Below are 103400 nucleotides of genomic sequence, written 5' to 3' on the forward strand. Positions count from 1 at the left end.
TGTGTATAAGAGACAGCTCGAAAGCGATCTGAAGCAGTACGTCCGCAAGCGCCAGCGCCGCGGTCACGCGCGCGGCTGGGGCCCCTATCTCGTGCTTCTCTACGGCACCGCCATGACGATCGGTGCGTTCGCCTATCTCGACGGGGGCTGGGCGATCCTCGCGATGCTCGTCGTCTGGCTCTCGACGCTCGGCCTCTACGTCCTGATGGTGCTCGTCGGGCTCGCCGGCGCGGCGCTCGGCGCACCGGGACGGCTCACCGACCGAATCCGGGAGTTCCGCTCGTAGATGCGCGGCCTCGGGGTTACCGAGGCGCTCGACGCGCTCCCCGACGCGTTCGGACTCGTGTTCGCCGTTCTCACACAGCTCGCCGACGTCTGGTTCGTTCTCGGGTTGCTCACGCTCGTCTACTGGTTCGGCGAGCGGTCGCCGCTCTCACTCCCGCGCGAACGCGGGGCGTTGCTGATCGCGCTCGCGTTCGGCGGGCTCTCGCTCGTCGTCGTGGCGAAACAGGTCTTCGCGCTGGCACGGCCGCCGCTGGCCGGCGAGGCCACGGCGATCGAGCACGTGCCCGGATTCCTCCACGCGATCTACACCAACGCGGCGACCGCGACGGGCTACGGCTTCCCGAGCGGCCACGCGCTCACCGCGACGGTCGTCTGGGGCGGGCTCGCCGCCGTCCTCGACGTCGGCACGCGCACCCGCCGCGCGCTCGTCGCCGGAACGATCGTCGCCGTCGTCTGTTTCGCGCGGCTCGTGCTCGGCGTCCACTATCTCGTCGACGTGCTCGCCGGCGTCGCGCTCGGACTGGCGTATCTCGGGGTCGTCCTGGCGCTCGCCCGCGGGCGGGCGCGACGAGCGTTCTGGATCGCCGCGACCGTCGCCGTGGTGGCGCTGCTCGGGACGGTGAGCGCCGACGGCGCGCTGGCGCTCGGAGCGACCGCGGGCGCGCTCGCAGCCTGGGAAGTCCTTGGTGATCGACTGGCGAGCAGCGGTCCGATGGCACTCGGCGTCGGCATTCTCGGAATGGCAGTGCTCGGCGGTGGGTTCGTGGCAGTCTACCTGCTCGACGTCGGCGTGGTGATCACGGCGCTCGCCGGCGCGGTCGTCGGTGCGGGCGTCGTCGCGATGCCGGTGCTCGACGAACAAATCGGTGGGCGTGAAAAGGATGAGCCGACTCAGAACGTTTCGAGGTAGCGCTCCTTCTCCCACTCGCTGACCGACACGCGGTAGTCCATCACCTCGGAGCGCTTGGCTTCGAGGAACTTCTCGGTGACGTGCTCGCCGAGCGCGTCGGTGACGACCGGATCGGCTTCGAGCGCGTCGAGCGACTGTGCGAGCGTCGTCGGCAGCGTCTCGATCCCGTGTTCGGCGCGGCGCTCGGCGTCGAACTCGTAGATGTTCTCGCGCACCGGATCCGGGACCGCGAGACCGCGCTCGATGCCTTCGAGACCGGCGTGGATCATCGCCGCGAGCGCGAGATACGGGTTACAGGAGGGGTCCGGCGAGCGGAGCTCGACCCGCGAGGCGGCGGGCGTGCGCGCGGCGGGCTTGCGGATGAGCGAGGAGCGGTTGCGGTCCGACCACGCGATGTAGACCGGGGCCTCGTAGCCCGGCACGAGCCGCTTGTAGCTGTTGACCGTGGGGTTGCAGACCGCTGTGATCGCCGGCGCGTGTTCCAGAACGCCGGCGAGGAACTGCTTGGCCGTCCCGCTCAGATCGAACTCGTCGTCGGGATCGTGGAAGGCGTTCTCGCCGCCAGAAAAGAGCGAGAGATGCGTGTGCATGCCCGAGCCGTTGACGTGCGCGATCGGTTTGGGCATGAACGTTGCGTGCAGGTCGTGTTCGGCGGCGATGGCACGCACCACCGCCCGAAAGGTGGCGACGTTGTCGGCGGTCGTGAGCGCGTCGTCGTAGGTGAAGTTGATCTCGTGTTGGCCCGCGGCGTCCTCGTGGTGGGAGGCTTCGATGTCGAAGCCCATCTCCTCCAGCCCGTAGATGATGTCACGGCGCACGTCGCTCGCGAGGTCCTTCGGCGCGAGATCGAAGTAACCGCCGGCATCGTTCGTCACGGTGGTGGCGCCGCCGTCCTCGGCCTGCTCGAACAGGAAGAACTCGGGTTCCGGCGCGGCGTTGATGTCGTACCCCATCTCGGCGGCGCGGTCGATCGCGCCCTTGAGCACGCCGCGCGGGTCGCCGACGAACGGGTCGCCGGTCGAGGTGTTCATCACGTCACAGATGAGCCGTGCGCTCGCGGTGCCGTCGTCGTGGTCGCGCCACGGGAGGACGGCGAACGTCGACGGGTCGGGCGTGAGCCGCATGTCCGATTCCTGGATCCTGACGTAGCCCTCGATGCTCGATCCGTCGAAGTAGATCCCCTCCGTGAAGGCTTTCTCGGCCTGTGTAGCGGGGATCGAGACGTTCTTGACGGTGCCGAGAATGTCCGTGAACTGGAGTCTGAGGAAGTCGACGTTCTGCTCGTCGATCTCTTCGAGAACGCGCATAGCGGCCGCGGAGAGACCGTCGGAGTTCGGTGTTCCGTTTGTCATCGTTTGTGCCTATTCAGTAGGATACCACTGGAGACAAAAGCCCTACTGTTCGTCGCAAATATTGATTACGCGGGGAAAACTGGATGTTCGTAAAGTTTTACTCCCCAGCCGCGAAACGCGCTGCAATGACCTACGAGAACCTCGACACGGAGCTGGTGAACGCGCTGCTCGACGACGGGCGGGCGAGCCTGCGGAGTCTGGCCGACGAGCTCGACGTCTCGGTGACGACGGTGTCGAACCACCTCTCGAATCTCGAAGACGACGGCGTGATCCGGGGTTACGTACCGGTCGTCGACTACGCCGCGTTGGGCTACGACGTGACCGCGATCCTCCAGCTCAAAGTCGAGGGGAGTTCGCTGCCCGACATCACCGAACGGCTGCGCGAGCACGACCAGATGCTCTCGGTCTACGAAGTGACCGGCGATCACGACGTCGTCGCCATCGGCAAGTTCCGGGATACCGACGAGATGAACGATCGCATCAAAACCCTGCTCACCGACCCCGACATCAACGAGTCGAACACGAACATCGTGCTCAACACCGTGAGTGAACACGAACAGTTCAAGCTCGATACGGATTAGACGACCGCGAACGCGACCAGCAGGTTCAGTCCCGTCACGCCGATCCCGCCACCGATGAGAACGGCGAACCAGACACGCCAGCCAGGGACGGTTCTGATGAATCGCTCGCCGACGAACGCCACCGTGCCCGCCGCGATCGCGCCGCCGAGCTGCACGGCAAAGGCGAGCGCCGGCATCGACAGCAGCGATCGAATGAACGGGTTCGCCTCCAGATGCGCGCCCGCGAACTCCGCGGCCAACAGCGTCGAGAGCCCGTCACAGACGCCCCAGACGACGACCACCGCGACCACCAGCTCGGCGTACGCCGGCCGCTCGAAACGAAAACGGTGGCTCATGACTGTGCCAATGCAGTACAACAGTAAATCGTCGCTGGCTAGTTACTGAAAAATCGACCTCGGCGTCGGTCGCCGAGCGGTTGCGGTGCGGCCGCGATGCGGTCGCAGCCGCGGTGCGGTCGCAGTTGTGACACGACCGGAGACCGGTGAACACCGCATCCCTGGCGGATGAAGGGCGAGGCGCGCGGAGCGCGCCGAGGGCTTCTGCGGTGCAGATGCGGTCGTGGTGCGGGTGCGGCCACGGTGCAGTTTGCGGTCGCGGTGCGGTTTGCGGTTTTTCCCCAAGTTTTTGCGAACGAGCGGGCCGAAGGCCCGCGAGTGATGCAAAAAGTGGGTTTACATCATGCCGCCCATGCCACCCATACCGCCCATGCCACCCATACCGCCCATGCCGCCCATACCGCCGGGTGCGCCGCCGGGGCCGCCAGCGGGCGGGCCACCGTCGTCGCCGTCGTCGGTCTGGCCGCCCTTGAGGTCGCCGGCCGCGATGACGTCGTCGATGCGGAGGATCATCACGGCGGCCTCGGTGGCCGACTCGATGGCCTGCGTCTTGACGCGGAGCGGCTCGACGACGCCGTCCTCTTCCATGTCGACGACGTCGCCGGTGTAGGCGTCGAGACCTGTCGTGGTGTTACCGCCGTCGTGCTGACTGCGGAGCTCGACGAGCGAGTCGATCGGGTCGAGACCGGCGTTCTCGGCGAGCGTGCGCGGGATGACGTCGATCGCGTCGGCGAACGATTCGACGGCGAGCTGCTCGCGGCCGCCGACGGAGTCGGCGTAGTCACGCAGGCCGAGCGAGAGCTCGGTCTCGGGGGCGCCGCCGCCGGGCAGCACCTTGCCGTCCTCGAGCGTGACGCGGACGACGCCGAGCGAGTCCTCGATTGCGCGCTCGATCTCGTCGACGACGTGCTCGGTGCCGCCGCGGAGGATCAGCGTCACGGCTTTTGCGTCCTCGACGTCCTCGACGAAGATGCGCTGGTCGCCCGCGATGTCGCGCTCGGCGACCGAGCCGGCGTAGCCGAGATCGAACTCCTCGATGTCGTCGAGGTTCGAGACGACGTGTGCGCCGGTCGAGCGGGCGAGACGGTTCATGTCGCTCGATTTCGCGCGGCGGACGGCGAGGATGCCTTCCTGAGCGAGGAAGTGCTGGGCCATGTCGTCGATGCCGTCCTGACAGAAGACGACGTCGGCGCCGACGGAGACGAGCTGGTCGACCATCTCTTCGAGCTGCTCCTCCTCCTGATCCATGAACTCCTGGAGCTGGTCGGGGTCGGTGACGTTGACCTCGGCGTCGATCTCGGTCTCCTTGACCTCGAGGGCGGAGTCGAGCAGCGCGACGTTCGCGTCCTCTTTGAAGTAGGGCATGTTGTCGTGGACGCGCTCCTTGTCCACGATGACGCCCTCGACGAGCTCGGACTCGTCGACGCTACCGCCGACGGCCTTCTCGACCTGGATGTTGTCGGTGTCGATGCCTTCGTCGTCGCTGATGGCGGTCACGGCGCTGACGACGAGTTCGGCGAGCAGGTCACGGGAGTTCTCGGCACCCTTGCCCGTCATCGCCGTCGCGGCGATCTGTTCGAGCGTGTCGGTGTCGGACTCGTCGACGTCGATGGCGGTCTCTTCGAGGATGTCCTTGGCTTCCTCTGCGGCCTCGCGGTAGCCCTGTGCGAGCGTGGTCGCGTGGATGTCCTGATCGAGGAGATCCTCGGCCTTTTCGAGGAGTTCGCCGGCCTCGACGACGGCGGTCGTGGTGCCGTCACCGACCTCGTCCTCCTGTGTCTCGGCGACCTCGACGATCATGTTCGCCGCCGGATGCTCGATGTCCATCTCCTTCAGGATGGTGACGCCGTCGTTCGTGACGACGACGTCGCCCGCGTCGGAGACGAGCATCTTGTCCATCCCTTTCGGGCCGAGCGTCGTCCGAACCGCTTCGGCGACGGCCTGACCCGCGGTGATGTTCATCGACTGTGCGTCCTTACCGGACGTTCGCTGTGAATCGTCCGAGAGTACGATGAGGGGCTGGTTGCCCATCTGCTGAGCCATAGTCACCTACCGATTGATTGGAGTTCTACATAAAAGCATCGGTTTTCGCCGGCGTGCTCACTCACGTCCGCCGGTTCGACGGTGTGCTATCGCATCGCAGACGGCCCTTATATACTAAAACCGATCGAGTCCCGCCTGCCGGCGCTGGCATCCATCGGGATCGGCCACCCACGATGAGCGCCGGTCGCGTTCCACGTCGATGTCGACGTCGGGCGGGGCCGCCGGTTCGTGGCCCGCACAGTCGACGCCACATTCGGCTGCCGGATGGACGAACCGGCCCTTCCACTCACAATATGGCATCCCACGCGCGCCCGCGTACTCGCCGTCCGCCACCTTTGCACAGTGCGGAAAGTCGTCGATGCGCCACCCCTTCCCGTAGGCGCGCTCGGCGATGCGGCGGCGTGCCTGCGCCTTTGCAGCAGGCTCCACCGTCTCTATCGCCGTTTCCGTCGGTCGACGGTCGCCGATGTCGATGCCACATTCCGTCGGCGAGAGGGTTGTCGGCTCGCGCAGCACCTCCCGGGTACCTCGATCGGGATCGAACCGCCAGACGCCCACCTCGTCGGGGATCCGGTGGAGATGTGCACCGGTTACGTGCGAGGCGGTCGCGAGGATCACTTCGTCGAGCAGTCCGAGGCTCACGTCTCGGCGGAGCTGGGCTTCGAGAGCACCCGGACGACCGAGATCGGGTTTGTTCTCGATACCCACCAACTTCTCGAACCAGTCGTCGGGATAGCGCGCCGTCTGACGAACGTATTCGCGCCCGCCGCGGCGCTCGCGCTCGAAGAAATCGATCTCGATCGCCCGGTCGGTCGCGGTCCGTGCCCGCTCGGGATGGCAGTCAAAGGTGTCCTTCCAGTAGCGCGCCGTGCCGACGCCGACGGCGCTCTCGATCGCGGCGTCGGGGATCTCGTGTGGGGTGAGTTGCGCTCGCGCGTCGAAATCGGGCCCGGGTTCGACGTGGACGATATCCATCACCCTGTTGCCGTTGAGGCTCGTCCCGAGCTGGCGGCTCACGATCCCTTCGACGTCGGCTTCGAGACGGGCACACAGCGCTAGCTCGAACGCGAACTCGCGCACGGAGTGATTAACGGCGGACGGGGCAAAAACGTCGCGCTCGCGGCGGTTCAGACCCCGAGCTCCGCGGCGAGATCGTGAATGCTCTCGATCGTGAGGGCGGGGTCGCCATCGAACGGCTCCCACAGTTGATCGTCGCGATCGATCCAGACACCCTGCATGCCGGCGTGTTCGGCTCCCTGGACGTCGAACCAGCCCGCCGAGACGTGCGCGACCTCGTCGATCGGTGTGTCGGTGCGCTCGGCCGCGTGGCGGTAGAGCGAGGCGTCGGGCTTGAACGTGCGAATCTCGTCGGCACTCACCGTGTCCGCAACGAGATCGCCGATGGCGGCGCTCTCGACCATCGAATCGAGCATCGCCGGATTCCCGTTCGAGACCACGTAGCAGTCGTAACCGCCGTCACGGAGGCGCTCGATGCCGTCGCGCACGTCGTCGAAGACATCGAGATCGTGATACTCTTCGAGGATTTCCTCCCGTTCGTCTTCCGTGAGATCGACGTCGTGGGCGGCGAGCGCGGCCGACAGCGCGTCGCGCAGGATCTCATAGAAGGGCTGGTAGGCGTCGAGATCGCCGGCGACGAACGTGTAGGCTAGCGAGCGCTCGCGCCAGAGCGTCGACACCGGTTCCGGGTTCGCGACGTGTTCGGCGAGCGCGTGTTCGACGCTCTCGACGTCGACGAGCGTGCTGTACGAATCGAAGGTCACCGTCTCGATTCGATCGGGATCGAAGACCATACCCATCCCAGGTGGGCGCGATGCTTCAACGCTCGCCGGCGACGGTCACGGGTTACGAGCGCTCGACGACCCGGAGCGTGCGGTTCGTCCCGTGACGGACGACGAACTCGTAGTCGGTCACGCCGTAGGGCAGTTGCACCTTCGCGGTGTAGCGCGCCAGCCCGCGACAGCTCCGATTGGCGGCGTCGGTCGCCCGGTGATCGATCGAGAGGACGAACGTCCCGGGCGAACGCCTGCTGATGGTCGGTTCGGTGAGCCGATCGCCGGCGTCCGGCAGGCTCACGTTGCCGGTGATCTCGAGATGGCGCGCGCCGAGCAGGCGGTAGCCCTCGATGGAGGCGTTGTCGCTCGCGTTGGGCGTACAGCCGGCGGCAGTGGTCGTCGATTCGAAGACGCTCGCCTCGTCGGCGACGACGCTGCCCGGCGAGCCGGCCGCGGCCTGAAACAGGAGCGGGTCGAAGACGAACACGGCGACGGCGATCGCGGCGACGGCGAACACCGCGAGCACGAGCAGCGGCGCGAGGACGCTCGACAGCGTTCCGAGAGCAGCCATCGCCCGTTCGCGGCCCGACGGGTCCGGCATGAAATTACGGTTACGGAGCGCGAAACATAACCGTTTCCCCGGTGATGGATGGTCCATCCGGCATCGAACGGCGGCCGTGATATATGGAACAGCAGGTTTATGAACGACTCGGGGCATAGTTGCCCTATTACTTTCGAGATGACACGGAACCACCAACAACCGGAGGTGAACATCGGGCTGGTCGGCCACGTCGACCACGGCAAGACGACGCTCGTGCAGGCGTTGAGCGGCTCGTGGACCGACCAGCACTCCGAGGAGATGAAGCGCGGCATCTCCATCCGGCTCGGCTACGCCGACGCCACATTTAGAGAGTGTCCCGAGATGGACGCGCCCGAACGATACACCGTTGCCGAAGAGTGCCCGGACGGCACGGAGAGCGAGCACCTCAGAACGGTGTCGTTCGTCGACGCACCGGGTCACGAGACACTGATGGCGACGATGCTCTCGGGCGCGTCGATCATGGACGGCGCGGTGCTCGTCGTGAGCGCGACCGAGACCGTCCCACAGGCCCAGACGCAGGAACATCTGATGGCGCTCGACAGCATCGGCATCGACAACATCGTCATCGCCCAGAACAAGGTCGATCTCGTCGGCGACGATCGCGCGCGTACGAACTACGAGGAGATCCAGGAGTTCGTTTCGGGGACTGTCGCCGAGGACGCACCCGTCGTCCCCGTGAGCGCCGGCCAGGAGGTCAACCTCGACCTGCTGATCCAGGCCATCGAGGAGGAGATCCCGACGCCCGAGCGCGATCCGGACGCCGACGCACGGCTGCACGTCGCCCGGAGCTTCGACATCAATCGACCGGGAACGCGCGCCGACGAACTGCTCGGCGGCGTGCTCGGCGGCAGTCTCGTCGCCGGCGAGCTCACCCCGGACGAGGCAATCGAGCTTCGACCGGGTCGCGAGGTCGAACACGGTGGCCAGACCGAGTGGCAGCCGATCACGACCGACGTGCGCTCGCTCCAAGCCGGTGGCGAATCCGCCGAGAGCGTGACGCCCGGCGGACTGTTGGGCGTCGGCACCGGGCTCGATCCGAGTCTGACGAAGGGCGACGGGCTCGCCGGGCAGGTCGCGGGCCCGCCGGGCTCGCTCCCGCCGACGCGCGAGGCGTTCACGATGGAGGTCTCGTTGCTCGATCGCATCGTCGCCGGCAACGACGACGAGGAGAGCACGGACGTCGAACCCGTCTCGACCGGCGAGCCGCTGATGCTCACGGTGGGGACCGCCACGACGGTCGGCTCGGTCACGAGCGCGCGCGACGACGAGTGTGAGGTGGCGCTCAAGCGGCCGGTGTGTGCGGCCGCCGGCGCGAACATCGCCATCAACCGCCGGGTCGGAGCGCGCTGGCGACTCATCGGCGTCGGCACGCTGACCGAATGAACGAGAGGGTGCTCATGGACACGAACGCGCTGATGATGCCCGTCGAATGCGACGTGCGGGTCTTCGAGGAGCTCGATCGGCTGCTCACCACGCCCGAACCACTCGTGCCGCGGGCAGTGCTCGACGAGCTCGACGCGCTTTCGGGGAGCCACGGCGAGGAGGCCGTCGCGGCGAGCGTCGGGCACGACCTGAGCGAGCGCTGTCGACCGATCGAGCACGAGGCGACCGAGGCCGACGACGCCTGCGTCGAACTCGCCGGCGAGCGCTGCGAACTGGTCTGTACGAACGACCGCCCGCTGCGCGAGCGCGTTCTCGAACGGGGTGTGCCGGTCATCGGACTGCGCGGTGAAAACACGCTAGCGATCACGGAGCCATAATGTACAAACGAGTTAGACTTACGGATACGGTAGAGGTACCGCCACAGCTGCTCGCGGACGTCTCCGCGGGGATGGTGAAACGACTGTTGCAGGACAAGCTCGAAGGGCGACTGGACGAGGAGGTCGGCAGCATCGTCAGCGTCACCGAGGTCCACGACATCGGCGACGGGCGCGTGCCGCCCGGCCGGCGCGACCACGAGGGGTCGGTCTACTACGAGGCGGAGTTCGACGCCGTCACCTTCGACCCGCAGATGCAGGAGGTCATCGACGGCGAGGTCGTCGAAATCGTCAACTTCGGCGCGTTCGTCGGGATCGGCCCGATCGACGGCCTACTCCACGTCTCACAGATCAGCGACGAGTATCTCGCCTACGACGAGGACGGCCAGATGCTCGCCTCGCGTGAATCGAACCAGACACTGGGCGTCGGCGACGCCGTGCGGGCACGTATCGTCACCAAGAGCATCGACGAGCGCAACCCCCGGGACTCGAAGATCGGTCTCACGGCGAAACAGGTGGGCTTGGGCAAACACGGCTGGCTCCGCGAGGAGCGCGAACCCGCGGCGGCGGGTGAGTGAGCATGGCGACCAGACGCGTCTGTCGTGAATGCCATCGCGTGCTCGATTCGCCCGACCAGCAGACCTGTCCGGCCTGCGGATCGTCGAGCCTGACCGAGGACTGGGCGGGCTACGTGGTCATCTCCCACCCCGAAACCAGCGAGATCGCCAGCGAGATGCAGGTCACCGAGCCCGGTCGCTACGCGCTGAAGGTGCGCTAGCGTGGCCGGCGGCGAGGGCGAATCGGACGATCTCGACGTGTTGCTCACGCTGCCCGACGAGCTCCGCGGTGCGTTCAAGGACCCCCTCGGCCCGATCCACACCGACGCGAACCAACTCCACCCCGATCTCGGCGACCCAGTAATAACGGTCGGCGACGTCGTCACCCGCCACCTCACCCGGGCCGGCGTGCGCCCGGATCTCGCAATCGTGGACTGGGTGACCGAGCGCGAAACCTTGCCCGAGAGCGAAAAGCCCGATATCACGGGCTACGGCGAGCGCATCGACGTCGAGAACCCGGCGGCAGGCCTTTCTGCGTCTCTCCTGCGCGCGCTCGGCTCCGGTATCGAGCGAGGCGAGAAGACGGTCATCGTCGTCGATGGCGAGGAGGACCTGGCGACCGTCCCCGTGCTCGCGGTCGCCCCCGACGGCGCGAGCGTCGTCTACGGCCAGCCCGGCGAGGGGATGGTCCACGTCCCGGTCGATGACGAGGCACGGACGCGGACGCGCGAACTGCTATCGAAGATGGACGGCGACGGCGAGCGAGTGCGGGACGCGCTCGGCATCGAAGCCGACTGAGATCGGCGGTCGGCAAGCCGACCGATCGATCGCGACACGGGATTCACATTTCCGACGATTGATTCTCAGCGGTGGGTTTCTTGTACGAGTCGTTGGTAGCGACGGGACGACGGCCGTTCACCATGGACGAACTCACCGATCCCGAGAGTCTGCGCGAGCGCGAGAACGTCGAGTTCAGCGAGATGGCTCCCGAGACACACCAGAGCCATTTCGAGCTGTACGAATCCATTGCGGGACTGGCAATCGTGGGCGTCACCGACGCGGACGACCGGCTGCTCCTCCTGGAACACGAGGACGCACCGTATCCGACGCTGCCCTACGGGAGGGTGGCTCCGTCGGACGGATGGGTAGCGACCACGCGGGCGACGGTCACGGATTCGACCGGTGTTGCAGTCACCGTCGACGATGTGCGCCGAGTGCGCCACCACACCTACCGATCCGAGGCTGGCGAAGAGACGACGGGCTACGACGTCGTCGTCACCGCGTCGCCCGAGGGAGATGGCGATATCCCGGCAGAGTCGGGCCAGGAGTGGGTTCCGAGGTGGCGCGACACCGCGACGCTCGACCTGCCGGACGAGCCGGACAACGACGTGCTGAACGACGTTCGACTGTTCGTGGACTGAAGCGCGAGGCGACGCGACGAACCCCGTTTCTCGGCTCCGTGACTCGAAATCCTTTTGGCTGCGACAGGAGGACTGTTGACCAACATGGACATCGAGATCACCCGAGAGGAGGAGAACCCCATGCTCCATCGGACCGACGTGCGCTTCGAGCTCACCCACGACGAGGCGACGCCGTCGCGGCTCTCCGTTCGCGACAGTCTCGCCGCGCGGCTCAACAAGGACGCCGGCGAGGTCGTCATCCACGAACTCGACACGGCGTTCGGGATGCGCACGACGCTCGGCTACGCGAAAGTCTACGAATCGGCCGACGACGCCCGCGAGGTCGAGCAGACGTACATGCTCGAACGCAACAAGATCGGCGTCGACGAGGAAGACGACGAGGCGAGCGCCGAGGCGGAGGAAGCCTGATGGCCCGCCACGAGCTCTACGACGAGGACGGCTCGACCGACCGCGAGCAGTGCCCCCGCTGTGGCGACGCCTTCCTCGCCGCCCACGACGACCGCGTGCACTGCGGGCGCTGTGGCTACACCGAGTGGAACTGAGGTGATGGCCCGGCCCGAGGCGAACCGCATTGTGAAAGCGCGACCGGCGACGAAGCCGTGAGCGACCGACCGACCGTCCTCGGCATCGAGGGCACCGCGTGGGCGGCGAGCGCGGCGCTCTACGACACCGAGACCGACGACGTATCGATCAGTTCCGACGCTTACCAGCCCGACAGCGGCGGCCTCCACCCGCGCGAGGCAGCCGAACACATGCGCGAGGCGATCCCGGCGGTCGTCGAGGAGATTCTCGACGAGGCCGACTCGATCGATGCCGTCGCCTTCTCGCGCGGACCCGGTCTCGGCCCGTGTCTGCGCATCGCGGGGACGGCCGCCCGCGCGCTCGCGCTCTCGCTCGACGTGCCGCTCGTCGGCGTGAACCACATGCTCGCCCACGCCGAGATCGGCCGGCATCGCTCGGGCTTCGATACACCGGTCTGTCTGAACGCCAGCGGTGCGAACGCTCACGTCCTGGCTTTCCGGAACGGCCGCTATCGCGTGCTCGGCGAGACGATGGATACTGGAATAGGGAACGCACTCGACAAGTTCACCCGCCACGTCGACTGGTCGCATCCCGGCGGCCCGAAGATCGAGCGCGCTGCCCGTGACGGCGAGTACGCCGAACTCCCCTACGTCGTCACCGGGATGGACTTCTCGTTTTCGGGCATCATGAGCGCCGCCAAGGAGGCCGTCGATGGCGGGACGCGGATCGAGGACGTCTGCTACTCGCTTCAGGAAACGACGTTCGCGATGCTCGCCGAGGTGGCCGAGCGCGCGCTCTCGCTGACGTCGAGCACCGAACTCGTCCTCGGGGGCGGGGTCGGGCAGAACCAGCGATTGCGGGCGATGCTCGGCGAGATGTGCGAGGCCCGTGGTGTCGATTTCTTCGCGCCGGAGGCGCGCTTTCTGCGCGACAACGCGGGCATGATCGCCGTGCTCGGCGCGAAGATGCTCGCGGCGGGCGATACGATCGCGATCGCGGACTCGCGGGTCGATTCCGGATTTCGTCCCGATCAGGTGCCCGTGACGTGGCGCGAGGAAACGGGGGTACAGTGGGGCGAACGCTCGACCGAGGGTGCGTTGCAGGGAGCCGAAGCGCTGGTCGAGATCGACGGCGAGCGCGTGCGAAAGCGCCGCCTGCCGAAGTCGTATCGGCATCCGACGCTCGACGAGCGACTGCGCCGCGAGCGCGTCGTGCTCGAAGCGCGCCTCACGAGCGACGCACGCCGGCAGGGGGTGCCGACACCGATCGTCCTAGACGTCGACACGGCGGAAACGCAGTTGACCGTCGAGTACGTCGGCGAGAACGATCTCCGGACGGTGCTCGACTCGAAGGAAGGGATGGCTCGCGTGCGCGATGTCGCCGACCATCTCGCGACGCTGCACGGGGCGGGCATCGCCCACGGCGATCCGACGACGCGCAACGTCCGCGTGAGCGATTCCGGCGACGACCGGACCTATCTCATCGATTTCGGGCTCGGCCACTACACCGACGACGTCGAGGACCACGCGATGGACTGCCACGTCTTCGAGCAGTCGCTCGCGGGCACGGCGGCCGATCCCGGGGCGCTCCGTGAGGAATTCGAGACGGCGTACGCCGAGACGGGTGACGACGACGTGCGAGAGCGCCTTCGCGCGATCGAGGGACGCGGGCGCTACCAGTAAATCACTTAACGGGGGCGGTCGTAGGGCAGGACATGGCAGACGAACGACCACCGTCCGGCGAGATATTCGGCGTCCCGTACAACTTCGAGCGACCGAGCCTCGGGCGGATGCTGTCGGCGTACTGGCAGCCCGGCGAGGAAATGCTGGTGAAGAAGCCGTTCGGCGTCGGCTACACCCTCAACCTCGCCAACTGGCGGTCGTGGGTCGCGCTCGCGGTCGTGGCCGTCCTGCTCGTCCAGGAGAACCGTGGCGAGGACGAGAGCTACGGGGACGAAGAGGAAGAGCCGGTCGAAGTCATCGTCGACTGACCGACCATATCGACGGCTACTTTTCCGCGACTCGCCGAGAGCGACCATGCTCCAGTACGTGACGACCAACGAGGGGAAGGTCCGCGAGGCTCGCGACTACATGGCCTGCGAGCAGTTCGACTTCGACTACACCGAGATCCAGAGCGACGAGCTCGGCGCGATCGCCGCCCACGGCGCGCGCGAGGCCTATCGCGAGGCGGGCGAACCGATCCTCGTCGACGACGCCGGACTGTTCGTCGATGCGCTGGGTGGCTTTCCCGGCCCCTACTCCTCGTACGTCGAGGACACCCTCGGCATCGAGCGCGTCCAGAAACTCGTCGCCGACGAGAAAACCCAACGGGCGGCCTTCCGGTGTGTGCTCGCCTACTGCGACGGCGGGGAGTTCGCGGCGAGTCCCGACCCGGTCGATCGGGACGACCGCGCGCTCGCTGCTGCGGGCGACGAGGGCGACGAAAGCGACTCCGGACTGCCCGTGAAGCTCTTTTCGGGCACCGTTCGCGGGCGGATCGTCCCGCCGCGCGGCGAGGGCGGGTTCGGCTACGATCCGATCTTCGAGCACGAGGGGACGACGATGGCCGAGATGGGCGTCGACGAGAAGAACGCCATCTCCCATCGCGGGCGCGCGCTGGCGAAGTTCGGCGAGTGGTATCACGAACGGGATGAATGACGAATCCTGAAGGGCGGGGTCAGTATCCAAGAGTGATGGAAAGAAATGGCAGGAAAATCGTCGAGATCGACGACGACTCCTGACGAAAACGAGAACCGCAGGCCACACCCTCCCCAGCCGATTCCTTCGCTCACTCCGTTCGCTCAGTCATCCACCGTCAGAACTTCGGTCTGACGAGCCGGCACTCACTTCGTTCGTGCAGACCTCGCGCGTTCCCCGGCCTTCGGCCGGATTCATCGCGCGCCACCGCTCTCGTCCGTATCGGAACGATGGATCGAGAAGATCGTGCCGGTAGCCGTCGAGTGGATAAGGAATCACTCACGCGCGCGGGTCGCGATCCGGACCGGGGTAGTCCCCGCCGACGATGGTGGGGTAGAGCGCTTCGGGATCGAACAGTCCGCAGAACCCGGCGGGATGTTTGACGCTCGTGGCGACGTGCTCGCGGATGCGGACACCGGTCTCGGCTGTGCGGAGCGACTCGTCGAACGAAAGCAGGTGGGCGGCGTCACCCGCTGCCGCCGAGGCGAGCGCCGGGTGATCCCTGGGTGGGTGGTCGACACGCACACGGAGATCGTCGATGCGCTCGCGCCAGTCGTCGGCGAGAGAAGAGTCGGCGAGTTGCGCGATGACGGCGTGTGCGTCGGCGAGCAGCGGATCGCTCGCGACGAGTGATATCCAGGAATGCGCGCGCACGAGATCCAGAGCGTCGCGGGCATCGCCATCGCGGAGGAGGTCGGCCGCGAGCACGTCGGCGTCGGCAACGACGCGCGCCGGATCGGGTTCAGCCATCGCGGCGCTCCCCGTTCGTCCGCCGCTCCGCGAGCGCATTCTGGATGGCGTCGAGCGCCACGTCGTGTTCGCCGGCACGCTCGAACAGGTTCTCCCACGAATCGGCCATGGAGGAACTCTAACTGCCGTCGGCAAAACGGCTTGCACTCGATTGGGCGTTCGTCAGAACTCGCGGCCCGGAACGACTATTGCCACGACGGGCGAGCAGGAGGGCATGACCATCGTCGTCATCTCGACCGGCGGCACGATCGCCTCAACCGAGACGGCCGACGGCGCTGCCGCACCCGATCTGACCGGCGAGGAACTCGTCGCGGCGATCCCGGAGCTGGGATCGGTCGCCGACGTGCGGACCCACGAGTTCGCGAACGTGCCGAGCCCGCATCTGACGATCGACCGGATGCAGGCGCTGTCGGAGCTGTGTGCCGAGTACGACGCCGACACGTCGATCGACGGCATCGTCGTCACGCACGGCACCGACGTTCTCGAAGAGACGGGATACTTCCTCGATCTGACCTACGGCGGCGAGACGCCGGTCGTGCTGACGGGCGCGATGCGCAATCCATCGCTCGCGAGTCCCGACGGACCGGGGAACCTGCTGGCGAGCGTTCGCACGGCGGCAAGCGATGGTGCAGCTGGTCGCGGCGTGCTGGTCTGTCTCGACGACCGCGTCCACGCCGCGCGGGACGTGACGAAGATGAACACGATGGCGCTCGATAGCTTCCGCTCGCCCGAGTTCGGCCCGCTCGCGACCGTCGACGAGAGCCGCGTCGTCTGGCATCGCGCCGTCGCGGACGGTGGACCGGTGTTCGACGTCAGCGACGAGTCGCTGACGAACGACGTCCACGCCGTGACCGTCACGGCGGAGATGCCCGTAGCACAGCTCGATTGCGCCAGGGAGGCCGACGGGCTCTGTCTCGCGACGACCGGCGCGGGCCACATCCCGCCGACGATCGTTCCCGCGCTGGAGGAGCTCCGCGATGCTGGCGTCCCGCTGGTCGCCACGAGCCGCTGTCCCGAGGGGCGACTCGCGCGGGAGACCTACGGTTTCGAGGGGAGCGAGCGAACGCTCCAGGAGCTCGAGATCTACTACGCGGCGCGAAATCTCCAGAAGACGCGCATCGCGACCGTCGTCGGGCTGGCCACCGACGCGCTGGACGAGCTGTTCGAGCGACCGGAGCGGTGAGAGAAGTCGGCGAGGACAGAGCAGTGACTCGAACGTGTCGGTCGAAGGGGATACTGTTTTCGTCGAGCACTCCCCACCACCGGCGTGAGCACTGCTACCGACGACGATTCGAACGGCCACAAACGACCGCTCCGCTACGTGATGGGCCTCCTCTACATCGGTGCGGGCATACTCCATTTCGTCGCACCGAGGGTCTACGCGCGGGTCGTACCGCCACGATTTCCCAAACCGGTAGTGCTCGTCTATCTCTCCGGGCTCGCCGAGATCGTTCTCGGAGGCGGCGTGCTGCTGCAGCGGACGCGGCGTCGCTCCGCGTGGGGAATCATCGCGCTGTTGGTTGCGGTCTTTCCGGCGAACGTCCACATGGCGACGAGCGACGTGGCGACCGATGCGGTGCCAGACCGGATCGAGGGAATCGCGTAGGCGGCACTGTGGATTCGACTCCCGCTCCAAGGGGTCCTGATGCTCTGGGCATGGTGGTACACGCGTTCGACCGCTGAAACGACCGAGTGAGAGGAGAGTAGTTTTCACCCGTACACAATCATCCGAACGATCGACCACCGACATGGACCAATTCCATATTGCAGTATAGGATTTATCGCTGAGTCGCACGGCGCTTTTACCCGCGGCAGGCCAAGGGCGAGCGATGGTGCGCAACGTCGCAAGCGAGATGGCCGATCTCGACACGGAGGACTTCTATCTCCTCTCCGGCGTCGAGCAGGGGATGCGGTTCAGCGAGTGGGTCAACCGGGGGAAACTGCCCGACTTCGCCGATCTCACGCCCGAGAACGTCGACTACCACCTCGATCGCTGTGCGGACCGGGGGCTACTCGAACGCCGAACGATCCAGTACGAGGGGTACAAGCTCACCTTCGAGGGGTACGACGCGCTCGCGCTCCACACGTTCGCCGAGCGCGGCACCATCGAGGGGGTGGGTGCGCCGCTCGGCGTCGGCAAGGAAAGCGACGTCTACGAGGTCGCCTCCTACACGCCGTTCGCGCTCAAGTTCCACCGCGAAGGCTACACCAACTTCAGGGAGGTGATGAAAGAGCGGGAGTACACCGCCGACCGCGAGCACGTCTCCTGGATGTACACCGCCCGCAAAGCCGCCGAACGGGAGTACGACGCGCTCGAAACGCTCTACCCCGAGGTATCGGTCCCCCGACCGGTCGATCAGAACCGCCACGCGGTCGTCATGGAGAAACTCGCCGGCGTCGAGCTCTCGTCGGCGAAACTCGACGCCGAGCAGGCGGCCGGCGTCTGTGATCTCGTGTTGCAGGAGGTCGTGACGGCCTACGAGGCGGGCTACGTTCACGCCGACATGAGCGAATACAACGTCTTCGTCGCAGACGACGGCGTGACCGTCTTCGACTGGCCACAGGCCGTCCCGACCGAGCACGCGAACGCGACCGAGTTCCTCGAACGCGACGTCGAGAACCTGCTCGGCTACTTCACGCGGAAATATCCGAGCGCCATGCCGTCTGTCGACGCCGAACGGATCGCCGACGCCATCGTCGAAGGGACGTTCGAGCACCTAGAAGGCACACCATAAATCCCATACGACGATAGCAATCGTATCGGTTGCCGGCGGCGCACCGATCACTCGGCCACTCGTGGGTCAACGATGATGGAGACGACGTCCTGCACGAAATTACCGAGCACGCCGACGAGCACGATCACTAGCGACGTGCCGAAGATCACCGGTATATCCCGCGACTGGATGGCGACGAGACTCAACCCGCCGAGTCCCTGAATCCCGAAGACGTACTCGATGACGAAGGCGTTCAGGACGACGATGCCGAGCATATCCGCGAAAAACAGCGACAGCAACGGATACGATTGCTATCGTCGTATGGGATTTATANCCCCCCTTTGCCCGAACGAGTTCGATGAACTCTGCGTCGATATTTTCGGGCGATTGGGCACGCGCATACCGGAGCTGTCCGGCGAGGAAGCTCGTTCCCAACACCGCGGCCGGAATCCATCGCGAATCCGCGACGTGGATTTTCGGGCGATCGATGACGTCAGTCGTGATGGCCGTCGGCGTCGCTCCAGACATCGACGTCGGTGAGTCGGAGTTCGCCGTTGGCCTGCCACGTGCGCGGTCGGAAAGCGATCGCCGCCGCGCCGACGAAGAAGACGGCGACGATGGCGCTCACGGTGATTCCGGGGACGACGCCGATCGACGCGCTGGCGGGCCACGGTGTCCCGTGCATGAACGCGGTGATGCGGACCAGCCAAGCGACGAGCAGGACGGTCAGCAAGGGGAGGTAGATGCGCCGGAGCCGGTGGGCGAGCGCCTCCTCGAAGGAGATCTTGATGCGTGGCGTGCGGTAGTCCTCGCTGAGTTCGCGCCGCCAGTGGGGATCGTCGATCTCCTGTGAGGGATCGAGCGCGTTCGCGAAGACGTTCTCCTGTAACAGGCGCACGCGCGAGCGCCAGAGATCGTAGCCGCGATAGCGGCGGGCCTCGATGATCAGAAAGACCGTCAGCATCACCATGCCGACGAGGAGGACGTAGTGGGGGTTGTCGCTCGTGAACGTCCAGGTCAGGATCGCCGCCATGATCGTGACCGCCCAGTTGGTGGTCCGATCGAGGCGCTCGCGCCAGAACTTCATTCGATGGACTTCCCCACGGTAGAGGTGGGCCATCGACGAGCCGGGACCCATCCCCTCCTCGAACATCCCGCGGCCGATGTGGCGCTCGGTCTCGCCGGTCGGATCGAACGGCTCGTTCCCGCTCACGAACCGCACCCCGCCAACGATCGGTCGCGGTCGGTCAGTGCCCCGTCACACCGTCGGTTCACGTGTCGCTCGTGGTTCGTCGTCATCGGTCGGTCACGTGGTTGGTATCGAACGTTCGCCTTGCCGGTAGTTCGGTTCGGTCGGTACGTCTCCCTACCGAACTGTTCCGGATAAAACTTGCCATACAGTGGAGATTGTGTGGCGATATCGGAGCGATAATGAGGGTCTTCTTCGACAATTCGTGACTGAGTGAGACAAAGATGCATGATTGCACGTGGCGTACGGTTCCTCGATTGATCGTCGATGAACTGCAGGCGGCGGTGAGCGGTAGGCGCCGATCGATCGGCGGCTAGCCGAGGAGTGCATCATCCGGGAGATAGCCGAGCGAGCGCAGCGTGTACCAGGTGACGTACAGCCCGATGAGCACGAACGCGGCGCTGCCGACCGTTCGGACCGGGGCGGCGTAGCGCCCGAGCGAGAGCGAGCCCTCCGTGAGATTGGCGACGACGCTCAGCCCGACCATCAGCGTGCCCATCCCGGCGGCGAAGGCGGCGAAGACCAACAGTCCCGAGAGGAAACTCCCCGTGAAGAACGACGAGAGCACGACGCCGAGGAACACCGGGAGGTTGCAGGCGAGGCTCCCGACACCGTAGAGCAGGCCGAAGGTGAAGAACTCCGAGTCGGACACCTCGCCGCGCTCGGGGAGTTCGATAGCCTGGAGTGGCGAGATACCGTAGTAGTAGGCAGCTCCGAGCGCTACCAGCAACGGGCCGACGAGCAACTGGAGCGACGCGAGATACGGGCGCACCCACTGACCGACGACGAGCACGATCCCGCCGACGAGCAGGTAGAGCAGGACGATGCCGAGGGTGGCGATCCCGCCGATACGGAGCCCACGAACCGCGCCGCGACGGCCGGTCGCAGCGACCGACAGTCCCGTGCCGAGGAACACCGCCGCTACCGGCGGAAGATAGCTGCCGGTGCCGAGTTTCGCCAGCGGGACGACGATCTCGTAACCGGGCAACAGCAGGCGGATCCCCGCCGTCGCCATGTAGAACAGGGGGATCGCCCCGGCGAGAAAGAGCAGGACGCCGTTCGCGAGCAACAGCTGTCGCACGAAACTTCCCGAGTCGCCGTTCGTCGTGGTGCGGTCCGCGGAAGCGGTCGATCCGTCGTCGTGGGTGAAGTAGTAGGTCAGATACGCGGGCAGGAGACCGACGCTACATGGTGCGAAGAACATCAACACGCCCGCCGCGTACGCCGCCGTCAGCAGCGACGGCTGATCGATCGCAACCATCTCAACTCACCCGACAGCTTCGTGGGTCGCCCGAGCGCGCGAGGAAGAAGAGCAACAGGACGATCCCGGCCAGTCGGAGGAGGTTGCCGTCGAACGGCATCGCGGCGAGTGAGCCGGCAACCCCCAACAGGCCGAGCACGCCGGCCCCACAGCTCGCACAGCCCGAGGCGAGCAGGCCCGGCACGACGCCGAGCAGGTCGCGCACGCCCGAGACGTCCTGCAGCCGGAGCTGTGTCGCCACGTTCGTCAGCGCGACGCCCGTGAGCACCGCGTAGGCGACGACGAGACTCAGTCCGAACGGGCCGATCGAAGCGTACGTGTTCGCCGTCAGCGCGAGCACCGCGTCGTCGAGATAGCCGAGATCGGCCCCGAGCATCTGTGCAGAGTACGCGGGAAACGAACTCAACACGAGCCCGACGTACGTCACGACCGCGACCACGGCCGCACCGAGCGCCCGGCGGTTCGTCGTCAGCGGGAAGGACAGCGCCGCCACGAGGCCACCGTCGGCACCGGACGAGCGTTCGACGCTCATGCTCTCCCTCGTCGATCGATCACGAGTTCGTCACCTGTTCGATGGCGGATTCGAACTGATCGTACGGCTGTGCGCCGACGATCTTCCCACCCTTCTCGGACTGGCGATTGTAGACGATGAATCCCGGCGTGCCGCTGATCTCGAGAGTGCGTGCGCGCTGACTATCCGTCTCGATGTTCTTCTCGATCGACTTGCGATGCCGTGTCATACACCGTTCGACGTCATCGGCCGAGACGCCGTCGACATCGCGCGTGACGTCGAGCAGGTTCGCCTTCGAGGCCCAGCCGGAGTTCTCCTCGCCCTGTGCTGCGAAGACTGCCGAGTGCCATCGCCAGTAGGCGTCGGGGTTCGAGTCCTTGACCACGCGCCAGACACACTGGTTCATCACGGCGGCCGTCATCGAGTTCGCGCCGAGATAGGGGAACTCGATGAATATCACGCGGACGTCGCCGGTGGCGACGTGGTTCTCGATGAGTTTCGGCAGCGTGTCGCTCTCGAAGCGCGCACAGAACGGACACTGGTACTCGCTCCAGTAGTAGAGCGAAACCGGCGCATCGAGCGCTCCCATGACCGGCTGGCCGTCGAGTTCGATATCGTACGCGCCCGTCCCGGTCGTCGCGTGCATCTCGGCCGCAGCGGTGCCGCCGGAGCCACCCGCATTGAGCGTCGAGGCACCGTACACCACGCCACCGCCGACGGCGACCGTCGCGAGACCGCCGAGTATCGTCCGTCGCGTGAGTCGCGAGTCGTCCATTATCGGGCGAACTGCGGGGCGAGGGCCGCGTTGTCGATCACGAACCCGTCGCTCACCGGGCCGTGTCGTGCGGGGTCGTTCGCCGCTCCTTGCCGTGGGGACCGCTCCGCGCGTCGGTCGTCCGAACGACCGAACGCGACGGCGGGGGTAGCCACGCTCACGGTCGTCTAGTCGTGGCCGGTCACGTAAATACGCGGGCTCTTCTCCCCGAGCCGACGGATCGCTACCACGATGCGTGGTCCCACGGCCAGCTGGCAGAATCCGTCAACGTGCGAGCGAGGACGAAACACGAACCGGCCGGCACATCGAAACCGAGATACGCGGGACACGACGATGGAGGGACGTGACGCAGTGGGTCGAGAACCCGACCGGCGGGCGCGACAGGGGACCGATAGCGCTCGCGCGGGCGTGGCTCGAAGTGCTGGTACGCCCGCGCCGGTTTTTCGCCACCGGGGTCGCGCCGGGTGATCAGGCTCCCGGCCTCGCGTTCGTCATGGTCGTGGTCGCCATCGAGGAGGCGACCCGCTTCGCGCTCGTTCCCGGGTCCTATCCGGTGCTCGCCGACCAGCAGTTCGCCTCGGCGCTGCTCGTACTGCTCATCGCCGTCGGATTCGTCGCACCGCTCGCCCTCCATCTCGCGGCAGCCATCGAGACGCTCGCGCTCGTTCTGGTGGCCGACGACCGCGCCGGCGTCAGCGAAACCGTACAGGTCATCGCCTACGCGAGCGCCCCCTGCGTGCTCGCCGGCGTTCCGATTCCCGGGCTCAGGATCGCCTGCGCGCTGTATGGAGCAGCATTGCTCGTCGTCGGCACGAGCGAGGTCCACGAGATCGGTCTCGGGCGCGCAGCCCTCGCTACGGCCGTGCCCGCGGTCTTCGTCTTCGGCTACGCCTTTCGGGCGGTTGCGGCCGGAACAGCACTGCTGCCATAGTCGACCGACGCAGTACGATAGTTAATATATCCGACATAGAAGAGATTTTCGGACCGATAGGATGGCTGTTCGGCGCACCCGGGTGAGACAAGTTTTCGATTTCGTCACAAGCGAGCGAATCGACCCCAACCCCATTGATAAATGGTTCGATAGTAGTGACATATAGGCAACCACTAGAACCTCGATCGCTCCAATTCATCCGTCAATAGGCGTTTCGCACTGACGATCGTCACTAAAAGTGGTTGCCGCAGCCACGCTTTTATGCCAAAAACTGGGTTCTGTCCGCTATCAAGCTCTGCTTGATGGATGGTAGGCCGAACTTGATGGTGTATCAAGCGGCCCAATACTACGTGGGTAGCGCTGGAGGTGGTGGGTTGTACCCCGCGGCCGCTGGACGGCCGCGGGACAGGACACACCAATGCGTTTGCCACAAGGAAAACTGCTCGCGCTGATCGCGCTGGTGGTCGCCGCCTCGATGGTGATGGCGACCGGCGCGTTCAGCAGCGTCACGGCCGACAGGAGCACCGATGTCGAAGTCGTCGGCGATCAGGAGGCGTTCCTCGCGCTCGAACAGGGATCGGGGCCGAACGGCCAGAAATACGCGACGACGAACAATGGCCGGCTGGCGGTGAACCTCGACGGTGACGCGAAGGTCGACGGCCAGGGCGTCAATCCGAGTGCGAAGACCTCCTTCGACGACGTGTTTACGATCACCAACAAGGGTAGCCAGTCGGTCGATATCCGTATCCAGGACAGCTCCGACGCCGTGACCTTCTACAAAAACGGCGATCCGACCAGCTCCCTCGAATCGGCGGGCAGCTCCCTCGGCGTCGGCAGTTCGGTGAAGGTCGGCATCATGGTCGACACCACTTCCGGCGTCGCTCAAGGGAACCTCATCGAGGCCATCACCGTCCACGCCAAAGCCCCCAACTCCGGACAGGCCCCCGGCGCTGACGGCAAGCCACAGGATCCGAGCTAACCCCGACGATCGATCGCCGGCTCGATGTCGAGAACATTCCTTTCCACGACCGAACGCCCGCGGCCTGAGTCACTGCTCCGTACAGGAGGTCAGGGGTGAGACGGGCGCGCAAGCTCGGTACCGTAGTGCTGGCGGTGGCGGTAGTGCTCGCCGCTGTGTATGCAACGGGCGCGTTCACATCTACGTCAGCCGAGCGCTCGGCGGACGTGGCCGTCGCCGGTGACGCCTCCGCATTCTTGGCACTCGGAACGTCCGGGGGACCCAACGGGCAGTTCGCCTCCTATGGGACCGACGGTGCGCTACAGGTCCGGATGGGTGAAGGAACCAAAGGCGTCAACCCCGGGAGTCGAACGTCGTTCCAGAACGTCTTCACGATCTCGAACAAAGGGGCACAACCCGTGAGTGTCTGGTTCGCCGGGGGAAGCAAGGCCGTAACGTTCGTCGGACCCGATGGCAATCCCATCGAAAGCGAGGGCCAGGCGGTCACGCTACGACCCGGCGGGCAGTCACTGCACGTCGGACTGGTCATCGACTCCCGCGGTGTCCAGCCCGGCAAGAACCTGCTTCAATCGGTCGAAGTTCACACTGCTACCGGCGAGAAGTCGCAAGCCAACTCCATCGAGAACGTGAACAGCGATAACGGCACTGGTGGAGTCAGGAGCGACAACGACAGCAACGACCGGATTGAGAACGCCGGTAGCGGGTGGTCCGGTGACGAGGAGACAGTTACCAGTAACAACGATAGAAGTGATACTAGTGAGAACGGAAATAGCGGCGATGCGAGGACGGATTCCAACAACGATGGCTCGTCGGGAGAGCAACCCCACACGGTAGAGATCGCGGGCCACACGCTCGAAATTCCCGAGTTCTTGGCCGATCTTTCCCTAGAAGACGCAAAGACAGCGATAAAGGGAGCATTCTTCGGCCAAACGGGGATGCGGGACGGGATGCATCCGGTGGAGTCGGCGAACTCCGTGTTCTACATCCTCGGCCAGATTGCCGGATCGTTCGTTCCGACGCTGGGCAGCGTCGCGGATGCGCGTGACGCCGTCCAAGACGCCGCGAACGGCAAACTGGGTACTGCAGCGCTCAGCGCAGCCGGAGCTATTCCCGGTCTCGCAAAACTGACCGAGGGACAACTGGCGATACGACACCTCAAGGACTGGAAGAAGAGCTTTGGTGGAGAAATGGCCGGCGATCTCAAAACACTCGGACAGTTGATCGTCAACCACGTCGGGCCGTACATGCCGAACTCGATCGTGAAGAAGGCACTCGACGTCACCACCGATGGGGCGGTGAGCACGCTAAAAAAGGACGGCTTCACCGTGGAGCAAATCACGGAGTTCTCCAAAGACGGAAATCTCGAGATGATGGCTGAAGCCTCCGAGAGCGGGCTGAAACTCAGTCCCGAGAATACCAACTTCAAGCGAGTCAGTCGGCTCAGGAACATGGACGTACCTGCCGAGGATGTCGTATGGTACGTCGAGAACGGCCACAGCCTCAAGCGGGTCGAACAGCTTGTAAATGCTGGTTTCTCACCCGAAGCAATCAACGATGTGTACAAACAGGGATCACGAGGGATGGAAGGAGTCGATTGGTACAGTAAGGCGAACGACTACTGCAGCGTGCAGGCATCGCTCGAACCAGCAAACAGAAATCATACCTCGATGTGTGACCTACTTCCAACCCAATAGAGAATATGTACAACCAAATTACAATCATACCGCAAGACAATACATAACAAAATCATAACAATGAAGCTCAGAGGATACATCGAAGTAGCGATACTCGTCGTAGTGATGTGGTTCGTCTTTCAGGACATCGTTCAACCAATACTCATCGGTATCGACCCGATGTTCGCCGATCAGTCTGTTGACCGCGTTCGGCGCGGTCCGCAGACCCCCGCACAGGTGGCCGGAATCGTCACATATGCTGTGGGTGCATTCATCTACTATTCAGGGAAACTCATGTATTCTCATAGTATTTTAGTATATTTTTTGGGCTTTCAACGAGTAATTTTGATGATTATCCCTAACACAATTCTGCCAGAAAAATACCATCCGAGAAAAATGGAGACTGTTGAAGAACTCGCAGAACAATATAAGGACTAATATACAAACGATGCAACCGCAGTCTAACGAAGGTCAAGACCCGCCGAAACACGTTTTCGCCCGAAACCATCAACGCCGTGTGGAAATGGGGCTCACGGACAAGTACAGTCATCGATTGGTACAGCATGGCTGATAACTACTGGAAAGTCCAGCAGTCACGCAAACCAGCAAACGGAAACTATGCATCGATATGTGAGCGACTGCCGACCCAACCAGACAGTTGATCGTTCCATAGCTCAGGTTGCCGAGAACAATGGTTAACTGCTGGCTCCGCCACACACCAGTATGCTCAACCTCGATATCGCGTCGTTCATGGTCGAACTGAAAGACGGCGCGTTAAAGAACGTCGGTCCATCGAACAAGTCCGCCACCGCGAAACTGTTCGACGTGACGAGCGCCGAGGCCCGCGAGTTCGGCGACAAGCGCGTGAAGTTCGTCTTCGAGGACGACGAGGGCAACGAGGTCCAGGTGGCGCTCTTTCCCAAGGAGGCCAAACGGATCGCGGACGATATCGAAGCCCTCGAAGCAGACAGTCGGGTCTTCGAGGACTGACTGTCCGCGACCGCCCCGCACAGCCTACACACCTCCCGCGTTCCCCGACCGGGCCGATCTGTCGTTGCTGTCTCGCCGAAGCGTCGATCCCGACGGTGCGTGCGCGCCGCGTTTCGACAACCGTTTTAGTGCCCGGCCGTACGTTGAGCCAATGGGTAGCTGTATCATCTGCGGCACCTCCACGGATGGCTACATCTGCGAGAGTCACGAGGAGGACGTCGTTTTCGAATTCGAGGGATCGCACGCGAACCAACTCACGCCCGGTCGTTTCTACCGCGGTTCGGTCGACGGCTTCGCCGACTTCGGCGTGTTCATCGACATCGGCGACAGCGTCACCGGACTGCTCCATCGCAGCGAGCTCGACAGCCGACTGGAGAGTCTCGACTGGGACTCGGGCGACACGGTCTACGTCCAGGTCACGGACGTCCACGACAACGGTAACGTCGATCTCACGTGGTCGATCCGCCAGGCCGACCGCGAGTTCCGCGGCAGCCTCGTCGACACGCCAGAGGGTGACGAACTCCCCGACGACGCGGAGGCCCCAGACCCAAATGAGCGCGCGGTCGCCGGACGTCCGGCGGCCGACGCCGACGAGAGCGCGGTGACGACCGGCCGATCGGAGACGAGCGAGAGCTCGGCGACGGTCGACATCGACGGTGCGAGCACCGAGTCGGAACCCGAAACGAGTGTCGAATCGAAATCCGATACGGATGTCGAAGCGGAAACCGACACGAGCACCGCATCGACGGCCGACGACGGTGGAGCGACGCTCGCCGAACCCGACGAGGAGCGCGAGCGTGTCGCCATCGACGAACTGGAGTCACGCGTCGGCGACGAAGTACGCGTCGAGGGCGCGGTTGCCTCGGTGCGCCAGACCGGCGGCCCGACCGTCTTCACGCTTCACGACGAGAGCGGCACGGTCGACTGCGCAGCCTTCGAGGAGGCCGGCGTCCGCGCGTACCCCGACGTCGAACAGGGTGCGGTCGTCGCCATCGAGGGGCGCGTCGAGCGTCATCGCGAGGAGATCCAGGTCGAGGCGTCCGGGCTCGCCGTGCTGGACGACGAGGAGCGCGAGGCTGTCGAGGACCGGATGGAGGAGGCACTCGCCGAGCAGGCTCAGCCCGAAGCGGTCGAGCCGCTTGCCGACGACGAAGCGGTCGACGATCGCCTCGACGAGATCCGCGATCTCGCGGGACTGATCCGGCGCGCGGTGCTGGATTCGCGACCCGTTATCGTTCGTCACGACGCCAGCGCCGACGGCTACGTGGCTGCCAGCGCCATCGAGCGGGCGACGCTCCCTCTCGTGCGCGACGAACACGCCCAGCGCGACGCCGAGTACCACTACTTCGATCGCCGACCGCTCGGCGAGGGCGTCTACGACATGAACTCGGCGACCCGCGACGTGACGAAGATGCTCGACGCCAACGAGCGCCACGACGAGAAGTTCCCGTTGTTCGTCTTCTGCGGCGTCGGCGGGACCGGGGCCTCGAAGGACGGACTCGAACTGCTCTCGGTGTACGACGCCGACCGGGCCGTCATTGCCGACGGGTCGATCAACGGCGAGACGGCCGAGGCGTTCGTCGATACTGCGGGGACGACCGCGAGCGCGATCGCGGCGACCGTCGCCGTCCACGTCGATCGCGACGCACGCGACGACCTCGAACACCTACCGGCGGTGAGTTTCTGGGAGGACACACCCGCCGCGTACGCCGAACTCGCCAGCGAGGCAGGCTACGACGCCGATCGGGCACGCGACCTCCGGCAGTCGGTCGCGCTCGTCGCGAACTATCAGGCCTACGAGGACAAGCGTGAACTCGTCGCCGACCTGCTGTTCGACGGGCGCGAGTCGCTCGCAGCGCGGCTGGCGACCCAGTTCCGCGAGAAACTCGACACGGCGCTCGAGACCGCACGGACGCATCTCGAACAGCACGAGATCGACGGCACGGCCGTGAACGTGCTCGACACGGACGCGTTCACTCACCGCTACGACTTCCCGCCGACGGGGCTGCTCTGTGACGAACTCCACCGTCGGACCCGCGACGACGCGCCGGTGCTGCTGGGGATCGGCGAGGACGAACTGCTCGTCCGCCACGTCGACGCCCTCGATCTCGACGCCGTCGCCACGGACGTCGCCGACGGCGCGCCCGACGCGGACGTGTCGATCGGCGCGGCCGGCGACGACAGGCTGACCTTCCTGGTCGGCGAGCGCGAGGCCGTCCGCGAGGCGGCGATCGAAGCGATCGCCGAGCGGTCGTAGGTCGGCAACAACAGCCTTATTCGCGCGACGCGACTGGTTTTCACGAGTGCGATGAGTACCGAGATTCCGCCGACCGAATCAGAGGCATTCGAGCGGACCTGCGAGACGCTTATCGAGCGGATTCTCGACGGCGAGATCGAACGCGGCGAAGTCGAGGCGGCGAAACTCGAGGCCTGTTCGACCCACTCCGCGCCGAAAGTCCCGAAGAACTCGGAGATCATGGATCACGCGCCGGAGGGCCGCCGCGAGGAGCTGGAGAAAGTGCTCCAGCGAAAGCCCGTCAGAACGGCCTCGGGCGTCTCGCCGGTAGCGATCATGACCAGCCCGCACATGTGTCCGCACGGGAAGTGTCTCTACTGTCCCGGCGGTCCCGGCTCGGAGTTTTCGAGCGCGCAGAGCTATACGGGCCACGAGCCGGCCGCCGCGCGCGGCGTCCAGAACGACTACGATCCCTACGGCCAGGTCACGCTTCGTCTCAATCAGCTGCGCGAGATCGGTCATCCGGTCGACAAGGTCGAGCTGATCCTGATGGGCGGGACGATGACCGCCCGCAGTCACGACTACCAGGAGTGGTTCGTCAAGCGCGCGCTCCAGGCGCTCAACGAGTTCGATCCCGACGCCGAGCCGACCCCCTCCGAGAGCGAAAGCTTCGCGCAGGAGCCCGACGAGTACGACTTCCGCTATCTGGAGGACGTGATCGCCGACAACGAGACGGCGCGAGTCAGGAATATCGGGACGACCTTCGAGACGAAACCCGACTGGTGTGATCCCGAGCAGATCGACCGGATGCTCGATCTCGGCGGGACGAAAGTCGAGGTCGGCGTGCAGACCACGTACGACGAAATCAACCGTGCGATGCATCGCGGGCACGGCACACAGGCCTCCGTGGACGCGAACCGCCGGCTGCGGGACGCGGGGTTCAAAGTCGGCTTTCACATGATGCCCGGCCAGCCCGGGATGACGCGGGAGATGTGCATCGAGGACTTCCGCCGGCTGTTCGAGGAGAGCGAGTGGCGGCCCGATTATCTGAAGATCTATCCGATGTTGATCGTTCGTGGGACGGCGACCTACGACATGTGGCGAAACGAGGAGTTCGAACCGCTCGACAACGAGAGCGCGGCCGAACTTGTCGCCGAGATCAAGTCGATGCTACCCAAATACGTCCGCCTGCAGCGCGTCCAGCGCGACATCCCGGCGGACTTCATCGACGCGGGCGTCTGGAAGTCGAACCTCCGCCAGCTCGCGCGCCAGCGCATGGACGAACACGGCTGGGACTGTGACTGCATCCGCTGCCGCGAGGTCGGAATGAACGAAGAGCCTCCGGAGAACGTCGAGCGCGACGTGCTGACCTACGAGTCGGGCGGCGGCACCGAGCAGTTCATCAGCTACGAGGATCCCGACCGCGACCTGCTGGTGGGGTTCTGTCGGCTACGATTTCCGAACGACCCTGTGCGTCGCGAACTCGAAAACGCGGCCATCGTCCGCGAGCTCCACGTCTACGGCCCGATGGTCCAGGTCGGCAACGAGAGCGCCGACTGGCAGCACAAGGGCTACGGCGGGAAGCTCCTCGACCACGCCGAGCGGATGGCCGCCGACGCCGGGTTCGACAAACTGAGCGTCATCAGCGGGATCGGTGCACGCGAATACTACCGAAATCGGGGCTATCACCAGGATGGCCCGTACGTGAGCAAGCAGTTGTGAACAACGATTCCGTGAGCGAACGGAGTGAGCGAGCGGGCCGAGGAACCCCCAGCGGGGGTGACGGCGTCTGCGTGAGTGAAGCGAACGCAGGCTCGTCAGAGCGAAGCTCTGACGGCGGCTTTTGATCAACCTTTTGCCAGCGAGGGAGCGACCGCAGGGAGTAACCGAGCGCAGCAAAAGGTCGGCGTGAATACTATCGAAACCGGGGCTATCACCAGGATGGCCCGTACGTCTCGAAGCGGTTGTAAACGGAATTTCTGTTCATTCGAGTTGCCGGAAACGAGGGTTTGGATCGCTGAAACCCCCGAATCGGCCAATTGATTTATGTAGGAGGGGTGCGCGAGAGGGGACGGGGACGCCGCAGGTGATGCCACGGACGGACCCAGACGTGGGGTGCGGAGCCGGTTCGGGGGTTCATGGCCCCATCCGGTCGACGTTCTGAAACCATTATGACCCGATCTCGTTTAGCGTCCGGAGTCCGTAGCGCAGTCGATGAGCCAGAACTGCTCGCGACGGGAGGGGCCGCGATGAACGTCGCCATCGTCGGTGCCGGCGTCGCCGGCGCGGGGGCGGCGTACGCGCTCGACGACGCGGCGGACGTGACGGTGTTCGAGAAGGCGTCGTCGATCGGCGGCCGGACCGCGACCCGACGACGGGACGGCTGTCGGTACGACTACGGCGCGAACTACTGCAAGGACGAAGGAAGCGCCGACGATCTCCTCCCCGATCTCGACGCGTCGGGACTGGTCGATGTCGACGCACCGGTCTGGACGTTCGACGGCGCGAACGAGATCAGCGAGGGCCACGACAGCGACGAGCGGAAGTGGACCTACCGCGACGGCATCGAGCAGTTGCCCCACCGGCTGTTCGAGCGCACCGACGCGACGATCGAGACGGACACCCGCATCGGCGGGATCGAGCGGACTGACGGCTGGCGGCTCGAAAACGTGGCCGGTGACGACTGTGGCGAGTTCGACGCGCTGGTGTGTACGCCGCCCGCCCCGCAGACGGCGGAGCTGCTGGCGAGCGCAGGATGGGAGAACGAACTCCGTGAGCAGCTCGTCGGAACGATGAATGCAGTGCCGTACCGGACGACCGTCACCGCCGTGTTGCACTACCCGTTCACGCTCGATCGGCCGTACTACGCGCTCGTGAACACCGACGGCGAGCACGAGATCGGCTGGCTCTCGCGCGAGGAGTGCAAGCCGGGCCACGTTCCAGAGGGTGAGTCGGTGCTGATCGTCCAGCTGGCACCCGATTGGTCGGCCGAGCGCTACGGCGAGCCGACTGAAGAAATCGCTGCCGCGGCGGCCGACTCAGTCGCGGAACTGCTCGACGACGAGCGCCTCGCCGCCCCGGACTGGGTCGACAGCAAGGGCTGGCGACTCGCCCAGCCCGACGACGGCGTCGAGACGGAACTGCTCGCCCGTGCCGCGGCGGACGGGCTCTTCTTCGCCGGCGACTGGATCGCTGGCGAGGGACGGATCCATCTCGCACTCGATAGCGGCCTCGACGCCGGCAAGCGCATCCGAGAGCGCGCGTAACGACACCTCTTTTCGGCACCCGTACACAGAACGGGTATGGATCCGAAGCGCGAGCTTACCAGCGTCGACCTCGCGGCCCTCGTCACCGAGCTCGGGACGTACGCCGGCGCGAAGCTCGACAAGGCCTATCTCTACGGCGACGATCTGCTGCGCCTCAAGCTCAGGGACTTCGATCGCGGCCGGGTCGAGCTGCTGATCGAGGTCGGCGAGACCAAGCGCGCACACGTCGTCTCGCCCGAGCACGTCCCCGACGCGCCGGGTCGTCCACCCGGGTTCGCGAAGATGCTCAGAAACCGTCTCTCGGGCGCGGATTTCGCCGGCGTCTCGCAGTTCGGCTTCGATCGCGTGCTCACTTTCGAATTCGAGCGCGGAGATCGAAACACGAAGGTCGTCGCCGAGCTGTTCGGCGAGGGGAACGTCGCGGTGCTCGACGCGACCGGCGAGGTGATCGACTGTCTCAACACCGTCCGTCTCCAGTCCCGGACCGTGGCTCCGGGCGCACAGTACGAGTTCCCCTCGGCGCGTTTCGACCCGCTCGCGGTCGACTACGATGGCTTTGCCGCCCGGATGGAGGAGTCGAACACCGATCTCGTGCGCACGCTCGCCACCCAGCTCAACTTCGGCGGGCTCTATGGCGAGGAGCTCTGCACCCGCGCGGGCGTCGAGAAAGAACTGGCCATCGAGGAAGCCGACGAAACCGATTTCGAGGCGCTCTACGACGCGCTCACCGGACTGTCGGAACAGCTGTCGAGCGGCGATTTCAATCCCCGAATCTACCGCGACGACGGCGATCCGGTCGACGTCACACCCTTCCCGCTCGACGAGCGCGCCGAGCTGGATAGCGAGGGGTTCGACTCGTTCACGGCGGCGCTCGACGCGTACTTCGTCGAACTCGACACCACGGAGGACGAGGAGAGCGGCGGGCGCGAGCGACCCGACTTCGAGGAGCAGATCGAGCGCCAGCAGCGCATCATCGACCAGCAGGAGGGGGCCATCGAGGATTTCGAGGCACAGGCCGACCGCGAGCGCGAGACGGCCGAATCGCTCTACGCGAACTACGAACTCGTCGACGAGATCCTCACCACGGTCAGGAACGCACGCGAAGAGGGGATCGGCTGGGAGGCCATCGAGGAGCGGTTCGCCGAGGGTGAGGAGCGGGGGATCGCGGCCGCCGAGGCCGTGTCGGGCATCGAGCCGAGCGAAGGCACTGTCACCGTCGATATCGACGACCGCGATGTCGAACTCGACCCACAGGAAGGCGTCGAACAGAACGCGGACCGGCTCTACCGCGAGGCCAAGCGGGTCGTCGAGAAGAAGGAGGGTGCCGAGGAGGCCGTCGCTGAGACGCGCGAGGAGCTCGAAGCGATCGAGCGCCAGCGTGACGAGTGGGAGGCCGGCGACGTCGACGACGATCCCGACGAGGAGAGCGAGGACGTCGACTGGCTCTCCCAACGATCGATCCCTGTCCGCACGGACGAACAGTGGTACGAGCGCTTCAGATGGTTCCACACGAGCGACGGCTTCCTCGTTCTCGGCGGGCGCAACGCCGACCAGAACGAGGATCTGGTGAAGAAGTACCTCGATCGCGGCGATCGGTTCTTCCACACGCAGGTCCAGGGCGGACCGGTGACGATCCTGAAGGCCACCGGCCCGAGCGAGCCGACCCGCGAGATCGACCTGCCCGACCGAAGCCTGGAGGAAGCAGCCAAATTCGCCGTCTCGTACTCGACGGTCTGGAAGAACGGCCGCTTCGCCGGCGACGCCTACATGGCCGAGCCGGATCAGGTCTCGAAGACGCCCGAGAGCGGCGAGTATCTCGAAAAGGGCGGGTTCGCCATCCGTGGCGACCGTACCTACTTCCGGGACACCGCCGTCGGCGTCGCCGTCGGCATCACCTGCGAGCCCGAGACGCGCGTGATCGGCGGGCCGCCGTCGGCCATCACCGAGCGGACCGAGACCGCGATCGAGGTCGAACCGGGCCAGTACGCACAGAACGACGCCGCGAAGCGACTGTACCGGGAGTTCCGCGAGCGATTCGAGGACACCTCGTTCATTCGCAAGGTGGCGAGTCCGGACCTGATCGCGGAGTTCCTGCCGCCGGGCGGGAGTCGGATCGTCGACTGAGCCACAACGACAGCGCACTTACTGCTCGCCTACCCAGTCAGAGTATGCAGATCAACGGCCGCACGCGACTCGAAGGCGAGCGCGAGCGCTGGACGCTCGTTCCCGAGAGTCTCGACGATCTCTGGCATCTCTCCTACGTGCTCGAACCTGACGATCTCGTCTCGGGCGAGACCACCCGGCGCATCCAGCGCGACGACGATCGGATGCGCGACACCGGCGGCGAGCGCGAGCCGATGTCCGTGACGATCAGTGTGGAGGACAGCGAGTTCCACAAGTTCGCCAACCGACTCCGCGTGTCGGGCACGATCGAGTCGGCCTCGCGCGAGGATCAGATCGGCCATCACCACACGCTCAACGTCGAAGAGCGGGCAGAGGTCGAGATCGAGAAAGTCTGGCAACCCGACCAGCGCGAGCGCATCGAGGAGGCCGTCGAGGCGACCGAGAACGCCGACGTGGCGATCGCCACAGTAGAAGAAGGTGCAGCCTCGATCCACACCGTCGCCCAGTACGGGGCCGAGGAGTACGCCTCCTTCACCGGGCCCACCGGCAAGGGCGAGTACGCCCGCGAGCGCTCCGAACTGTTCGCCGAGCTCGCGAGCGCGCTCTCGCACCTCGACGTCGATGCGATCCTCCTCGCCGGCCCAGGGTTCACCAAGGAGGACGCGAAAAAATATATCGAGCGGAACGCACCCGAGCTCCTGGACAAACTCGGAGCCACCGTCGACACGAGCGCCATCGGCGATCGCGGTGTTCACGAGGTGCTCAAGCGCGGTGCGGTCGAGGAGGTCCAGGCCGAGACACGCATCGCTGAGGAGGCCGGGAAGATCGACGAGCTCACCGCCCGTATCGCCCAGGGCGCGGAGGCCACGTACGGCATCGAAAAGGTCGCCGAAGCCACCGAGTTCGGGGCCGTAGAGGAGTTGTTGATACTCGACGAGCGACTCCGCGCGGAGCGTGCCGGCGACGGCGAGTGGGGGATCGACGTGAACGAGATCATCGAACGCGTCGAACAGCAGGGCGGTTCCGTGACCGTCTTTTCGAGTGAGTTCGCACCCGGCGATCAGTTGGATTCGCTCGGCGGGATCGCGGCGTTACTGCGCTATCGTCTGGAATAATCCAGCGCACTACTCGATGTCGACCGTCAGCCCGTCGCGGGCGAACCTGACGTCGCCGTCGTAGTGTTTTCCCACGGATTCGAGCATCTCCTCGTGGCGACCCTCGGTGTGGGGGTAGAGATGGGTGAGATAGAGCCGTTCGACCTCAGTACCGGTATCGGCGAGCGTTTCGCCCAGTTGGCTCGGCGTCGGGTGGTTCGAGACGTCCACCTCGTCGGGAAACGAGCAGTCGTGGGCCAGTACGGCCGATCCGTCGCCGAAGTTCGCCAGGCCCGCGAACGCCTCGCTATCGGCGCTGAAAGTGAACGTCGGGCCCTCTTCGTGCGTGAACCGATAGGCGAGACAGTCCATCGAGTGGCGGGTCTCCTTGGCGTCGATGTCGAACCCGGCGACCGAGAACGATTCCGCGCCGATCTCGCGCACTCGGAGATCGATGCGCCCGTCCATGTACTCGTGGACGTCGAGCAGGCCGTCGAGCAGGGCCTTGGTACCCTGCGGGCCGACGATTTCGAGATGCTCCGCGCCGGCGAGCCAGCGGGCTTTCATCAGGGGAAGGAGGTCGGCCACGTGGTCGAGATGGTGGTGGCTCAGGAGAACCGTCGAAACGCCCTCGTAGCCCACGTCGGTCCGTGCGAGCGCGTTGAGGACGCCGCTGCCGCAGTCGACGAGTAGGCTATCGCCGTCGGCGTCGAGCAGCAGTCCGGTCTGCGCACGCCGGCCGCTCGGCATCGCCGCGCCGGTTCCGAGGAAAGTCACGCGCATGGTGGATGGGCGGCGGCAGCGCGGAAAAGACGCTCGCTGGCGCGTCGGTTCGTGCCGTCGATCGGAGAACCGCGCATCGCGAGGATCGAATCAACCGTCGGGCCTCGATCGCGATGGAATGGTTCTGAGATATCCGATCGACAGTATCAAGCCGAAGGCTCATGAGCGCTACCGCCTCACGCCCGGCGATGGCAGACTCCTCGGCCGGCGGGAGCGGCTTCTTCGCGTACTACCGCCAGTACGCCCGCTCGGGCGTCCACGCCGCGAGCGCGGCCGCGCTCACCGCCATCGGGCTCTGGGCCAGTTTCACCGGCAATCGGTCGTTCATCCTCCTGGCGATCGCCGTCTACGTCCTCCCGCCGATCTTTCTCTATCTCACGGGCGAGGGCGAGAGGGTCCCGTCGGTGGTCAACGAGGATACATCCATGGGCGACGATCCGGACCGGAGCAATGCGAGGAGCGACGAAACACACGACAGCGAGGACAACCACGATCACAGCGACGGGCAAGTCGATCGTTCCGAGGCCGATGCGACGGCCGAGCGTCGAACAGCTGACGATTCGTCCGCTCTCGGTTCCCCAAGTGCGACGTCCACAACTGACCGACGCGACGACGAGGAGCACATCGAGGACGAGGCCAACGACCCCGTATCCGAGAGCAACGACAGTGAGCGCGACGGCGACGATCGCGACGGCGACGAATCGGCCGAACCGGACTGGACCGAGATCGACACGCCGACCGACCGATCGCTGCTCGACGTCATCGCGGCCGATGAGGGCGCGTACGCGGTCGGCGAAGGCGGGGTCGTACTCGCACACAATGAGGACGAGTGGACGGTGGCGCTCGACGATGGCCCGACGGCAAACGGGAACGTGCTGCGCGGCGTGGACGCGACCGACGGCGGTGGAGCCGTCTGGTTCGCCGGCGACAGCGGCGTGCTCGGGCGCTACGCGGACGGAACGCTGACCGACCACTCCGCGCCGGAAGATCAGACCAGCACCTGGGAGGACGTCGCCGTGACGGGCGACGCGGACGAAGAACAGGTGTATCTCGTCAACGGTTCGGGCGAACTCCTCCGTGGCAGCTACGAGGACGGCACGGTCTCGTGGGGCGGGATTGAGAAACCGGGCAGCGGGTCGAGCATCTCGTCGATCGCGTTCGTCGATAGCGATCGCGGCCATCTCTGTGACACCAACCAGTCGGTCTACGAGACGACCGACGGCGGCGAATCGTTCGACCGGGTCGGTATCGAGGACGCGAACGCCGCCTTCACCGACATCGCCGCCAGCACCGCCGAAACGCTCGTCACGGCCGACGACGGCTCGCTGTTCCGCCACGACGGTGCAGTGTGGACGCGGCTCCGGCCAAGCGAAGACGCGCTCGCGGCGGTAGCCCTCGCCGGCGAGACGGGGTTCGCGGCCGGCGACGGCGGAGCGGTGTACGAGCGCATGGATGGAGGATGGGAAGCGGTCGAGACGCCGACGGACGCCGACCTGTGGGGAATCGCCATCGGCAGTGAACGAGTCGTCGCGGTCGGTGCCGGAGGAATCGTCGTCGAACAGTAGGCAAAGCCTATTTCGCCCAGTCGACCATCCGTGCGTAGCGTTCGTCCGAGGCAAGTGCGTTCTCGTCGCCGACGAGCACGAGTGCCTTCTTCGCGCGCGTGAGTGCGACGTTCACCCGTCGGTGATCCTCAAAGATCGGTGAATCGAGGTCGCCAGTCGCGACGAACGAGACGATGACGACCTCCTTCGCCGAGCCCTGGAACCGATCGACGGTGTCGACGGTGACGGCGGGTATTTCTCGGCGGATGGCCGCCGCCTGCGCGCGAAACGGCGCGATGACGCCGATCTCCTCGCGCGGGACACCCGCTTCGACGGCGCGCTCGACGAGCTCCGTTATCGCCGTCACCTCCGCGGGGTTCGTGTTGCCCCGCGCCGTGCCGTCGGGATCGACGAACGCAACCCGGTTCCGGAGGGGGTCGGGGAGCGCGTCGGCATCGACAGTCGAAAGGTCGCTGACGTGCTGGGCGGCGACCGCCCCGCTCGCCGGCCTGAGCGCGCCGTCGTAGAACTCCTGGGAGGAGTAGGCCTGGATCCGCTGGGCCATCCGGTACTGGGTATCGAGCAGCACCGACGCGTCCGGATGCTCGTCGGCCAGTCGCTCGAACAGCGATCGCGAGAGGTCGGCCGCCCGCCCGCTACCGCCGCTCGGCGATGGTTCGATCGGCTGCTGGACGTCAGCGTGCCCGCCGTCCGAGCGTGCGGCAGCCGAATCGTCGGATGCAGACGTACCGTCGCTCGCGGTGTCTGCCGACTGCACCACCGGCGGGAGCTGCTGGTGGTCGCCGACGAGGACGAACCGATCGGCGAGCGCGAGCGCGGCGAGCGTCGCCGGCTCGGTGAGCTGGCCAGCCTCGTCGACGAGCGCCACGTCGAACTCCGTCTCGCGCAGCACGCGCGAACCACAGCTCGCTGTCGTCGCCGCCACGACCGGTGCCTCGCGGAGTTCGCGCGCCCGCGCTTCGGGGTCGCCGCGCGATTCGAGCCGATGGTCCTGCATGTCCTCGCGCACGCCGCTCTCGGTTCCCACGCGGACGAACTCGGTGAACCCCTGTTCCTCGAGCGCTTCGAGCGCGTTGTCGACCGCACGATTGGTGAACGCCGACAGGAGCACGCGCTCGCCGCGATCGACCAGCGCCCGGATCGCCCGGGCGATCGTGTAGGTCTTGCCGGTGCCGGGCGGGCCGTGGATCAGCGCGCAGTCGTCGGCCCCGACCGCCATGCGCACGGCCCGATCCTGGGCGGGGTTGTTGTCGATGAACGTCTCGTCGACGTCGCGGAATTCCGGCTCGCGCCGACCGAAGAGCACGTCCTTTCGCTCCTGGTCGCCGGCGAGCACCGCATCGTGCAGCGCCGTGAGCATCCCGTCGACACCCATCTCGGAGGGATAGACGTCGAGCCGGCGGAGCTCGACGGGTTCGTCCGTTTCGACGACGACCTCATCACCCAACTCGATCACGCGGGCCATCTCGGCGGTCCCCCGCACGGGGTGGCCGTCGCTCGCGAGGACGACGTCGCCCTCGCGGATCTTCGAGACGGGATCGTCACAGCGCGCGCGGAGCTCCCATCGCCCATCGACCTCGTTCTTCCCCACTGGTTCGAGGTCGACGAGCGCCCGATCTGCGGCGGCGCGTTCGGCGGCGCTCTGGGTCCAGAGCTTCGCGTACTCCCGGTGGACCGCTCGGCGTTCGTCCTCGATGGCCCGGTAGAACCGCTCGAAATAGGCCCGCTCTTCCGAGGGAAGCGGATCGCCGATCCCTCCGGCCTTCGACTCCTGATCGAGCCGTCCCGAGACCACCATGCAGGTGTCCTGCTCGAAGCAGTAGTTGCAGGTCGCGTTGGCCTCGTAGCCCGTCGGCACGGTTTTGTCGACGCCCATCGCGGCGAGTTCGTTGCGCTGTCTGAGGACGTACTCCAACAGCCCGTCGGACAGCGAGAAGTCCTTCGCCGGTGAGAGATCGCCGTCGGCCTCGTTCCTGTCGAGGGCGGCGTTTTTCGTGTAGATCAGCGTCCCGGTGTCGGGTGGTTCACCCATCTCGTCGAGCAGGAGTGCGTAACAGGCGACCTGCACCTTGTCCTGGAAGCGAGGTTCGCTGTTCGTGTTCTTGCCCGTCTTGAGTTCCACAGGAGAACCGCGGCGCACGGCGTCGGCTCGTCCCTTCAGACCGTAGCGCTCGGAGAGCAGCGTCCGTTCGGATCGCCACTCGTCTCCACCATCGAGGGTGCCCTGTCGGAGCCAGCCGTCGATGGCGCGAGCGTGGTCGGCCACGTCCGCCCTGACTTCGTCGGCGTCGCGGTCGAGCAGTCCGAGATCGAGCCCCGCCTCGGCGACGCGCTCGTCGATCGCCGTCTCGACGTCGCCGCCGCGGAGCAGATCGGAGAAGACCTCGTGGACGATCGTCCCCTTGATCACCGGGTAGTTGAGCGGCACACCGGAGAGTTTGTTGAGGTAGTGCATCCGGGGACACTGGACCCAGGATCGCACGTCGGTCACGTTCACGAGGTAGTCGGGTTCGACGACGATTCTGGAGTCGCCAGTCGTCGAATACTGGATCTCGCCCTGAAACTCCTCTTCTTCGACGTCGACGGCGAGCAGCTCCATGCCTTCCTCGGTGTACTCCGCCGTTTCGGTCCACTTGCCCCACAGCGTGAGTGTCACGGGGGCGGCCCGGCCGTCGTCGGGTCTGATAGTGAGCTCCACGAGATCACGCTCACCGTAGTCGGTGCTCACCGACGTTTTCTCGCCCACCTCGACGAGCGGCCCCCGCAGTTCGGTCACAGCGAATGGAGAACCGCCGTCGAAAAACGCTTGTCGGTCGTTTCGCCAGAGACGGGATCGATAGCGTTCACGATCGGTGAGCGGGATAGGATGAGGAACGGGGCGGGTTGCACGCGCGTGGATCGACTTTAGGTATCGTCGCCTATGCGATTCGGTGATGACGAAACCAGAGCTGTACGCGATGAACAGCGCCGACTGGGAGTACGAGTACAGCGCGATGATGCGCAACCAGAAACCGGGCGAGACCTACCCCTCGCTCACCCCGTTCTACCTCGTCGATCACCCCGAGGGCACGGTGTTGATCGACACCGGCACCAGCTACGAACTGCTCGAAGATCCCGCCGACTACGGTCCCTACGGCGCGGGCTACGTCGAGGAGTTCGCCGCCGACGAGATCGAGATGAGCGAGGACGGGAAAGCGGTGAACCGGCTCGCCGAAATCGGCTACGAGCCCGACGACATCGATATCGTGGTGATGACCCACCTGCATCTCGACCACACGGGCGACGTCCGCGAGTTCCCCGACAGCGAGTTCGTCGTCCAGCAGGACGAGCTCGAATACGCCTGGTGGCCCGCCGACCCCATTCAACGGAAGCTCTACGTCGAGGGCGATTTCGGCGTGTTCCAGTCGCCCGAGTACGACGTGACCGCCATCAGCGGCGAGTACGACGTCTTCGGCGACGGCGTCGTCGAGTGCATCCCGACACCGGGACACTCGCCCGGCCACCAGGCGGTGAAGGTCGAACTCGAGGAGGCGGGCACCGTGATCCTGGCCGCCGACCTCGCCTTCACCCAGCGCGCTTACGAGGACGAACTCCAGCCGGCGTTCGCCTGGGACACCGAACACGCGATCCGCTCGAATCGGATGATCCGCAACCTCGAACGGACGGAGGACGCCACGGTCCTCCTCGCGCACGATCGCGAGCACTTCGAGGAGTTCCCCGACCCGCCCGAAAGCCTCGTTTGAGGTGCCGAACCGCTCACTCCCTCTTTCTCTCCGGGCAACTCACGGAGAGCGTCATGAGTGCAGTCGGCACCAGCAGCGACGAACGGTAGGCCTATTTCACGCCGGCGAGTCGGCCCTCACATGCAGACAGTGCTCCTCGCGGCCGGCGAAGGCACACGGATGCGCCCGCTGACCGCCCACACGCCGAAGCCGATGCTGCCCGTGGCGGACCGCCCGCTCTGTGCGCACACCGCCGACGCGGCCATCGCGGCCGGCACGGACGAACTCATTCTGGTCGTCGGCTACGAGGCCGACGCCGTCCGCGAGTATTTCGGCGAGGAGTACCGCGGCGTTCCAGTGAAATACGCCACGCAGGACCAGCAGTTGGGGACGGCTCACGCCGTCCGCGCCGCGTACGAACACCTCGACGACGATTTCGCCGTCCTCTACGGTGACGATCTCTATGACCCAGCGAGTATTCAGGAACTGTTCGAGAACGCACCGGGCATCACCGCCTATCGCGCCGAGAACCCCTCCAACTACGGAGTGCTCGACACCGACGGCGAGCGAGTGGTTGGCGTCACCGAGAAGCCCGAGAACCCCGACACGGACCTCGTGAGCGCCGGAGCCTGTGTCTTGCCGGGCGAGGCTCGCGAGTGGCTCGACGTCGAACAGAGCGAGCGCGGCGAGTACGAACTCACGGACGTGCTCGATCGGGTGTTCGCCGAGTACGAGGTCTCCTACACCGAACTCGACCGCTGGATGGGCGTCGGCCGACCCTGGGAACTCCTCGAAGCCAACGAGTGGAAGCTCGCCGCCCTCGACGGGCGCGTGGAGGGCGAGGTCGCAGAGCGCGCCGAACTCCGTGGGCCCGTCGTGGTGGAAGAAGGTGCACACATCGAGCCCGGCGTGGTCGTCGAGGGTCCGGCCCTGATCCGCTCGGGCGCACACGTCGGGCCGAACGCCTACGTCCGCGGCGCGACGCTGCTCGGCGAGGAAGTCCGCGTGGGCAACGGTGTCGAGATCAAAAACAGCGTGGTGATGGCCGGGACGCACGTTCCCCACCTCTCGTACGTCGGCGACAGCGTGCTCGGGCGCGAGGTGAACTTCGGAGCGAACACGACGGTCGCCAACCTCCGTCACGACGATTCGCCTGTCAAGCAAACCGTGAAGGGCGAGCGCGTCTCGACAGGGCGGCGGAAGTACGGCGTCGTCGTCGGCGACGGGACGAAAACCGGAGTCCATACCACCCTCTATCCGGGCGTCGTGCTCGATGCGGGCACGCGGACGGAGCCGGACGAGACGGTCGCTCGCGACAGGTAGTCGGCTATTTATATCGTGAGACGTGAACACGGATCATGAACGATCCGACGTCCGCGGTCGGCGAGGCAACCGAGGAGAGCGCGCCGACGTGTGCGAGCTGCGGCGACCAGATCGTCGACGAACCGGCCCATCGCGTGCTGACGAGCGTCGAAAACGAGCGAGTGAGCGCCGAGCATTTCTGTGACGAGGACTGCCGCGCCGCGTTCGTGGAGTGAAGGTCAGAACTCGACGTTCGAGGTCGAGGTGAGATCCACGTCGTCGTCCTCTTTCGGTCCGGTGGCGACGAACTCGTAGCGTTCGTCGGCGAGTCGCACGGAACCGTTCTCGACCGAGACGGCGACGTCGGCGAGGCGTGCGCCCTCGCAGGGGCCGAACGTGCAGTAGCCGGTGTCGGCCTCGAACATCGCGCCGTGGTTCGTACAGACGATCTCGCCGTTCCGGCACTCCGCACCCGACCCCTTGTCGAGGCCGATGTGGGTGAAGTGCATACAGTGGTTCAGCCACGCTTCGATGCCGTCGTCGGTGTCGACGAGGACGGCTTCGTGGGTTTCACCATTATCGCGTTCGCGGATCCTGAACAGCGCCGTCGTGTCGGCAGGAACGTCGTCGATCGGCATGATCGTGCCGTCAGCGGATGCCATCACTTTGAGTTGGCGGTCGACCGGGGTAGGCCCGTCGTTTGCGAGCGAAGGCGGCCGGACTACTCGTTCGACTCGGCGACGTTCACGACCTGTTTACCGATGTTGTCGCCCTCGAACAGCCCGAGGAAGGCGTCGGGTGCATTCTCGAAACCATCGACGATCGACTCGCGATGGACGAGATCGCCGTTTTCCACCCACTCCTGGAGGCGCGCGTTGGCCTGCTCGAAACGGGCCACGTAGTCGCCGACGAGCAGTCCCTGGACACGGGCGCGCGAGGGGATGAGCATCGGGAGCTTCCGGGGACCGGTCGCGACGCCCTCGTCGTTGTACGTGGCGATCTGCCCGCAGACCGCGACCCGTGCGTCGACGTTGAGCTGCGTGAAGACGGCATCCGAGATTGGCCCGCCGACGTTGTCGAAGTAGCCGTCGACGCCCTCGGGTGCTGCCTCGTCGAGCGCCGCGCGGTAGTCGTCGGTCTGCTTGTAGTTGATACCAGCGTCGAAGCCGAGATCGTCTTCGAGGTAGGCGACCTTCTCGTCGCTGCCCGCGAAGCCGACGACGCGCGCACCGGCGAAGGATGCCAACTGGCCCACTGTCGAGCCGACCGCGCCGGCCGCTCCCGAGACGGCCACCGTGTCGCCCGGTGTCGGTTCGACTACCTCGCGCGTGCCGAAGTAGGCAGTTCGACCGGGCATTCCCAGCACGCCGAGATACGATTCGAGCGGGGCGTTTTCGCTCGGCTCGACGGGTGCGAGATCGTCGCCGTCGAGGGTCGCGTACTCGCTCCAGAAGCCGTTGCCGAAGACGAACTCGCCAGCCTGCCAGTCGTCGTGTTCGGAGTCGACGACCTCGCCGACGACGTGGCCGGCCATCGGTTCGCCCACGTCCCACGGGTCGGCGTACGATTCGCGGTCGCGCATCCGTCCGCGCATGTACGGGTCGACCGAGAGGAAGAGCGTGCGGACGAGCACTTCGCCGTGTTTCGGCTCCGGAATCTCGGTTTCCTCCAGTTCGAAAGTGTCGCGATCGGGCTTGCCCTCTGGCCGTTTGCCGAGAACGAACTGTCGATTGGTCTGGCTCACGCGGGGTTAGTACGATCGACCGGCGGAGGAGCGTTCCGGTTCGCACAGCCATCGATATGCGTTAATAATTACAAAAGATTGAAGCACATCTCGGCTGCATGTGTTTTTGGATCACAATGTCAATGGAAGCAGTCGTCTATCAGGGCGAACACGAGGTGGCCGTCGAGGAGGTCGACGAGCCAGAAATCGAACACCCGAACGACGTGGTGATCGACATCACGACGTCGTGCATCTGTGGCTCGGATCTCCACATGTACGAGGGGCGGACCGCGGCCGACGAAGGGATGGTCTTCGGTCACGAGAACATGGGGATCGTCGACGAGATTGGCGACGGCGTCGATACGCTCGAAGAGGGTGATCGGATCGTCCTCCCGTTCAACGTCGCCTGTGGGTTCTGTGAGAACTGCGAGAACGGTAAAACTGGGTTCTGCACCAACGTCAACCCCGGCTTCGCCGGCGGTGCCTACGGCTACGTCGCGATGGGCCCGTACAAAGGTGGGCAAGCCGAGAAGCTCCGCGTACCCTACGCGGACTTCAACGCGCTCAAACTCCCCGAGGAGGGCAACGAGGACTCGTTCGCGCTACTGGCCGATATCTTCCCGACCGGGTGGCACGGCACGCGACTGGCCGATCTCCAGCCGGGCGAGTCGATCGCGATCTACGGCGCTGGCCCCGTCGGACTGATGGCGGCCTACAGCGCGAAGATCCAGGGCGCATCGGAGATCTACTCCGTCGATCGCGTGCCGAGCCGACTCGATCTCGCTGAAGAACACTGCGCGGCGACGCCGATCAACTTCGAGGAGGGCGACCCCGTCGAACAGATCAAAGACATCCACGGCAGCGGCGTCGACAAGGGTGTCGATGCAGTCGGCTATCAGGCCGTCGACCCCGACAAGGAGGCCGACGACGCCTACGACCCGGCACGGGAAAGTCCCGCGAACGTGCTCAACAACCTCATCAGAACCGTGCGCCCGACCGGCCAGCTCGGTATCGTCGGGCTGTACGTCCCCGACGATCCCGGCGCACCCGACGAGATGGCCGCCGAAGGGCGACTGGGCATCGACTTCGGGCTGCTGTTCGAGAAGGGCCAGAAGCTCGGCACCGGCCAGTGCGACGTCAAATCCTACAACCGCCAGCTCCGCGATCTCATCATCGAGGATCGTGCCGACCCGAGCTTCCTCGTCTCGCACCGTGTGGGTCTCGACGAGGCCCCCGAGATGTACGAGCGCTTCGACAACCGCGAGGAAGGCGTCACGAAGGTTCTGCTCGAACCCTAACTCCCCGATCATCGATTTTTGCGCGCCCCGCAACACTCGTAGCGACCAGTGATTGCAGGGAAGAGGGAAGGGACGACTCGCGCCCGCACAAACGTTATGTCCCACGACTGGGTAGTCGTGGTATCGACACCCATGTGCATCTACTGTAGCTACGACATGGAGGGCTGGGGCAAACTGCTCGACTACGACGACACTTATCAGGAGATCGTCCGTGATGATGAAACGACGGACTCGAACTACGGCTTCCACGAGTCGTGGGACGAACTCCGCGAGCAGGTCTCGCCGTAGCTCAGTTCGTCGGGAACGGGTCGTCGAACGCACGGTTCTCCGGGTCGTCGTCGATCAGACAGTCGTCCAGATCGGCGACGATCCCCGCCTCGTCCATCCCGCTGCCGATGAACACGAGTCGGGTGCGGCGGTCGTCATCGTCGCTCCACTGTCCGATCGGGCCGGCCTGCACCGACGGCCCCGCCCGATTGAGCCCCATCACGTCGTCGCGCCCGGCGAGTCGGAAGACACCTTTCGCCCGGATCACCGACTCGGTCCACGAATCGAGCCACTCGTCGAGTCGTTCGGGATGGAACGGCCGTTCTGCGGTGTAGATAAACGACGAGACGCCGTGGGCCGCGGCCGCCGGCCGATCGTGGTCGTGACCATCGCCCGCCAGTGCCTGCTTCCAGCCGGCCGAGCGCGTGACGGCCGCGAAATCGAATCGGTCCGTATCGAGCACGAGTTCCGGATCGACGTCGGCACGCGTCGTCCGAACGATCTCGGCGCGGGACTGGAGCGTGTGGAGCGTCGCCTCGATCTCGTCGAGTTGCTCGTCGGGCACCATGTCGCATTTGTTGAGCAAGAGGACGTCACAGAACTCGATACCCTCCATCAGGACGTCCGTGAGTGGTCGATCCATGTCGGAGTCGGCTCCCGCGGGCAGCGACGCGCCGGCGTCGAACTCCTTCCAGAAGCCGTACGCGTCGATCACCGACACCATCGTGTCGAGGCGATAGTGGTCGGTCGGATCGATATCGCTCTCGTCGGAGCCCTCCAGAAACGTCCGCGCGACGGGCACCGGCTCGCTGATACCTGACGATTCGACCACCAGAACGTCGAAGGTACGGGTTTCGGCGAGTCGCGCGGCCTCGGTGAGCAGGTCGTCCTGGAGCCGACAGCAGATGCAGCCGTTCGAAAGATCGACGATGCCCGGATCGTCGGCATCGTCCGAGCGCGCGAGCAGTTCGGCATCGACGTTCATCTCGCCCATGTCGTTGACGATGACCGCGATCTCGCGACCGCCGGGAGAGGCCAGCAATCGGTTGAGCAGCGTCGTCTTCCCCGCACCGAGCGGGCCGCTCACGACCGTTACGGGGATCGATTCCGACGCCGTGATGTTCGTCATCATTCGTCCTACGGGGCGGAGCTACTACACTCTTACAGCCAGCGCACTGTCGCTGCCTCAGTTCCTACCACTCCATGCCGCCGTTGACCGCGAGGATCTGGCCGGTCATGTATTCGGAATCCTCGCAGGCGATGAACCGGATGATGCCGGCGATGTCCTCGACACTGGCGAAACGATCGAGCGGAATGCGCTGACGGATTTTCTCCTTCACGTCGTCGGGAACGTCGTCCAGCATGTCGGTCTCGACGAACCCCGGCGCGACGCAGTTCGCGGTCGATCCCGAACTGGCGAGTTCGAGCGCGATGGTGCGCGTGAAGCCGAACAGCCCGCTCTTGGTCGCGGCGTAGTTCGCCTGGCCGTAGTTGCCCTGCTGGGCGACGACGCTCGAAACGTTGATCAGCCGCCCGTGCTCGGCGTCGCCGATGTCCTCGAAGAAGGCGTTCGTACAGTTGAACACGCCACCCAGGTTCACGTCCACGACGCGCTGCCAGTCCTCGCGGCTCATGTTCGCGAACGTCCGATCGACGGTGATGCCGGCGTTGTTCACGAGCACGTCGATCGGGCCGAACAGCTCGTGGACCCGATCACGGAGAGCGTCGACTTCGTCCGGTTCGGCGACGTCGGCCTGGAGCGGAACGGCGGTTCCACCCTCGTCCTTGATGGCCTCTGCCGTCTCGTGGGCGGCAGCCTCCGACGATCGGTAGTTCACGACGACGGTCGCACCGTTGCGACCGAGCTCCTCGGCGATTCCCCGTCCGATTCCCCGCGATCCACCCGTCACGACGCACGTTTGCTTCGAGTTCATTGTGGCGTTGCGAGCGTCGGAGGTCACTCGCCGTTCCGACCGTCTCCACACGACGTCACCCCCGTGCCCTCACCGTCGACCACGACACGGGATCGAAAAGTCACACTCCCTGATAGCAACGGGGGGTTCATACCGTTCGGCCCGCGCTACGCTCGGGTTCGTACAGGCTGCGAAGCCAGGGGTGGGATTTGAACCCACGAATTCTCGATTACAAATCGAGTGCTTGCACCACCCAAGCTCCCCTGGCGCACTCGTGGGTTACCCACGGCCCGATTTGTCGCTGTCGCTTTCGAGCGACTTCTCGAAGTCGATGCGGTGTGGCTCGTAGCCCGCCCGCGCGTAAAAGCGCCGCGCCGCCTCGTTGTCCGCGAGCGCGGAGAGAGCGACGGCGTCGAACCCCGCCGCGGCCAGTTCGCGCTCGGCCGCTGCGAGTAGCTCCGCACCGATACCCTCGTTTCGCCGTTCCGGGCGGACGACGATGTTCCGGACGATACCGCGCGAGACGTCCTGTTCGAACCGCTCGGATTCGGGTCCGAACATGACGAACCCCACGATCATGCCGTCCTCGCGAGCGACCAGCAGTCCACCGGCGATGATGTCGCGGACGATCGCCTCGCGGATGGTCGCCCGATTGGGTTCGGCACGGAGATGCGAGCCGAACGCGCGCTGATCGTGGGCGAGTTCGACCCACAGCTCCGCGATCTCGCCCGCGGCCGCGGTGTCGGGCGGTTCGATGGTCACTCGTCGAGTGCCTCGACGGCCGGCAGTGAATCGCCGGCGAGCAGCGCGAGCGACGCGCCGCCGCCGGTGCTCACGTGCGAGAACCCATCGATGCCCAGTCGCCGGATCGCCGCCGCCGTGTCGCCGCCGCCGACGATGCTGTGATCGGCCTCGCTGGCCGTCGAGTAGAGCTCCCGGGTCCCGTGGGCGAACGTCTCCTCCTCGAAGACGCCCGCCGGCCCGTTCAGGATCACCGTGCCGGCGTCGGCGAGGACCTCGGAATAGGCGGCGACGGTCTCGCTGCCGACGTCCATCGCCGGCGTCTCGGTCTCCTGGGGCAGTTCCGCGACAGGGATCTCGTGGCGCTCGCCGTCGCGCTCGATCGCGACGTCCACCGGAACCCGGAGTTCGTCGTGGGCATCGAGCAGTTCGCCAGCGCGGTCGATCTCGTCCCAGTAGCCCTGATCGTAGACGAACTCGGCGCTCGCGGTTCCCAACTCCGCGCCGCTAGCGAGCAGGCAGACGTTGCCGACGAGGCCCGCGGTCAGCACCGTGTCGGCGAGGCCGCGTTCGAGAACGCTCCGGGCCACACCGATGGAATCGCCGACCTTCGCGCCGCCGAGCAGGTAGACGCGGGGCTGGGGGGTCTCCTCGATAGTTGCGAGCACGTCGAGTTCGCGCTCCATCACCCGGCCGGCGTAGCCCGGCAGTCGCTGCGGGAAGCCGACGAGTGAGGGCTGTGAGCGGTGAGCGGCGGCGAAGGCGTCGTTGACGTAGACGTCGAGTGCGGGCACGAGCCCCTCGACGAGGTGGGTATCGGCCGCGCGCTCGGGGTCGAACTCCATGTACTCCTCGGCGTAAAAGCGGGTGTTTTCGAGCAGGACGGCCTCACCGCCGTCGAGCCCCGCGACGCGCTCTCTGGCAGCGGCCGAAAATGTGGCGTCGCAGTAGTCGACGGGGAAGGAGAGCAGTTCGTCGAGGCGGTCGGCGTGGGCGGCGAGCGTCGAGAAATCGTCGTCGCCGGGGCGGCCCTGATGGGCGAGGATCGCCACCCGTGCGCCGCGTTCGAGCAGCTCCGAGAGGGTCTCGACGTGGGCGCGCAGGCGGGCGTCGTCGGCCAACCCCGTCTCGGAGAGCGGGCTGTTGATGTCGATGCGCACCCCGACGGCGACGCCCTCACAGTCGAGGTCGTCGAGGGTTCGGATCATTGTGCGCCCTCCACCGGCCGCCGGCAAATCCCTTTCCCTCCCGATCGCCGGACGGAGGGAGTAACACTTATTACGGTCTCCCCCACCGTTTCATGTGGACTCGTGTCATGGGTATTGCTGAAACCTACTCTCGCGGCCGGAGCGTCGTCGCCGAACAACCCCTCACGCTGCTGGTCGCGGTCGTCTGCATGCTGTTGGCGATCGATCTGGTTTCGAAACTACTGAGCGGCTCGCTGTCGGTGCTCAGCCTCGCCGTCTTCCTCAAGGACGGGCTGATCCTCGGGCTCGTCATCGGGCTCGCGGGGGTCGGACTCTCGATGACGTATTCGATCCTCGGCTTCCCTAACTTCGCTCACGGCGATTACATCTCCAGCGGCGCGTTCGCCGGCTGGGCGACCACCTACGTGATCGCGGGGTTCGGCACGGTGTCGGTCGGCGATCTGCTCCTGCTCGGCGTCAGTGGCGACGCGACCGCGGGCAGCGTCGGCGTGAGCGTCGTCTCGACGCCGCTGGCGGTCGTCGCGGGGCTCGTCATGGCGGCCGTGTTCACCATCGCGCTCACCCTGCTCATCGATCGACTCGTCTACAAGCCGATGCGCGATCAGGAGGGGATCTCGCTGCTCATCGCGAGCGTCGGCGTCGCGCTCGCGCTGCGCTATCTGATCGCGTTCGTCTTCGGCACCAGTCGGCCGGGCATCACCGGCGGATCGATCCCCGGAATCGCCGTTCCCGGGATCGGCATCCGGATCAACGCTCACGAGGCGACGCTCGCGATCTGTGCGATCGGGCTGCTGGTCGGCGTTCACGTCGTCCTCCAGTACACGAAACTCGGGACGGCGATGCGCGCGATGGCCGACAACCGCGATCTCGCGCGCGTCACCGGCATCCCCACCGAGCGCGTCGTCCGCGCGACGTGGGTCATCGGTGGCGGGCTCACCGGCGCGGCGGGCTATCTCATCACGCTCGAAACGGGCACCATCGCCTTCGACTTCGGCTGGGTGCTGCTCCTCCTCATCTTCGCGGCGGTCATCCTCGGTGGTATCGGCTCGGTCTACGGCGCGATGTTCGGCGGGTTGCTCATCGGGCTCGCGAGCACGGTCTCACTGGTCTGGATCCCCTCCGATTTCACCACCGTCGCGGCCTTCCTCGTCATGATCTTCATGCTGTTGGTCAAGCCGTCGGGGCTGTTCGGCGGGGTGACGACCGCATGACTACCCCGCGACTGAATGGATACCGTCACCGAGTGTGGCTGCGGCCAGCGAGGTGGACCGATGAGTAGCGCCACCGAGCGGGTCGCAGCCCGGCTACCGGACAACGACGCCGTGTTGATCCTCGGCGTGCTGTTCGGGCTGTACGTCGGCTTCACGGTATTAGGAATGGCGCTCGGGCTCGATATCGCGGGGCTCGCGAGCACCCTCCAGCGGATCACCTTCTTCGCGGCCGTCTACGCGCTGCTCGCGCTCGCCCTCAACCTTCAGTGGGGCTACGCGGGACTCCTGAACATCGGCGTCGCGGGGTTCATGGCCGTCGGCGTCTACACGATGGCGATGCTCACCGCGCCCGCGAGCCCCGCGGCGGGCGGTGTCCCCGGGCTCGGCCTCCCGCTCTGGGTCGGCGTCGTCGGCGGGATGGTCGCGGCAGCATTGGTCGGCGCGCTCGCGGCGCTGCCCGCACTCAGGCTCAAGGCCGATTATCTGGCCATCGTCACGCTCGGCCTCTCCGAGATCATCCGACTGACGTACAACTCCACCACCTTCCAGACCTTCTCGATCGCGGGCGCGGATCTCGGCACCGGTGCCTCCCAGGGCATCCAGACGCCGACCAACCCCGTGATGGCGCTCTACTACACGACGCCGTCGAGCCCCGCCGCCGGCACGACGGGGCTCGGCGAGGCCGTCTTCGGCTTCTTCGGAACGCTCGGACTCGACGAGCCGGTCGTCGTCGACTGGACCTACACGATCGTGCTCGTGATCTTCGTCGGCCTGTTCTATCTCCTGCTCACGCGCGTCGGCAATTCGCCGTTCGGTCGGGTGCTCAAGGCCATCCGCGAGGACGAACTCGTGGCGAGCTCGCTCGGGAAGAACACGAACCGGTTCAAGATCAAGACGTTCATGCTCGGCTGTGCGCTGATGGGCTTAGGAGGAATACTCTGGCAGGGCAGTCAGGAACTCGTCAACCCCGCCCTGTTCCTCCCGATCATCACCTTCTACGTCTTCATCGCGCTGATCATCGGCGGGTCGGGCTCGAACACCGGTAGCGTCATCGGCGGCGCGCTCTTCGCGGGACTGCTGTTCGAGGGACCGACGTTCGTCCGTCGGCTCGTCCAACAAACCGTTGACCTCGGCGGCGCGCCGAACACGTTCACCGACGCGATCGCCGCGCTCGGCTCGCTGGATGTCGGGCCGCTGCTCGCCTACGCGCTCGCCGACGTCTCCAGCCTCAGGTTCGTGCTCGTCGGTGTGGTGTTGGTCTATCTCGTGCAGAACCGACCCGATGGACTGCTCGGCCACCGCAAGGAGACCGCCGCGGCCGTCTCGCTCGCGCGCGAGCGGACCGCAGCCGGCCAGACAGACGGCGGCGCGACGGAGGCCAACGATGAGTGAAACGGACACCACCGACACGCGAGCGGCGATCGAGGGTGAGAACCCAGAGGAGATCGCGGATATCGACCCCGAGGAGGACTCGGACGTCGAGCGTGCCGCCCGCGAGATACCACCCGGGCGGCCGCTCAGGGTCGACGATCTCCGCATGGAGTTCGGCGGGCTGACGGCGGTCGACGGAGCCGGGTTCGCCATCGAAGAGGGGTCGCTCACGGGGTTGATCGGGCCGAACGGCGCGGGCAAATCGACCACGTTCGACTGTATCACGGGCGTCCATCGTCCGACCGGTGGCTCGGTGAAGCTCCACAACGAAGAGATCACGGGCCTGCAGCCGCACGAGATCGCTGCCCGTGGACTCGTTCGCACGTTCCAGATCACGCGCGAACTCCAGGAGATGACGGTGCTCGAAAACATGCTGCTCGCGCCGCGCGGCCAGCAAGGCGAGGCGCTCTGGCGGGCGGTGCTGCCAGGTGTACGCCGCTCGGTACAGGCTCAAGAGCGAGAGCTGCGCGAGCGGGCGTGGGAGACGCTCGAATTCTTCGAGATCGACCACCTCGCCGAAGAGTACGCGGGCAACCTCTCGGGCGGCCAGCGCAAACTGCTCGAGATGGCGCGTGCACTGCTGACCGATCCGGAGGTCGTCCTGCTCGACGAGCCGCTCGCCGGTGTCAACCCGACGCTCGAACGCAAACTGCTCGAACGGATCGACGAACTCCGCGAACAGGGCTACACCTTCCTGCTGGTCGAACACGACATGGACGTGATCATGGAGAACTGCGAGCGCGTCATCGTCATGCATCAGGGGCGCGTGCTCGCCGACGACGCGCCGGCGGCGATCCGCGAGAACGAGCAGGTGATCGACGCCTATCTGGGGGCGAACGTATGAGCGACGAACGCGCAGTCACGGACACGGAGACGGACGAAAGCGACACGACCGCCGACGGCCTGCTCTCGATCACCGATCTCGACGCGGGCTACGGCGATCTGCAGATCCTCTCGGCGCTAGATCTCGCGGTCGATTCCGGCGAGTACGTCAGCATCGTCGGTCCGAACGGCGCGGGCAAATCGACGGTGATGAAGGCAGTCTTCGGGCTGGCGACTCACATGGATGGCTCGATCGCCTTCGACGGCGAGGGGATCGGCGGCCTCGCTCCCGAGGAGGTGATCCGCCGGGGCGTGAGCTACGTCCCACAGAACGAGAACGTCTTCGCCGGGCTCTCGGTGCGCGAAAACCTGGAGATGGGCGCGTACATCCTCGATTCAGTGCCCGAGGAGCGGCTCGCGGACGTCTTCGAACGCTTCCCGATCCTCGAAGAGCGCCAGTCCCAGCGCGCGGGCACCCTTTCGGGCGGCCAGCGCCAGATGCTGGCGATGGGGCGCGCGCTGATGCTCGATCCCGACTTGCTGCTGCTCGACGAGCCGTCGGCCGGGCTCGCGCCCGATCTCGTCGACGAGATGTTCGACCGGATCGACGCGATCAACGACGCCGGAACGGCCGTGCTGATGGTCGAGCAGAACGCGATCGAGGCGCTCTCGCGCTGTGACCGTGGCTACGTGCTCGTGCAGGGCCAGAACCGCTTCACCGACACCGGCGCGGCACTACTCGGTAACGACGAGGTGCGCCGGGAGTTCCTCGGCGGCTGAAACGACCGTTCAGGCGCTCGTCGTGCCTGCACTGCTGTTGTTGCCGCCCCCACCGCCACCGCCGCCGGCTTCGAACTCGACGGTGTCCTGCTGTTCGATGTCGCCACCCTCGGTGTAGCTGAAGATCTCGTAGCCGACCGACTGCATGTCGCCGTTGTCGTCGAAGTTAACGCTGCTCGATGCGCCTTGATAGTTGATGTCGTCGCCATTGGCTGCCATCCCGATCCCCTCGGCGAGGTTCTCCGGCGTGACTTCGGCTCCGCCGGGGTTCGCGACCGAAGCCATGTTCTGCTGGACGGCCGAGCCGGTGTTCTCGCCGGCCGCGGCGATGGCGAGCATCTGGACCGCGGTCGCGTCGTAGGCCTGCGAGGTGAACACGCCGGGTTCGTTGCCGAATTCGTCCTTGAACGATTTCGTGAAGAACTGCTTGGCCGGTCCGGCGGCGATCGGCGCGGTGCCGACGACGTTCGTCATCGACTGGCCGACGTCGCTCGGCAGTTCGGGCGCGCGCAGCCCGTCGGTGACGAGAATGGTCGTGTCGCGACCGTAGTTCGAGTAGAAATCGCGGAACAGCTGGTTGCCGCTCTCGGGATAGCCGATGACGAGCAGTCCGTCGGGGCTCGACGACATCGCCTCCTGCAGCTTCGAGGTGTACGACGACTGTGCCTTCTCGAAGGAGACCTGCGCCGGGACGTTGCCGTCGAACGCCTGAACGAAACTGTCGGCGAGCGCCTGTCCGTAGGAGTTGTTGACGAACATCGCCGATACCGCCGCCGCGTTGACGCGCTGGCTGGCGACCTGTGCGAGCACCTCACCCTGCAGCGCGTCGCTCGGTGCCGTCCGGTAGACGTAGCCGTTGTCCTGCAGGTCGGTGATCGCCGGCGAGGTGCTCGCCGGCGGGGTCAGGACGATCTGATTGGGGATCGTGACGTTCTTCGCGACCTGAATCGACGTTTCCGAGGACGCTGCACCCGTTATCGCCGGATAGCCCGCATCGACGAGCGCTTGGGCAGCGCTGATACCCGCCTGCGGGTCCGTCTGCGTGTCCTCGATCTGTGTCTCGATGGAGAACGCCGTATCGGCGTTCTGTAACTGACGTGCCGGCAGCTGCGCGGCCTTCTGGATCGGTGTGCCGACCGATGCGAGGTCGCCGGTCGTCGGCTGGAGAATGCCGATCTTGATCGCCTGCCCACCGCCTCCGCCCCCGCCGCCGCTTCCGTTGCCGCCACCGCCACCACCGCTGGTACCTGTTTCGCCACTACCGCCGCTCCCGTTGTCGCCGCCACCGCCGATGCAGCCAGCGAAGCCAGCGAGACCTGCGGCTCCGACACCGATGAGGAATTTACGTCGATTGGTAGTTCGTGCCATGTCACCAGTATGTTTCCTGATGGCAATATAAGTCTTGCCTCTAGGACCGACCGCCGGGAGTGGGTTTCAGTTCTCGCGGCAGTTCGCACAGACCGACTGACCGTTCACGGTCACGAGATCGTGTGTGAGCGTCCCACAGTGCTCACAGATCCCCTGTGTGTCGTAGGTCGGGGATGGCTCCGTCGCCGTCGAGACGGTGCCGTCCCCGACGACGGGCGCGATCGTCGAGGCGGTGGCGATGTCGTACGCCGAGACCACGCCCACCGGTTCGTCCTCGACGACGAGCAGCCAGTCGGCCTCCTCGCGAGCCATCGCCTCGGCTGCTGCCGTGAGCGAGGCATCGGAGGCGACCCGAACGACCCCGTCGTCCATGACGTCGGTCACCGTCGCCGCCGCGGGGTCGGTCTCGCCGACGAGTAGCGAAAGTGCATCGCGCTCGTCGAGCGCCCCAACGGGGTCGGGTCCACGGAGGACGACCGCACAGTCGGCGGCCTCGTCGAGGAGCAGTTCGACCGTTTCGAGCAGATCGTCGCTCTCACTCACCCCGAGGAACTCCCGGGTCATTATCTCCCGCACGGTGATAGCACTGCTCATACCGGTCCGTTCCGGCCGTGCGTGCTAAAAAGTATCTCCAGTAGGGTTAAGAGCGCAGCCGTCCTATCTCATTGGTCGCCGAACACGACGTCACGGCCGTCGTACCGACAGGTTTCGAGGGCGTGTTTGGCGGCCATGCCCGCCGACTGGGCGTTCGCCGCCCGCCCGACGCCGACCTTGAGCTCGACGCCGACCGCCTCGCTGACGTGCTCGATCGCGTCGTGGTACTGCTCGGCGTCGAGATCCGGACAGACCGAGATGATGTTGTCGCCGCCGACGAAAAACGACAGCGAGTCGTGCGTCTCGCGGAGATAACGCATCAGCTCGGCGTAGCTCTGTTCGATGTTGATGAACGTATCGAACTCGTTCAACCGGTCGGTATACTTGCCGGTGGCGTCGTTCACGTCGAAGTGGGCGATCCGGACGTCCTCGTCGGTGCGGTCCGATTCGACGATCGGCTCGCCACGCAGGATCTCCTGACGATCGCTCGCCTGTGCGCTGCCGGCAGCCTGAAGCTGTTCGCTCGCGGTCTCGATCGCCGTCGCCGGCGTCTCGCCCGTGCCGATCGAGAGGCTCACCGTCACCGGATAGCGGTTGCCGATCGATTCCTGGATGAGCGCGTGAGCATCCGTGTCGATCCCGTTCGTGACGGCGACCATGTTGTCGAACCGCGAGAAGAAGACGTAGCCGTCGCGGTTGCCGAACAGCTGCGAGAGGTCGGCGTACAGCCGCGACTGGAGGGTCTGGAGGTCGACCTCGCGCCGCGGTTCCGGCGTCACCGTCCACGGGCCGTAGTTGTCGATCTGGATCAGTGTGAGCTGCGTGTTCGTCACGGTTGTGAGCGGTTGGCAGCGAGGCGGTATCGGCGCTTCGATCGACGACGGTTCAGATGTGTTTGAACACGCCCTTGACGAGCGTGAGCGCACCCTGATCCCAGGCGACGCGGTGGTCCAATCCTGTTCCCTCGCTTTCGGGATCGTCGTAGTTCTCGAGATACCACTCGTAGGTCTCGACGAGTGCCTCCTTGTTCGAGTATTTCGGCTCCCAGCCGAGCGACTGGAGCTTCTCGACGGAGACGTACGAATCCTCGTGGGCGGTCTCGTAGACCCAGGGGTACAGCGGCGAGAGGTTCAGTTTTTCGAGCACGCGCAGGGCGAACACCGTCAGCGACGTCGGCGTCCCGACGGTGCGCTTGCCGGTGCCCGCGTAGTCGATCGGTGCCTGGAAGTCCTCCTTCATCGTGCCGAACTCCTCGGCTCCGACGTTGAACGTGGTGTTCACGTCCTCTTCGTCCTTCGCGAACATGAACTCCATCGCGCGGACGAGATCGTAGACGTGCATCAGCTGGTACTGGTTGTTGCCCCAGCCGACCATCGGCACGTTCGCGCCCGATTCGATCCAGTCGAAGAGAACCTGGAAGACGCCGAGGCGTTTCGGCCCGATGAACGTCTTCGGGCGGAGGATAGGGACGCACATGCCCATCCGGCGGAAGTCGTCACAGATTTTCTCGGCCTCGATCTTCGCCTCACCGTAGGGTCCAACGCCATCGAGCGGCGACTCCTCGGTGATGGGATGGTGGTCGTGGGTGCCGTAGACGGCGGTCGAGGAGACGTAGACGACGCGCTCGACGTCGGCTTCCTTGGCGGCCCAGAGCACGTTGCGCGTGCCGTCGATGGTCGTCTCGCGGATGCGCTGGTCGTCCCACAGCGGGAGTGCGGCGGCGGTGTGGACGATCGCATCGGCGTCCACTTCGTCGATCGCGTCGCCTACCGTCTCCTCGTCGCGCACGTCGCCCTCGACGAAATCGACGCCCTCGATCTCGTCTTCGGGTTTGAACGGTTTGAGGTCGAACGCGGTCACGTCCCAGCCGCGCTCGGCGAAGTACTCGCAGGTGTGGAGTCCGAGGAACCCCGTGCCGCCGGTGACGAGCAGCGAACCGGGCTCGGCGAGTCGGTCGTCGTCGTGTGCGTGCGCTTGCATAGGCTCGCCGTAATGGGGGGCGTTTCAACTATCTACCGATACGACACGAGCGCTCGTGTGGGATTACCACGCCTGAAACGGTCCGAAACGGTGCGTATCGATCGGTCAGGTTTATGTCTCGCGGCCGTGGATGAGGGCCAATGGGTGAGGCGCAGACACAGCAGGCCGGGTTCGTGCGCACGGCCGCCGGTCTCGCCTACGAGATCCGTCCGTGGCAGTGGTACAAACAGGGCGTGATACTCATCGCCATCGTCTTCTCGAAACAGCTGTTCGACCCGATGGCGTGGGGACGGGTCTCGATCGCCGTGGCGGCGTTCTGTGCGGTCGCCGGCGCGACCTACATCTTCAACGACATCAGCGACGTCGAGGAGGACCGCAAACATCCCGAGAAGCGCAATCGTCCGATCGCGAGCGGACAGGTAGGCGTCCAGACGGCGGGCGCGTTCGCGATCGCCCTGCTCGTCGCGGGCTTCGCGCTCTCGTACACGCTCGGCCCGCTGTTCGTCGCGATCATCGTCGCCTATCTGGTTCAGAACGCGGCGTACTCGCTGTATCTCAAGGATGTCGTGCTGGTCGACGTGCTGCTCATCGCCGTCGGGTTCGTGCTCCGGGCCGTGGCGGGCGTGGTCGCCATCGGCGTCGCGCTCAGCCCGTGGCTCGTCGTCTGTACGTTTCTCGCCGCACTCCTGCTGGCGCTCGGCAAGCGCCGCCACGAGTTCGCCGCCAGCGAGGTGCCCGGCGAGACGCGTGCGACGCTCGCCGACTACACGCCCGAGACGCTCGATCAGCTGCTCGGGATCGTCATCTCGACGCTGTTGATGTCCTACTCGATCTACACGTTCACGGGCGCGAAGCTCGCGATGATGCTCACGCTCCCGTTCGCCTTCTTCGGCGTCTTCCGCTATCACCATCTCGTCTACACGACGAAGGCGGGCGCGTCGCCCGGCGCGCTGCTCGTCGATCGACAGCTGCTCGTCAACTTCGCCTTCTGGGGATTGATCGCGGTCGTCGTCCTCTACGGTCGCCCGCGTGCGTGGCTCGTCGGGGTGTTCGGCTGATGCGCTACGATCTCCAGGTTCACACCGACGCCTCGCCGTGTTCGGCTACACCACCGAAGAAGGTCGCCGTGGCCGCCGCGGACGCGGGACTCGACGGCATCGTCGTGACCGATCACGACACGCTCGCGAACGTCGATCGTGTCCGCGAGCACGCGCCAGCAGGGTTGGACGTCGTCTCGGGCGTCGAGGTGACGACCACGCAGGGCCACCTGCTCGGGATCGATATCGATGACGCCCCGCCGAAGACGGATCCCCTCACTGTGATCGACGAGATCCACGAACAGGACGGGATCGCGGTGCTCTCGCATCCGTTCGACACGATGCGGCAGTTCTACGACCGCGAGCTGCCGGCGATCGCGGCGGCGGTCGACGGCGTCGAGGCGACGAACTCGCGGTGTGTGCGCCCGCTGTTCAACCGGCAGGCGCGCGCGTTCGCCGCCCATCACGGGCTGGCGATCACGGGTGGCAGCGACGCCCACTTCCCGATGGAGGTCGGGCGCGCGGCGACCGAGTTCGAGGGGACGCTCCGCGAGGCGATTCGCGAGGGAACGACGACGCCGTGCGGACACGGGCGCTATCTCTCGGGCCACGTCGCCACGAAGGTCCAGCAGGCGCGACGGGCGATCGGAGGGCTGCGATGAGCGACTCCCTGGAGAAGGGGAACGAAGCCGACGAGTCGACGGGTCGCATCCGCCAGCTCGTGAGCGATCACGGCGTCTGGGTGACGGCGGTGTTGACCGTGGTGGTGTTCGCGGCGCTGTTCGTCCTCGCCGACGCCGAGAAGGTGATCGCGGCCTTCTCCGAGTTCGAGCTCTGGGCGTTCGGCGCAGTCGTTCTCCTGACGACCATCGGCTACGGCTTTCGTTTCGCCAAGTGGGAGTTCTACCTGCGCGAGCTCGACGTTCACGTCCCCCTGAAGACGAGTCTCACGGTGTTCTTCAGCGGACTGATGATGGTCGTCACGCCCGGGAAGGCGGGCGAGGTCTGGAAGGCGTGGCTGCTGCGCGACGAGGCAGGTGTGCCCGCGAGTCGGACGACCTCCGTCGTGGGAGCCGAGCGCATCACCGACCTGCTCTCGCTGTCGCTGCTGGCCGCGCTCGGCGTCGTCGCCTACGGGCGCTCGCCCGCGGTGTTGGTGGCGGTCGCCGTCGTCTTCGCGCTCGGGATCGGGCTGCTCCAGTGGCGGGCGGGCTGTCTCCGTCTGCTCTCGTGGATCGGTTCGCTGCCCGTGATCGGGGACTACGCCGAAGGGCTCGAAACGCTCTACGAGAGTACGTACAGGCTCTTTCGGCTTCGCCCGCTCTCGGTGGCCACGCTGCTCGGCATCGTCGCGTGGGGGCTCGAAGGCGTCGCGCTCTGGCTCACGCTCCGCGGGTTCGGCATCGAGACCTCCCTGCTGGTCGGGCTGTTCGTCTTCGCGCTCGGCTCGGTCGTCGGCGCGGTGAGTATGCTACCCGGCGGACTGGGCGCGGCCGAGGCGAGCATGACCGGCGTGCTCCTCACGTTCGGTATCGCCGAACCGATCGCGGTCGGCGCGACGATGGTCATCCGCGTCGGCACGCTCTGGTACGCCGCCATCCTCGGCTTCGTCGTGTTCAGCGCCCACAAGCTCTTCACCGGATCGAGCGCCGAGGCCTGACGGTTGGAACAGGATGAAAATCGGAGACACACCGGTTGCTGTGGCGCGCACTCACGCTCGTGTGCGAACGGTGCGAGGCACGAACGTAGTGAGTGCCTCGATGCGAACGGGGAGGAACGACCCGTGAGCGAAGTGAGCACCGAGCGCGAACACTGCGCGAGGGATGAGCGAGTGACGTGAGTGAAGCGAACGGAACGAGCGAATCGGTTGGGGAGGTATGTGGGCTGTTGCTGTGCGGTAGTTGGAACGGTCGCATCCGCGCGAGTGGAACGAGCGGGGTTCACCGCGAGCGACCGTCGGGAGCGAGCGGTTCTTTTTAGTCCAGGTTTTTGCGACGAGAGGTTCGCCGGAGGCGAACCCGAGTCGTAAAAAAAGTGGAGGTCCGGCAGTCTGATAGCCCCGCCGTCCGAGGGGCGGGTATGAACGCCGACATCGGGAGTTCGTGCGTGGGCGGCACGGTCAGAGCACCGCCGTCGAAGAGCTACACCCATCGGGCGATCCTGGCGGCGGGCTACGGTGATGGCACCACGCGGATCGAGCGGCCGCTCGTCTCCGCCGATACGCGCGCGACGGCGCGGGCCGTCGAGGCGTTCGGTGGGCGTGTCGAAGGGCTCGCGGACGACAGCGAGCAGATCACGGTGGAAGGGTTCGGCCATCCCGAGACACCGGCCAATGTCGTCGACTGTGCCAACAGTGGGACGACGATGCGTCTCGTCACGGCGACGGCAGCGCTCGCCGAGGGGCTGACGGTGCTCACCGGCGACGGATCGCTGCGCTCGCGCCCGCACGGGCCGCTGCTCGCCGCGATCGAGGAGTTGGGTGGCCACGCCGAGAGTACGCGCGCGAACGGGCAGGCCCCGCTCGTCGTCGGCGGGCCGGTGGACGGCGGGCGAGTTTCGATGCCCGGCGACGTCTCCTCACAGTTCGTGACCGCGCTCCTGATGGCCGGTGCGCGCTCCGAGTCGGGGATCGAGATCGATCTCGAAACGGAGCTGAAGTCCGCGCCGTACGTCGAAATCACCCGCGAGCTGCTCGCCGACTTCGGCGTCGAGACCGAAAACGAAGGAGAGGGCTTCGCGGTCGCGGGCGGGCAGGCCTACGATGCGGGCAGCGAGTATCGCGTGCCGGGCGATTTCTCGTCGATCTCCTATCTGCTCGCTGCCGGCGCGCTCGCCGCCGACGGTGAACTCACCGTGGAGGGTGCGCGTCCGAGCGCGCAGGGTGATAGCGCCATCGTCGAGATTCTCGAACGAATGGGCGCGGAGATCGCGTGGGAGCGCGACGCCGGGACGATCTCGATCGCGCGCTCGTCGCTCTCGGGCGTCGAGATCGACGTCGGCGACACGCCCGACCTCCTGCCGACGCTCGCCGTTCTCGGGGCCGCGGCCGACGGCGAGACGCGGCTCGTGAACGCCGAACACGTCCGGTACAAGGAGACCGATCGCGTGAGCGCGATGGCCGACGAACTCGAAACGATGGGTGCGACCGTCACCGAGCGGGAGGACTCGCTCACGATCCACGGCGACGACTCGGCCCTCCAGGGCGCGCGCGTCGACGGACGGGGCGACCACCGGATCGTGATGGCACTCGCGATCGCCGGACTGGTCGCCGACGGGACGACCACCGTCAGCGGCGCGGAGCACGTCGACGTCTCGTTTCCGGATTTCTTCGCCACGCTCGCCGGTGCTGGGGCCGACGTGAGTCTCGACTGAAACGACGGTGTTTGTGGGCGGTGCGGAGCGGGGCGGGCGGTCCTGGTGGATGAAGGGCGAGCATCCCGGAGTTCTCGTGAACCGGAGGTGAACGAGAGCACGGAAGAGCGAAGCTCTTCCGGAGGGATGCGAGGGCTTCGGCGGAGGCGGGCGGTTTGCGGGAGAGGCGCATCCGCGCGAACGCAGTGAGCGCGGTTCACCGTGAGCGACCGAGCGGAGCGAGGGAGCGAGCGGCTCTTTTTAGTCCAGGTTTTTGCGAGGACCCTGAGCGCCCGCAGGCGCGAACGGGAACGAAGCAAAAAAGTGGGTTCAAATCCCTGCGCGCCAACGCGAACTCATGAACGGTAACGAGTTCGGTCGGCTCTTCCGGGTCACGACCTTCGGCGAGAGTCATGGCGAGGCGATGGGCGTCACGGTCTCGGGCTGCCCCGCGGGGCTGGAACTCGACGAGGAAGACGTCCAGCGCGAGCTCGACCGGCGCAAACCCGGCCAGTCACAGATCACGACCAGCCGTGGCGAGCCCGACGCCGTCTCGATCAAGAGCGGCACGCAGGACGGCTACACGACCGGAACACCGATCGGGATGATCATCCAGAACAAGGACGCTCGCTCGGGCAAGTACGAGCCGTTCATCACCGCGCCGCGACCCAGCCACGGCGATTTCACCTATTCGGCGAAGTTCGGCACCAGGAACTGGGGCGGCGGCGGGCGCTCCTCGGCCCGCGAGACGGCTAACTGGGTCGCGGCGGGTGCGATCGCCAAGGAGATCCTCGCGAGCGAGGGTGTCGAGATCCGGGCGCACGTCAACCAGATCGGCGATATCGAGGCCCCTGACGTGAGCTTCGAGGCGATGGGCGAACACGTCGAGGAGAACGAGGTCCGGTGTGCCCATCCCGAAACCGCGGAGCGAATGCGCGAGCGCATCGACGAGTACCAGGAGGAGGGCGATTCGATCGGCGGTGCCATCGAGTTCGAAATCCGGGGTGCGCCCCGCGGGCTCGGTGCGCCGCGGTTCGACTCGGTGCCGGCACGACTCGGGCAGGCGATGCTGAGCGTGCCCGCCGCGACGGGTTTCGAGTTCGGACTCGGCCGGGAGGCCCGACGCTATCGCGGCAGCGAGCGCAACGAGGACTGGGAGTTCGACGACGATGGCGATCCGATTCCCGTCGGCAACGACCACGGCGGACTCCAGGGCGGGATCACGACCGGTCAGCCGATCCGCGGCGAGGTCACCCTCCACGCACCGACCTCGATCCCGAAGCAACAGACCACCGTCGACTGGGAGACGGGCGAGGAGAAGGAAGCGCAGGTCATCGGCCGTCACGACCCCGTGCTCCCGCCGCGCGGCGTCCCGGTCGTCGAGGCGATGGCCGCGCTCACGATGGTCGACTTCATGCTGCTCGCCGGGCGCGTCAACCCCGATCGCCTGGACGGCGACGCCGGCGAGTACGACACCGACTATCACCCATCGAGTCCCGAGAACGATCCCGACGCGCCGACGAGCGCCGAGCCGACCGAGGACTGATTACCAGTAGGGGTTCGACAGCCATCGCCGCGAGCGCGCGCCGACAGCACTCATCGCGACGAGGGCGACGATCACCAGCGCGAGCACGGCGATCGTCGTCGGTGCGAGCGCGTTCAGCACGAGGACGGCGAGGCTACCGATTGCTGCGAGGGCGACGAGCAGTGTGACGACTCCGGCGAGCAGCCGTGAGAGCCACATCTCAGGCGCCCCGTGATCGTTCGTCGCGGTCGTCGCCGTCGGTACGATCGACAGTGGTGTTCATCCGTGGGAACGAGTGACAGCGCCGGGGTGAATAAACCCGCGATCGGACGGGCGAGCCACGGCGTTCAAGAGCGCCGCGCGCCGAGTGCGTCCATGACCACCGTCGCCGTCCTCTGTGACGCGCCGAGCGAGGGCGTTCTGGCCGACCTCGCGTCGTCGACGCCGCTCACCGAGGGCGAGACCGCCGATCTCTACGCCGCGATGTGCGCCGACGTGTTCCGCGCCGTCGAGACGAGCGCGAGCGACCTGCTCGTCAACTACCGCCCGGACGAGTCCGGCGAGCCCGAGGCGGAGCTCCGCGCGCTCGCCGATGCCGCGCTCGAAGACCCGGATGGTGTGCGCTACGAGACGCAGGCCGGCTCGACGTTCGCGGGTCGCATCGGTAACACGATCACGCACTTGCTCGAAAGCGAGGAGGAGAGCTCGGCGATGGCCGTCGAGCCGACTGCTCCGTTCCTCACACGCGGCGTCATCGACGGGCTGATGATGAAACTCCGCCGGAGCGACGTCGTGCTCGGTCCCACCTCGGAAGGCCGGGTCTACGCCGCCGGCTTCTCCGCACCGATCGACTTCGAGGAGGCCTACACGCCACCGGCGGTCGAGACGCTCACCGCGCGCGCGAACGATGCCGGGCTCGACGTCGACTACGGGCCGATGACCGCCGTGATCGAGACGGGCACGGACCTCGCGGGCGCGCTCGCATTCGTCCGTGCACGTGATCGGGCCGGGCGCGAGGTGCCCCAGCACACTGCCGCGTGTCTCGGCGATCTGGACGTGACGCTCGTCGAGGCAGACGGCGACCTCTCCTTGCGGAAAGCGGACACCGACAGCCCTTAGACGCCCGCGGAGATAGTCGTGGCTGTGGTGGGGTGGCAGAGTGGACGATTGCGCCTGTCTTGAAAACAGGTGGCCGATGGCCTCATGGGTTCGAATCCCATCCCCACCGTTTCCGAGCGAACTATCCTGCGAGCGCCTCGTGCGCGAGCAACCGCGTGAGCGAGTGAAACGAGTACGTGGGATTCGAAGCAGAGAGTGGAGCGAACGGAGTGAAACGACCGTGGTTCGAATCCCATCCCCACCGCGTTTCTCGCGATCGAACGGTGAGCAGCAACGCTTTTGCGGCGACCGAACGGGTTTTGAGACATGGCCGACTGGCCCCACGACCCCGACGGCGAGGAAGGGAGCGAAGGGATGCGCAAGTACGGACAGGCAGTCATCGCGAAGAAGGTCGACGAGCACGAGGACTTCCCGCTCGACGTATCGGCGTTCGTCGACGAACACGGCGACGATCCCATTCGTCTGAACCACGAGCGGGTCGTCAGCCTGGCGGAGATCTTCGATAACGTCGACAGCGACGAGATCGAGGACATCCAGACGATGCATCAGCGGGTCGGCGAGACGATGCGCGAAAACGGCTACTGGGAGTACGACGCCGACACTGAGGGTCCCGGTACCGAAGCCTGACGGCCGGCGCGGACGAAAGCACCTAAGCGCCGTCGGCTGGATGGACGTGCATGACCGGCGGCACCGACTCCACACGTCACTCCGCCGGCCTCTTCTCGCTCCGACGCGTTCTCGCGATCGGCTGGGTGACGCTCACCACTGTCGTCTTCTGCAACGTCCTCATCAAGTTCGTCGATCGCCAGCTGCTCGGCGCGAACACACGGATTCCGACGTTCTGGCCGCTCAGCAAGTTCACCCTCCGCATCGAGCGAATTCCCCTGCCCGACGCGCCGATCCTCGCCGTCGTGGCGATCGCGGTCTTCCTCGTCGCGACCGTCTACCTGCTCCGCACCGATCGCAACTCCGTCGTGCCGGTCATCGTCGCCGGCATCGCGCTTCTCGTGCTCACGACGCTCACCCACGGTGTCGGACCGGGGCTGCTCAGACCCCTCTCGGCACCGGGTAGCTACGAACGGGCGGCCATCGGCATCGCCGACCCCGGCGGCTACTACGAGGCCGCCGTCACCGTCGCCGATCCGATCCGATTCCTCGAAACGTTCGAACAGCAACAGCTGAGCCTCCCGTTACACGCACGTACGCACCCGCCAGGGGCGGTGTTCACTTTCTACCTCTTCGAACTGTTGCTCCCGTCGTCACTCGCGGTCTCGCTGGTCGTCGGTACGCTCTCGCTCGCGCTCGCGGCGCTGCTCCTCTTTCGACTGCTCGAAACGTACTACCCGCGCGACGTCGCGCAGTTCACGACCTTCCTGTTCGTCCTGCTGCCGGCCGTCCAGATCTACGCGCTGACGACGCTCGACATCGTCATCACGGTCGTGCTGCTCGGGGCGATCTACTGCTTCACGCGCGAGTCACGGCTCCTCGCGGCGCTCGGCACGCTCGCGTGCGTCTTCGTCGCCTCGACACAGACGTTCGTCTTCGTCTTCATCCTTCCCGTGCTCGCCGCCTACGCTGCCATCCGCCCCGCGAAACGCCGTCCGTTCGTGGTCGTGCTCGTCGGATTGCTCGGTGCCTACACCCTGCTCGCGGTCGTCTTCGACTTCAACTACCTCAGTTCGTTCGCCGCCGCCTCCCAACAACAGAACCCCGGCGGCTTCCTCCTGTTCGCCGAACCGCTGCGCTATCTCTACACTCGCATCGAGGACGTCGCCGAGATCGCACTGTTCTTCACACCTTATCTGGGACTGCTGGCGATCGCCGGCACACGCGTCCTCTGGCAGGGCGCACGCGGCCGCAGCACGCACGATCGCGAACCGCTCGTGCTGTTCGCCGCCGCCGTCGTCTCGATTCTGGGCCTGTTCGCCGGCGGCGTCTACCACACCGGCGAGACCGCCCGCGGCGTGCTCTTTCTCTATCCGTTCCTCCTCCTCCCGGTCGCCGCCGCACTCCGCGCGACGAACGCTGCACGAGCACGGCGGACACTGCTCGCCGCGGCGGTGTTCGGCCAGACACTGCTGATGCAACTGATCGGCGACTACTGGTGGTAGAGCCCCACTTTCTTAGACGGGGGCGTCGCGCGCTCGTTTCACTCGCGCGCTCAACCCCCGTCCAAAAACCTGGACGAAAAACACCTGCTCACTCGGCCTCCGGCCTCGTTCGCAGTGTTCTCGTGAACGACCGCAGGGAGTGAACGAGAGCCAGAGAGACGGTTCGCGTCTCTCGTGATCCGCGCTCACTCCGCACCGCGACAGCCCACATACCTCCCCAACCGATTCGTTCGCTCCCTCCGGTCGCTCACTCATCCACCGTCAGAGCTTCGCTCTGACGAGCCTGCACTCGCCGTGCTCGTGCAGACCTCGCACAGTGTTCGCGCTCGATGCTCACTTCGTTCGCACACGAGCGCGAGCGCGCGCCACAACAACCGCCAGCCATCCCAATTCGAATATCCGCCTCAACTGGTCCCATCGGGTGCGTCGACACCGATCGGGGTCGGCGTTCGGGGGTCTGCACCCTCACTGACGTAGATGGCGCTGTTGATGAGACCGAGATGGCTGAACGCCTGCGGGAAGTTGCCCCGCTGTTCGCCGGTCTCGCCGTCGACCTGCTCGGCGAACAGGCCGATCGAGGTCGCGTGTTCGAGCACATCCGTGTAGAGTTCCCGGGCCTCCTCGTGGCGGCCAGCCAGCGCGAGCGCGTCGACCAGCCAGAACGAGCAGAGCACGAACGGGTTCTCCTCGCCGTCGAGCCCGTCGTCGGTGTCGTAGCGATAGACGAGCCCCTCGTCGGTCGCGAGATGGTCCTGGACCGCCTCGATCGTCCCGAGAATCCGGTCGTCGTCCGGTTCGAGAAAGCCGACGACCGGAAGACGGAGCAGTGAGGCGTCGACGTTGTCGGTCTCGAACGAGCGGGTGAAACTCCCCATCTCCTCGTCGTAGCCCTCGTCGAGCACGCGCTCTTCGATCTCGGCGCGGACGGCCTCCCATTCATCGATGGGGGCCTCGTAGTCGGTCGCCTCGGCCATCGTCAGCGCCCGATCGATGGCCGCCCAGCACATCACCTTCGAGTAGACGAACTGCTTGGGATCGACGCGGTCCTCCCAGATCCCGTAGCCCGGCTTGTCCCAGACCTCGCAGACGTGATCGATGACGTCACGCAGCACCGTCCAGTTCTCCTCGGAGAGAGTTTCGCTATACTGGGTCGTCTCGTGGATCGCCAGGACGAGTTCGCCGTAGACGTCGAGCTGGCGCTGGTCGCCCGCCGCGTTGCCGATACGCACCGGCGAGGAGTGGCGATAACCTTCGAGATGGTCGAGCTCCTCCTCGTCGGGGAGTTCCTCACCGTCGACGCCGTAGAAGGGCTGTTCGACCCGGCCGGACTCGCCCTCCGCGATCCGAGCGAGACACTCTGCGAAGAAATCCTCGACCTCGGTTGCGTGGCCGAGTTCGTGGAGCGCCTGCACGGTGAACGCCGCATCACGGATCCAGTTGAACCGGTAGTCCCAGTTGCGCTCGCCGCCGATCGTCTCCGGCAGCGAGGTCGTCGGCGCGGCGGCGATGGCGCTGGTCTCGCGGCGCATCAACAGTTTGAGCACGAGCTCCGAGCGGATGACGAGTTCGTGCCACGGCCCGTAGAACAGACAGCGCTCGGAGTCCGTACAGTGGTGGGCCCAGCCCTTCCAGAACTGGGTCGTCGCCTCCAGCATCGCCGCCGCTTCATCGTCGTCGAGTCGTCCGCGCTCGCCGTACTGGCAGACGAACCAGACGGTATCGCCCTCGTCGAGCGTGATGGTCCCCGTCGCCGTCGAACCGTCGGTATCGAGCGCGACCGGACTCTGGCAGAACAGTTCCTCGTCGTTGCCGGTCGCGAGCACGCCACCGTCGACCGCTTCGACGGTCGTCTCGGCGCGCGCGTAGTCGAAGCGCGGCGCGAGTTCGACGTCGAGTTCGATCGATCCTTCACCGCATTCGACACGTCGGTAGAGTGCGTGCTCGGCGGTATCGAGGGTCTGCTGCTCGCCGACGATCGGCATGAAGTCGGTGAGGGTTGCCGTGCCCCGGCTGGTCTCGAGGCACGTTTCGAGCACGTTCGTCCGCTCGACGTACTCCTGTTCGCTCTCGAACTCGTCGGCGGGCTGGATCGCGAACTCACCACCGATTTCGGGATCCAGGATGCCGGCGAAGACGCTCGGCGATTCGGTATGTGGGAGACACCACCAGTCGACCGTCCCGTCGCGCCCGACCAGCGCGCAGGTTTCGAGATTGCCGACGACACCGTAGTCGCCGATCGGCAAGAAATCCATACGTGTCTCTCCGGTGGCGGCTTCATAACGCTCCCGCACGTGAGACGCCATCGTTTTGTCGGCTACACCCGAATTTCCGTTATGGATCCGGATCTCTCCGCGCTCGACGCGGAACTCGCCGACCACGACGCCGATGGCTACCTGCTCGATGCCGATTCCGACGATCCCGACCAGCGCTATCTCTCGGGATTCGTCGCACCCGATCCCTTCGTGACGCTCTACGACGGCGACACCCACCTCCTCGTCTCGGCGCTCGAATACGGCCGTGCGAAAACCGAGAGCCGCGCCGCGACCGTCTCCCGACACGCCGACTACGCCGACGACGCCGGCGGGCGCGAGGCGGATACTGAGATACTCGAACGATTTCTCGACGATCACGACATCGACTCGCTGCTCGTCCCGGAGCGGTTCCCGGTCGGAACCGCCGACGGGCTCCGCGAGCAGGGCATCGACGTGACCGTCGAGGACGACGGCATTCTCGTCGACATCCGCGCGGTCAAGACCGACGAGGAGATCGAGAAGGTCAGAGACGCCCAGCAGGTCAACGAGCGTGCGATGGTCGCCGCCGAGAACGCCATCCAGGGAGCCGACGTCGAGAACGGCCACCTCGTCGCCGACGGCGAACCGCTCACCTCCGAGCGCGTCAAGACCGCCGTCGAGACGACGCTGCTCCAGCATGGCTACACCTCCGGCGAGACGATCGTCGCCGGCGGTGCCGACGCCGCCGACCCGCACAACGACGGCAGCGGCCCCCTCGCCGCCGGCGAACCGATCATCGTCGACATCTTCCCCAAGAGCACCGACACGGGCTATCACGCCGACATGACCAGGACGTTCGTGAAGGGTGAACCGAGCGAGCGCGCCGAGGAGTGGTACGATCTCTCGAAGGAGGCGCTCGACGCGGCGCTCGACGTCGTCGAACCCGGTGTGACGGGCGAAGAAGTCCACGACGCGGTCTGTGACGTCTACGAGGACGCCGGCGAGCCGACGCTGCGCGACGACCCCGAAACCGAGACGGGGTTCATCCACGGAACCGGTCACGGCGTCGGGCTCGCAGTCCACGAGCTGCCGAGTCTGAGTTTCGAGGGCGGCGAGCTCGAAGCGGGCAACGTCATCACGATCGAGCCCGGGCTCTACGATCCGGAGGTCGGGGGCGTGCGCGTCGAGGACTTCGTACTCGTCACCGACGACGGCTACGAGAACCTCACCGACTACCCGAAGCGCCTCCGCGTCGAGTAGTCGGGGTCCACTCGAAGGGGCTTTTGCCAGCCGCTTGCAACAGCGCACAATGACCCTTCTCGTCGTCGGCGCGGGCACGATGGGCGAGTGGTTCGCCCGCACGCTCGCCGAAACGACCACAGTCACCCTCGCCGATACCGACCCCGAGAGCGCCGCCGCAGTCGCCGACCGCCTCGACGCGCGGTCGGTGGCGCTCGACACCGACGAACGGTTCGACACCGTCTGTTTCGCCGTGCCGATGCCGGCGGTCGAAGCGGCCATCGCCGAGCACGCGCCAAAGGCCGAGCGCGCCGTGATCGACGTCACCGGGAGCATGGCCAAGCCGATCGAGGCGATGCGAACGCACGCACCCGATCGCGAACGGCTGAGCCTCCACCCTCTGTTCGCGCCCGAAAACGCCCCCGGACGGATCGCGACGGTCGCCGACGCGACCGGCCCGGCGACCGACGAGGTTCGCGCGGCGCTGGCCACCGAAAACGAACCTTTCGAGACGACGCCCGAGGAGCACGATCGGGCGATGGAGACGGTTCAGGCCGGCGCGCACGCGGCCGTGCTCGCCTACGGGCTCGCTGCCGAGGACGTCCGTGAGGAGTTTCACACCCCTATCTCCGGCCCACTCAATGATCTCGCGAGCCAGGTACTGTCGGGATCACCGCGGGTCTACGCCGAGGTCCAAGAGCGATTCGACGGCGCAGAGGCGGTCGCCGAGGCCGCGGAGCAAATCGCTACGGCCGACGGGGCGGGTGTCGAGGAACTGTACCGCGAGGCGCGCGAGCGACGATGAACGACGATCAGCGCGCGGCGATCCGTGCGAACGCGAACTACCTCCGGGAAGTGCGCCCGATCGACCCCGAGGAGATCGACGAGTACGTCACCGGCCAGCCCCACCCCGCCGTCGTCCGCGAGGTGCTCCGCGAGTCGGCCGCCGAGCTCGACCTGATCGAGCGCGACGACGGCACGTTCGTTCCCGTCCCCGAGGAACCGATCGAAACAGAGTTCGCGGGTGTCGCGGCGCTACCCGAACCACACGTCAGAGCGCTCGAAGACCTGCTCGTCGACGAGTACGGGACCGGCTGGCCGACGGGCGAATCGGGCGAGCGCCTCCGCGAGCGGATTCGGACGTTCAAGGAGTCGTACTTCGCCGGCGACTCGGTGAACTACGACCACGAGACGGCGCTCGCCTACGCCATCTACCATCTACCGGACTACTACGCGACCGTCCAGTACGTCCTCGACGGTCTCGCGCGCGACGAACTGCTCTCGAAGGGGCTTCGCGTGCTCGACGTCGGCGCGGGCGTCGGCGGACCGGCGCTCGGCCTCGCCGACTTCCTCCCGGACGACGCGCTCTGTGAATATCACGCGATCGAGCCGAGCGCCGCCGCGGACGTGCTGGAGGCGCTTCTCGACGATACGGGGAGGAACTTCCATCCGACCGTTCACCGCACGAGCGCCGAGACGTTCGCTCCCGACGGCGAGTACGACCTGATACTGATGGCGAACGTACTGAGCGAGCTCGACGATCCGACCGCGGTCGCGAAGCGGTATCTGGACGCGCTCGCACCCGATGGCTCGCTCGTCGCCATCGCGCCCGCCGACCGCGAGACGTCGATCGGCCTCCGGCGGATCGAACGCGCGCTCGCCGACGGCGGTAGTCCAGCGACGGCGTACGCACCGACCGTCCGCCTCTGGCCCGGTCACGCGCCGACCGACAGGGGCTGGTCGTTCGACGTGCAGGGCGATCTCGACGTCCCACCGTTCCAGCGTCGCCTCGCCGAGACTGCCGACGAGGGTGCGGCGTTCGTCAACGTCGACGTCCAGTACTCGTATTCGATCCTCCGCCTGGACGGAGCGCGCCGCATCGAGTTTACGCCCGACTCGAACCGAGTGGCGAAGATGGCCGACAGCGAGCGCCACGTCTCGAGTCGGGTCGACTGTATCGCCGCGAAGCTCAGTCACTCGCTGTCCGACGGCAACCCCCTGTTCAAGATCAGCGACGGCAGCGAGGCGGTCGATCACTACGCCGTACTCACCCGCGAAACGACGCTCAACCGGGCGCTCGCCGACGCGGACTACGGCGCGCTCCTGGAGTTCGAGAACGTGCTCGTGCTCTGGAACGACGACGAGGGATCGTACAATCTCGTCGTCGACAACGAGACGATCGTCGATCGGATCCCCATCTAAAGATCTCCCCCCCCCCTCCACATTCTCCGTTCCCCTACTGCTCTCCATCTCGCCCCCTCGATTCGCGGTCGGTCGGAGTCGAACGACGCTTAACGGTGTGCTTTTGCGATGGGCCACCACAGACCGATCATGCAGATCCTGCTGACGAACGACGACGGCATCGAGAGCACGGGGATCGCCGTGCTCGCCGATGCACTCGCCGACCACGGCGAGGTGACGGTCGTCGCGCCCGCCGAGGACCAGAGCGCCGTCGGGCGCACGCTCTCCGATCGCGTCGTCGTCGAGGAGCACGACCTCGGCTACGCCGTCGAGGGAACGCCCGCCGACTGCGTGGTGGCGGGCCTCGGCTCACTCTGTCCCGACGCGGACCTCGTGGTCTCGGGCTGTAATCAGGGCGCGAACCTCGGCGAGTACACGCTCGGGCGCTCGGGGACGATCAGCGCCGCCGTCGAGGCGACCTTCTTCGACGTTCCGGCGATCGCCGTCTCGCTGTACATCCCCGGCGGCGACATCGACTTCCGCGAGTACGCCGCTCGCGAGGACGAGTACGACGAGGCCGTCCGGGCAACGGGCCATCTCGTGACGAACGCGCTCGGCGACGGGATCTTCGAGCGGGCGGACTATCTGAACGTCAACGCACCCACCTCGGCGGCCACCGACGGCGAACGCGGCGAGATGGAGATCACCTACCCATCAGAAGTGTACCAACTGACCGCCGTCGGCGACGACGGCGATTTCACGCTCCGGGATCGCATCTGGCAGCGGATGGCCGACGGGACGATCCCCGATCCGGCGGGCACCGATCGCCGGGCGGTTTTCGAGGGTCGGGTGAGCGTCTCGCCGCTGACCGCACCGCACACGACCGAAGCTCACGACGCACTCAGCGCGGTCGCCGAATCGTACGGGCGATAAGCTCCACTGCCTCGCCTCGCCACTATCTACTCCGTATCGAGCAGTCCGTAATGGCCCGGTTCGTCGTCGCTTTCGGGATCGCCGAAGCAGAGTTCGTCGGCGTTCGTAACCAACCACGGGATCGCCCAGTCGAGCAGGATGCCTTCCGTCTCGACGTCGAGTTCGGTGTCAGGTTCCAATCCCTGCAAGAGGCGAGCGATCTCGTAGACGGTGTACATCGCGTCGGGATCGAGCACGTCGGCCGGTTCGCGGAACTCGAAGGGGCGCAGTCGATCGAAGGAGGATTTCTGGCGCGGCATACCGGCGATAGTCCGGAACGGCCTAAATCCTCGGCGGTGTCGGGCTCGATCAGTCGGCCAGCGAGCCATCGACGTCGTAGTTCGGGTGTTGACCCGGCGGGCGGCCCCGATAGAACGCCACGACCAGCCACACCGCGCCGCCGAGCGCGCTCGCGATCGCCGCCAGCGGGTAGGAGATCGTGACGTACGTCGCGGCGTAGACGAACCAGACGAGTGCCGTCGGGACGCTCGTCTCACGTGGGACGGTCGAGCCGCGATCGAGGAGGACGGGTAGCGTGAACGCGATCTGAAAGACCGTTGCACCGAGAAAGACCATCTCAGCAGCGACCATACGATATCGCCGTCCGCCCGGCCCGTATTTTTCACGGTTCGATGTCGATTCGAAACGACCGAAGCAGCTGATGATAGTCGCCAGTAGAACTGCGGTACGGTTGCGGTGCGGTTTTTCACTACGTTTTTGCCCGGCTGAGCGAGTCGAAGACGAGCGAAGCCGGGCAAAAAGTAGGATTGGACTCGTCGGGATTCGAACCCGAGGCCTTCTCCTTGCGAAGGAGACGATCTACCACTGATCTACGAGCCCGCATCCCGTTCTATCCGGGCGGTCCGCTTGTATGTTGTGTTTGCCCGCGACGCCGACTCGTCCCCAGGACGCCGAGACGGCCAGCGAGCAGCCCGAGCAGGAAGCCGGTGAAATGCGCTACCAGTGCCACACCCGGCGCGCCGGTCAACAGCGTGACGACGACCGCGAGCAGCGCGAACAGGGCGAGCTGCGTGCGCCGGCGCAGTCGCAACACGTCGAGCACCGAGCTCGACACCGGGTTCGCGGCGACGAGATAGCCGAGGAAGGCGAAGATCGCACCGCTCGCACCGAGCACGCGGCTGCCGGGCAACAGCGTGATCTGGGCGAGCCCCGAGAGCGCTCCGGTCGCGACGAAGAAGGCGTGATAGCGCGCGGTCGACGTGAACGACTCGACGATCAACCCCACGAGCACGAGCATGGCCGCGTTGCCGAGCAGATGGGGCAGACTGCCGTGTGCATAGATGCTCGTCAACAGCGTCCAGGGTCGGAGCGGGACGGTCGGCCCGAGCACGAAGAAAAAGCCCATCGCGCCGATCAGTCCGGCGACCTGCTGGCCGAGAAAGACGACGGCCATCACCGCGAGCGTCTGGACGGTCGGACTGCCCCCGAGACGAGCCATACGCCCTACTCACGGCTGGGGATGGAAAGCGTTGCGGGTGAAAAACCGGCGAACGGCTCAGTCTTCGAGGACGATCTCGATGCTGACGTCGTTCGGCACCTGAATGCGCATGAGCTGGCGGAGCGCACGCTCGTCGGCGTCGAGGTCGATCAGCCGTTTGTGGACGCGCATCTCCCAGTGCTCCCAGGTCGCGGTCCCCTCACCGTCGGGCGATTTCCGTGCCGGAACTTCGAGTTCCTTCGTCGGCAGCGGGATCGGCCCGCTGAGATTGACCCCGGTCTTGGTGGCGATCTCGCGGACATCGTCGCAGATGTCGTCCAGATCCTCGGGGCTGGTGCCGGCGAGGCGGACTCGCGCCTGCTGCATTATGCTTCGTCGACCGAGAGCACTTTGCCGGCGGCGATGGTCTGACCCATGTCGCGGATGGCGAAGCTCCCGAGTTCGGGGATCTCGCCCGATGGCTCGATGCTGAGCGGTTTCTGCGGGCGGACGGTGACGACGGCGGCGTCACCCGACTGGATGAAGTCGGGTTCCTCCTCGGCGACCTCGCCGCTTGCCGGGTCGATCTTCGAGTCGATCGACTCGATCGTACAGGCGACCTGTGTCGTGTGGGCGTGGAACACGGGCGTGTAGCCCGAGGTGATCACGCTCGGATGCTGCATCACGACGACCTGTGCCTGGAACGTCTCGGCGACCGTCGGCGGGTCGTCGGCCGGTCCACAGACGTCACCGCGGCGGATGTCGTCCTTGCCGATGCCGCGGACGTTGAACCCGACGTTGTCGCCCGGTTCGGCGTTGGGAACTTCCTCGTGGTGCATCTCGACGGTCTTGACCTCGCCGCCGACGTCGCTCGGCTGGAAGGAGACGTTGTCCCCCGTCTCCAGAACACCGGTCTCGACGCGGCCGACGGGCACAGTACCGATGCCCGAGATGGTGTAGACGTCCTGGATCGGCAGCCGCAGCGGCGCGTCCGTTGGCGGCTGGGGCTCAGGCAGATCGTTGAGCGCGTCCAGCACCGTCTCGCCGTCGTACCACGGCGTGTCGTCGGAGCTGTCGGCGATGTTGTCGCCCTCGAACGCCGACACCGGGATGAAGCCCGCGTTGTCGGTGTCGAAGCTGACCTGATCGAGCAGACCCTTGACTTCCTCGACGGCCTCGTCGTAGCGGTTCTGCTCGTAGTCGACGAGGTCCATCTTGTTGACCGCGATGATGAGCTCGTTGATGCCCAGCGTGCGGGCGAGGAAGACGTGCTCCTGGGTCTGAGGCTGGACGCCGTCGTCCGCGGCGACGACGAGCACGGCGTTGTCGGCCTGGCTCGCGCCCGTGATCATGTTCTTCACGAAGTCACGGTGGCCAGGGGTGTCGACGATGGTGAAGTTGTATTCGTCCGTGTCGAACTCCTGGTGGGCGATATCGATCGTGACACCGCGCTCGCGCTCTTCGGCGAGGTTGTCCATCACGTAGGCGAACTCGAAGCCACCCTTGCCCTGTTCTTCGGCTTCCTCTTTGTGCTGTTCGATGACGTGCTCGGGAACGTTCCCCGTCTCGTAGAGGAGTCGTCCGACGAGCGTGCTCTTTCCGTGGTCGACGTGGCCGATGACGGCCAAGTTCTGGTGTGGTTTGTCTGCCATTGGTGTCTCACGCGCAGGGGCGCTATGTCGGATGATTACTGTGGTTCCGGTTAAAACGATTACGATACCTACCGCAGCGAATCGGGCGCACACGGCCGATTCGACCCGGTTGTCGACGGTTTCGGTCTCGTCTCAGGGCAGTCGGCCGACATCCGCGAGCACCGCCGACGCCGTCGCCCGTCCGCCCGCACCGCGCCCGCTGAGGTTCAACTGCCCGGCGTGGCGCGTCTCCAGCTGGACGATGTTCTGAGTGCCCGTCACCGCGAGCGTCCCATGCTCGGGGACGAGTCGCGGGCCGACGCGCACGGTCGGATCCTCGCCATCGGTAACTTCGCCGACGAGTCGCACCGTGCGCCCGTCTTCGCTCGCCAGATCGAGCGCGCTCGGGGTGAGCCGGGTGATCCCCTCGACCTGTGCGTCGTCGAGGGTCACGTCGCCGTCGCCGAGCACGTTCGCGAGGATGACACACTTGAGCGCAGCGTCGGTGCCCTCGACGTCGAAGGTGGGATCAGTTTCGGCCACGCCGAGATCCTGGGCCTCGGCGAGGACGTGCTCGTAGTCCAGTCCTTCGGCGCTCATCCGCGAGAGGACGAAGTTCGCCGTCCCGTTCAGGATCCCGCGAACCGCCGTCACGTCCTCCGGACCGAGATCGGCGATGGTCGAGAGGATCGGGATCGCCCCGCCGACCGTCGCCTCGAACAGGACCGTTCCCGCGCTGTCGCGCTCCGCGGCACGGAGATCGCCGTAGCGTTCGGCGACCGGTCCCTTGTTCGCCAGCACGACGTGTGCGTCGCGGGCGAGCGCGCGCTCGGCATGAAAGAAGCCGGGTTCGGCGTCGCCGAGCGTCGTCGGCGTGGCCTCGACGAGGACGTCGTACTCGCCGGCGAGCGCGTGCTCCCGATCGCCCGAACCGACGGTTCCGCGCTCGGCTTTCCGGTCGAGAACAGTTTCGACGTCGAGACCGCCCTCGTCGACGGCGGCGCTCGTCGAGTCGGCGATCGCGGTCACGCGATGGCCGTAGCTTCCGGCCAGTTCGCAGACCGCGCGCCCGACCGCGCCGCAGCCGACGACGGCGAGTTTCATCGGTCGCCTCCCGCGAGCGGCTCGACCAGATGGAGATCCTTCTCGTCGGCGAGTTCACGAACGGTATCGAGCGCGCGCTCGCGCTGGCCGGTCTCGGTCGCGAGTCGGAGTCGCGCGCTCGACGGTTCGTCGGTGCCCGCCGGTGCCGAGAGCGCGACGTCGGCCACGGCGGCGTTCGCCTGCTCGACGCGCGAGAGCGTATCCGAGAGGTCCGTCTCGACGAGATCGCCGACGAGCACGACCGAGAGCTCCTCGCCGTAGCGCTCCGCGCCCGCACGGATGACGTTGACGCCGGCCTCGCGGAGCGCGCTCACGATCGTCTCGAAGCGCTCGGGTGTCGCCTCCAGATCGACCTCGACGGGGATATGGCCGCGCGGGGTGAGCGAACCGCGCTCGTGAAAGATCGAGAGTAGGTTGCCGCCGTTGTCAGCGATGGGTGCGAGCGCGCGGAGCAGCTCGCCGGGTTCGTCGACGAGTTCGAGGCGCACGGTGTAGGCCGAGCGCGATTCCGACGCGTCGCTCATCGCCTCACTCCCGTCGGCCGCTCGACTCGATGCATACCACGCTGTCACACAGCGGCAGTGATAAACACCAGCGTTTCCGCTCGCGTCCGAACCGTTTAGGCCGCCGGCGCTGCTATCGTCCGCATGTCCGTTGCCTATCAGATCGTGGACGTGCTCGTCGCAGGGGTGGTCGCCGGCCTCTCGGCGTTCGTCCTCAGCGCCATCACGCCGCGATTTTCCGTCACCATCGGCGTGATCCTCGCGAGCATGTACTACTTCTCGCGCAACCCCTGGGGCTCCCAGAACGGTGACGATCTCAACCGCCGAATCGACGACCTCTACGATCGCTACCTGCCGTTCTGAGTTGATCGAGCCGCCGCGGCCGCAGTGCGGTTGCGGCGCGGTAGTCGTGCGGTCGCGGCGGTTTGCGGTTCCTGGCGGATGAAGGGCGAAGGAGCGAGTGGAACGAGCGACCGAGGGCTTCTGCAGTGCTGTGTGGTTTGCGGTGGCGGATGTCCGCGCGAGTGGAACGAGCGCGGTTCACCGCTCGCGCGGTTTGCGAGCGGAGATTTTTAGTCCAGGTTTTTGCGAGGGGTTGAGCGCGAGCGGAGCGAGCGCGATGCCCCGAAGTAAAAAGGTGGTTAGAAGTAGTCGACGCTCGCGGGCAGTTCGAGCTTCATGCCCTTGCGCTCGCGGATCTCCATGATCGTGTCGGGCTGGAGATTGTCGGCCATCACCTGGAAGCCGGCGTTCTCGGTGTTCCAGGAGGCACGACCCTCGGTGGCCGAGCGGATATCGGAGGCGAAGCCGATCATCTCGTCGACCGGGGCGACGCCCTCGACGACCATCAGATCGCCTTCCTGGTACATGTCGTCGACGCGGCCACGGCGACCCTGAAGCTCGCCGGAGGCGGGACCCATGTGCTCGCTCGGCACGTCGATGCGCACATTTTGAATCGGTTCGAGCATCGAGATACGGCCGTCGATGAGCGCGCCGTGGACGGCCTGCCGCACTGCGGGGATGACCTGTGCCGGACCGCGATGGATGGCGTCCTCGTGCAGGCGGGCGTCGTCGAGTCGGATGAGGGTGCCCTGGACTGGTTCGGCGGCGAGCGGCCCGTCGTCGAGAGCCTCCTCCCAGCCTTCGACGACGAGTTCCATCGTCTCGTTGAGATGCTGGATGCCCTTCGTGTCGTCGACGAGGACGTTCGTGCCGTGGATGGTCTCGATCTCCTGGGAGGTTTCCTTGTCCATCCCGGCCTCCTGGAGTGCCTCGCGGCGTTCCTGCTCGGGCATGTCCATCGACGCCTCGCCGCGCTTGATCGTCTCGACGACGTCCTGCGAGAGCGGTTCGACGGTGAGATAGAACCGGTTGTGGCGGTTCGGCGACTGCCCCTCGACCATGTCGGAGGGCTGCTGGACGGCTTCGCGGAAGACGACGATCGGCTCACCCGTGGTGACGGGGATGCCCTGATTGCGCTCGATGCGCTGGGTGATCACTTCGAGGTGGAGCTCGCCCTGCCCCGAGATCAGGTGCTCGCCGGTGTCCTCGTTGATCTCGATGCGGATCGTGGGGTCCTCCTTCGAGACCTGCTGGAGGGTCTCGATCAGTTTCGGCAGGTCGTCCATGTTCTGTGCCTCGACGGATTTGGTGATCACCGGCTCGGAGATGTGCTCGATCGACTCGAACGGCGTCATCTCCGTCGACGATACCGTGGAGCCGGCGATCGCGTCCCGGAGGCCGGTAACGGCGGCGATGTTGCCTGCGGGAACGCTTTCGACCTCCTCGCGCTCGCCACCCATGAAGATCCCGACCGACTGGATGCGGTTCGTGCCGGCAGTGCCGGAGACGTAGAGATCCTGACCGCGTTCGAGCGTGCCGGAGAACAGCCGTCCGGTGGCGATCTCGCCGGCGTGGGGGTCGATACCGATGTCGGTCACCATGAAGACGACATCACCCTCGTCGTCGACGAGACGCATCCCCTCGGCGAGCTCGGTCGTGTCGTCGCCACGCCAGACGGTCGGTACCCGTTCGGGCTGGGCCTTGACCGGGTTCGGGAAGTGTTCGGCGACCATGTCGAGCACGACCGTCGAGAGCGGCGAGTACTCGCGGAGCTCGTCGATCTCGTCGTTGCGGTTGTACTCGATGATGTCGGCGAAGTCGATGCCCGTCTCCTGCATCTGGGGGACGCTGGTCGCCCAGTTGTAGAGCGCCGAGCCGAAGGCCACAGTGCCGTCCTGAACGGAGACCTTCCAGCCCTCCTCGTATTTCTCCTCGGCCATCCCGCGGATGAGCTCGTTGACGTCGCCGATCACCGACTGGAGACGCTCCTGCATCTCCTCGGGGCCTTCCTGAAGCTCGTTGATGAGCCGGTCGACCTTGTTGATGAACAGCGCGGGTTTGACGCCCTCGCGGAGTGCCTGACGCAGCACGGTCTCGGTCTGGGGCATCGTCCCCTCGACCGCGTCGACGACCACTAAGGCCCCGTCGACCGCACGCATCGCCCGCGTCACGTCGCCGCCGAAGTCGACGTGACCGGGGGTATCGATGAGGTTGATGAGGTGGTTGGTCTCCTGGTACTCGTGGGTCATCGAGACGTTCGCCGCGTCGATGGTGATGCCCCGTTCCTGCTCGTCCTCCTCGGTGTCCATCGCGAGCTGCTCGCCGGCGAGGTCCGAGGAGATCATGCCCGCGCCTGCGAGCAGGTTGTCGGTGAGGGTTGTCTTGCCGTGATCGATGTGGGCGGCGATGGCGATGTTCCGGATGTTCTCCGGAGTGTCCATCAGCCGCTCGCATTCCTGAACGATCTTCTTACGTCGGCCCATTATGCGAACTCGTATCGGAAGGAGGGTCAAAAGGGTGCTGTTTCCAGTCCCGGAGCCGATGACGTCGGGAAATTCGGCCGGCTTCGCTACTCACGACGAACGGGGAATCGAGCGGCGAACCGTCGCGGCACGCAGCATCCAACGAACAGGAACGGGGAGCGAACCCCGGTCGATCGCGAACCACGTAGCGGGCGTCTTGCCCCCGACACAAGAATCATACCGCCACAGCCCGTGTTAATAGAACACATGGACGTTCGCGTGCATTCGCCCGGTCCGGCCGACCCGTTTCTGGGGGCGCGGGATCTCTTCACGACCGAGCACGACCTCGCGCTCCCGGTTCACGTCCACGTTCGCACCGATCCCGATTCGCGGACGTGGAGCGCCCACTACGACGATCATCACGTCTTGAACATCTCCCGGCAGGCCGCGACCAGCGCGATGGCGCGTCCGCTCGCGCTCCACGAATACTCACACATGCGTCGGTACGAGCAGTCACACCCGTCACATATCCAATCGACCACGGAGGCACTCACGCTCGCGCTCGCGGGCCACTCGGTCGAGCGCCGGCGACTCGTCCACTGCCATCAGATCGCCAACCACATGAAGGACATCTACGCCGACGACATCACCCTGAGCGTCGGACCGGCCGACAGGCTCGTGTCCTTTCTCGAATCGAGCCTCGCGGGCGCGCTCGCCGACAGACCGGTCGATCCACCCCGCTGGACGCGGCTGACGCCCGCGGCCGATCCCGAGATCACGGCCGTCAACGCGGCCTTCGCGCTCGCCCTGCTGGAGCGTCACGACTGCATCGCCGACGACCACCGCCTCTACGATCTCGCTCACGCCGCCGCCAACGACGCTCCGGGAACTGATCTCGCGGCGTTCAAACACCGCTTCCGGGAGCTCGTCGCCGATCCCGACGAGAGCCAGTACCGACAGGCGCTCGTCGACGCGACCCGCGAGTACGCTCTCCAAACAGGCTCTGCCGCCGACTGACGAACCTGCACCGTACTCAATCGGACGTCTCGTTTCCGTCGGCCGGCTCACCGGCCGGGAACTCCTCGACGGCGACGGTCGATCGCTCCGTCGTGGTCCGTCCGGTCGCCGACGGAGCCGTTGTCGACGTAGTTCGCGTCGACCGCGCCGTTGTTCGCGTCGACGAGCGATTGGGGTCCGATACGCTCGTCGGTGGTGCGACCGTCACCACGATCTCCGTCGAAGGATCGCTCGGTGTTGACGGAGTCGAAACGCTCCCCGAATCGCCACCGCCGCCCGGCACGCGCCCGTCGGTCGATCCGCCGGTGTCGAGCGCACCCATCACGAGCGGGTAGGCTACTGCCCCAGCGACGGCGACCACCACGGCCACCAGCACCACCGTCGCGACCGTCGTAGTGATACCGTCGAGCGGCGATCGTTCGGGGGATGCGGAATCGGCTCCGTCGGTCGATCCGAACCGTCGATCATCGTCGCTCGACGCCGTATCGGACGAGCCGAACAGCGATTCGTCCTCGTCGCCGAAGACGAACCCGTCGTCATCGTCGCTCATCGATCCACCCGTGCTGGAACGGAGCACGAACAAAGGAGACGGAACGAACTCGGTGCTGTCATCGGTCGTACTCGACCGCGCGAGGAGTTAGCTCTCCGCCTCGGGCTGCCAGGCATAGCAGAGGTTGCCGCCGAGGATCGAGAGCACCACGCCGAGGACGGCCCCGAGCGGCGTGCCGACGAGCGACACGACGATCGAGACGACGCCGGCCACGCCGAGCAGCCCCGAGAGATCGGGTTCGACGAGCGCGAAGACGCCACAGAGAAAGGTCGCCGTCGCCGCGACGAGTGCGAACGCCGACGGGCTGGCTCGGGCGAACGTGATCCCCATGGAAAATATCAGCACGAACGCGACGGTGATGCCGCCGAGTGCCAACAGCACGCCGCCGAGAAACGGCCGCGACGCCCGCCACTCGCCGAACCGTGCCCGATGGGCCGACAGCCCAAGCCGTTCGGTGCTCATCGCTGCCCCTGACGATCGCTCGTCAACACGGGAGTGCCGATGAGTGCCGAGCCGTTCGTACTGTTTTGCCGAGCGGTCGGGGCCGCCGTTGCGGTGGTCGCCGACGCGTTTCCGGCTTCCGCTGCCGCGGCCGTGGCGGCTTCTGTGGTCGTCGCCGTCGGTGCATCAGTTGCCGTCGGCGAGGCGGTGTCAGTTGCGGTCGTCGACGGGGCGTCGCCCGATGGGGGCGGAGTAGGCGTCGCCGTCGATGTCGTCGATTCGGTTGCCGTCGTTGGCTCGGCTGTCGTCGTCGGTTCGGTCGTCGTGCCGTTTTCGCCGGGCGTGGTCGTCTCGTTCCCTACACTCGTCTTATTCGTACTGCTCGTCGCGTTCGCCGATTCGTTCGTGCCGTTTGCGGCGGCAGTCGTCAGGTTGGTGGAGGCGTTGCTCGCGTTGGCCGAGGCATTGGACCCGTTTGCCGAACTGTTCGGCGCGGTGATCGTGAGGGTTCCGGTGGTCTCGTTCGCGCCGGCCGTGATGGCGTGATCGTACTCGCCCGGACTCAGTCCGTCCGTCCCGATGTCGGTGAACGAGACGGTCGTCTCGTTGTCCGGGCCGAGCGTGACGTTGCGCTGGGCCAACATCTCGCCGTCACGGCGGTACGTGACGGTCGTTTCGTCCTCGATGTAGCCCGCGTTCGTCACGGTCGCGTTCACGTCGTAGCTCTCGTTTCGCTGGACCTCGGCGGGTGCCGCAAAGTCGCTGACCGTGAAGTTGTTGGTCGTCACGTTCGGGCTGATGACGCCCTCGTCGGTCAGCAGCGCGAGCGCGTTCGCCGTGATGAGGTCCAACACCGGCTCGATCGGGTTTTTCGTACACTCGGGCGTCCCCGAGACGCTCGTCGATTTCGTCCCGCCCTGCATCGTGAGCTCGAGGTTCTCGATGGTGATCGACTGCGCGGACAGCTGATGCGTGTTCGTCACCACCTTGCTCGAATCGATCGGCGGACCGGGCAGCGGTCCCAGATCACCGATCGAGAACAGGAAGTCCTCGCCGGGACACGTCGACCACTTCTCGCGCGCCGCCGGGATGACGACCGGATCCTTTCCGATCCCCAGTCGTCCGAAGTACGCCTCCGAGGCCGTCAGCGAGAGCCCGCCCGGGGCCGACGCAGACGATCCCTTGATGGTGAGATGCGAGGTCCCACCCGGGCCGCCACGGAAGTTCTTGTACATCGTCAGTCCCTCGATGTTCACGTCGCTCTTGAACGAGAACTTCCCCGCCGGGACGTTCTCACGGTTCGAACTGTCGGTCGTGACGTTCTCGTGGTTGAAGCCGCTGCCCGAGAACTCGTCGGCGACGACGACGGTGCCGTCGATCCCCTCCTGTTCGGGGAAGTCGCGAGCTGCCGCCGTCATGAGCGGGTGGGCGAACGCACCGAGGACGATCACCGAGACGAGTAGGAGGGCGATCGACGCGGTTCGGCCGCCCGCACCGCCGCCGTCGGCGCTCGCCGCACGCCGCACGCGCGATCGCGTCCCGAACAGCCCGTCGTCGGACTCCTCGGCGTCCGTCTCGTCGTCGGTGAACTCGAAATCGGCCTCCGTGGTCCCGCCTGAGCCGCCCCCGCCGTCGTCCCCGTCTTCGGTGCTCTCGTCACGCCAGGCGTAGCAGAGCACACCGCCGACGATGCCGAGACCGGTACCGATGATGAAGCCGCCGAGCGCGCCGTACAGCGAGAAGATCGAGAACACGACGCCGAAGATCCCGAAGATATCGGCGTTGCCGGGCCGGGTGAGTGCGAAGATGCCACACAGGAAGACCAGCGCGGCGAACAACAGCCCGATCGGCGAGAGCGTCTCGCCGATGAGGATGGTGTCGGGCGCGATGTTGATCGGGATCCACGCGATGACGAGCGACGCCACCACCAGCAGCGCACCGCCGGCGAACGGCCGGCCGCGCCGCCAGCGGTCGAACCGGGCGCGTCGCGTTCCAACCGACCCGTTACCACCGCCCGACCCGGACTGTGTCATTTCAACCATTCTGTGTGTCGTGGTGGAAAAACGTATCGGCCGTGTTAGCTCAGCGTGACGTCGCCGTCGTCGGTGTAATCGCCGTCACCGTTTTGATCGTACTCGGCGGCGAGCGTGATACCCGGAATCGAGATCTCGTTGACCGCCTGATAGTGAGCCCGGATCGTCGCGTTCTGGAGGACGATCCCCGGATTCGAGGCGTTCGCGAGATCGAGCGTCTTCGGACCACCCGTCGCGCTATCGACGCCTTCCTGACGCTGTTCGCCCGTCGACGGGGCGACCTGCTTGAACGAATCGCTGTATTTCGCGTTCTCCTCGTCGATCAGCAGCCCGTTGAACGTCGACGAACTGGCCTGGAGCTTGGTCTGTTTGACGAGGAGTGAATCCGCCGTCACCGTATCCGTCGAGGTGATCACGATACGCGCGTTACCGCCGATGGCCGGCACGTCCTCGAGCTCCTTGGTGAGTTCGAGCCCGTCGATCTCGACCGAGGAGAACTCCGCGGTCGCCACCGGGACGCCCTCACGTTCGCTCGTGTCGCTCACGCCCGGATAGAGGTACAGGTCGTCGCCCCGGAGCTCGTCGGCCTCGATCGTGAACCCGCCGATGCCGCTGATCGGTGCGGCGAAGGCCATGCCGCTGCTCACGATGAGCATCGCCACGAGCGCGACGACGCCGAACGACACCGCCGTCCCCTTCGCCAAGACTTTCTTATCGTACATGATGTGTCACCTGTTGTCGAGTTCGACGCCCGAACGGTGTGCGCCGGCGACCCACCGCCATCGGTGGCTCCCCGCGTATGCGGCCGGGGGACGCCCGCGTGGCGGCTCCCGCGTCGCGTCGACGTCCCACGCTACGACACCGTCCATGACACCCGTACTAACCATACCCACGCCTGTGACTGTTCCCCCCGCTATACATGGGCATTTATATAACAGTCGTTGCTGTCAAAGCGGTGACTGACCGAACAGCGAGGATCGGAAACGAAAAAGAACTGTGCGAACGGTCAGCGGGCGGCGGCCGCGACGCGCTCTTTCTCCTCTTTCTGGTTGACGGCGTACGTCTGGACGTCGTAGTTCGCCGCGCCGGTGAGCTGGTCGGCGAGCGCCTCGTGGGCGTCGGTCGGCGACTTGAACGAGGCGCTGTGAGCGCCCTCGGCGATGAATTTGAGCGCCTGATCGACGCGGCGCTGCGGGGCGACGTCGACGGCCTGCGGGACGGAGATCCCGCCGTATTTCAGCCGGACGGTCTCCTCGCGCGGGGCGGCGTTCTCGACGGCGCTGACGAGCACCTGCACCGGGCTCTCCTCGGTGCGCTCGGCGACGAGATCGAAGGCGTTGCGCACGATGCGGGTGGCCTGCTGTTTCTTGCCCGTGTTCTCGTCGGTCTGCATCAGCCGGTTGATGAGGCGCTCGACGATGGAAATCTCGCTCTTCTGGAACTGCTTGCTCGCGTGACGACCCATCGTGTGCTCCACAGGAGTGACGGTGATGTAGCGCTCGGTGCTCGGATCGTCGTACTCGATCCCGGTCACGTCCCAGCGTTCGAACAGCTTCGCGCCGGTCGCTTCCTCCGCGCCGGCGGGCTGATCGGGCTCGGGGGCTTCGGATTCGCTCATCGGACGGGTTTCTCCGCGTTACCGCGCACGAGTTCGATGAGCGAGACGCCGTTGACCTTCTCGACCTTGTAGTTCACCGCCGAGAGGTCGCCCATCGCACGACCCTTCGCGCCGCCGATGCCGGCGATCGTGACCTCGTCGTGCTCGTCGATGAACGAAATCGCGCCGTCGCCCGGACAGAAGGCCGTGACCTGCTGGCCGTTCTTGATGAGCTGGACGCGAACACATTTGCGGATCGCGGAGTTAGGCTGTTTGGCCTCGATACCGACCTTCTCCAGGACGATGCCGCGACCCTGCGGCGCGCCTTCGAGCGCGTCGGTTTTCTCCTTCAGCCCGCGAGCGCGTCGGGCGTACTCCGAGTCGGACCATCGATGGTTCTGACGGTCCTTTTTGAGTTTCCGCGCAGCGTACTTGCCGTTGGCCATATACCCCCGCTACCCGATGGGCGCACTTATGCCTCCCGTTTCAGGCCGCCCCGAGCGCCGACGGGCAAGTTTCCCAAATGACAGGTGAGTGAAACCGGTAGCGGTGGCGCGTGATGAATCCGGCCGAAGGCCGGAGAACGCGCGAGGGATGAGCGAACGACCGGAGGGAGTGAGTGAATCGGCTGGGGAGGTGTGTGGGCTGTGCGGGGCGGTTGCGGTCCCTCATTGTCGTCGGTTTCTGCAGCGTTGCGGTAGAACACCGAATATGACGTCCATAGTATGATTTTGAAGAAGTCCGGGACCGTTCGATTCAGGCCAGTTCGATGTCGTCGATGTCGAACTGACGCTCCGCCAGCCGGCGTGCGGTCTCGATCGTCTCGCCGTCGCGGCCGATCGCGACGCCGGTGTCGGCCCGATCGACCTCCGCGTAGGCCACGGTCGAAGCGTTCTCGCTGATCGTCACGTTGTGCACCACCGCGGGTGCGAGCGCGTTGGCGACGAACAGTTCGGGTGTGTCGGCGTTCTCGACGAGCGAAACCCGCTTGTCGAGCCGCTCTTCGACCTGCTCGACGGTCGTTCCGTCGGGGCCGATCGCGTCGCTCATCTCGCCGGCAGCCACCAGAAAGCAGACGCGGTCGTCGTCGACGAGACAGTCGACTGCGGTCGCGCCCGTGACGTCCTCGAACAGGGCGATATGTCGGAGTGCGGTATCGGAAAGCGTGACGCGCATGGTGAGATGAAGTGTGATTCGACGAGCGATACGGGTCGGGAGTCAGTCCGCGCGGCCGGAGCCGTCGGTCGTCGCGCCACCCATCCGGAGGTTGACGTCGCCGGTGCCGAGCTTGATCGGCTTGCCGACGATGACGTTCTCGGTCACGCCGTCGAGATCGTCGACCTCGCCGTGGACCGCGGCGTCGAGCAGGTGGTTGACCGTCACCTCGAAGGCCGCGCGCGCGAGTACGGAGTCCTTGTTGCCCGAGATGCCGTGACGGCCGATCGATTCGATGGTGCCCTCGGCGGTCATGATGTCCGCGACGAGCATCAGATGCCTGATGTTCACGTCGCCGAGCCCCTGCTCTTCGAGCGTGTTCATCGTCTCGTCGATGATCGTCTCGCGGGCGGCCTCCACACCCAGATTCCGGTAAACCTCGTGGATGTTGTTGCAGGTCGTTCGCGAGGCGTCGACGCCCTCGATGTCGAGCACGTCGCCGAAGGCCGACCCCTCGGTGTAGAGGATGAACTCCTCGTTGCCCTCGACCTCTTCCTTGCGGATGACGACGCGCGAGACCTCGTCGATACCCTTGAAGACGATCTCGCGCAGCTCCTCGACCAGCTGGAGCAGGCGGCGATAGCTCGGCTGTTCGGGCCCGAACTCGATCGTCGTGCCCGTCTGCGTGACCTCCACACCGAGCGAGTCCTCGATGACCTCGGCCACCGTCTCGGCCGAGATCAGCCGCTCGTCCAGAGTTTGCTCGTTCAGGTTCACCTGGACGAGCATGTCGGCGACGTTCGTCGAGACGTCACCGAGCGCCAGGATCCGCGTCGATTCGATGTTCCAGACGACCTCGTGGGCCTTCTCGCGGTTCTCGGCGTGCTGCTCGTCGAGATACACCGTCATCATCGGCGTATCCGGCGTCTTCCGGGCGTCGACGAGCTCGATGAGCCGCGGGAGGCCCTGCGTGACGTCGATCTCGGCGACGCCCGCGTAGTGGAACGTGTTCATCGTCATCTGCGTGCCCGGCTCGCCGATCGACTGTGCCGAGACGGTGCCGACGGGATCGAGCGGTTCGACGCGCGTGTCGAGATAGCGCGACTCGACGGCTTCGGCGATCGAGGCCGCCTGCTCGTCGGTGACGTCTCGCCCTTCGATGCTCTCGTACACCTCGTCCTTGAGTCGTTTCGGGAGATCCGTCCCCTCGACGATCCCCTCGATCTCGCCCGTGATCTCAGTCATCGCCCACCTCCGGGACGTCGATCGGCGAACTCGGCCGATCGCGGTCCATGCGGTCGTCGGCGCTCTCGGAGAGGTTCGTCGCCTGTGCGCCGGCGAACTCCTCGCCCTCGTCCTCGAACTCCGCGGCGAGAACGCGGTCGGCGATCTCGTCGACGTCGATCTCGTTGTCGTCGCTCGACGAGACCTTCACCGGACTGGTGTTGTCCTCGCCGAACTCGAACTGGACGATGTTGTCCGAGGTGTCCCGAACGGTGCCGTCGTACTGCGTTTCGAGCTCGGAGAGCGCGTTGATGAGCCGGCGCTGGAGATAGCCGGATTTCGAGGTTCGCACTGCGGTATCGACCAGCCCCTCACGGCCACCCATCGCGTGGAAGAAGAACTCCCGGGGCGTCAGCCCGCTGCGATAGGAGTCCTCGACGAAGCCGTGAGCCTCGGCCGAGAGATCGCCCGGCTTGAAGTGACTCAGCGTGCGATCCTCGTAGCCGCGGTTGATCCGCTCGCCCCGCACCGCCTGCTGGCCGACACAGGCGGCCATCTGCGTGAGATTGAGCATCGAGCCACGCGCGCCCGACTCGGCCATGATGACCGCCGGGTTGTCGTCGTCGAAGTGCTCGTCGGCGATGTCGCCAGCCGAGTCACGCGCCTTCCCGAGCGTCTGCATGATCTTCATCTCCAGAGTCTCGTCGACCGTCCGCCCGGGCAGCGATTCGAGATCGTCGTTCTCGTAGGTGTCGATGAGTTCCTGAACGCGCTCGTAGGCGTTCTCCATGCTCTCGTCGATCTGTGCCTCGGCGGCGTCGGAGATCGACTCGTCGTCGATACCGATCGAGAAGCCGAAGTGCATGATGGCGCGCATCGCCAGCGAGGCGACCTCGTTGATGAACACGCGGGCGCGCGTCTCGCTGTACTGCTTGACGATCGTGTCGACGATCTCGCCGCCGAACGCACCGACGGCGTCCTCGTCGATGGTGCCCTCGACGAGCGCACCGTCGTCGATCGCTACCCTGTCGCCGGTCGAACTCGTGAACTCGAGATCGAGCGCGCTCGGCAGCAGTTCGGAGAAGATCGTCCGGCCGGTCCAGTACGGCCGTCCCTGCTCGTCCGTACCATCGTCGTCGGGCAGCGTGTCGACGCCCGTCGCACGCAACAGGTCGAGCGCCTGCGTCTCGTTGAACCGCGGCAGCCCACCCATCTCGGGGTCGTCGTGGGTGAGGAGATAGGTGCCCGAAACGTGGTCCTGGATCGCACCGATGATGTTCTCGCCGAACCGCGGCGAGAGGATCTGCTCCTGGACGCGCATCAGCACGCGCGCCTCGGCACGCGCCTCCTCGTTCTGGAGGGCGTGCATGTTCATCTCGTCGCCGTCGAAGTCGGCGTTGTACGGCGGACAGACAGTAGTGTTCAGCCGGAACGTCTTGTACGGCATTACGACCACCTCGTGGGCCATGATCGACATCCGGTGGAGCGACGGCTGGCGGTTGAAGATCACGATGTCCCCATCCGAGAGGTGGCGCTGGACCTGCCAGCCCGGCTCGATGCGCTCGGCGAGCTCCTCCTTCGCCTGATCGAGGATCTTCATGACCTTCCCGTCCGGTCGGATGACGCGGTTCGCACCCGGATGTGCCTCGGAACCGTTCCGGACGTACTGGCGTGCCTCCTCGATGTTCTGCTCGTTGACGTTCATCGTCTGGGTCATCTCGCGCGCGACCCGTTCTGGAACGCCGACCTCGTTCAGGGATAGCGTGGGGTCCGGCGAAATCACGGTTCTGGCCGAGAAGTTCACGCGCTTGCCCGACAGGCTCCCGCGGAACCGACCCTCTTTCCCTTTGAGCCGCTGAGAGAGGGTCTTCAGGGGCCGACCGGAGCGGTGACGGGCCGGCGGCGTGCCCGAGATCTCGTTGTCCATGAACGTCGTCACGTGATACTGGAGCAGCTCCCAGAGGTCCTCGATGATGAGCTGGGGCGCACCAGCCTCACGGTTCTCCATGAACCGCTGGTTGATGCGGATGATGTCGACCAGCTTGTGCGTGAGGTCGTCCTCGGAGCGCTGGCCGTTGTCCAGCGTGATCGAGGGGCGTGCCGTCACCGGCGGCACCGGGAGCACGGTGAGGATCATCCACTCGGGGCGCGAGCGCTCGGCGTTGATCCCGAGCACTTCGACGTCCTCGTCGGGGATGGCCTCGAACCAGTCACGGATGTCCGACGGCATCAGCTTGTTCAGATCCTCCTCGGAGAGATCGACGTCGAGCGCGCGCTCGATCGCCTCCCGACTCTCCTCGCGCGGGCGGAACTCCCCGCCCAGGATATCGTTGATCCGCGAGAGCTCGATATCCGTCGCGTCGGCGAGCTCCTGCGGCGAGGTCGCCGGCCGGTCTTCCTCCTCGTCGGGCTGCATCGCCTCGGCGATGAGCTGGGGATACTCGGCGGCGAGCACGTCCTGGACCTCGTAGTAGGTCGTCGGCTTCTCGTGCTGGACGTCGTACTGCTCCTCGCCGCAGTACGGACAGCGGTCGGCCTTCCGTGCCTGCCGGATCGCCGCCTTCGTCACGTCGTTGACGTCGTCGTCGAGATCGCGCGCCCGCTGGAGGCGTTCTGCGAACTCGTCGCGCTCGTGCTCGTCGAGCAGCAGGCGCGAACACTCACGGCAGGTCCCCCGGAGGAGCCGCCGGATGAGCTTCGTAAAGCCGACGTGGATGACGGGTGCGGCGAGCTCGATGTGGCCGAAGTGGCCGTTACAGGAGCCCGAGTGCTGTCCGCAGGTCTTGCACTCCAGCCCGGGATCGATGACGCCCAATCGCGGGTCCATCAACCCCATGTCGATCGGGTAGCCGTCGTCGTCGTAGGTGTCGGCAGTGATGATCTTCGTCGCGCTCATGTCGCGATACTCCTCCGGGTTCATCAGCCCGAAGTCGATCGCGCCGATCTCTTTCGGTGTTGCGTTGGTACTCATGGTTTCGTGATCTCAGACCGCGTCCAGCAGTTCGAGCCGCGGGGCGATGCCGAGAGCCTTCATCTCGTCGAGCAGGAGCTTGAACGCGTAGCTCATCTCGATCTCGTGGATGTCGGTCTCCTCGCCACAGTTCGGACAGTAGACGCGGCGCTGTTCGACGTTCTCGACCGCACTCATTCCACATTCACCGCAGACGTAGATGAACTCCCTGTCGGACTCGTCGAGCAGGCGCTCCTTGAGCGCCATCGCCGCACCGTGCCCGATCAGGACGTCGCGCTCCATCTCGCCGACCCGGAGCCCACCCTCGCGGGCACGCCCCTCGGTCGGCTGGCGGGTGAGGACCTGCACCGGCCCGCGGGAACGGGCGTGGATCTTGTTCGAGACCATGTGATAGAGCTTCTGATAGAAAATGGTCCCGACGAAGATCTCGGCGTCGATCTTTTCGCCTGTCACGCCCGAGTGCATGATCTCCTTGCCGCTCGAATCGAAGCCATGCTCCTCGAGCGAGTCGCGGAGCTCCTCCTCTTCCTCGCCAGTGAAGGCGGTCCCGTCGACGCGGCGGCCCTCGAGCGAACCGACCTTGCCGCCGAGCATCTCCAGAACGTGACCGACCGTCATCCGCGAGGGCAGCGCGTGCGGGTTGACGATCAGATCCGGGACGACGCCCTCCTCGGTGAACGGCATGTCCTCCTGGGGCGCGATGTGACCGACGACGCCCTTCTGTCCGTGTCGGGAGGCAAACTTGTCGCCGAGTTCCGGCACCCGCTGATCGCGCACGGAGACCTTCGAGAGCTTCGAGCCGTCCTCGCCCTGCATCAGCGTCACCGTGTCGACGATGCCCGACTCGCCGCTGCGCATCGTCACGCTCGTCTCACGGCGTTTCTGCGGGCTGAGACCGCCCATGTCGTCCGGCTCTTCGAGGAACCGCGGCGGGCTCGTCTTCCCGAGCAGGACGGCGCTCTCGCCGACCTTCGTCTCGGGGTTCACCAACCCGTCCTCGTCGAGATGAGTGTAGGCTTCCTCGCCGTGTGCACCGCGCACGTCGTCGTCGGGGATCTCGAAGTGGTCCTCCTGACCGCCCGGATAACGGCGCTCCTCGCCCTCGTAGGTCCGGAAGAAATGCGAGCGCGCGAGCGCGCGATCGACCGACCCCTCGTTGAGCACGAGCGCGTCCTCGATGTTGAACCCCTCGTAGCTCATGACGGCGACCACGAAGTTCTGGGCCGCCGGCCGGTCGTCGTAGCCGATCTGCTCGGTGGTCTGTGTCTTGACCATCGACAGCTGCGGGTAATGCAGCAGATGCTGGCGCGTGTCCGGGCGAATGCGGTAGTTCGCCGACGGCAGCCCGAGCGACTGCTTGATCATTCCCGCCCCCATCGTGATCCGGGGGGAGGCGTTGTGCTCGGGATACGGGATCATCCCCGCACCGATACCGAAGATGAGCTGCGGGTCGATCTCCAGATGGGTGTGATCCTCGGTGAGATCCTCCTCGTCGACGCCGACGAGGATGTCCTCCTCCTCCTCGGCGTCGATGAACTCGATGTAGCCTCGCTCGACGAGCTCCTCGAACTCGGTGTCGCCGTCGGTGAGCGACTCGACCTCCGACTCGGTGATCAGCGGCTCGCCGTCCTCGACGATGATCAGCGGTCGGCGGGCCCGTCCCGCGTCGGCGTTGATGATGACCTCGTTGGTCGTGTCCTTGACCGAGACGTTGACCGTCCGGCCGATGTCGCCGCGCCGGCGCGCCTGCCGGACCTGGGTCGCGAGCTGTTCGGGGTCGGCGTGCGTACCGACCAGACTTCCGTTCACGTAGACTTTCGCGTCGCGTGCCTGGCTTTGGCTACTCATATCAGTCTCCCGCCGATGTGACGCCCTCGATACCGGGGATGCCGTCGACCCCCATCGAGGACAGTTCGCGTTTGAGTTCCCGTTCGTCGTCGACGTCCTGCGACAGCTCCATCGACTGCGCGAAGTTCTTCACCAGCCCACAGTTCGGGCCTTCGGGCGTCTCCGAGGGACAGATGCGCCCCCACTGCGTGGCGTGCAGATCGCGCGCCTCGAAGTGTGGCTGACTCCGCGAGAGCGGGCTGCGCAGCCGCCGAAGGTGTGAGAGAACGCCCATATAGTCGGTGCGGTCGACGAGCTGGCTCACACCAGAGCGCCCGCCGACCCAGTTGCCCGTCGCGATCGGATGCTCCAGGCGCTCGGTCAACACGTCCGACCGAACGACCGTGTTGACCGAGAGCTGCCGGTTGCGCATGTTCGCGCGCTCGAGCTGGTATTTCACGTCACGCGCGAGCTTGTTGAGCGCCGTACGGAACAGGTCGGTCATCAGATCGCCCGACACCTTGAGGCGCTTGTTGGCGTAGTGATCCTTGTCGTCGGCCTCGCGCCGGCCGAGCGCGAGCTCGAAACAGGCCTCGGCCATCCGACAGAGGTAGAACGCCTTGTTGATTCGCGTCTCCTCGTCGGGAACGCCCTCTTCGTGGAGATGCGGCAGCAGGTAGCGGTCGATGACGTAGTTCGCCCGCTTCAGCTGGTAGTTCTTCCCCTGGCCAGAGGCGACGCGCTCGCCGAGGGTCTCGATGGCCTCCTCCTCGGTCTGGACGTCGGCGGTCTCCAGGTTCTCGAGCATGAACTTCACGACCTCGGGATCGTCGCTGACCCGGTGGACGATCTCCTCGTCGGATTCGAGGCCGAGCGCACGAACGAGCGTCACGAAGTCGATCGAGCCCGAGACGCTCGGGAAGGAGACTTCGAGGAGCCCCTCACGATTTCGCTCACAGAGCACGAGTGCGCGGTAGCCACGGCGCTGGCTGAACGTCTTGGCGACCTGGATCTCGTCGTCGTACTTCGTGTCGTACTCCGCGAGGATCTTGTTCGGGGCGAGGTCCTCGCTGGTCATCAGCACGCGCTCGGAGCCGTTGACGATGAAGTAGCCACCGGGGTCGGCGGGATCCTCTCCGAGATCGATCAGCTCCTCGTCGCTCGAATCGGCGATGTTGCACTTGTCCGAGCCGACCATGATCGGCATGCGCCCGATCTGGGTCTCCGTCGTGTCGACGACGCGCTCTTCCTCTTCCTCACCGCCGACGACGACCGCCATCTCCATGAAGACGGGCGCGGCGTAAGTGATGTTCCGGAGGCGCGCTTCCTGGGGGTTGAGCCGTTCCTCGCTCCCGTCGGCCTCGCGGACGCGCGGCGTCACGACACGGACGTCACCGAGTTCGACGAAGACCGGCTCCTCACCCTCCTTGTCGCCGATGTCGGTGTCGATCGTCTCCTTCTCGTCGACGACCTGCTGCATACCGCCGTTGAGGAAGGCGTTAAAGGAGCGGAAATGGTGTTCTGCGAGCCGTTCACGGGAGAAATACTCCCTCGAAATCGAGCGTCTGAGTTCCCTGTTCATTATTCGATGACGAGTCGATGGACCACCGCACGGTCGGTCGTTCGCGAGTCCCGTTCGATCCGGACGACGTCGCCGGTCGCCGCCTCGTCGGGCAGCGCCGGATCCGTCCGTTTGATCTTCGGAAGGTCGGTGCGACTGATGTCGTACTCCGCGAGCAGCGCGTCGATCTCGTCGTCGTCGACGAGGCGATGCTCGGGAACGAGTGTGTGTTGGCTGACCTCTACCATGTGTACCTATCCGGGGGAGAAGTTGCTATCACGAGAGACTACAGTCCATATATCACCGGCGAACTTAAGCATTGCTACCGACGACCCGGACGGTTCGTCGACGGCGCAGCGCTCGTGGAGACCGCGCTTGCCCGGCACGACGCGGCCGTGGAATATAGCGTTTTGGGCCACTGCAGACGAGGTCGTTTGAAAACCCTTAAGTCCGTCTCCGGAGTACGGATGGTTGTTGCCCGGGTGGTGTAGTGGCCCATCATATCACCCTGTCACGGTGATGACGCGGGTTCAAATCCCGCCTCGGGCGCTTTCTGCCGACGCCAACTCGTGAGCGAGGGGAGCGGCGCAGCCGGAACGACGCCAGGAACGTCGAATGCCGATCGTTTATGTGGTCCGGCATGAACTACACATCCAATGTACGAACTGCGGCAGCTGCGGCGCGCGTTCGACGAACCGAAACTCTTCGTCCGTGAACTGAACCGGCTCTACTACACCCGTCTCAACAGTCGGGAGTACAACACCGACGGCGTCGACGTCATGGCCGCCGACTGGGACAACCTCCTGCTCCTCGATGCCTGCCGATACGACGCCTTCGCCGCCCGTGCCGATCTGCCCGGTCGGCTGGAGAAGCGGCGCTCGCGCTCGTCGATGACCAGCGAGTTCTTCACGGCCAACTTCGACGGGCGCGAGATGCACGACACGGTGTACGTCACCGCGACGCCGATGCTCTACTGGAACCGCAACCGGGGCGACGTCGAGGCGAGCTTCCACCGCGAGATCAACGTCTGGCGCGACGGTGGCTGGGACGAGGAGTTCAACACGGTCCGTCCCGAGACGGCCGCCGAACACGCCAAACGCGCCGCCGAAGAGTATCCCAACAAGCGGCTGTTCGTCCACTTCCTCCAGCCGCATTTCCCCGCGATCGGCCAGACCGGTCGCGAGCATCCCGAACTCAACGATCTGCGGGCGTGGGACGCCATCAACAGCGGCAGGCTCGATCTCCCCGATTCGGTGCTCCGGCGTGCGTTCGTCGAGAACCTCGACGCGATACTCCCGCACGTCGAGGACCTCCTCGAAACGCTCGGCGGCAAGACGGTCGTCACCGCCGACCACGGCCAGATGATCGGTGAGCGCTCGTTCCCGATCCCGTTCCGGGAGTACGGTCATCCGCCGGGCATCTACACCGACGAGCTGGTCACGGTGCCGTGGCACGTCCACACCAACGGCCAACGCCGTGAGATCGTCACGGAGGAACCCGAGCACGAGCCCGAACGCGGCGACGAGACGGAGCCAGCGGACATGGACATGGACAACGACGTGGTGGCCGACCGGCTCGAAGACCTCGGTTACAAGATGTAACTCCCATCCAGCCAGGAACCGTATCGCGAACGAGCAGCGTCGTGTGTCCGTGAGCGTCAGCGGGGTGTTTTCAGGGATCCGTGGCGATCAGTGGAGGGAACGGTTCACGACTGCCGCTCGAGTGGCTGCGTGTCGGTGCCGCGCGCAAAAACGGGACGACCCGTCGGGGGTCGTTACTCGTCGAGCGTTTCGGGGTCGGTGGTGATCGAGACCGAGTCCTCGATCGACGCCTGGACGAGTTCACCAGTGTAGTTGTACTCGTCGCGGAAGCTGCCGACGCCGCCCGAGACCGAGCTGTTGTCGTCGGAGATCGGGTCGGTCGAGTCGTCGGCGTGTTCGAGCTCGCCGGTGACTTCGAGCGAGTAGTCGGTACCGCTCTCGTCCTCGCCCATCACCGTGATCGTACCTTCGTCACCGTCGAGCTTGATCGTCGCGCGGTCGTCGACTTCGAGCGAGACGATCTCGCCCTCGTACTCGTAGGCGTCGCGCCACTCGTTGACGCCGCCCGAGGCGCTCTTGCCGGAGACGTCGTCGTTGGGGTCCTTGGTCGCCCCGCCGGTCCCGGACTTGTTGATCTTGCCGCTCGTCTCGACGTCGTAGGGAATGCGTCCGCCCGAGCTGTCGGTGTCCGTGACGACGAAGTTCGCGCTGTCGGACGGTTCGGGGACGTCGGACTCGTTGACGTCGCCGCTCAGCTCGTCGTCGGAGCCCGCACCGTCGTCGTTGTTCGACGAGTCGTCCGAATCGGACGAGGAATCGTCGCCGGAGGAGTCCTTGGAGTCGGAGTCGTTCGAGCCCGACGAGGAGTCGCTCGACGAGTCGTCACCGGACGAGTTGCCGGAGTCATCCGAACCGGAGTCGTCCGAATCGGAGTCGCTCGAACCCGACGACGAGCCGCTGTAGCTCGACGAGTCGAGGTTCGGGGCGGGACAGCTGCCGCTCTTGTCGATCCCGCTGACGTTCACGTCACCGTTGCGGACGCGGACCGCCTGTGCGCCCGCGTTGATGGTGGAATTTTTGACCGTACTGCCACCACAGTTGTGCAGTGCGAGACCGGTCCGACCGCCGCCGGTCTGCTGGATACAGCAGTCCTTGACGGTCGTGCCGGAACGGTCCTCGATGAGGACGCCGACCCAGTCGGAGGCGTCGCCGGTGACGCTCACGTTCTTGAACGTGCCGCTACCGGAGCCGCCGGGCTTCGCGCGGATCGAGTAGCCCTGCGGGTTGTACTCGACGTTCGTGTTCTCGATGGTGAACTCGCCGTAGTTGCCGAAGATCTGGATCCCGCCGTCGGCGTTGACCTCGGGACCGATGCGGACGTCACAGTTGCGGACGACGGCACCGGAGCCGCCACGATCGCTTTCGAGGCGGATGCCCGAGCCGTTGAGCATGTCCTTGGGGTTCGGCGATCGGCTATCGGAGACGTCGGCTTCGATCGTCGCGCCATCGACGTAGCTGCCCGAGCTGCCGATCCGGACCTGCGAGAGGTCGTTGTTCTTGTAGGTGCCGCCCTCGACCTTCACCACACCGGGGGTACGGCTGGCGTAGACGCCGTTGTTCGAGAAGCCCTCGACGTTGCAGTTGCGCAGGGTGATGGTCCCCTTGTTCGAGCTGCCGATCCAGATACCGGAACGGGCGTAGGCACCCATCCGGCCCTCGTTGTGCGCGACGAGGTTCTTGACCGTCCCCGAACCGCCCGAGGAGCGAATCATCGGCGTGAACGCGTCCTCGGCGCTATCGCTCGACTGGAGACTCTGGCCTTCGATGGTGACGTCGTGGACCTGGAGGTTGTCGTCGGGAGCGACCTGGAGGTTCGGGCACGCGCCGCTCTGGTCGATGGTGATATTTTCGACCAGTGCGCCCGACCCGCCGTTGATCGCCAGCAGCGTGTCGTTGAAGCCGTCGGGGACGGTGAAGGTGACGTCGCCTTCGCCGACGATACCGACGCTACCACCGCTGATGACGTTCTTCTGGGTGAACTTGTACGTTCCCGAGGGGAACTTGAGCAGGGTGTTGCTGCTCGCGGCCGACTGAAGTGCGCCGTCGGACGGCTCGTTGCCGTTCGGGTCGGCACCGGCATCAGCCATGTTTACGACGTTATCGAAGCTGATCCCGTGGCGCTCGGTCGCCGCCGCCCCCTCCCCAGCGAGCAGCGGAACCGACACGGCAGCCGCACCGGCAGCCTTGAGATACGACCGTCGGCTCGGTTTGAAACCGTCGTCTGTGCTATCGCTATCGTTGCGTGCTCCGTCGCGTGGCATCGTCTGCTCATTAGGCATTTGTAAAATACCGCTTCTGGCCAGTTAGTTACGTTTACGTATTTTTCAGCTAGCATAGACGGCATTTCGTGACGAACCGATATAGATGCGCTTTCGGTTTTCCTGTAATAATTTGTCTGAGGGCATCGAGACGGCGATCCGTGCGCGAGTGGTAGACCGTGCCATGGCACGGTAGCGGCCGCCACGGGCCGTCTCGTCGGGAAACGGGCTACTGACGGTCCCAGTCGATCCAGTCGTGCTCCCAGCCGTTGCGTCGCTCGGCACTCGCCCGTGCACGCTCGCGGTCCTCGCGAACAGTCCTGTTGCGCTCGACCGCGTCCGACTGTTCACCCTCGACGAGCAGCGGCGCGAACCGTACCGGGCCGAACCGCTCGCGCGCCCCCCGTTCGTCGACGGCGACGAGCGACTGGTCGTGGTTCCCCACCGGCGCGACGAGCCGTCCATCAGGGGCAAGCTGGTCGACGAGCGCGCTCGGTGGTCGGACGACGGCGGCTTCGAGAAGGATGCGATCGAAGGGTGCGTAGTCGGGAAAGCCGTGTGTCCCGTCGCGCCTGTCGACGAGCACGCCGCCATAGCCCGCGTGCGAGAGGTTTCGGCGCGCGTCGACGACGAGCCGACGGGCGATATCGACCGCGTGGACGTTCTCCTGACCGACGATCTCGGCGGCCACCGCGGCCGTGTAGCCGACGCCCGCACCGACGACGAGCACGTCGTCGCCAGGGCTGAGCGAAAGCGCCTCGAACAGTCGTGCGACCGTGCTCGGCGCGAGCACGCGCGTGTTCGCGTGTTCGGTCGTCCGATCGGCGTAGGCCGCACGCTCCTCGGGGAGGAACTCGTGGCGTGGGACGGTCCGCATCGCCACGCTGAGCGCCTCGCTCTCGACGACCCCCTTGCTCTCGTGTTCGAGGCCGTCGACCATGTCCTCGCGCACCGCCGCAGGCTCCATGCGAAACGAACGCCGCGTAGAGCCTTGAATCGCGTGCCTTCGGCTGCGCGCTACCCCTGCATCGGGACGAACCGCACGCCGCCGTGCTCGGTCCTATCGAGGCTGCCGTCGGCCCGCCGCCGCGCGCGCACGAGCGTCTGTCGTCTCGTGCCGATCGGCGCGACGATCGCTCCACCGGGACGGACCTGTTCGGCGACAGTTGCGGGGATCTCGGGGGCTGCGCACGTGAGATACGCGCCGTCGTAGGGCGCGTGCTCGGCCCAGCCATCGTGGCCATCGCCGACGCGGACGTCGACGGCATAGCCGAGCTCCGTGAGGCGCTCGCGAGCGCTCTCGGCGAGCGACGCGTGGTACTCGACGCTCTTCACGCCGTCCGTGATCGCGGCCGTGACGGCGGCGTGATAGCCACAGCCGGTACCGATTTCTAGGATCGAATCGCCCGCTTCCGGCGCGAGCAGATCGGTCATGATCGCCACCATGTGCGGCGCGCTGATCGTCTGATCCGCACCGATCGGCAGCGGCCGGTCGTCGTAGGCGTCCGTCCGTCGATTCTCGGGGACGAACTCGTGACGAGGGACGGCGAGCAGCGCCTCACGGGTCGCGTCGCGCTCGATGCGACCCTGCTCGTCGAGTCGGGAGACGAGCTGCTCGCGGGCGCGCTCGTGATCCATCACCAGACGGACCAGGCCGAACTCGACTCGTCGTCGGCGTACACCCGGTTGACGTCCTTGGCGAAGGCCATGTCGCCCTCGTGATCGAGATGGTCGAATCCGTAGCCCTCGGCATCCGCGCGCAGGTGGATCCCCTTCACCGTGAAGCGCTCGTCGGCGAGGTCCTCCCGCTCGCCGACGGTGAACTCGTAGTCGCCGGGCACGCGGAGTTCGATGCCGCGCGTTTCGTCGCCGCCACCAGCGGGGTTGAGCGTCACGTCGACGGCGACGTTGCCGACGACGCGCGTCCAGACGGTCCGGATGTCGGGGACGTCGGCCTCGTCGGTGCGTCCGCCCTCGACTTCGAGGCTCGTGATTCGCACGGTCAGGAGTGCCTCCGGCGTGTCGAGGACGAACTCCTCGCCGACGGCGAGCTGCTCCTCGCTGGGGATCTCGGTCGTCGTCGAGAACGATTCGCCGTCCTGAGAGACGATGACGTCGCGCTGTTCGGTGGCGGGTTCGTCGAGGCGCGTCTTGTGGACGTGACTGCACTCGCCACAGCGGACGGTCGCCTGCCCGCCGGATTTCAGCAGCTCGTGAACCACGGGTGTGTCGGGAGAACACGCCGGACAGGTGGTGCCGACGCGCTCGGTGGCTTCGCTCATGGACGACCTATCGGTCGCACGGATAAAAGCCCGTGGCGTTCGCTACGCCCCGTTCGGCGTCGGCAGCTCGATCTCTTCTCCATCAGCGTACACCGTCGGCTCGCGGAGGATCCCGTCGAGATGGAGCGGTGCCTGCGTGTCGCCGCCGATGCCGTGGTCGTCGCCGATAGCGATATGAACTGTTCCGGCGGCCTTCTCGTCGAGCAGTACCGACCCGACCAGTTCGGTGACGGCGACGTTCGTCCCGATGCCGAGCTCGGCGAGGTTGTAGGCGTCGTCGCCGACCTCCTCAGCCCCGCGCTCGACCTGCTCGCGGACGTCCCGATCCGAGATCTCGGTCACGAACCCGTCCTCGACGGTGAACTCTAGCTCCTCGTCGAGCAGCCCGTGGGGCATCATCGTGCCGTCGACGACGTAGGTTCCCGAGGCTGTCTCGGGACTGACGAACACCTCGCCTGCCGGGAGGTTCGACATCGCACCCGCCTCGTGGACGATGCCCGTGTCAGCGAGCCACTCGCGGTCGCCCGGCTCGAACGTGATGTCCGTGCCCGCGGGCGAGGTGACGCGGATTTCGCTCGCGTCGGCGATCGCATCCAGGATCGACTCACAGCTGCCCTCGATTGAGCGGTAGTCGGCGTCGAGACCCGTGCGGAACACCTCCTCGGTGATGCCGGGGAGGGTAGCGACGCGCGCGCCGGCTTCGTTTGCCCCCGATCGGGCGCGTGTGTGACTCAGGCTCTTCGTCGTCGGGCAGAACACGACGTCCGCCCCGCGCATCGCCGCGGCGACGGGTGCCGGTGGTTCGGTGCCGTGCTGGTCGCCCGGCGGGTAGCGCAGCAACACCACGTCGTCGCTCACCGCACACGCGGCATCGTACAGCGCCTGCCCGATCGAGAGGCGTTCGTCGTCGGTGACGACGGCACAGGATTCCTCGGCTCCGAGCGCGAGACACTGGTCGACGGCCGTCTCGGCGGCGCTGTCGAGCGTCGCGTCGGCGTTCGTCCGACTCATAGCACCACGGAGGGGGCAGCCGTGCCTGAGGCTTTCGGCTGTCGGAGCCGTCCCATCGCAGCCGTCCACCCGTCGAGCGACAGTAGAAACGATTATCCCGGTCGGTCGAACAGGACTACTATGCTCAGCGTCGGCGTCAACGGCTACGGAACGATCGGCAAACGCGTCGCGGACGCGGTGGTCGCCCAGCCGGACATGGAACTCGTGGGAGTGGCGAAGACCCGTCCGAACTACGAGGCCGAGCGCGCCGTGAAAAACGGCTATCCGCTCTACGCCGCCATCGAGGAGCGCGCCGAAAAGTTCGACGCGGCCGGCATCGAGCTCGCGGGGCTGGTCGAAGAACTCGTCGACGAAGCGGACGTGATGGTCGACGCCACCCCGTCGGGCATCGGTGCGGAGAACAAATCGCTCTACGACGAGTACGACACGCCTGCGCTCTACCAGGGCGGCGAGGACGCCGACCTCGTCGACACGAGCTTCAACGCTGTCTCTTATACACATCTCTGATGGCG

At 65.9% G+C, this 103400-nt stretch carries 103 protein-coding genes, 4 tRNA genes and 3 pseudogenes; 55 read left to right on the forward strand and 55 right to left on the reverse strand.

All coding sequences use genetic code 11. The annotated features are described in order from the left end of the window. Together C451_RS07750 and C451_RS07755 are read left to right on the forward strand one after the other, a co-directional pair. A pseudogene (locus tag C451_RS07750) lies at positions 1 to 286 on the forward strand (cytosine permease); the annotation flags it as partial. Further along, complete coding sequence (locus C451_RS07755; RefSeq protein WP_007739463.1) at positions 287 to 1195, forward strand: phosphatase PAP2 family protein; 909 nt, start codon at positions 287 to 289, stop codon at positions 1193 to 1195. Here C451_RS07755 and C451_RS07760 read toward each other — a convergent pair. Next, the gene (locus C451_RS07760) at positions 1177 to 2547 is read right to left on the reverse strand and encodes a glutamine synthetase family protein (RefSeq protein WP_007739465.1); all 1371 of its coding nucleotides are present in this window, start codon (positions 2545 to 2547) and stop codon (positions 1177 to 1179) included. The two genes, C451_RS07755 and C451_RS07760, sit on opposite strands and share 19 nt — an antisense overlap. A 125-nt stretch (positions 2548 to 2672) precedes the next feature. Here C451_RS07760 and lrp point away from each other — a divergent pair, with 125 nt between their 5' ends. After that, positions 2673 to 3128 carry an HTH-type transcriptional regulator Lrp gene (gene lrp / locus C451_RS07765; protein ID WP_007739469.1) on the forward strand — a complete coding sequence of 152 codons (456 nt, stop codon included), beginning with the start codon at positions 2673 to 2675 and terminating at the stop codon, positions 3126 to 3128. Here lrp and C451_RS07770 read toward each other — a convergent pair. The 5 genes from C451_RS07770 to C451_RS07790 all read right to left on the reverse strand — a co-directional run bounded on the left by C451_RS07770 (position 3125) and on the right by C451_RS07790 (position 7900). Continuing rightward, positions 3125 to 3463: a hypothetical protein gene (locus C451_RS07770; protein ID WP_007739472.1), complete on the reverse strand. Its 339-nt coding sequence runs from the start codon at positions 3461 to 3463 to the stop codon at positions 3125 to 3127. The genes lrp and C451_RS07770 overlap by 4 nt on opposite strands. Positions 3464 to 3799: 336 nt before the next feature. After that, positions 3800 to 5494: a thermosome subunit alpha gene (thsA, locus tag C451_RS07775; protein ID WP_007739478.1), complete on the reverse strand. Its 1695-nt coding sequence runs from the start codon at positions 5492 to 5494 to the stop codon at positions 3800 to 3802. Between the two features lie 126 nt (positions 5495 to 5620). Beyond that, on the reverse strand, positions 5621 to 6586 hold the full coding sequence (locus C451_RS07780) for a DUF5787 family protein (protein WP_007739480.1): 966 nt from the start codon (positions 6584 to 6586) through the stop codon (positions 5621 to 5623). A gap of 47 nt (positions 6587 to 6633) precedes the next feature. Continuing rightward, positions 6634 to 7317: a haloacid dehalogenase type II gene (locus tag C451_RS07785; protein WP_049913038.1), complete on the reverse strand. Its 684-nt coding sequence runs from the start codon at positions 7315 to 7317 to the stop codon at positions 6634 to 6636. 52 nt (positions 7318 to 7369) lie between these two features. Then, positions 7370 to 7900 (reverse strand): hypothetical protein, encoded by a 531-nt coding sequence (locus C451_RS07790; RefSeq protein ID WP_007739484.1) that lies wholly within the window; start codon positions 7898 to 7900, stop codon positions 7370 to 7372. A 138-nt stretch (positions 7901 to 8038) separates the two neighbouring features. On the opposite strand from C451_RS07790, the gene C451_RS07795 reads away from it, so the two are divergent. The 11 genes from C451_RS07795 to C451_RS07845 all read left to right on the forward strand — a co-directional run bounded on the left by C451_RS07795 (position 8039) and on the right by C451_RS07845 (position 14814). After that, a complete protein-coding gene (locus C451_RS07795; protein WP_007739486.1) occupies positions 8039 to 9283 on the forward strand; it encodes a translation initiation factor IF-2 subunit gamma in 1245 nt (414 codons plus the stop codon). After that, complete coding sequence (locus tag C451_RS07800; RefSeq protein WP_007739487.1) at positions 9280 to 9660, forward strand: PIN domain-containing protein; 381 nt, start codon at positions 9280 to 9282, stop codon at positions 9658 to 9660. Before C451_RS07795 ends, C451_RS07800 begins: the two co-directional genes overlap by 4 nt. Then, a complete protein-coding gene (locus tag C451_RS07805) occupies positions 9660 to 10235 on the forward strand; it encodes a DNA-directed RNA polymerase (RefSeq protein WP_049913039.1) in 576 nt (191 codons plus the stop codon). Before C451_RS07800 ends, C451_RS07805 begins: the two co-directional genes overlap by 1 nt. A 2-nt stretch (positions 10236 to 10237) precedes the next feature. Next, positions 10238 to 10435, forward strand: coding sequence for a transcription elongation factor subunit Spt4 (spt4, locus tag C451_RS07810; RefSeq protein ID WP_004051249.1), 198 nt, complete (start codon positions 10238 to 10240; stop codon positions 10433 to 10435). A 1-nt stretch (position 10436) separates the two neighbouring features. Further along, on the forward strand, positions 10437 to 11012 hold the full coding sequence (locus C451_RS07815; RefSeq protein ID WP_007739489.1) for a GTP-dependent dephospho-CoA kinase family protein: 576 nt from the start codon (positions 10437 to 10439) through the stop codon (positions 11010 to 11012). Between the two features lie 122 nt (positions 11013 to 11134). Further along, positions 11135 to 11635 carry a hypothetical protein gene (locus C451_RS07820; RefSeq protein ID WP_007739490.1) on the forward strand — a complete coding sequence of 167 codons (501 nt, stop codon included), beginning with the start codon at positions 11135 to 11137 and terminating at the stop codon, positions 11633 to 11635. 84 nt (positions 11636 to 11719) lie between these two features. Then, positions 11720 to 12043: a 30S ribosomal protein S24e gene (locus C451_RS07825; RefSeq protein WP_007739491.1), complete on the forward strand. Its 324-nt coding sequence runs from the start codon at positions 11720 to 11722 to the stop codon at positions 12041 to 12043. Beyond that, positions 12043 to 12177, forward strand: coding sequence for a 30S ribosomal protein S27ae (locus tag C451_RS07830; RefSeq protein ID WP_007739492.1), 135 nt, complete (start codon positions 12043 to 12045; stop codon positions 12175 to 12177). The genes C451_RS07825 and C451_RS07830 overlap by 1 nt, the downstream gene beginning before the upstream one ends. Before the next feature lie 57 nt (positions 12178 to 12234). Next, positions 12235 to 13839 (forward strand): bifunctional N(6)-L-threonylcarbamoyladenine synthase/serine/threonine protein kinase, encoded by a 1605-nt coding sequence (locus tag C451_RS07835; RefSeq protein ID WP_007739493.1) that lies wholly within the window; start codon positions 12235 to 12237, stop codon positions 13837 to 13839. A gap of 32 nt (positions 13840 to 13871) precedes the next feature. Then, entirely contained in the window at positions 13872 to 14147 is a 276-nt protein-coding gene (locus tag C451_RS07840; protein WP_007739494.1) for a DUF5808 domain-containing protein, read from the forward strand. A gap of 46 nt (positions 14148 to 14193) precedes the next feature. Then, the gene (locus C451_RS07845) at positions 14194 to 14814 is read left to right on the forward strand and encodes a non-canonical purine NTP pyrophosphatase (RefSeq protein WP_007739495.1); all 621 of its coding nucleotides are present in this window, start codon (positions 14194 to 14196) and stop codon (positions 14812 to 14814) included. 318 nt (positions 14815 to 15132) lie between these two features. On the opposite strand, the gene C451_RS07850 is transcribed toward C451_RS07845, so the two are convergent. Then, positions 15133 to 15603 (reverse strand): DUF7384 family protein, encoded by a 471-nt coding sequence (locus C451_RS07850; protein WP_007739496.1) that lies wholly within the window; start codon positions 15601 to 15603, stop codon positions 15133 to 15135. A gap of 214 nt (positions 15604 to 15817) precedes the next feature. Here C451_RS07850 and C451_RS07855 point away from each other — a divergent pair, with 214 nt between their 5' ends. The 3 genes and pseudogenes from C451_RS07855 (at position 15818) to C451_RS07865 (ending at position 18338) form a co-directional block, all read left to right on the forward strand. Next, a complete protein-coding gene (locus tag C451_RS07855) occupies positions 15818 to 16786 on the forward strand; it encodes an asparaginase (protein ID WP_007739497.1) in 969 nt (322 codons plus the stop codon). Positions 16787 to 16927: 141 nt separating this feature from the next. After that, positions 16928 to 17299 (forward strand): annotated as a pseudogene (locus tag C451_RS07860) (DoxX family protein). A gap of 133 nt (positions 17300 to 17432) precedes the next feature. Next, positions 17433 to 18338 carry a serine/threonine-protein kinase RIO2 gene (locus tag C451_RS07865; protein ID WP_007739499.1) on the forward strand — a complete coding sequence of 302 codons (906 nt, stop codon included), beginning with the start codon at positions 17433 to 17435 and terminating at the stop codon, positions 18336 to 18338. A 47-nt stretch (positions 18339 to 18385) separates the two neighbouring features. On the opposite strand, the gene C451_RS07870 is transcribed toward C451_RS07865, so the two are convergent. From C451_RS07870 to C451_RS22610, 6 genes are all read right to left on the reverse strand, one after another. Then, on the reverse strand, positions 18386 to 18616 hold the full coding sequence (locus tag C451_RS07870; protein WP_007739500.1) for an ABC transporter permease subunit: 231 nt from the start codon (positions 18614 to 18616) through the stop codon (positions 18386 to 18388). A gap of 194 nt (positions 18617 to 18810) precedes the next feature. Further along, the gene (locus C451_RS07875) at positions 18811 to 19530 is read right to left on the reverse strand and encodes a DUF2270 domain-containing protein (protein WP_049913044.1); all 720 of its coding nucleotides are present in this window, start codon (positions 19528 to 19530) and stop codon (positions 18811 to 18813) included. A 349-nt stretch (positions 19531 to 19879) separates the two neighbouring features. Further along, a complete protein-coding gene (locus C451_RS07880) occupies positions 19880 to 20827 on the reverse strand; it encodes a cytochrome c biogenesis CcdA family protein (RefSeq protein ID WP_007739502.1) in 948 nt (315 codons plus the stop codon). 1 nt (position 20828) lies between these two features. Continuing rightward, positions 20829 to 21359 (reverse strand): hypothetical protein, encoded by a 531-nt coding sequence (locus tag C451_RS07885; RefSeq protein ID WP_007739504.1) that lies wholly within the window; start codon positions 21357 to 21359, stop codon positions 20829 to 20831. A 19-nt stretch (positions 21360 to 21378) separates the two neighbouring features. Next, on the reverse strand, positions 21379 to 22113 hold the full coding sequence (locus tag C451_RS07890; RefSeq protein WP_007739510.1) for a DsbA family protein: 735 nt from the start codon (positions 22111 to 22113) through the stop codon (positions 21379 to 21381). Next, on the reverse strand, positions 22113 to 22274 hold the full coding sequence (locus C451_RS22610) for a hypothetical protein (RefSeq protein ID WP_161605856.1): 162 nt from the start codon (positions 22272 to 22274) through the stop codon (positions 22113 to 22115). Before C451_RS22610 ends, C451_RS07890 begins: the two co-directional genes overlap by 1 nt. A gap of 182 nt (positions 22275 to 22456) precedes the next feature. On the opposite strand from C451_RS22610, the gene C451_RS07895 reads away from it, so the two are divergent. The 10 genes from C451_RS07895 to C451_RS07940 all read left to right on the forward strand — a co-directional run bounded on the left by C451_RS07895 (position 22457) and on the right by C451_RS07940 (position 35427). Continuing rightward, on the forward strand, positions 22457 to 23044 hold the full coding sequence (locus tag C451_RS07895) for a YIP1 family protein (RefSeq protein ID WP_007739512.1): 588 nt from the start codon (positions 22457 to 22459) through the stop codon (positions 23042 to 23044). 418 nt (positions 23045 to 23462) lie between these two features. After that, entirely contained in the window at positions 23463 to 24023 is a 561-nt protein-coding gene (locus tag C451_RS07900) for a DUF1102 domain-containing protein (protein WP_007739514.1), read from the forward strand. Between the two features lie 95 nt (positions 24024 to 24118). Beyond that, on the forward strand, positions 24119 to 25717 hold the full coding sequence (locus tag C451_RS07905) for a hypothetical protein (protein WP_152420440.1): 1599 nt from the start codon (positions 24119 to 24121) through the stop codon (positions 25715 to 25717). Between the two features lie 60 nt (positions 25718 to 25777). Next, positions 25778 to 26134 carry a hypothetical protein gene (locus C451_RS07910; RefSeq protein WP_007739516.1) on the forward strand — a complete coding sequence of 119 codons (357 nt, stop codon included), beginning with the start codon at positions 25778 to 25780 and terminating at the stop codon, positions 26132 to 26134. Between the two features lie 285 nt (positions 26135 to 26419). After that, on the forward strand, positions 26420 to 26686 hold the full coding sequence (locus tag C451_RS07915; RefSeq protein WP_007739517.1) for a hypothetical protein: 267 nt from the start codon (positions 26420 to 26422) through the stop codon (positions 26684 to 26686). A 151-nt stretch (positions 26687 to 26837) separates the two neighbouring features. Beyond that, positions 26838 to 28943 (forward strand): OB-fold nucleic acid binding domain-containing protein, encoded by a 2106-nt coding sequence (locus tag C451_RS07920; RefSeq protein WP_007739518.1) that lies wholly within the window; start codon positions 26838 to 26840, stop codon positions 28941 to 28943. A gap of 51 nt (positions 28944 to 28994) precedes the next feature. Further along, entirely contained in the window at positions 28995 to 30644 is a 1650-nt protein-coding gene (locus C451_RS07925) for a tRNA uridine(34) 5-carboxymethylaminomethyl modification radical SAM/GNAT enzyme Elp3 (RefSeq protein WP_007739519.1), read from the forward strand. Positions 30645 to 31171: 527 nt separating this feature from the next. Then, a complete protein-coding gene (locus tag C451_RS07930) occupies positions 31172 to 32188 on the forward strand; it encodes an NAD(P)/FAD-dependent oxidoreductase (RefSeq protein WP_007739520.1) in 1017 nt (338 codons plus the stop codon). 36 nt (positions 32189 to 32224) lie between these two features. Beyond that, positions 32225 to 34312, forward strand: a complete 2088-nt coding sequence (rqcH, locus tag C451_RS07935) for a ribosome rescue protein RqcH (protein WP_007739522.1) — start codon at positions 32225 to 32227, stop codon at positions 34310 to 34312. Positions 34313 to 34356: 44 nt separating this feature from the next. Then, positions 34357 to 35427, forward strand: a complete 1071-nt coding sequence (locus C451_RS07940) for an mRNA surveillance protein pelota (protein WP_007739524.1) — start codon at positions 34357 to 34359, stop codon at positions 35425 to 35427. A 9-nt stretch (positions 35428 to 35436) separates the two neighbouring features. Here the strand turns inward: C451_RS07940 and C451_RS07945 are convergent, their stop codons facing one another. Next, positions 35437 to 36189 carry an MBL fold metallo-hydrolase gene (locus tag C451_RS07945; RefSeq protein WP_007739526.1) on the reverse strand — a complete coding sequence of 251 codons (753 nt, stop codon included), beginning with the start codon at positions 36187 to 36189 and terminating at the stop codon, positions 35437 to 35439. A 188-nt stretch (positions 36190 to 36377) separates the two neighbouring features. On the opposite strand from C451_RS07945, the gene C451_RS07950 reads away from it, so the two are divergent. Beyond that, on the forward strand, positions 36378 to 37754 hold the full coding sequence (locus C451_RS07950; RefSeq protein ID WP_049913041.1) for a WD40/YVTN/BNR-like repeat-containing protein: 1377 nt from the start codon (positions 36378 to 36380) through the stop codon (positions 37752 to 37754). 7 nt (positions 37755 to 37761) lie between these two features. Here the strand turns inward: C451_RS07950 and C451_RS07955 are convergent, their stop codons facing one another. Beyond that, positions 37762 to 40530, reverse strand: coding sequence for an AAA domain-containing protein (locus tag C451_RS07955; RefSeq protein ID WP_007739528.1), 2769 nt, complete (start codon positions 40528 to 40530; stop codon positions 37762 to 37764). Between the two features lie 157 nt (positions 40531 to 40687). On the opposite strand from C451_RS07955, the gene C451_RS07960 reads away from it, so the two are divergent. The 3 genes from C451_RS07960 (at position 40688) to C451_RS07970 (ending at position 43014) form a co-directional block, all read left to right on the forward strand. Further along, a complete protein-coding gene (locus tag C451_RS07960) occupies positions 40688 to 41497 on the forward strand; it encodes an N-acyl homoserine lactonase family protein (protein WP_007739529.1) in 810 nt (269 codons plus the stop codon). Between the two features lie 120 nt (positions 41498 to 41617). Next, positions 41618 to 42799: a bifunctional sugar-1-phosphate nucleotidylyltransferase/acetyltransferase gene (gene glmU / locus C451_RS07965; protein ID WP_007739530.1), complete on the forward strand. Its 1182-nt coding sequence runs from the start codon at positions 41618 to 41620 to the stop codon at positions 42797 to 42799. A gap of 35 nt (positions 42800 to 42834) precedes the next feature. Beyond that, positions 42835 to 43014 (forward strand): DUF7576 family protein, encoded by a 180-nt coding sequence (locus C451_RS07970; protein ID WP_007739532.1) that lies wholly within the window; start codon positions 42835 to 42837, stop codon positions 43012 to 43014. 3 nt (positions 43015 to 43017) lie between these two features. Here C451_RS07970 and C451_RS07975 read toward each other — a convergent pair whose 3' ends face one another. Further along, positions 43018 to 43440 (reverse strand): Rieske (2Fe-2S) protein, encoded by a 423-nt coding sequence (locus C451_RS07975; protein WP_007739534.1) that lies wholly within the window; start codon positions 43438 to 43440, stop codon positions 43018 to 43020. Between the two features lie 59 nt (positions 43441 to 43499). Further along, positions 43500 to 44522, reverse strand: a complete 1023-nt coding sequence (locus C451_RS07980) for an NADP-dependent oxidoreductase (RefSeq protein ID WP_007739539.1) — start codon at positions 44520 to 44522, stop codon at positions 43500 to 43502. A gap of 122 nt (positions 44523 to 44644) precedes the next feature. On the opposite strand from C451_RS07980, the gene C451_RS07985 reads away from it, so the two are divergent. Together C451_RS07985 and C451_RS22760 are read left to right on the forward strand one after the other, a co-directional pair. Beyond that, on the forward strand, positions 44645 to 45799 hold the full coding sequence (locus tag C451_RS07985; RefSeq protein ID WP_007739540.1) for a glutathione-independent formaldehyde dehydrogenase: 1155 nt from the start codon (positions 44645 to 44647) through the stop codon (positions 45797 to 45799). A 117-nt stretch (positions 45800 to 45916) separates the two neighbouring features. Then, positions 45917 to 46087, forward strand: coding sequence for a hypothetical protein (locus tag C451_RS22760; protein ID WP_162471349.1), 171 nt, complete (start codon positions 45917 to 45919; stop codon positions 46085 to 46087). Position 46088: 1 nt separating this feature from the next. On the opposite strand, the gene C451_RS07990 is transcribed toward C451_RS22760, so the two are convergent. The 5 genes from C451_RS07990 to C451_RS08010 all read right to left on the reverse strand — a co-directional run bounded on the left by C451_RS07990 (position 46089) and on the right by C451_RS08010 (position 49928). Beyond that, positions 46089 to 47195, reverse strand: a complete 1107-nt coding sequence (locus C451_RS07990; RefSeq protein WP_007739542.1) for a CobW family GTP-binding protein — start codon at positions 47193 to 47195, stop codon at positions 46089 to 46091. A 64-nt stretch (positions 47196 to 47259) separates the two neighbouring features. Beyond that, positions 47260 to 48000, reverse strand: coding sequence for a 3-oxoacyl-ACP reductase FabG (gene fabG, locus C451_RS07995; protein ID WP_007739543.1), 741 nt, complete (start codon positions 47998 to 48000; stop codon positions 47260 to 47262). Between the two features lie 173 nt (positions 48001 to 48173). Beyond that, a tRNA-Thr gene (locus tag C451_RS08000) sits at positions 48174 to 48247 on the reverse strand. Between the two features lie 11 nt (positions 48248 to 48258). Then, positions 48259 to 48741, reverse strand: coding sequence for a GNAT family N-acetyltransferase (locus C451_RS08005; protein WP_007739545.1), 483 nt, complete (start codon positions 48739 to 48741; stop codon positions 48259 to 48261). Next, on the reverse strand, positions 48738 to 49928 hold the full coding sequence (locus C451_RS08010; protein ID WP_007739547.1) for a phosphoglycerate kinase: 1191 nt from the start codon (positions 49926 to 49928) through the stop codon (positions 48738 to 48740). The genes C451_RS08005 and C451_RS08010 overlap by 4 nt, the downstream gene beginning before the upstream one ends. Before the next feature lie 107 nt (positions 49929 to 50035). On the opposite strand from C451_RS08010, the gene C451_RS08015 reads away from it, so the two are divergent. From C451_RS08015 to C451_RS08030, 4 genes are read left to right on the forward strand one after another with little or no spacing between them, the layout of a single operon-like run. After that, on the forward strand, positions 50036 to 51139 hold the full coding sequence (locus tag C451_RS08015) for a branched-chain amino acid ABC transporter permease (RefSeq protein ID WP_007739549.1): 1104 nt from the start codon (positions 50036 to 50038) through the stop codon (positions 51137 to 51139). 60 nt (positions 51140 to 51199) lie between these two features. Further along, positions 51200 to 52531 (forward strand): branched-chain amino acid ABC transporter permease, encoded by a 1332-nt coding sequence (locus C451_RS08020; RefSeq protein WP_049913045.1) that lies wholly within the window; start codon positions 51200 to 51202, stop codon positions 52529 to 52531. Continuing rightward, a complete protein-coding gene (locus C451_RS08025) occupies positions 52524 to 53414 on the forward strand; it encodes an ABC transporter ATP-binding protein (RefSeq protein WP_007739553.1) in 891 nt (296 codons plus the stop codon). Before C451_RS08020 ends, C451_RS08025 begins: the two co-directional genes overlap by 8 nt. Further along, positions 53411 to 54172 carry an ABC transporter ATP-binding protein gene (locus C451_RS08030; protein WP_007739556.1) on the forward strand — a complete coding sequence of 254 codons (762 nt, stop codon included), beginning with the start codon at positions 53411 to 53413 and terminating at the stop codon, positions 54170 to 54172. Before C451_RS08025 ends, C451_RS08030 begins: the two co-directional genes overlap by 4 nt. A gap of 9 nt (positions 54173 to 54181) precedes the next feature. Here the strand turns inward: C451_RS08030 and C451_RS08035 are convergent, their stop codons facing one another. The 4 genes from C451_RS08035 to C451_RS08050 form a co-directional block, all read right to left on the reverse strand. Beyond that, positions 54182 to 55540 (reverse strand): ABC transporter substrate-binding protein, encoded by a 1359-nt coding sequence (locus C451_RS08035; RefSeq protein ID WP_007739559.1) that lies wholly within the window; start codon positions 55538 to 55540, stop codon positions 54182 to 54184. A gap of 66 nt (positions 55541 to 55606) precedes the next feature. Next, a complete protein-coding gene (locus C451_RS08040) occupies positions 55607 to 56134 on the reverse strand; it encodes a CBS domain-containing protein (RefSeq protein ID WP_049913042.1) in 528 nt (175 codons plus the stop codon). Positions 56135 to 56202: 68 nt separating this feature from the next. Beyond that, positions 56203 to 56967, reverse strand: a complete 765-nt coding sequence (locus tag C451_RS08045; RefSeq protein ID WP_007739561.1) for a GTP cyclohydrolase III — start codon at positions 56965 to 56967, stop codon at positions 56203 to 56205. Between the two features lie 52 nt (positions 56968 to 57019). After that, the gene (locus C451_RS08050; protein ID WP_007739562.1) at positions 57020 to 58114 is read right to left on the reverse strand and encodes an NAD-dependent epimerase/dehydratase family protein; all 1095 of its coding nucleotides are present in this window, start codon (positions 58112 to 58114) and stop codon (positions 57020 to 57022) included. Positions 58115 to 58254: 140 nt separating this feature from the next. Between C451_RS08050 and C451_RS08055 the strand changes: the two genes are divergently transcribed. From C451_RS08055 to aroC, 5 genes are all read left to right on the forward strand, one after another. Next, on the forward strand, positions 58255 to 59172 hold the full coding sequence (locus C451_RS08055) for a decaprenyl-phosphate phosphoribosyltransferase (protein WP_007739563.1): 918 nt from the start codon (positions 58255 to 58257) through the stop codon (positions 59170 to 59172). Next, positions 59172 to 59813: a PHP domain-containing protein gene (locus C451_RS08060; protein ID WP_007739564.1), complete on the forward strand. Its 642-nt coding sequence runs from the start codon at positions 59172 to 59174 to the stop codon at positions 59811 to 59813. Before C451_RS08055 ends, C451_RS08060 begins: the two co-directional genes overlap by 1 nt. Then, entirely contained in the window at positions 59810 to 60811 is a 1002-nt protein-coding gene (locus C451_RS08065) for a lysylphosphatidylglycerol synthase transmembrane domain-containing protein (protein ID WP_007739565.1), read from the forward strand. Before C451_RS08060 ends, C451_RS08065 begins: the two co-directional genes overlap by 4 nt. 419 nt (positions 60812 to 61230) lie before the next feature. After that, on the forward strand, positions 61231 to 62523 hold the full coding sequence (gene aroA / locus C451_RS08070) for a 3-phosphoshikimate 1-carboxyvinyltransferase (protein WP_007739566.1): 1293 nt from the start codon (positions 61231 to 61233) through the stop codon (positions 62521 to 62523). A gap of 337 nt (positions 62524 to 62860) precedes the next feature. Continuing rightward, entirely contained in the window at positions 62861 to 64048 is a 1188-nt protein-coding gene (gene aroC / locus C451_RS08075; protein ID WP_007739567.1) for a chorismate synthase, read from the forward strand. On the opposite strand, the gene C451_RS08080 is transcribed toward aroC, so the two are convergent. Beyond that, positions 64049 to 64246: a hypothetical protein gene (locus C451_RS08080; RefSeq protein ID WP_007739568.1), complete on the reverse strand. Its 198-nt coding sequence runs from the start codon at positions 64244 to 64246 to the stop codon at positions 64049 to 64051. A 156-nt stretch (positions 64247 to 64402) separates the two neighbouring features. Between C451_RS08080 and C451_RS08085 the strand changes: the two genes are divergently transcribed. The 4 genes from C451_RS08085 to C451_RS08100 all read left to right on the forward strand — a co-directional run bounded on the left by C451_RS08085 (position 64403) and on the right by C451_RS08100 (position 67257). Further along, positions 64403 to 65146 carry a hypothetical protein gene (locus C451_RS08085; RefSeq protein WP_049913046.1) on the forward strand — a complete coding sequence of 248 codons (744 nt, stop codon included), beginning with the start codon at positions 64403 to 64405 and terminating at the stop codon, positions 65144 to 65146. 26 nt (positions 65147 to 65172) lie between these two features. Beyond that, positions 65173 to 65255: transfer RNA gene (locus tag C451_RS08090), tRNA-Ser, on the forward strand. 197 nt (positions 65256 to 65452) lie between these two features. Continuing rightward, positions 65453 to 65773, forward strand: a complete 321-nt coding sequence (locus tag C451_RS08095; protein WP_007739570.1) for a DUF5785 family protein — start codon at positions 65453 to 65455, stop codon at positions 65771 to 65773. A gap of 50 nt (positions 65774 to 65823) precedes the next feature. After that, positions 65824 to 67257: a hypothetical protein gene (locus tag C451_RS08100; protein ID WP_007739572.1), complete on the forward strand. Its 1434-nt coding sequence runs from the start codon at positions 65824 to 65826 to the stop codon at positions 67255 to 67257. 404 nt (positions 67258 to 67661) lie between these two features. Here the strand turns inward: C451_RS08100 and C451_RS08105 are convergent, their stop codons facing one another. Continuing rightward, a complete protein-coding gene (locus C451_RS08105; RefSeq protein WP_007739575.1) occupies positions 67662 to 69509 on the reverse strand; it encodes a glycoside hydrolase family 15 protein in 1848 nt (615 codons plus the stop codon). 81 nt (positions 69510 to 69590) lie between these two features. Between C451_RS08105 and C451_RS08110 the strand changes: the two genes are divergently transcribed. The 4 genes from C451_RS08110 to surE all read left to right on the forward strand — a co-directional run bounded on the left by C451_RS08110 (position 69591) and on the right by surE (position 73841). Continuing rightward, positions 69591 to 70748: a M24 family metallopeptidase gene (locus C451_RS08110; protein ID WP_007739577.1), complete on the forward strand. Its 1158-nt coding sequence runs from the start codon at positions 69591 to 69593 to the stop codon at positions 70746 to 70748. A 49-nt stretch (positions 70749 to 70797) separates the two neighbouring features. After that, complete coding sequence (locus C451_RS08115) at positions 70798 to 71532, forward strand: prephenate dehydrogenase/arogenate dehydrogenase family protein (RefSeq protein ID WP_007739579.1); 735 nt, start codon at positions 70798 to 70800, stop codon at positions 71530 to 71532. After that, the gene (locus C451_RS08120) at positions 71529 to 72929 is read left to right on the forward strand and encodes a small ribosomal subunit Rsm22 family protein (RefSeq protein ID WP_007739580.1); all 1401 of its coding nucleotides are present in this window, start codon (positions 71529 to 71531) and stop codon (positions 72927 to 72929) included. Before C451_RS08115 ends, C451_RS08120 begins: the two co-directional genes overlap by 4 nt. Before the next feature lie 129 nt (positions 72930 to 73058). Next, positions 73059 to 73841: a 5'/3'-nucleotidase SurE gene (gene surE, locus C451_RS08125; protein ID WP_049913043.1), complete on the forward strand. Its 783-nt coding sequence runs from the start codon at positions 73059 to 73061 to the stop codon at positions 73839 to 73841. A gap of 26 nt (positions 73842 to 73867) precedes the next feature. Here surE and C451_RS08130 read toward each other — a convergent pair whose 3' ends face one another. The 8 genes from C451_RS08130 to C451_RS08165 form a co-directional block, all read right to left on the reverse strand. Next, positions 73868 to 74140: a DUF5827 family protein gene (locus C451_RS08130; protein WP_007739582.1), complete on the reverse strand. Its 273-nt coding sequence runs from the start codon at positions 74138 to 74140 to the stop codon at positions 73868 to 73870. 49 nt (positions 74141 to 74189) lie between these two features. Beyond that, complete coding sequence (locus C451_RS08135) at positions 74190 to 74471, reverse strand: hypothetical protein (RefSeq protein WP_007739583.1); 282 nt, start codon at positions 74469 to 74471, stop codon at positions 74190 to 74192. A 177-nt stretch (positions 74472 to 74648) separates the two neighbouring features. Beyond that, a tRNA-Ala gene (locus tag C451_RS08140) sits at positions 74649 to 74720 on the reverse strand. Between the two features lie 10 nt (positions 74721 to 74730). Further along, positions 74731 to 75339 (reverse strand): rhomboid family intramembrane serine protease, encoded by a 609-nt coding sequence (locus C451_RS08145; protein WP_007739584.1) that lies wholly within the window; start codon positions 75337 to 75339, stop codon positions 74731 to 74733. Between the two features lie 57 nt (positions 75340 to 75396). Next, positions 75397 to 75708 carry a 30S ribosomal protein S10 gene (gene rpsJ, locus C451_RS08150; RefSeq protein ID WP_204365460.1) on the reverse strand — a complete coding sequence of 104 codons (312 nt, stop codon included), beginning with the start codon at positions 75706 to 75708 and terminating at the stop codon, positions 75397 to 75399. Then, positions 75705 to 76970, reverse strand: coding sequence for a translation elongation factor EF-1 subunit alpha (gene tuf, locus C451_RS08155; protein WP_007739587.1), 1266 nt, complete (start codon positions 76968 to 76970; stop codon positions 75705 to 75707). The genes rpsJ and tuf overlap by 4 nt, the downstream gene beginning before the upstream one ends. 132 nt (positions 76971 to 77102) lie before the next feature. After that, complete coding sequence (locus C451_RS08160; protein ID WP_007739588.1) at positions 77103 to 78053, reverse strand: homoserine dehydrogenase; 951 nt, start codon at positions 78051 to 78053, stop codon at positions 77103 to 77105. Continuing rightward, the gene (locus C451_RS08165) at positions 78050 to 78577 is read right to left on the reverse strand and encodes an amino acid-binding ACT domain-containing protein (protein WP_007739589.1); all 528 of its coding nucleotides are present in this window, start codon (positions 78575 to 78577) and stop codon (positions 78050 to 78052) included. The genes C451_RS08160 and C451_RS08165 overlap by 4 nt, the downstream gene beginning before the upstream one ends. A gap of 123 nt (positions 78578 to 78700) precedes the next feature. On the opposite strand from C451_RS08165, the gene C451_RS08170 reads away from it, so the two are divergent. Further along, on the forward strand, positions 78701 to 78919 hold the full coding sequence (locus C451_RS08170) for a hypothetical protein (RefSeq protein WP_007739590.1): 219 nt from the start codon (positions 78701 to 78703) through the stop codon (positions 78917 to 78919). A 278-nt stretch (positions 78920 to 79197) separates the two neighbouring features. Here C451_RS08170 and C451_RS08175 read toward each other — a convergent pair whose 3' ends face one another. Continuing rightward, positions 79198 to 81381, reverse strand: coding sequence for an elongation factor EF-2 (locus tag C451_RS08175; protein WP_007739591.1), 2184 nt, complete (start codon positions 81379 to 81381; stop codon positions 79198 to 79200). 246 nt (positions 81382 to 81627) lie between these two features. Between C451_RS08175 and C451_RS08180 the strand changes: the two genes are divergently transcribed. After that, positions 81628 to 82377 (forward strand): DUF5781 family protein, encoded by a 750-nt coding sequence (locus C451_RS08180; RefSeq protein ID WP_007739592.1) that lies wholly within the window; start codon positions 81628 to 81630, stop codon positions 82375 to 82377. Positions 82378 to 82393: 16 nt separating this feature from the next. Here the strand turns inward: C451_RS08180 and C451_RS08185 are convergent, their stop codons facing one another. The 13 genes from C451_RS08185 to C451_RS08240 form a co-directional block, all read right to left on the reverse strand. After that, positions 82394 to 82927: a hypothetical protein gene (locus C451_RS08185; RefSeq protein ID WP_007739593.1), complete on the reverse strand. Its 534-nt coding sequence runs from the start codon at positions 82925 to 82927 to the stop codon at positions 82394 to 82396. A gap of 87 nt (positions 82928 to 83014) precedes the next feature. After that, on the reverse strand, positions 83015 to 83389 hold the full coding sequence (locus C451_RS08190) for a DUF6114 domain-containing protein (RefSeq protein WP_007739594.1): 375 nt from the start codon (positions 83387 to 83389) through the stop codon (positions 83015 to 83017). Further along, positions 83386 to 85401 (reverse strand): DUF6114 domain-containing protein, encoded by a 2016-nt coding sequence (locus C451_RS08195; protein ID WP_007739595.1) that lies wholly within the window; start codon positions 85399 to 85401, stop codon positions 83386 to 83388. Before C451_RS08195 ends, C451_RS08190 begins: the two co-directional genes overlap by 4 nt. 44 nt (positions 85402 to 85445) lie before the next feature. Next, positions 85446 to 86123, reverse strand: a complete 678-nt coding sequence (locus tag C451_RS08200) for a DUF6230 family protein (protein WP_007739596.1) — start codon at positions 86121 to 86123, stop codon at positions 85446 to 85448. A 6-nt stretch (positions 86124 to 86129) separates the two neighbouring features. Beyond that, the gene (locus tag C451_RS22615) at positions 86130 to 86270 is read right to left on the reverse strand and encodes a hypothetical protein (protein WP_161605857.1); all 141 of its coding nucleotides are present in this window, start codon (positions 86268 to 86270) and stop codon (positions 86130 to 86132) included. Between the two features lie 137 nt (positions 86271 to 86407). Beyond that, a complete protein-coding gene (locus tag C451_RS08205) occupies positions 86408 to 87019 on the reverse strand; it encodes a 30S ribosomal protein S7 (protein ID WP_007739598.1) in 612 nt (203 codons plus the stop codon). After that, positions 87016 to 87444 (reverse strand): 30S ribosomal protein S12, encoded by a 429-nt coding sequence (locus C451_RS08210; protein ID WP_007739600.1) that lies wholly within the window; start codon positions 87442 to 87444, stop codon positions 87016 to 87018. Before C451_RS08210 ends, C451_RS08205 begins: the two co-directional genes overlap by 4 nt. A gap of 310 nt (positions 87445 to 87754) precedes the next feature. Further along, positions 87755 to 88174 (reverse strand): NusA-like transcription termination signal-binding factor, encoded by a 420-nt coding sequence (locus C451_RS08215; protein ID WP_007739602.1) that lies wholly within the window; start codon positions 88172 to 88174, stop codon positions 87755 to 87757. Between the two features lie 42 nt (positions 88175 to 88216). Then, the gene (gene rpoA2 / locus C451_RS08220) at positions 88217 to 89398 is read right to left on the reverse strand and encodes a DNA-directed RNA polymerase subunit A'' (RefSeq protein WP_007739604.1); all 1182 of its coding nucleotides are present in this window, start codon (positions 89396 to 89398) and stop codon (positions 88217 to 88219) included. Continuing rightward, on the reverse strand, positions 89391 to 92348 hold the full coding sequence (locus C451_RS08225) for a DNA-directed RNA polymerase subunit A' (RefSeq protein ID WP_007739606.1): 2958 nt from the start codon (positions 92346 to 92348) through the stop codon (positions 89391 to 89393). Before C451_RS08225 ends, rpoA2 begins: the two co-directional genes overlap by 8 nt. A 12-nt stretch (positions 92349 to 92360) precedes the next feature. Then, complete coding sequence (rpoB, locus tag C451_RS08230; RefSeq protein WP_007739607.1) at positions 92361 to 94196, reverse strand: DNA-directed RNA polymerase subunit B; 1836 nt, start codon at positions 94194 to 94196, stop codon at positions 92361 to 92363. A 1-nt stretch (position 94197) separates the two neighbouring features. Then, positions 94198 to 95757: a DNA-directed RNA polymerase subunit B'' gene (locus C451_RS08235; RefSeq protein ID WP_007739608.1), complete on the reverse strand. Its 1560-nt coding sequence runs from the start codon at positions 95755 to 95757 to the stop codon at positions 94198 to 94200. After that, entirely contained in the window at positions 95757 to 95984 is a 228-nt protein-coding gene (locus tag C451_RS08240) for a DNA-directed RNA polymerase subunit H (protein WP_007739609.1), read from the reverse strand. Before C451_RS08240 ends, C451_RS08235 begins: the two co-directional genes overlap by 1 nt. Before the next feature lie 228 nt (positions 95985 to 96212). Here C451_RS08240 and C451_RS08245 point away from each other — a divergent pair. Continuing rightward, positions 96213 to 96285: transfer RNA gene (locus C451_RS08245), tRNA-Asp, on the forward strand. 107 nt (positions 96286 to 96392) lie between these two features. Then, entirely contained in the window at positions 96393 to 97337 is a 945-nt protein-coding gene (locus C451_RS08250; protein ID WP_007739616.1) for a hypothetical protein, read from the forward strand. 173 nt (positions 97338 to 97510) lie between these two features. Here the strand turns inward: C451_RS08250 and C451_RS08255 are convergent, their stop codons facing one another. The 5 genes from C451_RS08255 to C451_RS08275 form a co-directional block, all read right to left on the reverse strand. Continuing rightward, complete coding sequence (locus C451_RS08255) at positions 97511 to 99598, reverse strand: right-handed parallel beta-helix repeat-containing protein (RefSeq protein WP_007739619.1); 2088 nt, start codon at positions 99596 to 99598, stop codon at positions 97511 to 97513. Positions 99599 to 99824: 226 nt separating this feature from the next. Further along, positions 99825 to 100562, reverse strand: coding sequence for a protein-L-isoaspartate O-methyltransferase family protein (locus tag C451_RS08260; RefSeq protein ID WP_007739621.1), 738 nt, complete (start codon positions 100560 to 100562; stop codon positions 99825 to 99827). Positions 100563 to 100612: 50 nt separating this feature from the next. Next, entirely contained in the window at positions 100613 to 101233 is a 621-nt protein-coding gene (locus C451_RS08265; RefSeq protein WP_007739622.1) for a protein-L-isoaspartate(D-aspartate) O-methyltransferase, read from the reverse strand. Continuing rightward, complete coding sequence (locus C451_RS08270; protein ID WP_007739626.1) at positions 101233 to 101877, reverse strand: HVO_0476 family zinc finger protein; 645 nt, start codon at positions 101875 to 101877, stop codon at positions 101233 to 101235. Before C451_RS08270 ends, C451_RS08265 begins: the two co-directional genes overlap by 1 nt. Before the next feature lie 42 nt (positions 101878 to 101919). Beyond that, a complete protein-coding gene (locus C451_RS08275) occupies positions 101920 to 102888 on the reverse strand; it encodes an aminopeptidase (RefSeq protein ID WP_007739628.1) in 969 nt (322 codons plus the stop codon). 120 nt (positions 102889 to 103008) lie between these two features. Here C451_RS08275 and C451_RS08280 point away from each other — a divergent pair. After that, positions 103009 to 103380: pseudogene (locus C451_RS08280) on the forward strand (glyceraldehyde-3-phosphate dehydrogenase); the annotation flags it as partial. Between the last annotated feature and the right edge of the window lie 20 nt (positions 103381 to 103400).

Source organism: Halococcus thailandensis JCM 13552, from assembly GCF_000336715.1.
GTDB lineage: Archaea > Halobacteriota > Halobacteria > Halobacteriales > Halococcaceae > Halococcus > Halococcus thailandensis.

Bases quoted from the DNA above. Each gene is read 5' to 3' on its own strand.
- C451_RS07755 (WP_007739463.1), top strand. From the start codon at position 287: ATGCGCGGCCTCGGGGTTACCGAGGCGCTCGACGCGCTCCCCGACGCG.
- C451_RS07760 (WP_007739465.1), bottom strand. From the start codon at position 2,547: ATGACAAACGGAACACCGAACTCCGACGGTCTCTCCGCGGCCGCTATG.
- lrp (WP_007739469.1), top strand. From the start codon at position 2,673: ATGACCTACGAGAACCTCGACACGGAGCTGGTGAACGCGCTGCTCGAC.
- C451_RS07770 (WP_007739472.1), bottom strand. From the start codon at position 3,463: ATGAGCCACCGTTTTCGTTTCGAGCGGCCGGCGTACGCCGAGCTGGTG.
- thsA (WP_007739478.1), bottom strand. From the start codon at position 5,494: ATGGGCAACCAGCCCCTCATCGTACTCTCGGACGATTCACAGCGAACG.
- C451_RS07785 (WP_049913038.1), bottom strand. From the start codon at position 7,317: ATGGTCTTCGATCCCGATCGAATCGAGACGGTGACCTTCGATTCGTAC.
- C451_RS07790 (WP_007739484.1), bottom strand. From the start codon at position 7,900: ATGCCGGACCCGTCGGGCCGCGAACGGGCGATGGCTGCTCTCGGAACG.
- C451_RS07795 (WP_007739486.1), top strand. From the start codon at position 8,039: ATGACACGGAACCACCAACAACCGGAGGTGAACATCGGGCTGGTCGGC.
- C451_RS07800 (WP_007739487.1), top strand. From the start codon at position 9,280: ATGAACGAGAGGGTGCTCATGGACACGAACGCGCTGATGATGCCCGTC.
- C451_RS07805 (WP_049913039.1), top strand. From the start codon at position 9,660: ATGTACAAACGAGTTAGACTTACGGATACGGTAGAGGTACCGCCACAG.
- spt4 (WP_004051249.1), top strand. From the start codon at position 10,238: ATGGCGACCAGACGCGTCTGTCGTGAATGCCATCGCGTGCTCGATTCG.
- C451_RS07820 (WP_007739490.1), top strand. From the start codon at position 11,135: ATGGACGAACTCACCGATCCCGAGAGTCTGCGCGAGCGCGAGAACGTC.
- C451_RS07825 (WP_007739491.1), top strand. From the start codon at position 11,720: ATGGACATCGAGATCACCCGAGAGGAGGAGAACCCCATGCTCCATCGG.
- C451_RS07830 (WP_007739492.1), top strand. From the start codon at position 12,043: ATGGCCCGCCACGAGCTCTACGACGAGGACGGCTCGACCGACCGCGAG.
- C451_RS07840 (WP_007739494.1), top strand. From the start codon at position 13,872: ATGGCAGACGAACGACCACCGTCCGGCGAGATATTCGGCGTCCCGTAC.
- C451_RS07845 (WP_007739495.1), top strand. From the start codon at position 14,194: ATGCTCCAGTACGTGACGACCAACGAGGGGAAGGTCCGCGAGGCTCGC.
- C451_RS07850 (WP_007739496.1), bottom strand. From the start codon at position 15,603: ATGGCTGAACCCGATCCGGCGCGCGTCGTTGCCGACGCCGACGTGCTC.
- C451_RS07855 (WP_007739497.1), top strand. From the start codon at position 15,818: ATGACCATCGTCGTCATCTCGACCGGCGGCACGATCGCCTCAACCGAG.
- C451_RS07865 (WP_007739499.1), top strand. From the start codon at position 17,433: ATGGTGCGCAACGTCGCAAGCGAGATGGCCGATCTCGACACGGAGGAC.
- C451_RS07880 (WP_007739502.1), bottom strand. From the start codon at position 20,827: ATGGTTGCGATCGATCAGCCGTCGCTGCTGACGGCGGCGTACGCGGCG.
- C451_RS07885 (WP_007739504.1), bottom strand. From the start codon at position 21,359: ATGAGCGTCGAACGCTCGTCCGGTGCCGACGGTGGCCTCGTGGCGGCG.
- C451_RS07890 (WP_007739510.1), bottom strand. From the start codon at position 22,113: ATGGACGACTCGCGACTCACGCGACGGACGATACTCGGCGGTCTCGCG.
- C451_RS07900 (WP_007739514.1), top strand. From the start codon at position 23,463: ATGCGTTTGCCACAAGGAAAACTGCTCGCGCTGATCGCGCTGGTGGTC.
- C451_RS07910 (WP_007739516.1), top strand. From the start codon at position 25,778: ATGAAGCTCAGAGGATACATCGAAGTAGCGATACTCGTCGTAGTGATG.
- C451_RS07915 (WP_007739517.1), top strand. From the start codon at position 26,420: ATGCTCAACCTCGATATCGCGTCGTTCATGGTCGAACTGAAAGACGGC.
- C451_RS07920 (WP_007739518.1), top strand. From the start codon at position 26,838: ATGGGTAGCTGTATCATCTGCGGCACCTCCACGGATGGCTACATCTGC.
- C451_RS07925 (WP_007739519.1), top strand. From the start codon at position 28,995: ATGAGTACCGAGATTCCGCCGACCGAATCAGAGGCATTCGAGCGGACC.
- C451_RS07930 (WP_007739520.1), top strand. From the start codon at position 31,172: ATGAACGTCGCCATCGTCGGTGCCGGCGTCGCCGGCGCGGGGGCGGCG.
- rqcH (WP_007739522.1), top strand. From the start codon at position 32,225: ATGGATCCGAAGCGCGAGCTTACCAGCGTCGACCTCGCGGCCCTCGTC.
- C451_RS07940 (WP_007739524.1), top strand. From the start codon at position 34,357: ATGCAGATCAACGGCCGCACGCGACTCGAAGGCGAGCGCGAGCGCTGG.
- C451_RS07945 (WP_007739526.1), bottom strand. From the start codon at position 36,189: ATGCGCGTGACTTTCCTCGGAACCGGCGCGGCGATGCCGAGCGGCCGG.
- C451_RS07950 (WP_049913041.1), top strand. From the start codon at position 36,378: ATGGCAGACTCCTCGGCCGGCGGGAGCGGCTTCTTCGCGTACTACCGC.
- C451_RS07960 (WP_007739529.1), top strand. From the start codon at position 40,688: ATGACGAAACCAGAGCTGTACGCGATGAACAGCGCCGACTGGGAGTAC.
- glmU (WP_007739530.1), top strand. From the start codon at position 41,618: ATGCAGACAGTGCTCCTCGCGGCCGGCGAAGGCACACGGATGCGCCCG.
- C451_RS07970 (WP_007739532.1), top strand. From the start codon at position 42,835: ATGAACGATCCGACGTCCGCGGTCGGCGAGGCAACCGAGGAGAGCGCG.
- C451_RS07975 (WP_007739534.1), bottom strand. From the start codon at position 43,440: ATGGCATCCGCTGACGGCACGATCATGCCGATCGACGACGTTCCTGCC.
- C451_RS07985 (WP_007739540.1), top strand. From the start codon at position 44,645: ATGGAAGCAGTCGTCTATCAGGGCGAACACGAGGTGGCCGTCGAGGAG.
- C451_RS07990 (WP_007739542.1), bottom strand. From the start codon at position 47,195: ATGACGAACATCACGGCGTCGGAATCGATCCCCGTAACGGTCGTGAGC.
- fabG (WP_007739543.1), bottom strand. From the start codon at position 48,000: ATGAACTCGAAGCAAACGTGCGTCGTGACGGGTGGATCGCGGGGAATC.
- C451_RS08010 (WP_007739547.1), bottom strand. From the start codon at position 49,928: ATGATCCGAACCCTCGACGACCTCGACTGTGAGGGCGTCGCCGTCGGG.
- C451_RS08015 (WP_007739549.1), top strand. From the start codon at position 50,036: ATGGGTATTGCTGAAACCTACTCTCGCGGCCGGAGCGTCGTCGCCGAA.
- C451_RS08020 (WP_049913045.1), top strand. From the start codon at position 51,200: ATGAGTAGCGCCACCGAGCGGGTCGCAGCCCGGCTACCGGACAACGAC.
- C451_RS08025 (WP_007739553.1), top strand. From the start codon at position 52,524: ATGAGTGAAACGGACACCACCGACACGCGAGCGGCGATCGAGGGTGAG.
- C451_RS08030 (WP_007739556.1), top strand. From the start codon at position 53,411: ATGAGCGACGAACGCGCAGTCACGGACACGGAGACGGACGAAAGCGAC.
- C451_RS08035 (WP_007739559.1), bottom strand. From the start codon at position 55,540: ATGGCACGAACTACCAATCGACGTAAATTCCTCATCGGTGTCGGAGCC.
- C451_RS08040 (WP_049913042.1), bottom strand. From the start codon at position 56,134: ATGAGCAGTGCTATCACCGTGCGGGAGATAATGACCCGGGAGTTCCTC.
- C451_RS08050 (WP_007739562.1), bottom strand. From the start codon at position 58,114: ATGCAAGCGCACGCACACGACGACGACCGACTCGCCGAGCCCGGTTCG.
- C451_RS08055 (WP_007739563.1), top strand. From the start codon at position 58,255: ATGGGTGAGGCGCAGACACAGCAGGCCGGGTTCGTGCGCACGGCCGCC.
- C451_RS08060 (WP_007739564.1), top strand. From the start codon at position 59,172: ATGCGCTACGATCTCCAGGTTCACACCGACGCCTCGCCGTGTTCGGCT.
- C451_RS08065 (WP_007739565.1), top strand. From the start codon at position 59,810: ATGAGCGACTCCCTGGAGAAGGGGAACGAAGCCGACGAGTCGACGGGT.
- aroA (WP_007739566.1), top strand. From the start codon at position 61,231: ATGAACGCCGACATCGGGAGTTCGTGCGTGGGCGGCACGGTCAGAGCA.
- aroC (WP_007739567.1), top strand. From the start codon at position 62,861: ATGAACGGTAACGAGTTCGGTCGGCTCTTCCGGGTCACGACCTTCGGC.
- C451_RS08080 (WP_007739568.1), bottom strand. From the start codon at position 64,246: ATGTGGCTCTCACGGCTGCTCGCCGGAGTCGTCACACTGCTCGTCGCC.
- C451_RS08085 (WP_049913046.1), top strand. From the start codon at position 64,403: ATGACCACCGTCGCCGTCCTCTGTGACGCGCCGAGCGAGGGCGTTCTG.
- C451_RS08095 (WP_007739570.1), top strand. From the start codon at position 65,453: ATGGCCGACTGGCCCCACGACCCCGACGGCGAGGAAGGGAGCGAAGGG.
- C451_RS08100 (WP_007739572.1), top strand. From the start codon at position 65,824: ATGACCGGCGGCACCGACTCCACACGTCACTCCGCCGGCCTCTTCTCG.
- C451_RS08105 (WP_007739575.1), bottom strand. From the start codon at position 69,509: ATGGATTTCTTGCCGATCGGCGACTACGGTGTCGTCGGCAATCTCGAA.
- C451_RS08110 (WP_007739577.1), top strand. From the start codon at position 69,591: ATGGATCCGGATCTCTCCGCGCTCGACGCGGAACTCGCCGACCACGAC.
- C451_RS08115 (WP_007739579.1), top strand. From the start codon at position 70,798: ATGACCCTTCTCGTCGTCGGCGCGGGCACGATGGGCGAGTGGTTCGCC.
- C451_RS08120 (WP_007739580.1), top strand. From the start codon at position 71,529: ATGAACGACGATCAGCGCGCGGCGATCCGTGCGAACGCGAACTACCTC.
- surE (WP_049913043.1), top strand. From the start codon at position 73,059: ATGCAGATCCTGCTGACGAACGACGACGGCATCGAGAGCACGGGGATC.
- C451_RS08130 (WP_007739582.1), bottom strand. From the start codon at position 74,140: ATGCCGCGCCAGAAATCCTCCTTCGATCGACTGCGCCCCTTCGAGTTC.
- C451_RS08135 (WP_007739583.1), bottom strand. From the start codon at position 74,471: ATGGTCGCTGCTGAGATGGTCTTTCTCGGTGCAACGGTCTTTCAGATC.
- C451_RS08145 (WP_007739584.1), bottom strand. From the start codon at position 75,339: ATGGCTCGTCTCGGGGGCAGTCCGACCGTCCAGACGCTCGCGGTGATG.
- tuf (WP_007739587.1), bottom strand. From the start codon at position 76,970: ATGGCAGACAAACCACACCAGAACTTGGCCGTCATCGGCCACGTCGAC.
- C451_RS08160 (WP_007739588.1), bottom strand. From the start codon at position 78,053: ATGAAACTCGCCGTCGTCGGCTGCGGCGCGGTCGGGCGCGCGGTCTGC.
- C451_RS08165 (WP_007739589.1), bottom strand. From the start codon at position 78,577: ATGAGCGACGCGTCGGAATCGCGCTCGGCCTACACCGTGCGCCTCGAA.
- C451_RS08170 (WP_007739590.1), top strand. From the start codon at position 78,701: ATGTCCGTTGCCTATCAGATCGTGGACGTGCTCGTCGCAGGGGTGGTC.
- C451_RS08175 (WP_007739591.1), bottom strand. From the start codon at position 81,381: ATGGGCCGACGTAAGAAGATCGTTCAGGAATGCGAGCGGCTGATGGAC.
- C451_RS08180 (WP_007739592.1), top strand. From the start codon at position 81,628: ATGGACGTTCGCGTGCATTCGCCCGGTCCGGCCGACCCGTTTCTGGGG.
- C451_RS08185 (WP_007739593.1), bottom strand. From the start codon at position 82,927: ATGAGCGACGATGACGACGGGTTCGTCTTCGGCGACGAGGACGAATCG.
- C451_RS08190 (WP_007739594.1), bottom strand. From the start codon at position 83,389: ATGAGCACCGAACGGCTTGGGCTGTCGGCCCATCGGGCACGGTTCGGC.
- C451_RS08195 (WP_007739595.1), bottom strand. From the start codon at position 85,401: ATGACACAGTCCGGGTCGGGCGGTGGTAACGGGTCGGTTGGAACGCGA.
- C451_RS08200 (WP_007739596.1), bottom strand. From the start codon at position 86,123: ATGTACGATAAGAAAGTCTTGGCGAAGGGGACGGCGGTGTCGTTCGGC.
- C451_RS22615 (WP_161605857.1), bottom strand. From the start codon at position 86,270: ATGGACGGTGTCGTAGCGTGGGACGTCGACGCGACGCGGGAGCCGCCA.
- C451_RS08205 (WP_007739598.1), bottom strand. From the start codon at position 87,019: ATGAGCGAATCCGAAGCCCCCGAGCCCGATCAGCCCGCCGGCGCGGAG.
- C451_RS08210 (WP_007739600.1), bottom strand. From the start codon at position 87,444: ATGGCCAACGGCAAGTACGCTGCGCGGAAACTCAAAAAGGACCGTCAG.
- C451_RS08215 (WP_007739602.1), bottom strand. From the start codon at position 88,174: ATGCGCGTCACGCTTTCCGATACCGCACTCCGACATATCGCCCTGTTC.
- rpoA2 (WP_007739604.1), bottom strand. From the start codon at position 89,398: ATGACTGAGATCACGGGCGAGATCGAGGGGATCGTCGAGGGGACGGAT.
- C451_RS08225 (WP_007739606.1), bottom strand. From the start codon at position 92,348: ATGAGTACCAACGCAACACCGAAAGAGATCGGCGCGATCGACTTCGGG.
- rpoB (WP_007739607.1), bottom strand. From the start codon at position 94,196: ATGAGTAGCCAAAGCCAGGCACGCGACGCGAAAGTCTACGTGAACGGA.
- C451_RS08235 (WP_007739608.1), bottom strand. From the start codon at position 95,757: ATGAACAGGGAACTCAGACGCTCGATTTCGAGGGAGTATTTCTCCCGT.
- C451_RS08240 (WP_007739609.1), bottom strand. From the start codon at position 95,984: ATGGTAGAGGTCAGCCAACACACACTCGTTCCCGAGCATCGCCTCGTC.
- C451_RS08250 (WP_007739616.1), top strand. From the start codon at position 96,393: ATGTACGAACTGCGGCAGCTGCGGCGCGCGTTCGACGAACCGAAACTC.
- C451_RS08255 (WP_007739619.1), bottom strand. From the start codon at position 99,598: ATGCCACGCGACGGAGCACGCAACGATAGCGATAGCACAGACGACGGT.
- C451_RS08260 (WP_007739621.1), bottom strand. From the start codon at position 100,562: ATGGAGCCTGCGGCGGTGCGCGAGGACATGGTCGACGGCCTCGAACAC.
- C451_RS08265 (WP_007739622.1), bottom strand. From the start codon at position 101,233: ATGGATCACGAGCGCGCCCGCGAGCAGCTCGTCTCCCGACTCGACGAG.
- C451_RS08270 (WP_007739626.1), bottom strand. From the start codon at position 101,877: ATGAGCGAAGCCACCGAGCGCGTCGGCACCACCTGTCCGGCGTGTTCT.
- C451_RS08275 (WP_007739628.1), bottom strand. From the start codon at position 102,888: ATGAGTCGGACGAACGCCGACGCGACGCTCGACAGCGCCGCCGAGACG.